At 72.0% G+C, this 115,343-nt stretch carries 85 protein-coding genes and 1 pseudogene (2 of these 86 running past the window's edge); 35 read left to right on the top strand and 51 right to left on the bottom strand.

The window, feature by feature from the left end; all coding sequences use genetic code 11:
* From WME95_RS24355 to lspA, 3 genes are all read left to right on the top strand, one after another.
* Positions 1-65, top strand: partial view of a DUF1588 domain-containing protein gene (locus WME95_RS24355; RefSeq protein ID WP_437910809.1) — the end only. It extends 1,618 nt beyond the left edge of the window; only the last 65 of its 1,683 coding nucleotides appear in the window; its start codon lies off the left edge, out of view; it ends in the stop codon at positions 63-65.
* Between the two features lie 22 nt (positions 66-87).
* The gene (locus tag WME95_RS24350; RefSeq protein WP_437910808.1) at positions 88-1,473 is read left to right on the top strand and encodes a DUF1552 domain-containing protein; all 1,386 of its coding nucleotides are present in this window, start codon (positions 88-90) and stop codon (positions 1,471-1,473) included.
* Between the two features lie 105 nt (positions 1,474-1,578).
* The gene (gene lspA / locus WME95_RS24345; RefSeq protein ID WP_437910807.1) at positions 1,579-2,055 is read left to right on the top strand and encodes a signal peptidase II; all 477 of its coding nucleotides are present in this window, start codon (positions 1,579-1,581) and stop codon (positions 2,053-2,055) included.
* Between the two features lie 17 nt (positions 2,056-2,072).
* Here lspA and WME95_RS24340 read toward each other — a convergent pair whose 3' ends face one another.
* The 3 genes from WME95_RS24340 to WME95_RS24330 form a co-directional block, all read right to left on the bottom strand.
* A complete protein-coding gene (locus WME95_RS24340; protein WP_437910806.1) occupies positions 2,073-2,822 on the bottom strand; it encodes a hypothetical protein in 750 nt (249 codons plus the stop codon).
* 46 nt (positions 2,823-2,868) lie between these two features.
* Entirely contained in the window at positions 2,869-3,333 is a 465-nt protein-coding gene (locus WME95_RS24335; protein WP_437555080.1) for a DUF3565 domain-containing protein, read from the bottom strand.
* A gap of 133 nt (positions 3,334-3,466) precedes the next feature.
* Positions 3,467-4,789 (bottom strand): ferritin-like domain-containing protein, encoded by a 1,323-nt coding sequence (locus WME95_RS24330; RefSeq protein ID WP_437910805.1) that lies wholly within the window; start codon positions 4,787-4,789, stop codon positions 3,467-3,469.
* Between the two features lie 302 nt (positions 4,790-5,091).
* Between WME95_RS24330 and WME95_RS24325 the strand changes: the two genes are divergently transcribed.
* From WME95_RS24325 to WME95_RS24315, 3 genes are all read left to right on the top strand, one after another.
* On the top strand, positions 5,092-6,189 hold the full coding sequence (locus tag WME95_RS24325; RefSeq protein WP_437910804.1) for a Nif3-like dinuclear metal center hexameric protein: 1,098 nt from the start codon (positions 5,092-5,094) through the stop codon (positions 6,187-6,189).
* Between the two features lie 235 nt (positions 6,190-6,424).
* Positions 6,425-8,977 carry a VWD domain-containing protein gene (locus WME95_RS24320; RefSeq protein WP_437910803.1) on the top strand — a complete coding sequence of 851 codons (2,553 nt, stop codon included), beginning with the start codon at positions 6,425-6,427 and terminating at the stop codon, positions 8,975-8,977.
* Positions 8,978-9,045: 68 nt separating this feature from the next.
* Entirely contained in the window at positions 9,046-10,515 is a 1,470-nt protein-coding gene (locus WME95_RS24315) for an MATE family efflux transporter (protein WP_437910802.1), read from the top strand.
* Positions 10,516-10,522: 7 nt separating this feature from the next.
* On the opposite strand, the gene nudC is transcribed toward WME95_RS24315, so the two are convergent.
* Together nudC and WME95_RS24305 are read right to left on the bottom strand one after the other, a co-directional pair.
* Positions 10,523-11,359: an NAD(+) diphosphatase gene (nudC, locus tag WME95_RS24310; RefSeq protein ID WP_437910801.1), complete on the bottom strand. Its 837-nt coding sequence runs from the start codon at positions 11,357-11,359 to the stop codon at positions 10,523-10,525.
* Between the two features lie 165 nt (positions 11,360-11,524).
* On the bottom strand, positions 11,525-14,101 hold the full coding sequence (locus WME95_RS24305; protein ID WP_437910800.1) for a helicase HerA-like domain-containing protein: 2,577 nt from the start codon (positions 14,099-14,101) through the stop codon (positions 11,525-11,527).
* Positions 14,102-14,326: 225 nt separating this feature from the next.
* Between WME95_RS24305 and WME95_RS24300 the strand changes: the two genes are divergently transcribed.
* From WME95_RS24300 to WME95_RS24280, 5 genes are all read left to right on the top strand, one after another.
* A complete protein-coding gene (locus tag WME95_RS24300; RefSeq protein WP_437910799.1) occupies positions 14,327-14,545 on the top strand; it encodes a hypothetical protein in 219 nt (72 codons plus the stop codon).
* On the top strand, positions 14,545-14,952 hold the full coding sequence (locus tag WME95_RS24295; protein WP_437910798.1) for a hypothetical protein: 408 nt from the start codon (positions 14,545-14,547) through the stop codon (positions 14,950-14,952). Before WME95_RS24300 ends, WME95_RS24295 begins: the two co-directional genes overlap by 1 nt.
* On the top strand, positions 14,949-15,161 hold the full coding sequence (locus WME95_RS24290; protein ID WP_437910797.1) for a hypothetical protein: 213 nt from the start codon (positions 14,949-14,951) through the stop codon (positions 15,159-15,161). Before WME95_RS24295 ends, WME95_RS24290 begins: the two co-directional genes overlap by 4 nt.
* Positions 15,162-15,527: 366 nt before the next feature.
* Positions 15,528-17,870 (top strand): protein kinase domain-containing protein, encoded by a 2,343-nt coding sequence (locus WME95_RS24285; protein ID WP_437910796.1) that lies wholly within the window; start codon positions 15,528-15,530, stop codon positions 17,868-17,870.
* Positions 17,871-17,934: 64 nt separating this feature from the next.
* A complete protein-coding gene (locus tag WME95_RS24280; RefSeq protein ID WP_437555070.1) occupies positions 17,935-18,258 on the top strand; it encodes a hypothetical protein in 324 nt (107 codons plus the stop codon).
* A 16-nt stretch (positions 18,259-18,274) separates the two neighbouring features.
* Here WME95_RS24280 and WME95_RS24275 read toward each other — a convergent pair whose 3' ends face one another.
* Both WME95_RS24275 and WME95_RS24270 read right to left on the bottom strand, forming a co-directional pair.
* Positions 18,275-18,601, bottom strand: coding sequence for a rhodanese-like domain-containing protein (locus WME95_RS24275; protein ID WP_437283245.1), 327 nt, complete (start codon positions 18,599-18,601; stop codon positions 18,275-18,277).
* 81 nt (positions 18,602-18,682) lie between these two features.
* Positions 18,683-21,577, bottom strand: a complete 2,895-nt coding sequence (locus WME95_RS24270; protein WP_437910795.1) for a hybrid sensor histidine kinase/response regulator — start codon at positions 21,575-21,577, stop codon at positions 18,683-18,685.
* A gap of 382 nt (positions 21,578-21,959) precedes the next feature.
* Here WME95_RS24270 and WME95_RS24265 point away from each other — a divergent pair, with 382 nt between their 5' ends.
* The 3 genes from WME95_RS24265 to WME95_RS24255 all read left to right on the top strand — a co-directional run bounded on the left by WME95_RS24265 (position 21,960) and on the right by WME95_RS24255 (position 27,612).
* The gene (locus tag WME95_RS24265) at positions 21,960-24,539 is read left to right on the top strand and encodes a DEAD/DEAH box helicase (protein ID WP_437910794.1); all 2,580 of its coding nucleotides are present in this window, start codon (positions 21,960-21,962) and stop codon (positions 24,537-24,539) included.
* 104 nt (positions 24,540-24,643) lie between these two features.
* Positions 24,644-26,968 (top strand): alpha/beta fold hydrolase, encoded by a 2,325-nt coding sequence (locus tag WME95_RS24260; protein WP_437910793.1) that lies wholly within the window; start codon positions 24,644-24,646, stop codon positions 26,966-26,968.
* 95 nt (positions 26,969-27,063) lie between these two features.
* The gene (locus WME95_RS24255; protein WP_437910792.1) at positions 27,064-27,612 is read left to right on the top strand and encodes a DUF892 family protein; all 549 of its coding nucleotides are present in this window, start codon (positions 27,064-27,066) and stop codon (positions 27,610-27,612) included.
* 157 nt (positions 27,613-27,769) lie between these two features.
* Here the strand turns inward: WME95_RS24255 and WME95_RS24250 are convergent.
* Positions 27,770-28,471, bottom strand: a pseudogene (locus WME95_RS24250) (DNA alkylation repair protein); the annotation flags it as partial.
* 161 nt (positions 28,472-28,632) lie between these two features.
* Positions 28,633-28,872, bottom strand: a complete 240-nt coding sequence (locus WME95_RS24245) for a chemotaxis protein CheB (protein WP_437911016.1) — start codon at positions 28,870-28,872, stop codon at positions 28,633-28,635.
* Positions 28,873-29,316: 444 nt separating this feature from the next.
* Between WME95_RS24245 and WME95_RS24240 the strand changes: the two genes are divergently transcribed.
* Entirely contained in the window at positions 29,317-30,102 is a 786-nt protein-coding gene (locus WME95_RS24240) for a hypothetical protein (protein ID WP_437910791.1), read from the top strand.
* A gap of 41 nt (positions 30,103-30,143) precedes the next feature.
* Here WME95_RS24240 and WME95_RS24235 read toward each other — a convergent pair whose 3' ends face one another.
* The 9 genes from WME95_RS24235 to WME95_RS24195 are packed head-to-tail and all read right to left on the bottom strand — an operon-like array spanning position 30,144 to position 44,505.
* Positions 30,144-31,589, bottom strand: coding sequence for an NAD(P)/FAD-dependent oxidoreductase (locus WME95_RS24235; protein WP_437910790.1), 1,446 nt, complete (start codon positions 31,587-31,589; stop codon positions 30,144-30,146).
* Positions 31,586-35,338, bottom strand: coding sequence for a serine/threonine-protein kinase (locus WME95_RS24230; RefSeq protein ID WP_437910789.1), 3,753 nt, complete (start codon positions 35,336-35,338; stop codon positions 31,586-31,588). The genes WME95_RS24235 and WME95_RS24230 overlap by 4 nt, the downstream gene beginning before the upstream one ends.
* The gene (locus tag WME95_RS24225) at positions 35,335-39,294 is read right to left on the bottom strand and encodes an NAD(P)-binding protein (RefSeq protein ID WP_437910788.1); all 3,960 of its coding nucleotides are present in this window, start codon (positions 39,292-39,294) and stop codon (positions 35,335-35,337) included. Before WME95_RS24225 ends, WME95_RS24230 begins: the two co-directional genes overlap by 4 nt.
* Positions 39,291-39,695 (bottom strand): hypothetical protein, encoded by a 405-nt coding sequence (locus WME95_RS24220; protein WP_437910787.1) that lies wholly within the window; start codon positions 39,693-39,695, stop codon positions 39,291-39,293. The genes WME95_RS24225 and WME95_RS24220 overlap by 4 nt, the downstream gene beginning before the upstream one ends.
* Complete coding sequence (locus WME95_RS24215) at positions 39,688-40,695, bottom strand: hypothetical protein (RefSeq protein WP_437910786.1); 1,008 nt, start codon at positions 40,693-40,695, stop codon at positions 39,688-39,690. The genes WME95_RS24220 and WME95_RS24215 overlap by 8 nt, the downstream gene beginning before the upstream one ends.
* Positions 40,692-41,015, bottom strand: coding sequence for a hypothetical protein (locus tag WME95_RS24210; RefSeq protein ID WP_437910785.1), 324 nt, complete (start codon positions 41,013-41,015; stop codon positions 40,692-40,694). Before WME95_RS24210 ends, WME95_RS24215 begins: the two co-directional genes overlap by 4 nt.
* Positions 41,012-41,767 carry a hypothetical protein gene (locus WME95_RS24205; protein ID WP_437910784.1) on the bottom strand — a complete coding sequence of 252 codons (756 nt, stop codon included), beginning with the start codon at positions 41,765-41,767 and terminating at the stop codon, positions 41,012-41,014. Before WME95_RS24205 ends, WME95_RS24210 begins: the two co-directional genes overlap by 4 nt.
* Positions 41,768-41,771: 4 nt before the next feature.
* The gene (locus WME95_RS24200) at positions 41,772-42,986 is read right to left on the bottom strand and encodes a polyprenyl synthetase family protein (RefSeq protein ID WP_437910783.1); all 1,215 of its coding nucleotides are present in this window, start codon (positions 42,984-42,986) and stop codon (positions 41,772-41,774) included.
* Positions 42,979-44,505, bottom strand: a complete 1,527-nt coding sequence (locus WME95_RS24195; RefSeq protein ID WP_437910782.1) for a sigma 54-interacting transcriptional regulator — start codon at positions 44,503-44,505, stop codon at positions 42,979-42,981. Before WME95_RS24195 ends, WME95_RS24200 begins: the two co-directional genes overlap by 8 nt.
* A 681-nt stretch (positions 44,506-45,186) precedes the next feature.
* Between WME95_RS24195 and WME95_RS24190 the strand changes: the two genes are divergently transcribed.
* Positions 45,187-46,164: a hypothetical protein gene (locus tag WME95_RS24190; RefSeq protein WP_437910781.1), complete on the top strand. Its 978-nt coding sequence runs from the start codon at positions 45,187-45,189 to the stop codon at positions 46,162-46,164.
* Between the two features lie 432 nt (positions 46,165-46,596).
* Here the strand turns inward: WME95_RS24190 and WME95_RS24185 are convergent, their stop codons facing one another.
* The 4 genes from WME95_RS24185 to WME95_RS24170 form a co-directional block, all read right to left on the bottom strand.
* A complete protein-coding gene (locus tag WME95_RS24185; RefSeq protein ID WP_437910780.1) occupies positions 46,597-47,493 on the bottom strand; it encodes a lysophospholipid acyltransferase family protein in 897 nt (298 codons plus the stop codon).
* The gene (locus WME95_RS24180) at positions 47,490-51,311 is read right to left on the bottom strand and encodes a serine/threonine-protein kinase (protein ID WP_437910779.1); all 3,822 of its coding nucleotides are present in this window, start codon (positions 51,309-51,311) and stop codon (positions 47,490-47,492) included. Before WME95_RS24180 ends, WME95_RS24185 begins: the two co-directional genes overlap by 4 nt.
* Positions 51,312-51,647: 336 nt before the next feature.
* Positions 51,648-52,946 carry a hypothetical protein gene (locus WME95_RS24175; protein ID WP_437910778.1) on the bottom strand — a complete coding sequence of 433 codons (1,299 nt, stop codon included), beginning with the start codon at positions 52,944-52,946 and terminating at the stop codon, positions 51,648-51,650.
* A gap of 361 nt (positions 52,947-53,307) precedes the next feature.
* Positions 53,308-53,652 (bottom strand): DUF433 domain-containing protein, encoded by a 345-nt coding sequence (locus WME95_RS24170; RefSeq protein ID WP_437910777.1) that lies wholly within the window; start codon positions 53,650-53,652, stop codon positions 53,308-53,310.
* A 270-nt stretch (positions 53,653-53,922) separates the two neighbouring features.
* Here WME95_RS24170 and zwf point away from each other — a divergent pair, with 270 nt between their 5' ends.
* From zwf to pgl, 3 genes are read left to right on the top strand one after another with little or no spacing between them, the layout of a single operon-like run.
* Positions 53,923-55,512 (top strand): glucose-6-phosphate dehydrogenase, encoded by a 1,590-nt coding sequence (gene zwf / locus WME95_RS24165; protein ID WP_437910776.1) that lies wholly within the window; start codon positions 53,923-53,925, stop codon positions 55,510-55,512.
* The gene (locus tag WME95_RS24160; RefSeq protein WP_437555056.1) at positions 55,509-56,579 is read left to right on the top strand and encodes a glucose-6-phosphate dehydrogenase assembly protein OpcA; all 1,071 of its coding nucleotides are present in this window, start codon (positions 55,509-55,511) and stop codon (positions 56,577-56,579) included. The genes zwf and WME95_RS24160 overlap by 4 nt, the downstream gene beginning before the upstream one ends.
* 23 nt (positions 56,580-56,602) lie before the next feature.
* Positions 56,603-57,328, top strand: coding sequence for a 6-phosphogluconolactonase (gene pgl / locus WME95_RS24155; protein WP_437910775.1), 726 nt, complete (start codon positions 56,603-56,605; stop codon positions 57,326-57,328).
* Between the two features lie 2 nt (positions 57,329-57,330).
* Here pgl and thrS read toward each other — a convergent pair whose 3' ends face one another.
* Both thrS and WME95_RS24145 read right to left on the bottom strand, forming a co-directional pair.
* Positions 57,331-59,595: a threonine--tRNA ligase gene (gene thrS / locus WME95_RS24150; protein WP_437910774.1), complete on the bottom strand. Its 2,265-nt coding sequence runs from the start codon at positions 59,593-59,595 to the stop codon at positions 57,331-57,333.
* 340 nt (positions 59,596-59,935) lie between these two features.
* Positions 59,936-61,027, bottom strand: coding sequence for a glucokinase (locus WME95_RS24145; RefSeq protein ID WP_437910773.1), 1,092 nt, complete (start codon positions 61,025-61,027; stop codon positions 59,936-59,938).
* Between the two features lie 499 nt (positions 61,028-61,526).
* Between WME95_RS24145 and WME95_RS24140 the strand changes: the two genes are divergently transcribed.
* From WME95_RS24140 to WME95_RS24130, 3 genes are read left to right on the top strand one after another with little or no spacing between them, the layout of a single operon-like run.
* Positions 61,527-63,254 (top strand): mechanosensitive ion channel domain-containing protein, encoded by a 1,728-nt coding sequence (locus WME95_RS24140; protein WP_437910772.1) that lies wholly within the window; start codon positions 61,527-61,529, stop codon positions 63,252-63,254.
* Positions 63,251-64,588 carry a cation:proton antiporter gene (locus WME95_RS24135; protein WP_437910771.1) on the top strand — a complete coding sequence of 446 codons (1,338 nt, stop codon included), beginning with the start codon at positions 63,251-63,253 and terminating at the stop codon, positions 64,586-64,588. The genes WME95_RS24140 and WME95_RS24135 overlap by 4 nt, the downstream gene beginning before the upstream one ends.
* Positions 64,585-66,048 (top strand): cation:proton antiporter, encoded by a 1,464-nt coding sequence (locus tag WME95_RS24130; RefSeq protein WP_437910770.1) that lies wholly within the window; start codon positions 64,585-64,587, stop codon positions 66,046-66,048. The genes WME95_RS24135 and WME95_RS24130 overlap by 4 nt, the downstream gene beginning before the upstream one ends.
* A gap of 12 nt (positions 66,049-66,060) precedes the next feature.
* Here the strand turns inward: WME95_RS24130 and WME95_RS24125 are convergent, their stop codons facing one another.
* The 7 genes from WME95_RS24125 to WME95_RS24095 all read right to left on the bottom strand — a co-directional run bounded on the left by WME95_RS24125 (position 66,061) and on the right by WME95_RS24095 (position 79,830).
* On the bottom strand, positions 66,061-66,705 hold the full coding sequence (locus WME95_RS24125) for a hypothetical protein (protein WP_437910769.1): 645 nt from the start codon (positions 66,703-66,705) through the stop codon (positions 66,061-66,063).
* A gap of 207 nt (positions 66,706-66,912) precedes the next feature.
* Positions 66,913-68,181, bottom strand: a complete 1,269-nt coding sequence (gene mltG, locus WME95_RS24120) for an endolytic transglycosylase MltG (protein WP_437910768.1) — start codon at positions 68,179-68,181, stop codon at positions 66,913-66,915.
* Between the two features lie 106 nt (positions 68,182-68,287).
* Positions 68,288-69,865, bottom strand: coding sequence for a vWA domain-containing protein (locus tag WME95_RS24115; protein ID WP_437910767.1), 1,578 nt, complete (start codon positions 69,863-69,865; stop codon positions 68,288-68,290).
* Between the two features lie 45 nt (positions 69,866-69,910).
* On the bottom strand, positions 69,911-72,397 hold the full coding sequence (locus tag WME95_RS24110) for an NAD(P)-binding domain-containing protein (RefSeq protein WP_437910766.1): 2,487 nt from the start codon (positions 72,395-72,397) through the stop codon (positions 69,911-69,913).
* Positions 72,381-74,114: a pre-peptidase C-terminal domain-containing protein gene (locus WME95_RS24105; protein ID WP_437910765.1), complete on the bottom strand. Its 1,734-nt coding sequence runs from the start codon at positions 74,112-74,114 to the stop codon at positions 72,381-72,383. Before WME95_RS24105 ends, WME95_RS24110 begins: the two co-directional genes overlap by 17 nt.
* Positions 74,096-77,179, bottom strand: coding sequence for a VWA domain-containing protein (locus WME95_RS24100; protein ID WP_437910764.1), 3,084 nt, complete (start codon positions 77,177-77,179; stop codon positions 74,096-74,098). Before WME95_RS24100 ends, WME95_RS24105 begins: the two co-directional genes overlap by 19 nt.
* A 293-nt stretch (positions 77,180-77,472) precedes the next feature.
* Positions 77,473-79,830 (bottom strand): cyclic nucleotide-binding domain-containing protein, encoded by a 2,358-nt coding sequence (locus WME95_RS24095; protein WP_437910763.1) that lies wholly within the window; start codon positions 79,828-79,830, stop codon positions 77,473-77,475.
* Between the two features lie 503 nt (positions 79,831-80,333).
* Here WME95_RS24095 and WME95_RS24090 point away from each other — a divergent pair.
* Positions 80,334-81,134 carry a hypothetical protein gene (locus WME95_RS24090; protein ID WP_437910762.1) on the top strand — a complete coding sequence of 267 codons (801 nt, stop codon included), beginning with the start codon at positions 80,334-80,336 and terminating at the stop codon, positions 81,132-81,134.
* Positions 81,135-81,347: 213 nt separating this feature from the next.
* On the opposite strand, the gene WME95_RS24085 is transcribed toward WME95_RS24090, so the two are convergent.
* Both WME95_RS24085 and WME95_RS24080 read right to left on the bottom strand, forming a co-directional pair.
* Positions 81,348-84,572 carry a serine/threonine protein kinase gene (locus WME95_RS24085; protein ID WP_437910761.1) on the bottom strand — a complete coding sequence of 1,075 codons (3,225 nt, stop codon included), beginning with the start codon at positions 84,570-84,572 and terminating at the stop codon, positions 81,348-81,350.
* Positions 84,569-85,867 carry a serine/threonine protein kinase gene (locus tag WME95_RS24080; protein ID WP_437910760.1) on the bottom strand — a complete coding sequence of 433 codons (1,299 nt, stop codon included), beginning with the start codon at positions 85,865-85,867 and terminating at the stop codon, positions 84,569-84,571. The genes WME95_RS24085 and WME95_RS24080 overlap by 4 nt, the downstream gene beginning before the upstream one ends.
* 231 nt (positions 85,868-86,098) lie before the next feature.
* Between WME95_RS24080 and WME95_RS24075 the strand changes: the two genes are divergently transcribed.
* The 5 genes from WME95_RS24075 to WME95_RS24055 all read left to right on the top strand — a co-directional run bounded on the left by WME95_RS24075 (position 86,099) and on the right by WME95_RS24055 (position 89,262).
* The gene (locus WME95_RS24075) at positions 86,099-86,692 is read left to right on the top strand and encodes a hypothetical protein (protein ID WP_437910759.1); all 594 of its coding nucleotides are present in this window, start codon (positions 86,099-86,101) and stop codon (positions 86,690-86,692) included.
* Positions 86,693-86,763: 71 nt separating this feature from the next.
* Entirely contained in the window at positions 86,764-86,997 is a 234-nt protein-coding gene (locus WME95_RS24070; RefSeq protein WP_012236968.1) for a hypothetical protein, read from the top strand.
* A 277-nt stretch (positions 86,998-87,274) separates the two neighbouring features.
* Positions 87,275-87,469, top strand: a complete 195-nt coding sequence (locus tag WME95_RS24065) for a hypothetical protein (protein ID WP_437555037.1) — start codon at positions 87,275-87,277, stop codon at positions 87,467-87,469.
* Positions 87,470-87,744: 275 nt separating this feature from the next.
* A complete protein-coding gene (locus WME95_RS24060) occupies positions 87,745-88,440 on the top strand; it encodes a DUF2914 domain-containing protein (RefSeq protein ID WP_437910758.1) in 696 nt (231 codons plus the stop codon).
* 18 nt (positions 88,441-88,458) lie between these two features.
* Positions 88,459-89,262 (top strand): hypothetical protein, encoded by an 804-nt coding sequence (locus WME95_RS24055; RefSeq protein WP_437911015.1) that lies wholly within the window; start codon positions 88,459-88,461, stop codon positions 89,260-89,262.
* A gap of 55 nt (positions 89,263-89,317) precedes the next feature.
* Here WME95_RS24055 and WME95_RS24050 read toward each other — a convergent pair whose 3' ends face one another.
* The 6 genes from WME95_RS24050 to WME95_RS24025 form a co-directional block, all read right to left on the bottom strand.
* On the bottom strand, positions 89,318-90,358 hold the full coding sequence (locus tag WME95_RS24050) for a hypothetical protein (RefSeq protein ID WP_437910757.1): 1,041 nt from the start codon (positions 90,356-90,358) through the stop codon (positions 89,318-89,320).
* Positions 90,358-91,389 (bottom strand): hypothetical protein, encoded by a 1,032-nt coding sequence (locus WME95_RS24045; RefSeq protein WP_437910756.1) that lies wholly within the window; start codon positions 91,387-91,389, stop codon positions 90,358-90,360. The genes WME95_RS24050 and WME95_RS24045 overlap by 1 nt, the downstream gene beginning before the upstream one ends.
* Positions 91,386-92,813, bottom strand: coding sequence for a serine/threonine-protein kinase (locus tag WME95_RS24040; RefSeq protein ID WP_437910755.1), 1,428 nt, complete (start codon positions 92,811-92,813; stop codon positions 91,386-91,388). Before WME95_RS24040 ends, WME95_RS24045 begins: the two co-directional genes overlap by 4 nt.
* A 224-nt stretch (positions 92,814-93,037) precedes the next feature.
* Positions 93,038-93,895, bottom strand: a complete 858-nt coding sequence (locus WME95_RS24035; RefSeq protein WP_437910754.1) for a 1-acyl-sn-glycerol-3-phosphate acyltransferase — start codon at positions 93,893-93,895, stop codon at positions 93,038-93,040.
* 197 nt (positions 93,896-94,092) lie between these two features.
* Positions 94,093-94,941: a formylglycine-generating enzyme family protein gene (locus tag WME95_RS24030; protein ID WP_437910753.1), complete on the bottom strand. Its 849-nt coding sequence runs from the start codon at positions 94,939-94,941 to the stop codon at positions 94,093-94,095.
* Between the two features lie 372 nt (positions 94,942-95,313).
* Positions 95,314-96,702 carry a hypothetical protein gene (locus WME95_RS24025; protein ID WP_437910752.1) on the bottom strand — a complete coding sequence of 463 codons (1,389 nt, stop codon included), beginning with the start codon at positions 96,700-96,702 and terminating at the stop codon, positions 95,314-95,316.
* Positions 96,703-96,832: 130 nt separating this feature from the next.
* Here WME95_RS24025 and WME95_RS24020 point away from each other — a divergent pair, with 130 nt between their 5' ends.
* Positions 96,833-97,684 (top strand): MBL fold metallo-hydrolase, encoded by an 852-nt coding sequence (locus WME95_RS24020; protein WP_437910751.1) that lies wholly within the window; start codon positions 96,833-96,835, stop codon positions 97,682-97,684.
* Between the two features lie 39 nt (positions 97,685-97,723).
* Here WME95_RS24020 and WME95_RS24015 read toward each other — a convergent pair whose 3' ends face one another.
* A complete protein-coding gene (locus WME95_RS24015; RefSeq protein WP_437910750.1) occupies positions 97,724-98,452 on the bottom strand; it encodes a DUF192 domain-containing protein in 729 nt (242 codons plus the stop codon).
* Between the two features lie 66 nt (positions 98,453-98,518).
* Between WME95_RS24015 and WME95_RS24010 the strand changes: the two genes are divergently transcribed.
* Complete coding sequence (locus WME95_RS24010) at positions 98,519-99,316, top strand: peptidylprolyl isomerase (protein WP_437910749.1); 798 nt, start codon at positions 98,519-98,521, stop codon at positions 99,314-99,316.
* Between the two features lie 76 nt (positions 99,317-99,392).
* On the opposite strand, the gene WME95_RS24005 is transcribed toward WME95_RS24010, so the two are convergent.
* Positions 99,393-100,373 carry a lamin tail domain-containing protein gene (locus WME95_RS24005; RefSeq protein ID WP_437910748.1) on the bottom strand — a complete coding sequence of 327 codons (981 nt, stop codon included), beginning with the start codon at positions 100,371-100,373 and terminating at the stop codon, positions 99,393-99,395.
* A 235-nt stretch (positions 100,374-100,608) separates the two neighbouring features.
* Here WME95_RS24005 and WME95_RS24000 point away from each other — a divergent pair, with 235 nt between their 5' ends.
* Positions 100,609-101,070 (top strand): hypothetical protein, encoded by a 462-nt coding sequence (locus tag WME95_RS24000; RefSeq protein WP_437555026.1) that lies wholly within the window; start codon positions 100,609-100,611, stop codon positions 101,068-101,070.
* Positions 101,061-102,728, top strand: a complete 1,668-nt coding sequence (locus WME95_RS23995; RefSeq protein ID WP_437910747.1) for a putative metal-binding motif-containing protein — start codon at positions 101,061-101,063, stop codon at positions 102,726-102,728. Before WME95_RS24000 ends, WME95_RS23995 begins: the two co-directional genes overlap by 10 nt.
* A 38-nt stretch (positions 102,729-102,766) precedes the next feature.
* Here WME95_RS23995 and WME95_RS23990 read toward each other — a convergent pair whose 3' ends face one another.
* The 8 genes from WME95_RS23990 to truD all read right to left on the bottom strand — a co-directional run bounded on the left by WME95_RS23990 (position 102,767) and on the right by truD (position 110,452).
* Positions 102,767-103,753, bottom strand: a complete 987-nt coding sequence (locus WME95_RS23990) for a hydroxymethylglutaryl-CoA lyase (protein WP_437555024.1) — start codon at positions 103,751-103,753, stop codon at positions 102,767-102,769.
* 32 nt (positions 103,754-103,785) lie between these two features.
* Positions 103,786-105,225 (bottom strand): amidophosphoribosyltransferase, encoded by a 1,440-nt coding sequence (gene purF, locus WME95_RS23985; RefSeq protein WP_437910746.1) that lies wholly within the window; start codon positions 105,223-105,225, stop codon positions 103,786-103,788.
* A gap of 257 nt (positions 105,226-105,482) precedes the next feature.
* A complete protein-coding gene (locus WME95_RS23980) occupies positions 105,483-106,163 on the bottom strand; it encodes a hypothetical protein (protein WP_437555022.1) in 681 nt (226 codons plus the stop codon).
* Positions 106,164-106,279: 116 nt separating this feature from the next.
* A complete protein-coding gene (locus tag WME95_RS23975; protein WP_012236950.1) occupies positions 106,280-106,753 on the bottom strand; it encodes a cyclic nucleotide-binding domain-containing protein in 474 nt (157 codons plus the stop codon).
* A gap of 68 nt (positions 106,754-106,821) precedes the next feature.
* Positions 106,822-107,841: an energy transducer TonB gene (locus WME95_RS23970; RefSeq protein WP_437910745.1), complete on the bottom strand. Its 1,020-nt coding sequence runs from the start codon at positions 107,839-107,841 to the stop codon at positions 106,822-106,824.
* Positions 107,842-107,860: 19 nt separating this feature from the next.
* Positions 107,861-108,364, bottom strand: a complete 504-nt coding sequence (locus tag WME95_RS23965; protein WP_437555020.1) for an ExbD/TolR family protein — start codon at positions 108,362-108,364, stop codon at positions 107,861-107,863.
* Positions 108,364-109,131, bottom strand: a complete 768-nt coding sequence (locus WME95_RS23960; RefSeq protein WP_012236947.1) for a MotA/TolQ/ExbB proton channel family protein — start codon at positions 109,129-109,131, stop codon at positions 108,364-108,366. The genes WME95_RS23965 and WME95_RS23960 overlap by 1 nt, the downstream gene beginning before the upstream one ends.
* A gap of 58 nt (positions 109,132-109,189) precedes the next feature.
* Positions 109,190-110,452, bottom strand: coding sequence for a tRNA pseudouridine(13) synthase TruD (gene truD / locus WME95_RS23955; protein ID WP_437910744.1), 1,263 nt, complete (start codon positions 110,450-110,452; stop codon positions 109,190-109,192).
* An 85-nt stretch (positions 110,453-110,537) separates the two neighbouring features.
* Here truD and WME95_RS23950 point away from each other — a divergent pair, with 85 nt between their 5' ends.
* Positions 110,538-111,392 (top strand): formylglycine-generating enzyme family protein, encoded by an 855-nt coding sequence (locus tag WME95_RS23950; protein ID WP_437910743.1) that lies wholly within the window; start codon positions 110,538-110,540, stop codon positions 111,390-111,392.
* A 31-nt stretch (positions 111,393-111,423) separates the two neighbouring features.
* On the opposite strand, the gene WME95_RS23945 is transcribed toward WME95_RS23950, so the two are convergent.
* Together WME95_RS23945 and WME95_RS23940 are read right to left on the bottom strand one after the other, a co-directional pair.
* Positions 111,424-111,750, bottom strand: coding sequence for a hypothetical protein (locus WME95_RS23945; RefSeq protein ID WP_437555017.1), 327 nt, complete (start codon positions 111,748-111,750; stop codon positions 111,424-111,426).
* A gap of 49 nt (positions 111,751-111,799) precedes the next feature.
* Positions 111,800-113,359, bottom strand: a complete 1,560-nt coding sequence (locus WME95_RS23940; protein WP_437555016.1) for an HAD-IG family 5'-nucleotidase — start codon at positions 113,357-113,359, stop codon at positions 111,800-111,802.
* Between the two features lie 378 nt (positions 113,360-113,737).
* Here WME95_RS23940 and WME95_RS23935 point away from each other — a divergent pair, with 378 nt between their 5' ends.
* Positions 113,738-114,736, top strand: coding sequence for a ferritin-like domain-containing protein (locus WME95_RS23935; protein ID WP_437910742.1), 999 nt, complete (start codon positions 113,738-113,740; stop codon positions 114,734-114,736).
* Between the two features lie 203 nt (positions 114,737-114,939).
* Positions 114,940-115,343 carry the beginning of a response regulator gene (locus WME95_RS23930; protein ID WP_437910741.1) on the top strand. The gene runs 1,453 nt beyond the window's last position, so the window shows 404 of its 1,857 coding nt (coding positions 1-404); it begins with the start codon at positions 114,940-114,942; its stop codon lies off the right edge, out of view.

Genomic DNA, 115,343 nt, shown 5'->3' with positions numbered 1-115,343 from the left:
TCCTGCGCGACCTGCTCGTGGCGCTCCTGTCTTCGCCGAGCACGGTGGAGCGCGTGCGCGAATAGCTACCGCCATCGAGGATCGAACATGCCCAGGCCCTTCGACGTATCCAGGCGAGACATCCTGAAGACCGCGGCCGGCGCGATCTTCCTGGCGCCGCTGCTGCGCCACCGCGAGGTCGAGGCGCAGACCGTCGTGCCCAAGCGGCTGGTGCTGATCTTCACGCCCGACTCGCACCCGCCCGAGTGGTGGCCGACCGGCAGCGGGTCGACGTTCCAGCTCCAGGAGCCGCTCGCCGATTTCCGCGGCCTCGAGGGCGACATGTTGTTCTTGCGCCGGCTCGACCATGCCTGGACGGTCGGGAATCACCACGAGGCGGGCATGGCGCAGCTGTTCACGGGCGCGCGCTTCATCGACGAGAGCTCACACCACGCGAACGGCCCCTCGCTCGATCAGATCGTGCTCAAGAGCTCCGACCTGCGCGGCGGCACGCCGATCGCGAGCATCCACCTGTGCGTCGCCGATCGCGGCGGCGCCGACAAGCGCCATATCATCTCGTACAGCGGCCCCGGCCAGCCCATGACCCACACGGCCGACCCCGCGCGCGCGTTCAGCACGATCTTCAGCGGCGTCACCTTCGACGGCGCCACGCCGACGCCCACGCCCGGCGGCATGCCGGATGCCGTCGCGGCCGCGAAGCGCAAGGCCGACCAGCGGATCCTCCAGATCAACACGCGTGAGCTCAAGACCATCCAGGGCTTCCTCGGCCAGGCCGAGCGCCAGAAGCTCGAGCTCCATGTGGAAGCGCTGTTCGAGCTCGAGAAGCGCATCGCGGGCATGGGCGGCGGCACGTCGGTCCCGGCCGGCGCGGCGTGCGAGCGCGCGGACACCTCCGGCTACAACGGCAGCACCAACAACGCGACGACGATCACGCGCTGGGCGCAGATCCAGGCCGACATCATCGTGAGCGCGTTCACGTGCGATCGCACGCGGGTCGCGGACTACCACTTCAGCTTCTCCGGCGGCCACCACGAGGGCCTCCTCGGCTTCGGCCAGAGCTGGCACGACGTGGTGGCGCACGTCAGCCGCACGAACGACAGCGTCAGCGTCGGTGGTGAGTCGATGACCACGCGCCAGGCCTTCATGCTGTTCGATCGTTTCTGGGCGAGCCATATCGCCTACCTGGCGAAGCGGCTCGCGGGCATCCGCGAGGGCAGCGGCACGATGCTCGACAACACGATCCTGCTCTGGGGCGTGGAGAGCGGCACGAACCACAGCCACAACCCGCGGGACATGCAGTACCTGGTCATCGGCGGGAAGAACCTGGGCGTGAACGTGGGCCAGTACATCAACAACACCACCGCGCAGAGCTCGAACAAGCTGCTCACGTCCGTGATGAACGCGCTCGGCCACGCCGCGACGGGCATCGGCATCGAGCCGAACTGCGGGCCGCTGCCGGGCTTTCTCGCCTGAAGCCCGCTCGGGGGCGGCGCTGGCTCCACACCGTCCTCTCTCGAGCGAGAGACCGGGAACAAACCGCCAGGGCGCCGTGTTCCGTCGGCCATGGCGCGACGTGTGATGGGCTGGGCCCTGATTCTGTTCACGCTGGCCCTGGTGGGGTGCGATCATGCGACCAAGGCGGTCGCGCAGGCCGCGCTCGAGCGACGAGGTCCCCTGTCGATCGTGCCGGGGGTGCTCGATCTCCGCTACGCCGAGAACCACGACATGGCCTTCAGCCTGCTCCGGGGCATCCAGTCGCCGGCGAAGGTGGCGGTCCTCCTGGTGTGCTCGATGGTAGTCCTCGGCGTGGTGCTCCTGGGCTGGTGGAGCAGCCGCCGCGCGTCGGTCACCGAGCAGGCCGGGTACGCGCTCATCGTCGCCGGCGCGGTCGGGAACGCGATCGATCGCGGCGTCCGCGGCTACGTCATCGACTTCATCCACCTTCACCGCTGGCCGGTGTTCAACGTCGCTGACATCGCCATCGTGGCGGGCGGGATCCTGCTCGGGATCGCGATGTTCCGGCGCGCGCGCCAGGAGCCACGCGAGGTGTCCTGAGAGTAGCGCAGCTGGGCTCAGTTGCAGAGCAGCTTCTTGAGCTCATCCGTGGTCTTGGGCTTCGTGCCCGCCAGGGCGGCGGAGGCGATCTGCTGCGTCTTCTTGGCCCTGGAGCAATCGTCAGGCCGGTTGGGCGCCTGTTCCAGCAAGGGGCCGAGCTCCTCCGTGGGACCTTTCGCGTGCTTCTTGATGCAGAGCACGGGTTCGCCTTCGTGCACATAGTACCGGCGCTGCGTGACGCTGCTCGTCGTCGCCGGCTTGTCCGGCGTACCCCTCGTCCCGTCAAAGGCCCAGGATCCGTCGTCGTGCAGCGCGAAGACCAGCTGGCCATGGTCGTAGTAGAACTGGTACGTCGACTCGCCGTGCCCCGCGTCGGCGGACGCGATCTCCGCCTTCTGGATCGCGCCGTCCGCCTGGTATAGCCGGAGCTCGCCGCGTCCCTCGGCGCCGGCGCACTCGAAGCGGAGCTCGCTTCGCGTGAGGTCCTTGCGGGCCTGGATGTCCTGATACCGGGCCCTGATCTTCTGGATCCGCGGATCGTCGAGGCTCGCCTTGGAGCCGTCGGCGGTGTCGGTGGCGGCCTGGGGTGCTGCCGCGGGCGCCGGGCTTTCCACGGCGGAGGTGCCGGCCGGGGGCGTGGTCGCGCCGGGCGCCGGAGCTCGGCCTGGCTCTGCAGGAGCCGCGGAGACGCTCGCCGACGGGGTGGGAGAAGGCGGGCTACACCCGATGACGGCGGCGACCAGCAGGGCGATGGAGGATCGGCTCATGAGGACCCAGAACGCTCGGTGCGACCGTCCCATTCAGCGGGCCGGGTTACCCGCCCTTGCGTCGAAACTCCACGAAGAACCGCACCGGGCCGTCGGGGTCGACGTGGTGCAGCACCTCGGGGACGACGATCCCTGGGCTCTCTGGATCGAGAGAGAGCTCTCGACCGCCGAGCCCATCGATCCGGTAGCGCAGCCGCCCCGAGATCACGTGGATCACCCCCCATACGCCGGGCTTGGTGGAATGGTTCTTTCGCAGGCCGGAAGGGATCGTGACCTCGTCGAACTCGGCCGTGCGCTTGTACGCGACCAGCCCGTCGGGCATCTCGAGCCGATCGCAGCGCACGCAGTCGAGCTCGGTGCCGAGCATCGATGCGCGGCCCTCGGACGTGACGACCCAGGGGCGCAAGAAGAGCGGCGGCTTGTGCCGGACATGCTGGCCATGTCCACAGCTCAGCTCGGCCACCCAATCGTTCACATCGTCCTGATGGTAGCCTGTGATCGTTCGGCGCATCGTCTCGATCTACTGACCGTCTTCTGGATGTTTTTCCACTCGATCTGCGTGCGGCGTGTGCGGAGCGAGCTGCGCCTGCGCATCGTCCATCTTCCACGTTCCACCTTCCGGTACACGTCGGATCGCGGCCTCGCTAGGACCACGCGCCCAGCAGCGCGCGCATCGCAGGCGCGATGACCTCCGCGACCGCGCCGCGGTGAGAGGCGGCCAGCGCCGCGCCGTCAGGGCGCCCGTGGGCGGCGAGGGCGTCGGCCTCGGCGTCCGGCGCCGTGGCGGCCGGAGGAGGCGAGGCGAGGGCCGCCTCGAAGGCCTCGGAGACCGCCCGGCGCACCGGCTCGCCGCCCGTCTGGAGCGCCCAGGCCACGAAGCGCCACGCGAGCTCGGCGTGCCGGGCCTCGTCCTCGGCGATCGTGGCAAGGGCGCTCCGGACCGCGGCGTCGGCGGCGCGCGAGCGCTGCTCGCTGGCTTGCACGGCGGCGAGCGTCTCGCCGACGCAGCCCTCGCGGACGGCGCGCGCCGCGAGCTCGGGCAGGCCCGAGGCGACCTCGACCCGCCCGCCGAACGCGAACGGCGCCGGCGCGAGCGCCGCGCCGGCGTACGCGCTCGCCAGGCCGAAGCAGAGCGCCGCGTGGCGCACCTCGTCGCCCGCGGCCTCGTGCGCGGCCGCGAGCATGTCCGGGGGGGCCCCGACCGCCATCAGCTCCAGCGAGAACCGAGCGAAGGAGGCGACCGACGCGTGCTCGAGCAAGGCGTCGCGGAGCCATGCCTCGGCCAGCGCGGCGCGGGTCGACTGCGTCAGCGCCGCCACGTCCGGGGGCGCCGCGGCGCACCACCCGCTCGCCGCTCGCCGCTCTGCCCGCGCCGTGCGCGCGCGCTCGCCCACGAGGAACGGGCGACCTGTGCCGCCGCAGGTCGCGACGAACTCGTAGCAGCACTCGCTGCCTTGGAGGACGCCTTCACCGAGGCTTGTGTACCAGCACCCCGCGGGCGCACCGGGCGGCGACCCCGGGACGGAGGAGCCGTAGGGGTCGAAGGTCGGGCACGTGACCGCGGGTGAGCCGCCGATGCCGCCCTCGCCCGCAGTCCCCCCTTCGCCGGCAGCTCCCCCGACACCGCCCTGTCCTCCCTGTCCCGAGGGCCCCAGGGCGACACAGACCGTTCCCTCCTCGGTCCACTGCACACCGCCTGCCTGGATTGACGTGAAGGAATCGCCGCCTGGCCCGCCATTCCCGCCCATCCCTCCGCGCGCCCCCGAGCTCTCGTCGCCCGACGCGGGGCCACCGCCTCCGCCCGACGCGCGCTCCAGGGTGACGTCGCCGCCGCAGGCGGCGCCTCCAACTGCCACGTTGAGCGTCGCGGTGGCGAGGATCGCGCGTGTCAGCTGGTGAGCGAGCGCGATCCGGAATTGAGCCGGAGAAGAGGGGGGACTGGCCATGGTGCCAGAGAACAGCAGCATCCATACCAGCGCAGGATCCGCGGGCGCAGCCTCTCAGCGCGGGGATGCCCGGCACAGCATGGCACAGGCCTGGTCTGCATCGATTGCGCTGGTGCCGCGGCGAGCCCTCGCGGGCGGCGTGACCCGTGCGCGCGTCGACGTCGCGCTGCGCTGCGCCCGCCTGGCGTCGAGCCGGCCGCCCGGGTCCCGGCGCGCGGCGCCTCCGGCTGTGCTCGGCGCCGCCGTCGCGCGGAGCTCGGCTCCGCGGTTGCCGCGTCGCCGCTGCGCACCGAACCGCGGTCGCCGCTGGTATAGAGGCGCTCATGACCCTCCTCCGAGACGTCCTTTCAGCGCTCGAGTCGATCGCGCCGCTCCGGTTCGCGGAGTCCTGGGACAACGTCGGCTTGCTCGCGGGCGACCCGGCGCGGCCCTCGTCGGCGGCGCTCCTCGCCATCGATTACACCCCCGAGGTCGCCCGGGAGGCGCGCGATCTCGGCTGCGATCTCGTCGTCGCCTACCATCCGCCCCTCTTCGAGGCCGTGAAGCGCGTGGTCGCGCCGAGCCCCATCTTCGCGGCCATCCGCGACGGCATTGCGCTCTACTCGCCCCACACCGCGCTCGACGTCGCCGAGGGCGGCACCAACGATGTCCTCGCCGACGCGCTCGGTATCTCGCCGGACCGCGCGCCGCTCAGGAGGGCGCCCTCCAAGGCGTGGCAGCACAAGCTCGTCGTCTTCGTCCCGGAGGATCACGCCGACGCGGTGGCCGACGCCCTCGCCGAGGCGGGCGCGGGCCAGATCGGCCGGTATTCGCGCTGCAGCTTCCGCACGCTGGGGACGGGCACGTTCTTCGGGGAGAAGGGCGCGAACCCCACCGTCGGCGAGAAGGGCCGGCTCGAGCGCGTCCCCGAGGTGCGGCTGGAGATGGTCTTCCCCCGCGACAGGACCGCCGCGGTCGTGCAGGCGATGCGCGCAGCGCACCCCTACGAGGAGGTGGCGTTCGACCTCGTCGAGCTCGCCGCCGAGCCGCTCAGGGCCGGCATCGGTCGGATCGGGCCGCTCGCCGGCGCGACGCCGGTCTCCGAGCTGCTCGGCCGCATCAAGGAGGGCCTCGGGGTCGACGCCTTGCTCGTGGCCGGCCCCGAGCAGCGCGCCGTCTCCCGTGCGGCCACGTGCGCCGGCGCGGGCGGCGGGCTCCTCGAAGACGCCATCGCACAGGGCGCCGAGCTCTACCTGACCGGCGAGCTGCGCCACCACGACGCCCTCCGCGCGGCGAGCGCGGGTGTCACCGTGGTGTGCGCGCTGCACTCGAACAGCGAGCGCGCCGCGCTGAAGCGCCTCGCCGAGCGCCTGCGCGCCGCGGTGCCGTCGCTGCGCGTCGCCCTCAGCGCGCGCGACCGGGATCCGTTCTCGATCCGCTGAGGCGCGGCTACCTTGACCTGGGTCGTATCGCCGCCCCAACGGGCGAAGAAGGCACATTCTGCATATGCGTACGGTGTTTAAACTCCTGCTTGCTGTCGCCGGGATCGCTCCCGCTGCTTGTTCTGGATCGTCTCGCCCCGAGCCCGGCTCATGCACGGATGCGCCTCTCATCGGGTTCGCCAACCAGGGAGCACTGTACCGACACGATGCGTCTGTCAACGTCTTCACCGAGGGGGTGGACCGTGCTCGCCAGCTCGGCGCGCGGGCAATTCACGTCTCGCTCCGTCCCGACAAGTCGACCCACGAAGGGACCGTCGACTCCGAAAGGTGGCTCTCGGTCAGCAGTCCCTTGGAGGCGGCGCAGCGGCCCTTCGTCACCCGCGCGCTCGGCGACCCCAACCTCGGTCTGGTTGCGATGAGCGTCTCCGCCATGACCGGGCCGGGGAGGTACATCGAGAACATGTACCACGGAGGCAGCACCGGCACGCCGGAGACGGTGCTGCAGCTCGAGAAACGACAGCATTACGAGCTCGCTCGCTACCTCCTCGAAGAGTACAACGGAACGAAAAAGACGTTCATCATCAAGAACTGGGAGGGCGACTGGCTGTTCCTCCGCGCTCAGGCGAGCTGCTTGCCCCAGCCGCCAGCGGCAGACGTGAAGAAGGCGATTGAGTGGTTTCGCGCGAAGCAGGAGGGGGTCGCGCAGGCTCGTGCCGCGGTGGCTTCGGACGTCAAGGTCTACTTCGCGGTGGAGGTCAACCGCGTGCGCGAGGCGCTGGGACTCGAGTGCAATGGCGAGCAGCTGCGCCTGTCGCACCTCCTGCCGTTCATCGGGCCGGACATGGTGAGTTACTCGTCGTACGACGCCATGCTGCAGGGGGTGAACGACGCCCAGACGCAGATGGCCTTGACCCAGGCGCTCGACTTTCTCTATGCCGACGTGGCGCAACGTAACGCGTTCATTCGACTCGTGCCTGAGCTGGCCGATTTGCCGACCTTTCCGACGGATCCGATGGCCCTCGGCAACGGGCGGATCATCCTCTCCGAGTTCGGCCTGCCGGAGCTGGAATATCCAGAGGCCGAGGTGCGACGTCGCATCAACAATGTGCTGAACGTCGCACGGGGTGGGCGGCTGGCTGCAGCGTTCTACTGGCAGCTCTACGACAACGAAGGCCGGGGGTTCTATCTCTACAAGCCGGATGGGACGGAGTCGGTCGCGCTCGACGAGCTGAAGCGCAAGGCGGGCTGGTGCCCTGGGGGAGATGGAGGTGGGGGCGGCGGGGCAGGGGGCGCCGGCGGCAACGGTGCAGGCGGCAGCGGCGGGGCAGGGGGAGATGGCGGCAACGGTGCAGGCGGCAGCGGCGGGGCAGGGGGCGCCGGCGGCGACGGGGCAGGCGGCAGCGGCGGAGCAGGTGCCGCCGGTGGAGCAGGGGGTGCCGGCGGCGACGGTGGAGGCGGCAGCGGTGCAGGCGCCGGCAGCGGGGCAGGTGGCGCCGGCAGCGGATCGGGCTCGGGCAGCGGGGCAGGAGGATCGAGCGGAGGGATGCCTGGCGCGTCCGCCGTGGGTGACCCCCACATCGTCACGTTCGATGGATTGGCCTACGATTTCCAGGCGGTCGGCGAGTTCGTCGTCCTCGAATCCACCTCGGGAGCACCGCTCGTCGTTCAAGCCCGCCAGGGATCTCTGGGCGCATCGCGTCGCGTCTCCGTCAACACGGCCGTGGCAACCACGCTGGGCGCCGACCGCGTCGCGCTCTATGCGGGGAGATCGCCTCCGCTCTATGTGAATGGAACCGCGACGGCCCTCGCGGACGGCGCCGCCATCACCCTGGCCGGTGGAGGCCAGGTGCTCCTCGAGAGCACCAAGTACACGCTCCTCTGGCCTTCGGCCGACGGCGAGCGAGCCGAGATCACGGTGGCCGCGGATCACCTCGATCTTCGGGTCCTGCTTCCGCCATCACGGAGAGGGCAGGTTCGCGGGGTGTTCGGCAACTTCAACGACGATGGCTCCGACGACGTCGCCACGCGCACCGGCGCGGTCCTGATCTCGCCGACGTTCCAGGAGCTCTATGCCTCCTTCGCCGAGAGCTGGAGGGTCGCCCGGGAGGAGTCTCTGTTCGACTATGCCGAGGGAGAGAGCACCGACACCTTCACGGATCGGACGCTCCCCGAGCGGCCCGCCTTGCTCCGCGATGTGCCGGACGACCAGCGCGCGTCGGCGAGGCAGGTCTGCAGCGACCGGGGCGTCACGGACCCCACGCTCCTGGAGTGGTGCACCCTCGACGTCGCGCTGAGCGGTGATCCAAGCTATGCCTCCAGCGTCGCGGCGGCCCAGCCTCCGAGCTCGACCTTCGAGGTGCTCGTCAACCTCGCAGCCGCGAGGCCCGTCACGGCGGACGGAGCGCCTCGAGGAGATCTGCAGTTCGTCACCGATGCGATGTTCGCGCCGGAAGGTCAGCCCTGGGATGATCCGATGTATTCCGTGGTCACCCCCGAGGGCACGTCGCTCACGGTGGACCTGGGAGCGATCTACTCCCTCGCTCGCGTCGTCGTGCAGGCCGACAACAACGACGAGTACCTCGTCGAGTCGTCCACGGATGGGGCGACGTGGGTCCCGCTGGCGGCCGTGCCCACGTTCGGGGGGGGCGGGACGCGCACGCGGCCGGCCCATGCTCTCCCGGAGAGGGTCGAGGCTCGCTACGCGAGGATCCGGGCGACCTCCGGAGACGCGTCGTACTCCGTCTCGGAAATCGAGCTCTATGGGCCGGTGAACCCCGTCGGGCCGTGAGGTGAACCGCGCGCGGCCAGCGAAGCCGCTGGACGAAGCGGCTTGCAGCGATCAGCTTGCCGGCCCTCATGCGCGACCACGGCACGCCACCCGCCCCCGACCTGCGCGCGGACGCTCTTGGTCCCTCGCCGCCCTCGCCCGGCTCGCGCCGCGGCGCGGGCGTCTGGTCGACGCTCCGCGACGCGGTCCGCGGCGGCGAGCACGACTTCACCACCGGCTCCATCGACCGGGCCATCGCGCTGCTCGCGATCCCGATGGTCATGGAGATGCTCATGGAGTCGCTCTTCGTCGTGGTCGACGTCTTCTGGGTCTCGCGGCTCGGCGCCGACGCCGTCGCCGCCGTCGGGCTCACGGAGTCGCTCCTCGCGCTCGTCTACGCCATTGCGATGGGCCTCGCGGTCGCCGCGTCCGCGACGGTCGCGCGGCGGGTCGGCGAGGGGCGCCACGAGGAGGCGGCCGCCATGGCGGGGCAGGCGATCGTGCTCGGCCTGCTCATCTCGCTGCCGATCTCGGCGGTCGGCGCGCTGCTCGGATCGCGGCTGCTCGCGGCGATGGGGGCGACGCCCGGGGTGATCGCGATCGGCGCGCCGTTCGCCTCGATCATGCTGCTCGGCAACGCGACGATCCTGATGCTGTTCGTCATCAACGCGATCTTCCGCGGGGCGGGCGACGCGGCGCTGTCGATGCGGGTGCTCTGGCTCTCGAACGCGCTGAACATGGCGCTCGGCCCGTGCCTCATCTTCGGCCTCGGCCCGTTCCCGGAGCTCGGGGTGGCCGGCGCGGCGGTCGGGACGACCCTTGGCCGCGGGACCGGCGTCGCGCTGCAGGTCTTCTTCCTCGCGCGCGGCAGCGGCCGGGTGAAGGTGCGAGCGCGGCACCTCGTCCCCGACCCGGGGGCGCTCGCGGCGCTGCTCCGGCTCTTCGCGAACGGCGCGCTGCAAAACGTCATCGGCATGGCGAGCTGGAGCGGCCTGGTGCGCATCATCGCGCCCTTCGGGAGCGCGGCGCTCGCCGGTTACACGATCGGGATGCGCGTCATCGTGTTCGCGATCCTGCCGGCGCTCGGGCTCTCGAACGCCGCCGCGACCCTGGTCGGGCAGAACCTTGGCGCGGGGCGCCCCGACCGGGCCGAGGCCGCCGTGTACCGCGCGGGCATCTGGACCACCGTCATGCTCGGCGCGGTGGGCGTCGTCTTCGCGGTGGGCGCGCGCGCCATCGTCGGCGCGTTCTCGGACGACGCCGAGGTGCTCCGGTTCGGCACGCAGACGCTGCGGATCCTCTCGTGCGGGTTCCTGTTCTACGGCTTCGGCCTGGTGTTCACGCAGGCGTTCAACGGCGCCGGCGACACCTGGACGCCCACGCTCCTGAACTTCGCCTGCTTCTGGCTCTGGGAGATCCCGCTCGCCTGGGGCCTCGCGGGCGCCGCGGGGCTCGGCCCGGCGGGCGTGTTCGTCGCGATCGCGGTGGCGTTCTCGACGTTCGCATTCGCGGGCGGGCTCGTGTTCCGCCGCGGCGCGTGGAAGCTGCGGCGCGTCTGAGGCGCCGCTACCGCGCCGGCCGCGCGAGCCAGGCCTCGATGAGCTTCCGGGCGATGCTGAGCGGCGGCGGGAGGAGCGGCAGCGCGTCGCGGTGGAACCAGCGCGCGTCCTCGAGCTCGCGCGTGTCGACGCGGAGCTCGCCGCCGGCGTAGCGCGCGGTGAACCCGACCATGATCTGGTGGGGGAAGGGCCACGGCTGGCTGCCGAAATAGACGATGTCGGCGACGTCGACGCCCGTCTCCTCGTGGACCTCGCGCGCGACGCAGGTCTCCAGCGTCTCGCCAGGCTCGACGAACCCGGCGACGAGGCCGTACATGCCCGCAGGGAACCGCGCCTGGCGCGTCATCAGGACGCGCGGGCCGTCCTCGACGAGCACGATCGTCGCCGGCGTGATCCGGGGGAAGTAGTTGCTCGCGCAGCGGACGCAGCGCTTCACGCGCTCGTCCTGCCCCGCCTCGAGCGCGGCGCCGCACGCAGCGCAGTACTGGTGCGCCCTGTCCCAGTGCTGCACCTGGTACGCCGTGCCCGCGATCTCGAACAGCTCCGGATCGATGCGCCCGTGGAGGCGCCGCAGCGAGACGTAGGCGTACCCCGCCGGCGCCGGCGCGCCCTGCGCGAGCTCGGCCGAGCGGCAGGCGCGCCCGTCGAGCTCGCCGAGCGGCTGCGCGCGCGTGACGGAGACGCCGAGGTCGGCGAGATCGGCCGCGATCGGGATGTCGAAGCGATGGCCGCCGTCGCTCGGCGCGCGGACGAGGAGATCGTCGCCGTGGAACGCGAACCACGCGATCTCGGCGGGCGCCGAGCTCGGACGGCCGAGCCCGGCGCGGAAGCGGGAGGACGGCATGGCGTTACCTGGGGCAGAGCCGCGCGGGCTCCCCGTCGAGGCGTCGCTCAGGTGCGCCGATCGGCTGCATGCAGGGGAGCCTAGCGCCTCGATGGAGGGAGGGATACCGCGACGTCGCGGGAGGAGGAGGTGCGGGCGTCGCGTCGCGGTTCAAGCGCCGCGGGCTCACGCGGGGCCGGCGAGCGTCGCGGCCCAGGCGAGCGCCACGAACGCGACCTCGACGTCGTTCTTCTTGGGGACGAGGCGCTTCGTCTCGATGCCCTCGCCGGCGCGGAGGGGGAGCTGCTCCAGCGTCGCGAGCTCGGCGGCCTGCGCGGCGTGGAGATCGCGGAGCGCGGCGTCCGCCTCGGTCCACTCCTGCCGCGCGCGCTCGAGCTTCGCGGCGGCCTTGTCGCGCTGGGTCCCGGCGCGCCGGGCGGTGTCCCGGCCGGCGACGAGCCCGAGGAGCGCGGCGCCCATTGCGCCGGGGAGCGCGGCCACCTCGGCCTCGGCCTGGCCATACCGCGCCTTCGCGGCGGCGATGCGCTCGCCGAGGCGCGCGATCTTCGGCGCGAACCGGCCGACGACCTGCTGCTGCTCGGCGGCGGCGAGCCGGGCCGCGGCGGCGCGGCAGCGGGCGGCGAACGCCTCGAGGGGCTCGCCATCGTCCTGCGTGAGCCCGAGCTCCTTGTGGACGGCCACGGCGGCCTCGGTCGTGCGGTAGGCGTGCTCCCGGAGCGCGCGCGCCGCGGCCTGCGCGGTGGCGCGCTTCGCGAGCGGGGCAGGCAGCTCGGCGAAGCGGGCGCCCGCGGCGGGCGATGTGGCGAGCAGCGAGGCGTCGAGCCGGGAGACGCGCGAGAGATCCGGCTTGCCGTCGGGCAGGAGCGGGGCGGCGAGGAGCTGGCTCCGGTTGAGGGCGACGCCGAGCTTCGTGTCGCGCAGGTGGGCAATCACGGAGACAGCAACCCAGGGGACGTAACGGAAGCCCTCCGGCGCGGCGGCAGGGGCGTGCGCGTAGAGGCTCCGCCATCCATCGGGCGCTGGCGGGGGCGCCGTCGCTGCCGGGGGCGGCGGCGCCGGCGCGCGGGCGCCGGCGTCCGCACGAGCCGCCGCGCTGCGCCGCGCGGGCTGCGGGGCGGCGGGCGTGTGGCGCGGGTCGAGCACGACCGTCCCGCCCGGGCCCACGGGCGCGCGCTGGGCGGGGCTCGACGGAGCGGGCGAAGCGCGCCTCGGATCGGGAGATGCAGGCCTGGGATCGAGAGAATCGGCCCTGGGAGCTGGATGTACAGACCTGGAATCGAGAGAAGCGCGCGCCGGATCGGGCGCGGGCGGGGGAGGGGAGATGCTCCGGACGAGGCGGCCGATCTCGCGCCGGGTGACCGGGCCACGCAGCCACGACAGGCTGAAGCGCGTCTCGGCGAGGAACGACGGCGGCTGCATGTGGACGTCGCGCACGAAGAACGTGCGCGGGGGGAGCGCCTTCAGCGTGGCCGAGAGGGCCGCGGCCTCGACGCCGCCGGCGCCGCCGTCCGCGCCCGAGAGCCCCTCGACGACGCGCTCGCGATCGGCGTCGGTCTGGAGCCGGCCCACGAACCACGCGCCGGCGTTCGAGAGCGCCTTGTAGTCGAGGTCCATCGGGTTCTGCGTGGCGAGGACGACGCCGACCCCGAAGGCGCGCGCCTGCTTCAGCAGCGCGAGCAGCGGCCGCTTCGTGGGCGGGTTCGCCGGGTGCGGGGGCAAGAAGCCGAAGACCTCGTCGAAGACCACGAGGGCGCGCAGGTCGCTCGTGCCCGAGAGGCCGCGCACCCACGAGAGCAGCTGATCGAACAGCAGCCCGAGGACGAGGAGCCGCTCGTCGTCGTCGAGGTGCGCGACGCTGACGATCACCGCCGGGGTCTTGCCGCCGCCGCTGCCGCCGGCCTGCGGCGCGAGCCACGCCGCGACGTCGAGCGGCGCGCCCTTGCGCCACGTGGCGAACGTGGGCGAGGCGAGCAGGGTGTTGAGCTCGCGGGCGAGCGCCTGGCGCTCCTTGGGGGCGAAGAACTCGTCGACGCCGAGGGCGCCCACGGCGGCGATCGGCGGATCGGCCAGGTCCGCGAGCAGCTCCTCGAGCCCCGCGGCCCGCCGCCCGCGCAGCCGCCGCTCGGCGAGGTGCGCGAGCAGCACGTGCTCGCGGCTCCGGGCCGGATCCGGGTCGCGGCCGACGAGCCGGAGCAGGAGCGACAGCGAGGCCGAGAGCGCCTCGCGGGCGGCCTCCTCGTCCTCGTCCCAGAGCGGGGAAGGGGTCTCGAGCGCCGACAGCACGTGGACCGGCTCGCCCGCCGTGGTGCCCGGCGTCAGCAGGCGCGGGGCCATGCGGGCGCGGAGCGCGGCGACGTCGGCTGGCCCGAGCCCCGAGGAGGCGAGGCCGTCGCGCCAGCGCGCCGCGAGCCCCTCGGCGACGTCGGTCGTCGAGCGGCCGTCGCGCGCGGCGGCGGAGGGGTCGATCCACGGCTCGAACTCGGCCGCGGAGAGCTCGGGGAACGTGAAGAGCAGGTTGGGCAGGTCGCCCTTCACGTCGACCATGAGCACCGGGACGCCCGAGCGCAGCGCCTCCTCGACGAGGACCATGACGAGCCCGGTCTTACCGCTGCCGGTCATGCCGACGACCACGCCGTGGGTCACGAGGTGGTGCGCCGGGAGCTCGAACGGGCGCGCGCCGGCGGCGCCGGGATCGCCCGAGAGCGGGCGGGAGCGGCCCAGGGTGAAGGGGCGGGTCGGCATGAGGGCGGGCTCGTGCCATGGCGAGAGGGCTGTCGCAATGCTGGTGGGGGCGGGGGTGCGCGGTGACGCTTGGCGAGCGTGCAGGGCGGGGAGTCTCCGGATCCATGAGGCACACGGCTCTACAACGTCGGGAGAAACGGGAGCGTGTCGGCACGGCGCGCGGTCAATCCCGGGAGAGAGCGACGATCTGACGTCGAGCGTGCCACTCGGTGGTACGATCTACGGATGAACGCGGACGACATCCGGGCCTACAAGAAGCGCTGGGAGATGGTGGCGGAGGTCGAGCAGGAAGAGCTCGAGGCGATGTCTCCGGCCAGGAAGTTCTGCGACCTCGCGATGCTCATGGGAGTGGCCCGGGGACTCGGTGGCTCGATCGATGCAGACAAGGAGGTGGAGCAGGTGCGCCGGCGCTGGAACCTGCTCGCAGAGCGCCTGGGTGTCTGATGAGCCGCTCGCTGGCGGAGCTCGAGGACGCGGTACGCGCGCTCCTCGCCTGGTCAGAGGCATCCGGCGTCCCCATGCGGATCATCGGCGGGGTCGCGGTGTCGATCCTGAGTAAGCCGCGCACGACGAGAGACGTGGATGTCGTCGCGTGGCTTCCGAACCACAGCGAGTGGCCCGTCTTCCTGGCCGACGGGGAGCGGCATGGCATCGTTCCCCGCATCCCAGATGCGCTGGGGTTCGCCCTCAACTCCCGCGTCCTTCTGCTTCGACATGACCGATCCGGTGTTCCCATCGACCTCTCGATGGGGCCTTGCCGTTCGAGGAGAACGCGGTTCGTCGCGCAGTCCCCACGGATCTGGGCGGTTTGCGCGTTCCGCTTCCAGTGCCCGAGGATCTCCTCGTCATGAAGGCTATAGCCCATCGCTCGCGCGACATGGTGGACATCGAATCCATCCTGAGCGCGCATGCCGATGTTGACGAGAAGTGGGTTGTCTCGACGGTTCGTGAGTTTGCCGAGGCGCTGGACGCGCCGGAGCTCGTGACCGATCTCGTGAAGTTGCTCAGCCAGCGGACTCCGATGAAGGTCAAGAAGAAGACTCGTCCTCGCAAGCGATGATGCGTCGCGGGAACTTGATGGAGGGGTGCTCGTCCCGAAGTCCGCCGTGGCACGGGTGACGGTGCGCCTGCTCCAGCTCAACCACCGGCGCCGGCGCGCGGAGCGACGGTTGTTGGTCGCGGCAGGGCTGCTCCCAGGGCCGCGGTAGCTGCCAGGGGCGAGCGCGGGGGGGGGCGCGTGAGGACGTCTGGGCCTCGCGAGCCGCGCGTGGCCGATGGCGCCCACCATGGGAGTGATGGAAGGTGCGCGGCCCGCCTACGGCGACCCTCGCGACCGCGTTCCGCTGCCCCCGCATCCGGCCGCCCCCACCCCCGGCGCCCCGCATCTTCGCGTCAAAAAATGGGCGAGCGCGGCTATAGTGTGCCCATGGAGGTCGGGCCATCGGAACCGGAGGCCCCCGCGTCGACGGCGGGCATCCCAGCGATAGGCGAGGTCTTCGCGCAGAAATACCGCCTCGAGCGCAGCCTCGGCCGGGGCGCCATGGGCGTCATCTTCGCCGCCGAGCATGTCTCGCTGCGCCAGCGCGTCGCCGTCAAGTTCCTCCTCCCCCGGGCGATGACGCTGCCCGGCGCGAGCGCCCGCTTCCTGCGTGAGGCGCGCGCCGCGGCGGCGATCCGCAGCGAGCACGTCGCCCGCGTCATCGACGTCGGCACGGCCGATCTCGGCGTCCCCTACCTCGTCATGGAGTACCTGCGCGGCCGCGATCTCCAGCGGGAGATCGAGGCGCGCGGCCCCTTGCCCGTGTCCGAGGCGGTCGATTACGTGATCCAGGGCTGCGAGGCCATCGCGGAGGCGCACGCGCGCGGCATCGTCCACCGGGACCTCAAGCCGGGGAACCTCTTCCTCACGACCGGCGCGACCGGCGCGCCCATCGTCAAGGTGCTCGATTTCGGCCTCTCCAAGTCGGCCGCCGCCGAGGACGACGGCAAGCTCACGGCGTCGGAGATGATGCTCGGCTCCCCCTGCTACATGTCGCCCGAGCAGGTGCGGTGCTCGAAAGACGTCGACGCGCGCACCGATATCTGGTCGCTCGGCGTCATCCTCTACCAGCTCCTGACGGCGCGGTTTCCCTTCGAGGTGTCCAGGATCTCGGCGCTCTTCGTCGCCATCGCCATGCAGGCGCCCACGCCGCCGCGGGTGCACCGGATGGATCTGCCGGCCCGGATCGAGGACATCATCCTGCGCTGCCTCGAGAAAGAGCCGGAGCTGCGCGTCCAGACCGTGGCGGATCTCGCGCGAGAGCTCGCGCCGTTCGGCTCGGAGCACTCCGCCCGCGCCCTGGCGCAGATCGAGGCGATCGCCCGGGGCAAGGCCTTTCCGTCGTCTCGGCCCGTCGGGCCCTCGGGCGACGGCGTCGCGAGCACGCTCCCCGCCGCGGCCAACGACGGCCCGGGCGCGTCGTCGACCCTGCCGGACGCCGACAAGGGGGCGGGAGCCGGGGCAGGTCCCTGCTCGACGGCGCTCTCGCCCGGCGGCGATCACGTGACCACCCTGCCCAGCCCGGGCGCGGCGGCGGCGACCTCGTCCAGCGCCGACGCGCCGTCCAGCGAGCGTCGCACGCTCCCCCTCGTGGCCGTCGCGGAGCGGCCCTCGCTGGCGCTGGCGCGGAGCGGCGGCCCCACGACCCCGGCGCAGGACAGCAGGCCCACGCTGAAGATGGTGCGGAGCGACCGGTCCTCGCCCGGGGGGAGCTCCGAGGACGGCCCCACGCTGACGATGTCCCGAAGCGACGGCCTCGCGCTGAAGATGGCGCAAGGCGGCGGTTCCGTGCTGGCGACAGCGCAGGGCGGCGGTGCCGCGCTGAAGATGGCGCAGGACATCGGCCCCGCGCCGGCGACAGCGCAGGACAGCGGCGCCGCGCTGAAGACGGCGCAGGACAGCGGCATCGCGCTGAAGACGGCACCCGAGGACGGCCCCACGCTGACGATGGCGCGCGAGGACGGTCCGACGCCGACGCCGACGACGGCGCGCGAGGAAGGCCCCACGCTGACGATGGCGCGCGAGGAGGGCCCCACGCTGACGATGGCGCGCGAGGAGGGCCCCACGCTGACGATGGCGCGCGAGGACGGCCCCACGCTGACGATGGCGCGCGACGACTCCCCCACGCTGACGATGGCGCGCAAGCGGGGGGCGCCGCTGCAGCAGCTCGGCGCGGGCAAGCGGGCGGTGCCGCTGACCCAGCCCGACGAGAAGGAGATCGCCTGGAGCCCGCGCGAAGGGACCGAACGCCGCCGAGATCGGTGGCGCTCCCGCGCGTTTCTCTGGCGCCGCAACGCGGGCGCGTGGATCGTGGCCGCCGCAACGCTCCTCGCCGCGGTAGCGCTCGGCGCGGCGCGCTGGACAGCGAGCTCGAGCGCGCCGGTGGCCGCGAGGTCGCCGGCGGGCCAGGACGCGCCGATGACCCTCGCGAGCACGGCCGGCCCTGCGCCGTTCGACACGCCCGCGCCCTCCGGCGTCGCGCCGGCCCCGGAAGCGCCCTCGCAACCCGCGGATCCGGCCGGGGCCGACTCGCCCTCCGCGGTCGACGCTCCCGCGACGACGCCCGACCCCGCGGCGGTCTCCGAGCACCGCCCGCAGGGGGTCCGGCCCCCCAAGGTGCGGCGGCCCGGCACCCTCCGCTCGCGCACCGTCTCGCCCGAGCGTGACGTGTACGGCGGAGGCGCCGAGGACGTGTACGAAAGCCTGGAGACGATCCGCGACAAGCGGTAGACCCGGCCTCGCGCTCCCCGCACGGGCGGCGTCTCCGCACCGGCGGGCCGCAGGGACAGGCATCATGGCGAAGAAGAAGCTCTCGGCCCGCGCCGCCCGGCGCGAAAGCGATCGCACGTCGGCGAAGCTCACCCGCGATATCGAGCGGCTCGCGCTGCTCGAGCCGGGCCACACCCCCGGGCGCGCCATCCCCCTCGACGCGGCCTCGCAGGTCGAGGTGGCCGCCCGGTCGATCCCGTGCCCGCGCTGCCGCGGCGCCTTCCGCGTGGAAGACCACACGGCCGAGACGCTCGACGGCGTCCGCCTCCGCGTCGCGAAGGTCGCCTGCAGCGCTTGCGGCGCAGGCCGATCGCTCTACTTTCGGCTCGGCGCCGCCTCGCTCAACTGAGCTCGTCGATGGGGGATCAGTACCTCGGGACGCTCTCGTCGATGTGGATCGACCACGCGTCGATGCCGCCCTGGAGCGAGGCGACGCGCTCGTGGCCGAGCTTCTCGAGGAGGGCGGCGGCCGAGAGGCTCCGGACGCCATGGTGGCAGTAGGCGACGACCAGCGCGCCCTCGCCGGGCGCGACCTCGTCGGCCCGCTCGACGAGCTCGTTCAGCGGGATCAGCGTGCTGCCCGGCAGCGCGGCGATCTCGTGCTCGCCGGGCGTGCGCACGTCGAGGAGGTACACGGGCTCGCCCGCCTTCAGCTTCAGAAAGAGCTCTTTCACGGAAATCTGTTGGACCATGACCGTGCTCGCCATCCCGCCGCGGACGGCGCCGTAAAGGCTTCTACCTAATCCAAGGAGCTCCCCCGGAGCAACCGCCGCTCATCGGCTCGTCCGATCCGTCGGAGCCGTCTCGTTCGTTCGATTCGTCAGATTCGTCGGATTCGTCGGATTCGTCAGATTCGTCTGGCTCGCCCGATCCTTGGCCAGCGCCGCGATCACCCCGACGAGCTCCGCCGGATCCAGGGGCTTGGCGACGTGCGCCTGGTACCCGGCGCCGAGCGCCCGCGCCTTGTCCTCGGCCCGCGCCAGCGCGCTGAGCGCGACGGCCGGCGTCGCCCCGCCGCGCGCCTCGCCGAGGCCCCGCACCCTGCGGATGAGCTGGAAGCCGTCCTCGCCCGGCATCCCGAGGTCGCTGACGATGACGTCGGGCCGATCCTGCGAAAGGATGGCCAGCGCCTCGGCGGCGGATCCCGCGGTCGTGACCGTCGCCTCGCACTCCTCCAGCACGCGCTGGGCGACCTCGCGCGCGTCGGGCTGATCGTCGACCACCAGCACCCGCATGCCGGCGAGCGACGCGCCCGGGTAGTCGGCCAGCGCCTCGGCGCACGCCTCGCTGGGGCGCTCCGCCGCGTCGGGCGCCTCCTGCGAGACGCCGGCGAGCGGAAGCGTCACGGTGAAGGTCGCGCCCAGATGCTCGCCCTGGCTCGCGACCTCCACGGTGCCGCCGTGCAGCTCGACCAGGTGCTTGACGATCGACAGCCCGATGCCGAGCCCGCCGTGCTTCCTCGTCGAGGACGCGTCCGCCTGCCGGAAGCGCTCGAACAGGTGGGGGAGGAACTGCGGGGCGATGCCCATCCCGGTGTCGGTCACCGACAGCGCGGCGTGCGCGCCCGCGCGCCGCAGCGCGACGTCGATCCGCCCGCCCGGGGGCGTGAACTTCACGGCGTTCGACAGGAGGTTCCAGACGATCTGGTGGATCCGCGCGGGATCCCCCCTCAGGGAGCTCGCCTCGGGGTCGATGCTCGAGGCGACCGCGATCCCCTTGGTCTCGGCCGCGAGCTGGATCGCCTCGAGCGCGCTCTGGATGACCGTCGGCAGGTCGACCGGCTGCACGTCGAGCCGCAGCTTCCCCGAGACGATCCGGCTCATGTCGAGCAGCTCGGACACCATGTCGGCCTGGAGCCGCGCGTTGCGCTCGATGACCTCGAGCCCCCGCGCGAGCGTCTGCGCCTCGGGCGCCCGGCCCCGCAGGATGCGCGCCCAGCCGAGGATGGCGTTGATGGGCGAGCGCAGCTCGTGCGAGAGCGTCGCGACGAAGTCGTCCTTGACCCGGCTCACCCGCTCCGCCTCGTCGCGCGCGGCGCGCTCGCTCTCGAGCAGCTTCTGGCGCTCTTCCTCGGCCAGCCGCTCCGCGGTGACGTCCTCGGTGATCCCCATGAACGAGTCCACGGTGCCCTCGGGCCCGAGCTCGGGGATGATCCGGGCGCGGAACCGCCGCCCGCCGAGGCTGAACTCCATCCGCTGCGGTCTGGCCGTCGCGAGCGCCTCGCGGCACGCGGCCTCGCTCACCTCGATCACCTCGGCCGGGAGCCCGTTCTCGCGGGGCGTCCTGCCGATGTAATGCTCCGGCGGGAACCCCATCACCGTCCACGAGGTGGGCGACATGAAGGTGCAGCGCAGGCCGAGGTCCAGGCGGTAGATCACGTCGGGCGAGTTCGCCATCAGCGACGCGAGCTCCCGCTCGCGCGCGCGGAGCTCGTCCTCCAGGCGCCCGCGCTCGGCGATGACCCGCTGCGCCTCGTCGAGCGCCGCGCGGAGCCGGCCCTCGCTCTCGCGCAGCGCCTCCTCCGTGTGCTTGAGCCGGCTGACGTCGAGACAGATGCCGACCCAGGCGGTGATCTCGCCTCGCTCGTCGCGGACCGGGACGCCCCGGTTGAGGACGGGGTGGACGGCGCCGTCAGGGCTGACGTAACGGAGCTCCTCCTCGAACGGCTCACCCCGCCGCACGCACTCCTCGAAGATCGCGACCTTCTGCCGGTCGTCCGGGTGCAGCGTCTCGATCCACCCATGGCCCGAGCACTCCTCCTGCCTTATCCCGGCCATCTGGAGGAACGCGTGGCTGCTGTAGATGTTCTGTCCTGCCGGGTCGCTGACCCAGAGGCCATAGTCGATGGATTCCCCGATGGCGCGGAAGACCTGCTCGCACCGCTGGACCGCCGCCTCCGTCTGCCGGAGCGCCGTCATGTCGAGCACGATCGCGAAGCCGGCCTCCTCGTACCGCTCACCGGGCAGCAGACAGCCGCTCACCAGCATCTTGAGGCGCGTGCCGTCGCGCAGCACATAGGTCCTCTCGAACGGCGTGAACGTCCACCGGCTCGCCCGCAGCTCCGCCAGGGCGCGGTCGCCGGCGGCGCGATCCTCCGGCGACATGTCGGCATCCCAGCGGACCAGGCCGGCCGTGACCTCTTCCCGCGTGTGGCCCACGAGCTTCAGATAGGCGTCGTTCGCCTCGATGATGCGCCCGTCATGCGTCCAGAAGGCCATCGGGGCCATGTTGCTGTGGAAGATGTTCCGCAGCTTGGCCTCGCTCTCCGCCAGCGCCTGCTCCGCGGCGAGCGCCCGCTCCTCCGCGTTCCTCGGCTCGGTGATGTCCTCGACGAACACCACCGCGCGATACGGCCTCTGCCGGACGTCACGGACGAAGACGCCGGTCACGTGGAGCGAGCGGACGCCGCCGTCCTTGCAGCGGCAGCTCATCTCGAAGGTGAGCTCCTCCTCGTCGGCTTCGAGGAGCGAGCGCCACGCGGCCAGCGAGCCCGCGCGGTCTTCCGGCAGCGCGAGATCCGACAGCTTCTTCTGGAGCAGCTCGCCCTCCGAGTAGCCTAGCAGCAGGCAAAGCGAGCTGCTGACGCGCAGGATCCTCCCGCTCGACGCGTCGATCCGCGCGGTCCCCCTGCTGGGCGTTCGCGTCGCCCAGGCTGGCTGTCCGGCCATTTCCCCCATCCGCCGCCCGCTCTGATCCTCCATGCACCCGCCCGCTCGGCCGTGTGTGCATGGCGTTCCCCCTGTTGTTTCGTCCGGCCACGCTATCACGATCGCGTGACGCTGCGGGCGGCATGGTGCTCCGATCGCCACCGTCCTCTGCTCGTCCGGCTTGCCTGGGCGGAGCTTGCTGCGTCCGCTCCGCGTCTTCCGTCTGCTGTGTCGATTGCGCCACCGCGACAGCGGTGTCGGTTGCGCCTGCTGCGTCGGTCCCGCTCCGATCGCGCGTCGCAGGCGATCCGACCTGGACATGGAGGAGTTTGCTTGCATTCTCGCTGAAACCAGGCTTCTGCATGGTGGGCGCGCGCCCATGGGCGCGCGCCCGACAGCCGCCATGGATCAAGCCGCCGCTCCGCTCCTCGCTCGCCTCCCGCCGTCGCCTCACGACTTCACGGCCGACGACCTCCTCAACGGCTTCCTCGACTATGTCGCCGAGCGGGGGCTCGAGCTCTACCCGGCGCAGGAGGAGGCCATCCTCGAGATCTTCGGCGGCAAGAACGTGATCCTCAACACGCCGACCGGCTCGGGCAAGTCGCTCGTCGCGGCCGCGATGCACTTCAAGGCGCTCGCCGAGGGGATGAAGTCGTACTACACGTGCCCGATCAAGGCGCTCGTCAGCGAGAAGTTCTTCTCGCTCTGCAACGACTTCGGCCCCGAGAACGTGGGCATGTTGACGGGCGACGCGGCCGTGAACCGCGACGCGCCCATCATCTGCTGCACCGCGGAGATCCTCGCGAACATCGCGCTCCGCGAGGGCGAGAAGGCGCTCTGCGACTACGTGATCATGGACGAGTTCCACTACTACTCGGATCGCGATCGCGGCGCGGCCTGGCAGATCCCGCTGCTCACGCTGCCGCAGGCGAGGTTCTTGCTCATGAGCGCCACGCTCGGAGGCACCGAGTTCTTCCAGGAGGAGCTCACGCGCCTGACGGGCGAGCAGACGGCCGTGATCAAGTCGACCGTGCGCCCGGTGCCGCTCGACTTCGAGTACCGCGAGACGCCGCTCCACGAGACCGTCGCGACGCTCGTGAAGGGCGGCAAGGCGCCGATCTACATCGTGAGCTTCACGCAGCGGGGCTGCGCCGAGGAGGCGCAGAACCTGATGAGCCAGGACTACTGCACCAAGGAGGAGAAGCGGGCGATCACCGCCGCCCTCGCGGGCGCGGGGCCGGGGTCCGCGTTCGGGGGCCCCTTCAAGTTCTCGAGCCCCTACGGCCGCGAGGTGCAGCGCTTCGTCAGGCACGGGATCGGGCTCCACCACGCGGGGCTCTTGCCGAAATACCGGCTGCTCGTCGAGAAGCTGGCCCAGCAGGGGCACCTCAAGATCATCTGCGGCACGGACACGCTCGGCGTCGGCGTCAACATCCCGATCCGCACGGTGCTGTTCACGAAGCTCTGCAAGTTCGACGGCGAGAAGACGGCCATCCTCAGCGTGCGTGACTTCCAGCAGATCAGCGGCCGGGCCGGCCGGAAGGGGTTCGACAACCAGGGGAGCGTCGTCGCCCAGGCGCCGGAGCACGTCATCGAGAACATGAGGCTCGACGCGAAGGCGGGGAACGACCCGGCCAAGCGGCGGAAGATCGTCAGGAAGAAGCCGCCGGAGAAGGGGTATGTGCACTGGGACCGGCAGACGTTCGAGAAGCTGATCCAGTCGCCGCCCGAGCCGCTCGTTTCCCGGTTCCAGGTCACGCACGGCATGCTCGTGAACGTGCTCGGGCGCGAGGAGGGCGGCTGTCTGGCGCTGAAGCGGCTCATCCGCGGCACCCACGATCGGCCGGCGGTCCGGCGCCAGCACGGCAGGACGGCGATGCTCCTCTTCCGCTCGCTCGTGGAGGCGCGCATCATCGAGTTCGTCCCCAGGGAAGACGGGCCGGGCAAGCGCCTCCGCATCAACGCGGATCTCCAGGAAGACTTCTCGCTGAACCACGCCCTCTCGCTCTACGTCCTCGAGACGGTGGGCAAGCTGGATCCCGACAGCGGCACCTATCCGCTCGATCTCCTGACGCTCGTCGAGTCGATCCTCGAGAACCCCGACCTCATCCTGCAGAAGCAGCTCGATCGGCTGAAGACCGAGAAGCTCGCCGAGCTGAAGGCGGCGGGCGTGGAGTACGAGCAGCGGATGGAGGAGCTCGAGAAGCTCGATTATCCGAGGCCGAACCGCGAGTTCATCTACGGGACCTTCAACGACTTCGCGCGGCGGCACCCCTGGGTGGGGCAGGAGAACATCCGCCCGAAGGGCGTGGCGCGCGAGATGTACGAGCAATACCTGTCGTTCAGCGAGTACATCCGGGAGTACAACCTGGAGCGGGCGGAGGGGCTGCTCCTCAGGTACGTCTCCGAGGTGTACAAGGCGCTCGTCCAGACGGTGCCCGAGTACGCGAAGGACAGCGACACCGGCGAGATGATCGCCTATTTCCGGGCGCTCATCCGCGGCGTGGACTCGAGCCTGCTCGACGAGTGGGAGCGGCTGCGCGACCCGTCGTTCCAGCCGCGCGCGGCGGCCCCGGGCGGCGCCGTGGAGCCGGCCGCGTTCGACGTCACGCGGAACGTCAAGGAGTTCACCGTGCTCGTGAGGAACGAGCTCTTCTTCTTCCTGCGCGCGCTGGCCCGCCGCGACTACGAGGTCGCCGCCGAGATGGTGGAGGGGGAGGAGGCGCCCTGGACGGCGGATCGGCTGGACGAGGCGCTCCGGGGCTATTACGCGGAGCACGCCGCGATTCGCACCGATCCGGCGGCCCGGAGCCCGAGCAACACGATCATCCACCCCGCCGAGGACGGCGGCTCCTGGGTGGTCCAGCAGATCATCGCCGATCCGGAGGACCACAACGACTGGATGCTCGACTGCAAGGTGGACATCGATCGTTCGCGCGAGGCGGGGCGGCCGGTCATCGTGCTCCGGCGCATCGCGAGCTGACCGGCCTCCATGGCGTGCGATGGAGATCGCGTGCCGAGGCGCTGAGCGCGCGAGAGGGTAGCCGGCGTTTGACATTCCCCGCCGCGTCGAGCGAAATCGCGGCCATGCGAACTCCGCCGCGCCCCGCACTCTGGGGGTTGCTCCCCCTCCTCCTGGCCGCCTGCGCCCCGCCCACCGGCTCGTCCCCGCCGAGGGCCGCCCCGCCCGCCAAGGCCGCCCCGGCCGGGGCCGCGTCGGCGGTGAAGCAGGCCGCCTCGCCGGAGAAGACGCGCATCGCCGGGCCGGAGGCGAGCCGGATCACGTACGCCCACCTCGGCCGGCAACCGCCGCTCGGAGCGCGGCTGCCCAGGGCGATCCAGTACGCGCCCGGCGGCAAGCTGATCACCTACCTCCAGCGGCAGGCGGACCGGCCGGAGCAGTCTCTCTTCGCCTTCGACACCACATCGCGCGAGACACGGCAGCTCGTCGCCTCGGGCGACCTGCTGAAGGACGCGAAGCCGCTGTCCCGCGAGGAGGAGCTCCGCCGCGAGCGACAGCGCATGTTCTCCAGGGGGATCACGGCGTATTCGTGGGCGAAGCGGGCAGAGGTCCTGCTCATCCCCTTCGGCGGCGACCTCTTCTTGCGCGACGCGCGCGACCCGAGAGGGGCGATCGCGCGGCTCACCGACACCCCCGAGCCGGAGATCGATCCGAAGGTGTGCGACGGCGGCGAGCGGGTGGTGTTCGTCCGCGGGCGCGAGCTCTTCATGATCGACGTCGCCTCGCGCCGCGAGACGGCGCTGACCCGGGGGGCGCCCGAGGGGGTCTCGCGCGGCCTGAGCGACTTCAACGGTCAGGAGGAGTTCGATGAGCCGAGCGGCTTCTGGATCTCCCCCGGCTGCGACCGGGTGGCTTACCTGGAGGTCGACGAGCGAGAGGTCGAGAAGGTGCCAGTCCTCGGCTTCCGCGACGGCAAGGAAGATCTCATGATGGCGCGTTACCCGCGCGTCGGCGGCAAGAACCCCCGCGTCCGGGCGGGCATCCTCGATCTCGCCACCAGGAAGACGACATGGCTCGCGTGGAAGGGCGGCGATGGCGAAGGCGAGCGCTACCTCGGCCGGTTCGCCTGGGCGGAGGACGGCAAGGCGCTCTGGTTCCAGACCCTCTCGCGCGACCAGAAGCGCCTCTCGCTCCTCCGCGCGAGGCCGCGCTCGGGCGAGGCCGCCGAGGTCGTCGTCGAGACCTCGCCGACGTGGGTGGACTTCGCCGACATGCGGCTCCTCGAGCGCTCGCCGAGGTTCCTCTGGTCGACCGCCGAGGGCGGCCACCGCCACCTCGCGCTGCGGGACGCCGGCTCGGGCGCCGAGCTCGCGAGGCTCACCGCGGGCGACTGGGATATCACCTCGCTCCTTCCGCCGGACGAGGAGCGCGGCCTCGCGCGCTTCGTGGCGACGAAGGACGGCCCGACCGAGCGCCACCTCTACACCGTGCCGCTCGCGGGCGGCGAGGTGAAGCGGCTCACGTCCGACCCGGGGATGCACCAGATCACCGTGGATCCGAGGGGGCCGGGGTACGTCGAGCTCCACGCGGCCCTGGATCGCCCGTGGAGAGGGGCGGTGAGGGGCGCGGACAACGCCGAGATCGGCGCGCTGCCGGCGCCGGTCGACCGCGAGCTCGCGGAGCTCGAGCTGCGCGCCCCCGAGATCGTCCAGGTGCGCGCCGCGAGCGGCGACACGCTCTACGGCGCGCTGCTCGCGCCGCGGAGGATCGAGCCCGGCCGCCGCTATCCGGTCGTGGTGAGCGTGTACGGGGGGCCCGGCGTCCAGACGGTCTTCAACTCGTGGTCTCCGTGGCTCCTCTGGAATCACCTCGCGGACCGCGGGGTGGTGGTCTTTCAGCTCGACAACCGCGGCTCGGCGAACCGCGGGCGCGCGTTCGAGTCCGCCATTTACGGGCGCCTCGGCGAGGTCGAGCTCGCCGACCAGATCGCGGGCCTCGATTTCCTGAAGACGCTGCCTTACGTCGACGCGGGCCGCGTCGGGATCTACGGCCACAGCTACGGCGGCAGGATGGCGCTGGAGGCGCTCCTCATGGCGCCGGACCGCTTCCACGTGGGCGTCGCGGGATCACCGGTGAGCGACGATCGGCTCTACGACACGGGCTACACGGAGCGGTACATGGGCCTCCTCGACAAGGAGGCCGCGCGGTACGAGGCGACCGATCTCACGAAGCGCGCGGGCAACCTGCGCGGCAAGCTGCTCCTCATGCATGGGCTCATGGATGAGAACGTGCACTTTGCGCACACGGCGAAGATGATCGAGGCGCTGATGGGAGCGGACAAGCGGTTCGACACCCTCGTGTTCCCGGGCGAGCGGCACGGTTACCGGTCGCCGGCCGCGAGCCATTACGCGAACCGCGCCATCGTCGAGTACCTGACAGAGCACCTCTGATCGCCGCGCGCCGCGCCCGGCCGGCGCTCTGCCCGCCTCGCCGCCTCGCAGGCGCGGCGGCCTGTGAATCGCATGCGCCCCGGTCGGAGGCATCCATGAAGAAGCTTGCACAGACGAACAGGGACAAGGCCATCGACCTGCTCAGCGAGCGGCTGACCTTCGAGCGCGCGGGCGTCAAGCTGTACGACTCCATCGTGGAGAAGATCGGCCGCGCGGCCGATCCCCTCCTGATGACCCGGCTCGGCGAGCTCAAGGAGCACCGGGACCAGGAGAAGGAGCACGAGGAGTGGCTCGAGGCGCAGATCCGGGCGCTGGGCGGGGACGCGCACGCCGAGACGGACATGTCGCGGCTCGTCACGGTCGAGTCGCGGGGCATCGAGCAGATCGTGCTCGACGGAGACATGAACCCGACCCACCTCTTCCACGCGCTGCTCACCGCGGAGCTCGTCGACAACGCCGGCTGGCAGCTGCTGCTCGAGCTCGCTGACGAGGCGGATGACAGCGAGGCGAGGCAGGCGTTCCGGCGCCGCCTGCACGAGGAGGAAGATCACCTGATCTTCACCCGCAGGATCGTCGAGCGGCTCACGCGCAAGGAGCTGCTCGGGTCGCCGGGCGAGCTGTTCACGATGGCGCACCCGGTGTGACCCGGCGCCGGACGGCGCGTGTGGCGGAACTAGCGGGCTAGGCTCGCTTTGCGGCGGCGGGCTTCGCGGCGGCCTTGGCGGGCTTCGCAGCAGCCTTGGCCGACTTCGTGGCGGCCTTGGCGGGCTTCGCAGCGGCCTTGGCGGGCTTCGCAGCGGCCTTGGCGGGCTTCGCAGCGGCGGCCGGCTTCGCCGGCTTCCTGGCCCAGATGCTCTCGATGTACGCGGTCGCGTCGGGCGTCTTGCAGCTCGTCTCGCCGTGGTCGATCTCGACCTTGCCGATGCGCCGCGCGGCCGTGAGCGCCATGCCGCGGAGCGGCTCGTTCCGCCCGCCGATGCTGATGAGCGCATTGTTCATCCCCTCGCGGGCGCGGTTCTTTGCCCGGCGGATGGACGCCTCGAGCACCGAGAGCCGCTCCTCGAACACGCTGTCGGGAAGCGACGGGTCCTCGGTCGCGAGCAGGCCGAGGAGCGTCCAGCCCGCGCGGCCAATCCACTCGTCGTTCGACGCGGTCCAGCGCGCCATCGCGTCCCGGGCGAACGGCGTCTTCAGCGCCACGCGCTTCATGAGCAGGTCGATGAGCAGCGGAGAGCGCAGGCCGTCGAGCCACGCCTCGAGCTTGTCCCAGGTGAAGCGCCCCGGATCGGCGATCGCCACCGCCAGAGTCCTCGCGTCGCCGTTGCCCGTCGCCCAGAGCGCCTCGGCGAGCTCGTGGTCGCGCTTGATCCGCTTCTCCAGCGCGTTCATGTGGGCGAAGCTCACGCCGAAGAGCGGATCGGTCATCCCGTGGCGCCGGTACACCTTGCGGTTCTGCTCGGTGCCGAGCCGCTCCAGCTCGCCCATCACCTTGGCGAAATCCATGGGCCACACCTAGCCCTTCTGTCCATCGTGCGCCACGGCGCGCTCACCCCGCGGCGCCCTCCGCGGCGCCGCGGCCTCGGTCCGCTCCGCGAGCGGCCGCTCACCCCGTCGGCGGCAGCCGCCCCCGCATCGGGCCGGCGCTCCCTGTCGATCCGTTGCCCTCAACAGTGCCCAGCAGCGCCCGGCGCACCAGGGTGCCCCGCTCCTCGGCCACCCGGACTCGCTCCTCGTAAAGGGCCAGCAACAGCGGCTGGTTCCGCTCCGCCGCGCGCGCCGCCATCCGCCGCGCCGTCCTCGATCGGGAGGTGGTTTTCCACCGGCGCGACGTAGACCCGCCCTCGCTCGATCGGCTCGCCGCCGGCCGCCGCCCCCACCCGCAGCCGGGTCGACCGCCCGAGGATCTCGCTCGGGGCGAGAAGACGAGAAGAGCAGCGACGGAGCCCCGCGCGCAGGCGCCGCCTACGAAGGCGGGCGGACCACCCGCGCCATCGTGGAGGGGAGCACGCCCATGCTCGATCGCCCCGTGACGGTCCACTGCCATGGACCGGGTGTCCACTCGTGTGGACACGTCATGGCACTGCGAGCGCCCTGCCGCGGCTCGACGCGCCCCGTTCGGAGCCCATTCCAGGACGCCACGGCTTGCGCCGCCAGCGCGGAGCCTGCTCGCACGCCTGGCACGCCGGCTGCTGAGCCCGCCGACGGAGAGGTGAGAGGTCGCCTCTCGCTCAACTGCGGGCTGCAGGCCGGCGAAGGATCACTCGGCGCCCGCCGAAGGGGCCATCGAACGTTCAGCGCGGCCTGATCGACACCAGCAGTGCACCCGTCACGCTAGGGAGGAAGTTGCCATGTTCATGCATTTTACGATTCATGGGATCAAGGCTCATCGAGTCTCTGATCAGACCTTCGATCCGTTCAATAAGGCGGTTGAGCTCTACCAGACGTGGCACCTGTCGGAGATCGAGCCGCTCATTCCGCTCGCCAACAAACCCGTCGGGAGCTGGACGCGGCTCGGCTTCAGCGCGCGCGGCGGACCGGATGACGGCGTATCTTTCAGGTCGGGAGACGCGAGGATCGTCGTCGATCCACAGATCATCTTCGGCCTGCCCGACGCGGTCTTCGCGAGGGACAACAAGGCCCGCTTCGTCCTCGACTACCACCACTGGGAGTCGGACAGCTCGACCGCGAGGGTCAGGGCCGCCTTCTCGAACGGCACGCTGGAGTTTCTGCTGAAGGTGTGGAAAGAGTCGAATCGCGACCAGGCCGCGGCACGAGCCAAGCTCGAGGGCTGGTTCAAGGACAACTGGCAGCAGGTGCTCAAGACGGCGATCGCAGTCTCCGGCGTGGCCGCGTCTCCGTGGGTGGCCGTGGGGACGAGCATCCTGCCCGTCGTCGACCTCCTCGTCGACGTCGCGAAGCACAACAGCGACGACTACCTCGACATGCACCGCTTCGCCGTCGAGCTGAACGGCGAAGGCACACCGGGCGCGTCGAAGTGGCGCGTGATCCCGCCCTCGGGCGCGACGCCCCCATGGATCACGGGACAGGGCAAACAGGAGTTCGTCGTGCGCACGCAGGACGGCGATGGCCGAAATGTGTACGACGTCCGGTACGCCTTCCGGATGATCGACTGACTCAGAACACAGGAACGCTCTTTCGCCTCGGGATCGGGGGCTCAGGGGCCCCCGAACGAGAGCCCTCGGAGCGCAGCGATCCCGAGCCTCTTCTGCTTCGCCTGGACCTCCTTCGCCCACCCGTACAACCACGCTCCGTCATCCTTGATCGCGCGGGCGAGCGACGCCTGGAATCCGACGAGCGCGGCGCCGCCGGCGAGCCAGCCCGAGACGCCGTCGGGCGCGCCGGCGCCGAGCGCCTCGCGCCAGAAGCCTGGCCCGTGAACCAGGGCGCGCACGAACATCTCCGGGGTGATCGCCTCCCGCGCCGGGATCACGCCGCCGAGGATGCCGCCCGTCACCTCCGCGTAGCGCGCGTCCTTCTGCGCGGTGAGGCTCATCGTCCGGAAGATGGCGAGCCACACCGGGAGCAGGTGCCTGTTGCGGATCATGGTGACCGCGAGATCGCTGATCCCGAGATCCGGGTCGAAGCGCGCACGGAAATCGGCCTCGTAGCGCGCGAGGAAGCCCTTCCCGAAGCGCCCCTCCTGGAACGCCGCGCGGACCGTGCGCGCCGCCACGTGCGCGCTCGAGAGCGCGAGCGGGATCCCCTCTCCGTTGATGGGGTCGACGAAGCAGCCCGCCTCCCCGATGAGCAACCCACGCTCGAAGTGGTTCTCCGTCGCGCCGCCGTAGCTCCGGATCGGCCACCCACGCTGGGGTCCGATCTCGACGCGGGCGCCCTTCGCGCCCGCCAGGTGGTGGACCAGCCTCGTGAGCTTCGCGTAGAAGTCGCCCAGCTTCAGGCCGCTCCTGACGAGCGGCTCGCTCACCATCCCGACGCCGATGTTGCAGAGCCCCGGACGCACCGGGAATACCCACCCATACCCGGGGAAATACTTCTCATCGAAGTACATCAGCGTGTGATCGAGCGTGAGCCCGTGCGCGTAGGCGCGGATGGAAGCGAGGGTGTAGCGCGGATCGTTCATCCGCAGGCCCGCCGCGTTCGCGACGGCGCTGGTCGCCCCGTCCGCCCCGACGACGAGCCTCCCCTCGACGCGGCACGCCTTGCCCTCGTGGGTCGCGCTGACGTGGACCCCACGCGCCGTCACCTCGAACCCCGTGACCCGGCACGACTCCCGGACCACCGCACCCGCGCGGATCGCTCGCCGGAACAGGATGTCGTCCAGCTCCTTTCGCGGGATGGCGTGCCCGTGCGCCGGCAGGCCGGCGACGCGCGGCAACACCCCGGAGACGAGGTGATCCCGGTTCAGGTACAGCCGCGACTTCCGGATCGGCGTACACTCGAGTCGTCCGATCGCCTCGCCGCAGCCGAGCGCCGCGAGGCGCGCGAGGCCCCTCGGGCTGACGTAATCTCCACACACCTTGTCCCGGGGGAAGCGGGCGGCGTCGCAGAGCAGCACCGAGTACCCCTCCGAGGCCAGCTCGATCGCGAGCGCGCTCCCCGCCGGCCCGGCGCCGGCGATGACCGCGTCATAGACCGTCACGCGACACCCGGGCCGCGGAACGCCTGCTCGACCCCGGGGGCGATCGCCCTCGCCAGAGGCGCCATGTCGGGGACGCCCTCCGTGGACATCCAGGTGCCCGCCTCCTCGATCAGGCGAGCCCCCTCCCGGCCGCCGGCCACCCTGCCGAGCGCCCAGCGGGCCACCTCCCGGTGAATGGCCATCTTCGCCGCCGTGTACCCCTCGAGCGCCGAGCGCAGGTGAGCCTGCGCCTGCCCTCCCTGGCCCGCGGCCCCGGCGAGGCCCGCGCGGAGCAACGATGCGTGCGGGCGCGACGCGGGCACCGTGGCCCGGCCGACGGCCCGCGTGAGCTCCTCCACCTTGCGAAGGAGCGCCCTCCGCTCGCGCCCGCCCGTCTGTCCGGCGAGCGCGAGCGCCGCCCGCGCCCGGGTCCACCGCAGCTCCATCGCGGGCAGCTCCATGCGAAGGAACAGGCCATCGCGCAGCTCGGGCCAGTCCCCCTCGATCCGCGCAACAGCCGAGCTCGGATTGCCCACGTACAGGTCGAGCGCCACGCCGGAGAAGACCCGGTGATACGCGTGCATCTGATAGAATCCCGATCTCCAGGTCTCCACCACCTTGCGCAGATCGGTCGCCACCTCGTCCACCCTTCCGGCCGCGAGCCGCCCGACGCCGTGGAACCCGCCCCGGTAGTTGTTGGCCGCGAACAGGTCGCCGCGCGCCTCGGCCTCGCGGATCGCCGCGGGGATCCGAGCGACGAGCTCGCCGACCCGGCCCGCCTGTCCGAGCGCCTGCAGGCTGAACACGATCGCCACCGCCGCCTCGTACTCCGCCCCCCGGCACTCCGCGCGAAACTGGGCCGCGGCGGCGTCGCACAGCCGCGCCGCCCGATCCCAGTCGCCGTGAAAGAAGGCCGATGAGCCGGCGCCGAGCAGGTAGAACGCCCGCTCGTAGGGCTCGCCTCCGCCGCCGAGGACCCGCTCGTTCCGGCGCACGAGGTCCCGCGACTTCGCGCGCAGGAAGTCGCCCCCGATGAGCGCCGCGAACGCCGCCTCGTACCCCAGCGAGCGCGCGACATGGGCAGACTCCCCTGCGCGCAGCGCCTCGAGGAAGTGCAGGAGGCCGACCCCGTCCGCGCGGACCGGGTCCATCATCGACAGGGCCGTCGTGGCGGCCCACAGGTCGTCGAGCCGCCGCCGGGCGCCGGGAGGGATCTCCGCGGGCGGCCGAGCCTCGAAGTCGAAGCCGCGCAGGTACAGGCGCAGCCGGTGCCCGGCCGACACCATGAGCGCGCCCTTCCCGGACTTCGGCAGCCGGACCCGCGATTCTCCGAGGAACGCCTCCATGAGCCGCAGGCCCTCTTCGAAGCGCCCCGCCTTGAGGTACTGCTCGCCCGCCCTACGCCGGAAGAGCCCTCGCTGCTCGATCGCTCGCGGAGACTCGTCCGCGAGCGCCCGGGCGGCGCGCTCGAACTCGGGTGCCGCGTCCGTGCTCCGTCCGGCGTTGGCCAGCGCCTCCGCGAGCAGGGCGTGGAGGTCCGCGCGGGGAGCGTATCCGGCGGCGTGCTCCAGGGCGATCCGGTAGAGGCGAGCCGCCTGTTCGAAGGCGAGCGCCGCCTCGGCGCGCCGCGCCGCGGTCATCGCATGGCGGCGCGTCCGGGGCCGGTCGCCGGCGGCGAGCGCGTGCGCCATGAGCCGCTCCGCATCGTCGGAGCCCGCGGCCTCCATCGCCGATACGAGCGCCGCGTGGTGCCGGACGCTGACCTCCTTGGGCAGCGCGCCAGCGACGAACTCCCGCAGGCGATCGTGGTAGATCTGGAGCGTCTCTCCCTCGCCCGCGTCCGCCCACCGGAGGAGGCGCAGCAGGCACAGGTCCCGGAGCCGCCGCCGGTCCCGGCTCCCCGCCGCTTCGAGCAGGACGCCGGCGCTCTGGGCGGCCCCGGAGAGCGCGGCGACCTCGACAAGCGCGCGGTCCTCGTCCGAGAGCGCCTGGATGCGCTCCTGCAGGAGCGATGTCGCCGTCGTCGTGAGCCCCCGGGGGCCGTCCCCGGTCCGCTCTGCCGCAGCGAAGTGCGCCAGCTCGGCCACGAGGTACGGTACGCCGCCCGCTTCTTCCACGATCGCGAGGACGGCCTCGGCACCCGCGCCCGCGCGGCCGGTGATCGCGCGCGCGAGCGCGACGGCCGAGCCTGCGCCGAGGGGCGCGAGCTCGATCTCGAACGATCTCCCCCTGGATCGGGCGGTGGAGAGGGCCGCCAGCAGCGCGGGGTGAGGCGCCTCGCTCGCCGGGCGGCGCGACAGGACGAGGGCCACGGGGGGCGGGGCGTCGCCGCCGAAGACGCTCTCCACGAGCGCGATGCTGTCGGCGTCCGCCCACTGCGCGTCGTCGACCCAGAGGAGCACGGGCTGCCGCGCCGCCGCGTGCGCGAGCACGACCTGGAGCGCGGCGAACCCGGACTGGCGCAGCGCGCGCGGGTCGCCGCGGACCTCGCCGGAGCGCGCCCTCGCGTCGACGACGGGCACCCTCCGCAGCTCGGGGAAGAGCAGCGCCAGCGCCTCGGCGCCCTCGGCAGGACAGAGCGCCGCCGCCGCGGCCTCGTCGAGGCCGATCCAGTACCGGGCCAGATCGTCGATCGCCGCGTCGAACGCCTTGTACGGGATCGACTCATACGGGTGGCACCGCGCTTCCAGCACGAGCGGCGGGATGGAGTCGGAGCCCTGGACGTCCCGCAGGAACCGCCGGACGAGCATGGTCTTGCCCATCCCCGAGGGACCCACGACGTCCACGGTGACGAGCTGCCCTTCCGTCGTGGCGGCGAACGCGTCGCGCAGGACGGCGAGCTCCGCCTCGCGCGCCACGAAGTCGAGCTCGGCCTCTGTCGCGAGCGAGAGCCCGCGGGCACGCACGCGCGGCGCCTCGGCGTGCTCGTGCAGCGCGCCCAGCACCTCCGCGACGGGCATGCGCCGGCCCGGGTCCGGCTCCAGCAGGCCGAGCACGAGCCGATCGACCGCCGGAGGGATCGAGGGCGCGTGTCGCGACGGCGGAGGGGGCAAGCGCTGCTTGGCGAGGACCTCGTCGGAGGGGTCGTCTCCGAACGGGAGCCGGCCGACGAGGGCCTCGTAGAGGACCAGGCCCACGCTGTACCAATCCGAGGCGGGGAGGGGCTTCGGGTCCCAGTACTGCTCGGGGGCGAGGTAGGGCAGGGTCCCGAGCACGACGCCGCGGGCCGTGTCGAGCAGCCTCGCGCGTGACACGGGGGTCGCCATTCCGAAGTCGAGGAGGGTCACGTGCCCCTCCTCGGTGACGAGGACGTTGGTGGGCTTGACGTCGCGGTGTGATTTTCCGAAGGCGTGGACGGTCGTGAGCGCTTCCGCGAGCTGGAGCCCTGCCTGGCAGATCCGGCGGATCGCGGCGGTCTGCTGCTCCTCCGGCGCCTTCGGGTCGAGGCCGAGCCGGTCGGTGAAGGGGAGCCCGCCCGGGATCACTTCCATCGTGAAGAAGCACTGTTCACCCTCCACGTGGAGCTCGTGCAGCCGGACCAGGTTGGGGTGGACGATGTCGCGCAGGGCCCTGTATTCCGCCTTGAGCCACTGGCGTCCTTCGGGCGTTGTGTCGAGGAGGGTCTTGAGGGCGACCTCCTGGTCCCACCGCCTGTCGAGCACGCGGTAGACGATCCCGAAGGCCCCGGAGCCAAGGACTTCCCGGACGACGTACCGTCCCGCGGCGTCGAACGGCCCGCCGACGGGCACGGCGGGGCGCGCGGCGCTCACGGCCCCTGCTTCCCGAGGCCGATCTTGCCGACGCCCAGCGAGGAGAGGAGCTTCTCGAGGTTCGGCTGGGTGCCGCTGAGCGAGCCGGCGAGATCCTTGCCGGCGCGGACGATCTCCATGAGCCCATTGAGGCTCCCGGCGAGGTCGTTGGCGTCGGCGCCCCAGTCCTTCTGGAGGGTGGCCCCGAGCGCGGCGAGGAGCGACTGGCCGGGGCTGGGATCGGGGTGCGCCACGTCGGCGAGCTTGTCGAACTGGAGGATGTCGGCGATGTGCGGCTTTCCGGCCTGGAAGAGCATCTCGTCCACGCGCTTGAAGAACGCGAGGTCCTCGAGCTCGTGCTCCTCGATGTCCCAGATGTCGCAGTAGTCGCCGGTGATCCCGGCCCTCGCGAGATCGTCCGACCTGCGCGTGGAGGCCATGTGATCGAGGATCGCGTTCACGGCGTGGCGCGCCGACTCGTTCGCGGCTTCCATCGTGTTCATGCGGGTGAACGTGCGCATGTACGATCCGCAGAAGACGACGCTGTCTTCGTGGACGCGGTAGCCGCCGTGGGGCGCCTGCCAGAGCCCGGTGCCGTCCGTCCGCGCGCCGTCGCCCAGCTTGCTCCTTCCGGGCACCCACGGCGCGCAGCGCGGCCGGTTCTCCCAGTCTCCGACGTTGTTGATCAGGAACGGGGTGCGGTTGGCGCGCAGCGCGCGGTCCGCGAAGGCGAGGTTCGAGTCGAGGTGGCAGTAGCGCGGCTCCGGGAGGGGGAGGTTCGTCACCGGCGCGGCCAGGCCGCGGGTCGTCCGCAGGCTATCCTTGATCTGGCGCCAGACCTCTCGCTCGATCTCGACGGGCGAGGATTCCAGGAGGCTCTTGCCCGTGAAGGAGGAGCGCCGGCGGCAATTCCCGATGTCCACCGACAGGACGCCGCGGATTTTCGGATCGAAGTCCTCGAAGTGCTTCCCCACCCAGAACTGCGACTGGGACACGGCGGAGAGGCCCCACTCGGTGTCCGGGAAATACACATGGCCGCGCACGAGCTTGAAGTCCTGATCGAAGTAGTACTGGATCCCCGTGAACGTCTGGAGCCGATCCTCGGGCGATTCGCCGTACCGCTGCTCGGGCAGGCGCGGTGTCCTCACGCGCACTGCTTCCGGGAACCGCTGCGCGCGCTCGCTCGTGAGCCGCACGTCCTCCGCAGGGGGCGCCCAGCGGCGGAGGACACGCTGCAGGATCTGCGCTTCGTGCGGACCGACCTTGCGATCGAACCAGAAATGGATCCGCAGCTCCGGTACGCCCTCCGGCTCTTCCACCACGTGGCCGGTCGAATAGGCCACCGAGCGGAACGCGGATCGCTCCCGTTGCGCCAGCGACGCGTCGTCCTCGGCAAACTGGACGCGGCGGAGGAGGCTCCGCAGCTTGTCGTCGGCCTCCTGCGGCGAGAGCGGGCTCATGTAGGTGACCGCGATCTCGTAGCGCTCGAGCCCGGCAGGCAGCTCGGTGGTGACGTGGCTGGTGAACCCTCGCAGCTCCCGGGGTACGCCGTGGTGCGGGACACGGCTGGTCTCCTTGGCGTCCCACCATCGCGTCACCCGCTCGGCCGCGACCGGGTCGAGCGCGACGACATGGTAGTTGGCGCGCGGGAGCTCCTCTTTCGGAGGCAGGACCAGCACCTCCGGACGCAGGACCAGCACCTCCAGCTTGTCATCCATTTGCTCGATGCTCAGGAGCTCACCCGGATGGAAATCGACGCCTAGGTTCTCCTTGAGGTGCTTGCGCCACGGGACGAGCCAGGCGTCGCTCGTCGGGCCCGAGAGGATGTTGTCCGTGTACTGTCCCCCGAGGACCTGATCGAGGAGGAGCTGCAGGTAAACGTTGCCCTGAGTGCGCGCGTCGCAGCGCTCCGCGGCCATCGCGACCAGCGCCTGCGGCGCGGCCCGGATCGACTCGATGAACGGTTCGGAGTAGAAGCCTTTCTGATCCGCGCCGAAGAACGTGAACAGCGACATCCCCTCGTACTCTTTCGCCCTCCTCGCGCTGCACGTCATCATGTAGCGGACGAGCTTGAAGAAGAACCTCGCGAGGTCCCGGCGGCTGAAGCCGAGGCCCTGCGTGAGGCGCATGTACTCCGTCCGGAACGCCTCCACGCTGCGCGGGCGCTCGCGGCTGAGCGGGATGAAGCCCTTGCGGGCGGCGAACACCTGACGGAAGGTAGGCTCCAGCTGATCGAAGGCCGTCGGACGGTGGCCAGGCCTCGGCTCCCCGACGGGCGTGCGCTTCATCGTGTCGAAGATGTGCCGGTAGAAGCTGGGGAAGAGGCGATATCCGTGCTCACCCGGGACCAGCTTGCGGTGATCTTCTTTTGCTGCGGGGTTAGGATGGCATTCGTGTGGACGGGCCCATTGGGTCCGAGCCATGCCTCCTACCCGGAGGTCGGTCTCGACGAGCGGGAGGTCGGTTCTCATTTTGTCGAGCGTCCATGGAAGAACTTTCCTCGGATCGGGCGGCGTAGACTCAAAGACGTGGACCTTGAAATTGCGCTCTGCGAGCTCGTGGGCTGCCGTGAGCCCCGCGATCCCGGCACCGTACACGAAGACCGTGGGCTTGCTCCAGCCGGTCGTCGCTGTGTCGATCTTGCATATTTTCCAGCCATCACGGAGATTTCGGTTGCACCACTGCGAGAGGCGCTTGGGTTCGTCTCCTTTCAAGAGTGCCGCCTCGTCGAGGTGCGAAAATGAAGCCCACCATATGCGCTCTGCCTCTAAACGATTGTTGAAGTATTGCTGTGTCTTGGACGGCGTAGAACCTGGGCATGGTGTGCCTTGGTGGCCTGTTGGTCTACTCGTGTTTTGGGGCACTTCCACGTAAGCGTCGATGAATATACTCAGCTCCTGTTCGAGGACGTCCGCCGACCAGGCGTCCCGCTCGGTCGACCTCGTGTCCTTCTCATGTTCCTTATCGGTGCCGGTTGCTGTCAGCGCGTAACGGGCTGCGTTAAGGAAGTTGCGGACGCGGTCCGGTTCGTAGAACCACGGCAGGCGTCCCTCGGGGTCGATGTTGGGGACTTTACGTCTCCCGGCAGCACCGAACAAACTGACGCTCCAGGCCACCAGATTCGTCTCCGCCTCTCGCTGATTCCCTCTTCCTTTTGTCAAGAGCTCGTCCACGGCGTGGACGATGGATCTCGGCTTCTGAAGGAGGTACCAGTAAGGGTTCGGTCGATCTGTGGACGAGTAGAAGGCGGAGTTCAGCAGCTGTTCGATCTCGCGGCGGGCGGGCACCTTCCATTCCTTTTCCGTGTTTTCGCGGTCTCCAACAGGTTCATTTTCGCCGGTGTTCACGCCCGAGCATTCATTGGGGAAATCACGTGCTGTCTTGAGGCTTGCTTCGTACGCGAGTACCCCCATGTCTCCCGCGATTCGTCGGTTCACCAATAGCTCGAGTAGCGCAGCATCGTAGAACGCGAAGAGCTCTGCGGGAATCGCGGCGTACCATTCGTGGGCGCGAATTCTGATGTTTGCCAGAGCGTCGCGTTCCTTGTTGGACGCAGATTGATCTGCTTTTTCGCATTGGCGGAGCAATATGTACATGATCTGCTGCCGTACGAAACGCCTCACGAGGCCCTCCGCACGTTCGGCGATTCGCGTGAGATCGTCCGCCTGCGCGCCGCTGCCGGAGTCGTAGCCCTCAGGCGCACGGTTGGGGAACTTCAACCACGTGTCGTCGTCTGCCTCCAAGGTGGAAAACGAGCCTCCGGCGTCGAAGTTCTTGAGCGCCCACAGGATGGTTGTTCGCCATCGGTCGCTCTTGAGGACATCCTCCAGTTTCGTCTCTGACTCGGGTTTGGTTGGGAGCTTCCCAGTTCGCAAGCAGAGCTCGAGGAACTCGGTTCGCTTGCGGAGCCCATCGAGCAGGCACGTGCGCAGCTGTTTCACCGCCTCGTTCTCGTCCTGCTTTGTGTTACCGTTCATTCCCCGCTCTCCAGCTCCAGGCGGAGCTCCTCCGCCTCGTCGATCCGCAACAGCGCTCCCACGAAATACTCGAATGCACGGAGGCCCCGCGAGAGATCCTCCGTCTTTCCGGCGAGACCAACCGCCCCGCTCCGCAGCGACTGGCTCAGCGTCCGGCTCCCCGACAAAAGTGCCCGGATGCTCGCCCGATCCGTCGCGATCCGGATCGCCGCCCGCCCCGGTGACGGCACCTCGACGACCTCTCGCCCGACGCCGCCGATCACCACCGCCGGCTCGGACGCGACGTCCACCGACACGGTGAGCCCCTGGAGCCAGCTCGCCATCGCGGCGCTCGCCTCCGGCTGCCCCTCCGCGATCAGGCGGAGCGCGCGCCGCAGCGTGCCTGTCACCGCCTCAGCCACGGACCACCTCCAGGAGGCAAGGGCCCTCGAACTCGAACGCCTCTCCCGCGCAGATCCCGCGGATCCAGGCGCGCGCGTCGACCTCGTTGAGCCGCACCACGCCGCGGACGTCGGTCTCGGAGGGCACCAGGATCTGGCCGCGCACGAGCGCCTCGACCTCCCCCGACAGGGACTCTCCGCCACGACAGGCATCGAGCCGCGTCCACCGGGGCACGTCCCGGTCCTGGTCCGGCAGCAGCAGCGCCGCCGCCGCGGGAACGCGCCCCGAGGGCCGCGCGTCGACGATGCCCTCGGTCGTGAAGCGCGCCTCGGCGTTCCGGAAATACCGCACGATGTCGCCGCCCCGGAGGAGGAACACGCTCGTCGCCGTGGTGCGGGTGCGGGCGCGATCGTTCATCCTCGAGAAGACCACCATCCACGGGACGGCGGCGTCGGGCGGCACCGCGCAGCCCCATTCCCAGGAGAAATCGCCCCCCCAGCGGAAGCGACCCCAGTTGTGGTCGTGGTACGCGAGCCTGTCCTCGAAGGAGACGCGCCGTCCCCCGATCTCCACCCAGCCCGAGGCCAGCAGCCGCGGCACGAGACACCAGCTCAGGTGAGACCCGGACCCGACACGGATGTCGTGGCTGAGCGAGGGCACCGACGCGGGCGCGAGGACGACCTCCATCCGCGGGCCGTCTCCCTGGTTTCGGATCTCGTACCGGCCGCCGCGCCACCGCATCGCCGCCCGATCGAACGTCGCGTCCAGGCGGCCTGGGCGTACATCGGGCCTCCGACATCGCGCCACGTGGCCCTGCCACTCGCCCTGGCACACGATCGTCGTCGCCTTTCCCGCGCCGCCTTCCAGGCTGAGGTTGAAGAGCAATGTCCAGCCCTCGCCGAAGACGACGAAGTGCTGCCACTCCTTGTAGCCCTGCCTCGCCTCGAGCTCGAACGGCAGACCGCGCCACGGGTCGGCGTCGGCCGCGAGGGCGCTGAGTCGCGCGGCGGAGCGGCTCACCGGAGGAGATCTTCCAGCGGCCCGACAGGCACCCTCGCCGGGAGCGGCCCTTCCGGGGGCGACGGCCTCTCGGCCCACGCCTCCGCGATCCGCTGCGCGCGCCCGGTCAGCGACAGGAGCCCCAGCAGCGCGAGCAGCGCCGCATCCTTGGTCTCGCCGTCCTCGGGGACAGGGCCTCCGTCGCTCTCACACGCAGGTGGATCCGCCGCCGCCGCGCCCGCGAGAGACTCGATTTCCCGCCTCGCGCCGAGCAGCCCGAGCACGGCGTGCAGGAATCCATCGTGTGTGTCGAAATCGAGCTCGGGGGCGGTGACGCTCACGGCCGGTCCCTTGCGCCGCCCAGGTCCGCCAGCACGCCCTCGAGATCGCGGTCGAGGGCGCGCAGGAAGGCGTCCACATAAGCCGAAGGCACCGCGCCGCCTTCCTCGCTCACGATGCCTCCGGCCAGCCCCTCGAAGAGGGTGCGCGCCCGGGCGAGCAGCGGAGATCCCGCGAGGCGCCGCTTCCAGGTGCGGCCCTCGTCGGTCTCCGAGAACCGCCGGCCCTCCCGGACGAGCGCATTGAAGGCAGCCTGCCCTGCGATGGGGTACTTGACGAGGAGCGCCTGGGCCGCGCGCAGGCGCTCCAGCACGGCGTCGCCGGGCTCGGCCTCGCCGCTGGCCCGCCGCCCGAGCGCCTCGTCGAACTCCCGGCTGTACCGGACCAGGAGGCGCTGGTACTCGCCGAGCACGCGCAGGAGCGCGGCCACGATCGCGTCCCGCTCGCCGCCAGGCGGGGCGTCGGCGCCGGGCTCGGCCCCGAGGCGTGGCTCGCGAGGTGCGCGCTCGCGGCCGAGCGACGGCGCCGCGGGCACCTCCAGGGGCTCGGCCACGGGCGGGTCGGCCGAGAAGTCCGGGAACTCGTCCCCATCGCCGGGGGGCCCGCCTTCGCCGGCCTCGCGCGCGAACCTGGCGAGCCGCGCCTCGGGGCCGTCGTTCGCGCTGGCCTCGCTCTGAACGCGGCAGAGCGCATCGAACATCGCCTTGATGTCGACGAGCTGCGTCTCGGCCAGGCCGTCGTCTCGGAGAGACATCGATTCACCACGTTCGCTGGACGACATAATCCTTGAGCCAGGCAATGAACCTCGTGTGAACGGAGTCCGCGAGCACCTCCGCGAGCCGCTGCCAGCCCACCTCGGCCGACGCCGCGTGGCGCCGCGCCACCGCGCGGGCGTGCTCGATGCCGCCGTGACCGTCGATCAACCGCCGCAGGAACAGGACGTCGCCCTCGGTCTTCTCGCCCGGCGGCGCGGCCCGGCGATCGAGATACCCGAGCATCGCCGCACGAGCGGCCTCGTCGATGACGCGCTCGTCCACCATCTCTCTCAACAGATCGGCGAGCCCGACGTCGGAGGAGCCAGCGGTCGGGCGCGGTTTGCGGAGGATCCGGAGGGCCTCTTCGCGGTCGGCCTCCGGGGCCGAGCGGAGCGCGTGGAGCAACATGAGCGTGCGCTTTCCCTCCCAGAGATCTCCGGCGAGCTCCTTGCCGTAGTCGGCGCGCCCCTCCTCGAGATTGAGGACGTCGTCCTGGATCTGGAAGGCGAGGCCGAGGCTCTCCAGGAACGACACGAGGAGCGCCTCCACGCTGGGCTCCGCCCTGGCCACCGCGGCCCCCACGAGGCCCGGCGCGACGAAGCTGTAGCTGCACGTCTTTCGCCGCACCATCGACTCGTAGTCTGCGTCGGTGAGCTGCCACGTCCCCTCGTCGATCCACGAGAGCTCCTGCGCCTGCCCCTCGAACGACTCGAGCACGGCGCGAGCGTAGATGTCGAGGATCCGAAGGGCCCGGCCTAGGCCGAGCCGGTCCGTGTTCCCCAGCAAGGGGCCGAGCGTGAGCGCGAGGAGGCCGTCTCCGCAGTTGACCGCCGCGGGGATCCCGTGGGTCCGGTGGAGCGCGGGCCCGCCCCTCCGGGTCAGCGAGCCATCCTCGATGTCGTCATGGATGAGAAAGGCGTTGTGGTACATCTCGACCACCGCGGCGGACGGGAGGACCTCCTCGAACTCCCCGCCGAGCGCGCGGCAGACAGCGATGCAGAGGGCCGGACGGAGCCCCTTCGCGCGGCGCAGCGGGTAGTCCAGCATCAGCCGGTACGCGCGATCGTCGCCCGGCGAGCCCTCGCGGACGATACGGCGGATCTCCTCCAGGACGAGCTCCCTGTGCTCCTCCAGGTACACCTCGCCGATGTCCTGGACCGGGCCAGGCGCTGCCTTCGGCGTGGAGCTCGGACCCCGCAGGTCGACCGAGCTACACACCTTTCGGACGCTCCAGCCCGAGCCCTCGGATCAGGTTGTAGACGTGCGACCGCGCGATATCGAGCCGCGCCGCCGCATCCGAGGCGTTCCAGCCCACCTCGTCGAGCACACGGCGGACGAAGCGCGCCTGGAACGCCCGCGTGGCTGCCTGGAGGGTCTGCTGGACAGCAGGCCAGTCTCCGCCCAGGGGCTCGCCGGCGTCGCCGCGGTCCGGCTCGGGCTCGGGGAAGAGATGCCGTTGCTCGACGCGGAGGACGCCGTCCGCCGCAGCCCGGATGACGGCGGCCTCCACGGCGTGGGCCAGCTCGCGGACGTTGCCTAGCCACTCGGCGTTCTCGATGGCCCGCAGCGCGCCGATCGAGAGCTCGATCGCGGGAAGGTTGTGGGTGCGCACGGCCTGCTCGCAGAAGTGGGCTGCCAGCTCCGGCAGATCCTCGCGGCGCTCGGCGAGGGAAGGCACCCGGACCGGGAGCACCTGGAGCCGATAGAACAGGTCCTCTCGAAAGGCCTTCTTCCCCACGGCCGCGCGCAGGTCGGTGTTTGTCGCGGCCACGATGCGCACGTCGGCGGTCACCGGCTTGGACCCCCCGAGCGGAAAATACTCTTTCGACTGGAGCAGCTGGAGGAGCGCGGCCTGTGCCGTCAAGCTCAGCTCCGCGACCTCGTCGAGGAACAGCGTCCCTCCCTCCGCTGCGTCGACCTTGCCCGGGACTCTGCGGCTCGCCGTCGAGTGCGCGCCCGGCAGGGCGCCGAACAGCTCGCTCTCGATGAGGTTCCCGGGGAGCGCGCCGCAGTTGATCTCGACGAAGGGCTTGCCTGCCCGAGGGCTGTTGCCGTGAAGGACGCGCGCGACGGCGGTCTTGCCGCTCCCCGTGGGCCCCAACAAGAGGACGCTGACGTCGAGCGGCGCGACCAGGACGAGCTGCTGGAAGAGCCGCGCGAGCGCGGGGCTCCTGCCACGGAGGCCGTCCGCGCGCAGCTTCTGTCGAAATGGCAATGTGGGGTTCGCCGACTCGGTGCTTCGCCGCCGCAGGAGCAAGCGATCGGCGAGCGTGGCGACGTGGCGCGCCAGGAGCTCGACATGCGTCCGGTCCTCGTCGCGAAAGGGGCCGGGCTGCACGCGATCCTGCAGGTAGAGGACGCCGATCGGCGGATCGGCGCCGATCGGCGCGCAGAGCACCGCCTCGATCCGGTGCGCGCGCACGCTGCCCCGATCGCGAAACCTGGGGTCGTTGAGCGCCGAGCTCGTCACGATCGTCTTCCCTGAGGCGACGGCCTGCGCCATCACGCCGTGCGAGAGCTGCGCGCGCACGCCGGCGATGTCCTCGTCTGTGCAGCCGCGGGCGATCCAGAACGGCGCCTTGCCGGCATCGGCGCCGTCGTCCCGGATCTCGAGGTAGCCGCGTCGAGCGCCCGCGATGTCCACGACCAGCGCGAGCGCCTCTTCGAGGAACGGCTCGATCTCGTTGTTCCCGCCGAGCTCCACGAGCTTCCGGTACAGGTCCCGTTCGCGTCGCACGCGCTCCGCATCGGCTGGCTCGGAACCGGCGGGTGGTGGACCGGAGCCCTGGTGTACCATTCCGACAATCTACCGGACGAGCGACGCACCTGGGAAGCCCTGCCGTGGGAGGGGCCGAGGGCACTGGCAGCAACGGCCCCGTCGGACATGCGCCGCGCCGAAGCCTCTGGACGATGGCGTGCCCCCGAAGCGCTGAAGCCGTCGTTTGGCGCTGAAGCTGCCGTTTGTCGTGCGAGCGCCGCACCAGCGGCGCCGCCCGCGGTGGCCCCCGAGCTTCGCATGGCCTGGGTTGCGTGCAATCTTCCTGTTTCACGCCACGTCGTCCTCCGGCGCTCGCTCGCGGCTGTTGACGCTTTCGCAAGCCGAGTGCCAGCCGTGGACGCCGGAGCAGGCGTGGTGTCTCCCCGTGGACAGGTCACGCCTCTCCGTCGTGGCTCGGCGCGACGCCTTTTCGAGCGCTCGCAGCGGCGCGGCAGTCCACTGCATTGGATCACGTGTCCATTCGCGTGGACACGTCATGGCCACGCGAGGGCCCCGCCGCTCCGTTCGCGCCGCGGCTCGACGCCCCTCGCGTGGCGCTCGCGCCGCAGGACACCGTCGGCGCCCCCCGCACCGAGCCCGTTCGCGCGCCTGGCACGCGAGCTGCTTCCACGATGGTTCACTTTTTGAAACTGGAGCATCATGAACAAGCAGTTATTCATATCTCTGGCCATTGCGTGCGTCCTCACTGTCTCCAATGCGCGAGCGACGGCGCCGCAAGTCACTGAAATGGCCGCTCAAGACCTGCGGCAGAAGTTGAATACGGGCTCCGTTGCAACGTTCTACTGCGGGGGGCAGGGTCTGCCCGGAAAGGATCCACGAAATCAGATACAATTGACTACGCTCAAGGACGCTGCTGCCTGCGCGTTGGATTTGAGATGGTCCAGGTCTGCGGAGGTTGACGATGTTGTCGCGACGCCGAAGAAAGTGGTGATTATAAAGAAGGGCAGCGTTTCGCCGACTGACTATTTGTTCGAGTATCCACTTGGTAGCGCAGGTGTCGCATATCGTCAGTTTCAGTCGCAAGAATGGTTTCGTGCGGATAAGTTTGTGCTCGGACAGGAATATAATATTTGGGTCATCTATGGTGTGTCGCAGAGGGCTCAACCTTCCGGAGCGGAACCTGCCGCATCGGCGCCGGTTTCGGGTCCAAGAGTAGAGCTTGATGATCAGATTGTTCCCGTGTATCACTTCAAGCCTGTCAAGAGTCGATGGGCTTTGCAGGTTACCGGCAAGGTCTTTACTGCCTGGGAGATGTCTGGATCGGAGAACCGGTCCTTCATCGTTCCTGGTCTTGCGGCCGGCGGGGCGTGGCGCGTAGCTAGCGACTATAATGACCAGGATGTCATCGGGCTCAGGGCTGTCGTCGCAGCTGGGCCAAACCTTGTTCCGAAATTGCAGTCGACGACGGATGCAGATGGCAATACGACGACTACTACTGCGCCTCAGAAGCTGCAGTTGCTCGCCGGACTCGAGCTGGTGCTCGCGAGGTATGCATCGATCGGGCTGATTTGGATTCCGCTAGGCGGCGATTCCTCCTCTAGAGGGACTCCGCTTTTTTTTGCTGACGTATGGCGAGTTGTATCCATCCATTTCGAGCAAATAGATTTCGCCGCATGATCTCGGATCTGAGACGTCCATGAAAGGTCCTTCCCACGGGTGCGTCTCGATTCGGGGAATGGATCGGGAATGGGCGACCATCGAGGCGGTGAGATGGTGGGATCTGAGATTTCGTGAGAATTGGGGGGGCGCATCCGGAACGCACGCGGCGAAAACGGGCCGACGGCGGGGACGTCTGCATCCACCCCGGCTTCCTCGCCTTGGTCCGTACCGACTCCGTGATGGAGGCGCACGGACCTCTCAGGAGATATCTCTCACGAACAGGGATCGAGATCGGGATGAAGGGCGGGCACGCCGCGCGCGTGTTCGCGGAGTTGGAGGGAGTCCCACCGGCACGCTGTACTCCTGGAGTTGACGGCTGCGCCAGGGTGCGGAGCGAGTATCGGCGGCGTTCGGAGAAGGCGACGGTGCCCACGTCGCTCCCCCCATGAGTCACCCGCTTCCCGCCTCGCCCCCTTCCCGGAGCGCCTCCGGCAACGCCGACGCCACGGCGGACCTGCACGCCTCCATCGAGGCGTGCAGCGCCTCGATCGACGCCCCCGGCGGGTCGAGCGGCGGGTGCACAACGACCCGCACCACGCCGGGCGCGGCGGCATAACGTCCCTTTGGCTGCAGCGCGCCCGCGCCGTCGATGGTCACCGGCAGGACGCGCGCGCCCGCGGCCGAGGCGGTCCGGAACGCGCCCAGCCGGAAGGGCAGGAGCCGGCCCGTCGCGCTCCGCGTGCCCTCGGGGAAGAACATCGTCGACCACCGCTGCATCAGGTTGCGCTGCGCCTCGCCGAGATCCGCGAGCGCGCCGCGGGCGCGCGCGTGCTGCCGGTGACGATCGACAGGCGTGTGGCCGTACAGGCGCATGCCCCAGCCGAGCACCGGCACGCGGAACAGCGCGCGCTTCGCCAGGAACCGGAGCGGCGTGCGCCCCTGGAGCACCACGAGCAACGCGAGGATGTCGAGCGTGCTCTGGTGGTTCGCCGCGATCACGTACCGCTCCCCGGGCCGCGCGTGCTGGACGCCCTCGGCCTCGACGCGCACGCCGACCAGCCAGAGCGCCCCGCGCGCCCAGACGACCGAGAGCCGGTCGTGCATCTTCTGCCGGGGATCGAAGGGAAAACAGAGCAGCCCGACGGGGAGCAGCACGACGAGGAACAGCATCGCCCAGGCGTGGGCGAGCGCCGTGCGCACGACCTCGACCGCGCCGGCCGGCGCCGTGGCAGCGCCCGCGCAGCGCGCATCACGCTCACCGTCCGCCGTCGAGGCGACCTTCGAAGCGGCCGCGGATCCCTGCTCGCGCAGCCCCGCCCGCGTGGCGCCGCCGTCCTCCGCCGTCACTTGGCGACCGGCGGGGCCTCCGGCCCGTCGAAGCGGGGGACGAAGCCCTCCACCGAGGCCAGCGTCTCCAGCAGCGTGACGTGGCGGAGGCGCGGGATCGCCACGATCGTCGGCCCGCCGAGCTCCTCTTCCGGGACTGCGATCGTCGCCGCCGCCGCGAGCTCCGCCACCGTCGCGCCCACGATCTGCGTCGTGCCGACGTTGCTCGGGCCCGCGCTCCGGACCTCGCGCGGTAGATCGACCCAGTACGCCCGCGGGGGGCCCTGGAACGCCGCCTCGGCCGGGACGCGCGGCCAGAACGTCGGATCCGTCAGGCCGAGCTCCTCGACGAGCGCCGCGCGCTCGGCGCGGACGCCGCGCGCAGCCCCCCCGTCGCCCAGCGCGTCGAGCGCCTCGGCGTGACGCTCGAGCGCCGTCACCAGCAGCGTCCGGTTGCCCGACGCGCGGATGAGATCGAGCGTCTCCCGGCCGTACGCGGCGAGATCGCCGGCCTGGCCGGCGTCGTCGGCGAGCAGCGCCCGCGCGTGCATCCGGCCGACCCTGCCGAGGCTCACGGCGTACGCGTCGCCCGTCCCCGCCGAGCCGATCTCGATCGCCCGCTCGTAGGCGGCCAGCGCCTCGCGAAGCAGGCCCTGCACGAAGTACACGTCGCCCAGGTACCCCTCCGCCCAGCCGCGCCCCATGCCGATGCCCAGCACGCCGCTCAGGTTGACGGCGTTCGCGATCAACACGCGGGCCCGCGTGAGCTGGCCCATGTGGAACTGGTGCCGGCCCGCGTACATCGTCCCCATGTACAGATAGAGCCCGCTCAGGCCGTGCTCCTCGGCGTACGAGAGCAGCTGCGCTGTCGACCGGACCCCGAGATCCCAGTCGAACCGGCCCTCCGCGAGCACCGCGTGGTAGAACCACGTGCCGAGCAGCCGCACCGGGTCGCGCAGGCGCTCGGCGAGGCGCGCGGCGTCCGCGGCGTTCTGCTCGGCCTCGGCGTAGAAGCCGGACTGGCTCAGCGCGACGCAGAGGATGCCGCGCGAGTGGCAGAGCTCGACGTACTCGCCCGCCGCCTCCGCGAGCTCGCAGCCGCGGCGGAGCGGCTCGGTCGCCGGGCCCACCTTGCCGGCCGCGCACAGCGCGCGCCCGAGGATGTTCGCCGGCAGGCACTGGTACGGGCGCAGCTCCGGGCTCGATCCGATCGCCTCGAGCGCCTTGCGGCTGTGGGCCACCGCGTCGGCGAACTCGCCCCGCACGTAGTGCACGCGCGACAGCGCGCTGGAGAGGGCCGCCGTGACGAGCGGCGTCTCCGGCAGCGCCCCCTGCGTGCGGCGGAGCAGATCGAGCGGCTCCGCCGTGCTGCCGAGCAGGCACGCCACGCGCGCGAGCTCGTGCGCGCAGCGGGCCCTCAGCTCGATCCGCCCCGGGTCGAGCGGCAGCCGCTCGAGCAGCGCGAGCGCCTGCTTCAGCCGGCGGCTTGCGCCGTGCGGATCCTGGAGCCGATCGGCCTCGCCCGCCGCGAGCAGGTACGTCGACGCGGCGCGGTCGAGATCGCCGGCGCGCTCGACGTGGTGCGCGAGCGTCCCCGGATCGCCGCCGCGCAGCTCGATGCGCCGCGCGATGCGCCCGTGGTAGTCGGGGCGCTCCTCGGGCGGCACGCGGGCGGCGAGCTGCTCGCGCGCCGCGTCGTGCGAGAACGACGCGAGGCCTCCGTCCTCGCCGAGGCAGACGTAGTGCGCCGCGGCGTCGCGCAGGGCGCTGTCGACCTCCGCCGGGTCGAAGAGCCCGAGCTCGACAAGATCGTCGCGCAGGAACTGGCGGCCGATGAGCGCGGCGACGCCGAGGACCTGGACCGTCGTGGGATCGAGCGCGTCGATGCTGCGCGAGAGGACGTCCGAGACCGACGCGGGCGCGAGGTAATGCGCGTCGGCGCGGGAGATCTCGAGCGCGCCGCTCCGGCTGCGCTGCAGGAAGCCCTCGGTCTCCATGTTGCGGACGACCTGGATGTTGAAGAGCGGGTTGCCCGCGGCGAGCAGCGGGACGCGGCGCACGAGCTCCTGGACGAGGTCGTCGCCCGCGCCGCGGCCGAGCGCGGAGAGGAGCGCCCGGTTCTCCTCGGGCCGGAGCGGGCCGAGGTCGAGGCGCTCGACGTCCTTCCACGCGAGCCACCCCGCCGAGCGCGGCGTCATCGGCGACGAGCCCGGCGGGCCGCGCAGCGCCGACGAGCCGGGCGGAGGCAGCAACGAGCCGGGCGGGGGCAGCGATGACCCGGGCGGAGGCAGCGACGAGCCGCGAGCGAAGGGCGGCCGCGCCGTGCCGAGCAGGAGCACCGGCATCTCGCCGAGCTGATCCGAGAGGCGCAGCAGCACCTCCTGCGTCGCCTCGTCGGCCCAGTGCACGTCCTCGATCGCGAGCACGACCGGGATCTCCTCGGAGATCGCGCCGAGCAGCCGCAGGATCAGCTCGGCGACCCAGCGCGTTCCGCCCGGGCCGATGGCGCCGCCCTCGTCGGCGAGCCCGACCGCGCGCGTCAGCTCCGGCACGAGCCCCCGGAGGAGGGCGGCGTCGTCGGCGATCACGAGGCTCACCAGCCGGCGGATGCGCGCCGCCCGGCTGTCGCCGTGCCGCTCCAGCCAGAGCGCGATCTGCGTCAGCGCCTCGCGGATCGCGGAGTAGGGCACGAGCCCGGAGAGCTCCCTGCACCGGCCGTACGCGACGATCGCCGTGCCCGCCTGCTCGGCGCTCCGGAGCAGCTCGGCGACGAGGCGGCTCTTGCCGACGCCCGTGTCGCCGACCACCACGGCCGGCCGCGGCTCGCCGCGCACCGCGCCCTGGACGAGCTCGATGAGCCGCCCGAGCTCCTGCTCGCGGCCGACGAAGGGCGCGTCGTGCGCGTCGTCGAAGGTCTCCGGCCCGGCGGCGTCGCGCTCGTGCGCTTGCGCCTCGGCCCCGGCCGGGGGCTGCGAGGTGCCGTGGAGCGTGACGTAATAGAGCTCCTTGAGCCGCGCGCAGAGCCGGGCCGCGCTGGAGAAGCGCCGCGCCGGGTCGCGCTCCAGGAGCTCCTCGACGAGCGCGACGACGGGCGCCGGCGTCTCGGGCGCCGCGTGGGCGAGCGGCACGAGCGTGCCGTAGACCTTCTGGTTGATGACGCTGTTGACGGTGCCGTCCGAGAACGGGAGCCGGCCGGCGAGCAGCTCGTAGAGCATGACGCCGACCGCGTAGAGGTCCATCCGGGGGCTCGGGCGCCCGAGCGCGCCCCGCTTCAGGCACTCGGGCGCCAGGTACGCGATGGTGCCCGCGTTGACGCGCGTGTGCTCGGGCTGGAAGCTCACGGTGAGCGTCGCCAGGCCGAAATCGAGGATCTTGAGCCGGGGCTCGTACGGATCGGTGAGGACGATGTTGCTCGGCTTGAGGTCGAGGTGGAGGACGTTGAGCGCGTGGCAGTGCGCGAGCGCCTCGGCCACGCGGCGCGCGATGCGCAGGGCCTCGATCGTGTCGAGCGAGCCCATCCGTGCGAGGTACCGGTCGAGCGTCTCGCCCTGCACGAGCTCCATCGCCAGGTAGAGGCCCACGCCGTCCAGGACGCCGTACGAGGAGAGCTTGACGAGCGAGGGGTGGCGCAGGCGGAGCAGCGCCTCGATCTCGTTCTGCTGGGCGAAGAGCTGCCCGGCGTTCTGGGCGCTCACGTCCTTGAAGATCTTGATGGCGGCGTCGTTTCCGGCCCCGTCACGGCCGCGGAATACGGCGCCGAAGCCGCCCTCGCCGAGGCGATCGGCGATCGTGTACTCGCCGATCCTGGCGCCGCGCTCGATCAAGGGATCGCCGACCATCGCTCCTGCCCTTCCGAGTACCCCGTCATCGTTCGCCGACGCACCATGATACCCCGGACGAGCGCCGCGACAGCGCGCAATGGCCTGGCCGCCTGCCTGAGGCACGCCGCCTCGACGGCTCGCCGCATCGCGGCTGTCTGGCCAAGAAACCTGCGTGCAACGTTGGGCGGCGCATCCGGCGCCGATCTCGGCCATCGCGCCCCGCGCGCCGCGACCGGAAAAGTGAGCTCGCATCCAGATCTGGGCCGCGAGCCCGGATTCGGCGCCTGAAATGACGACGGCGGCAGCCCCCGGGAGGGGACCGCCGCCGCGTCCGCGCTCAGGCCGCGCCGGGGATCAGGTCCCGCCGCTGGCCGAACCGCTCGCCGAGCCGCTGACGCTCGCGCTCGCCTTGATGTTGACGTCGATCGAGGCCGTCGCGCTGGCCGACGCGTCGACCGCGGCCGCGACGCAGGCGACCGCCTTGCCGCCGGCCTTGAGCGCCACGTCCTTCACCTCGACGCCCGCCTTGCCGACGCCGGACACCGCCGCCGCCAGCTTCTTGCCGGAGCCGAGCTGCACCTTCGCGATCGCCGGGAGCGACGTGCGGAGCGCGGCGACGAGCTTCTGCGCGTCGGCGTTCACCTTGCCGGTCGCCACGATGCGGACGTTCGGCGCATCGCACTTCGCCTCGCCGGCGGTCTTCGCCGTGCACTGCATCTGGCAGCTCGGGTCGACGCTCGGGGGCTTGAACTCGCCCGAGCACTTCGGCTCCTTGATCTCGGCGCTGCAGCCGCCGGAGCACGAGCCGGAGCACTTCGCCGCGGCCTTGACCTCGCAGGAGCCGGAGCAGCTGCCCTCGCAGGTGCCCGAGCAGGAGCCCTCGGCCTTGGCGTCGCACTTGCCCTCGCAGGTGCCGGCGCACGCCGCGCCCTTCGAGTCCTTGCCGTCGCACTTGCCGTCGCACTTGCCGCCGCAGGTGCCCTTGAAGCCGACGTCGCACTTGCCCGAGCAGCTCGCGTTGCAGGTGCCGGTGCACGCCGCGCCGGCCTCGACGCTGCACTTGCCCTTGCACTCGGCGTCGCACTTGCCGCTGATCTCGCCGCCCTCACAGCTCGCCTCGAGCTTGCCGGGCTGCACCGGCGAGCCGCAGTCGCCGAGGCACTTCTGCATGGCGGTGATGTCGGCGTAGCACTTCGGCGGATCGATCTGGACGGTGATCTTCGCCTCGGCGTTCGCCTTGACGGCGGCGTTCACCTTGGCCGAGACCGCGCCGCAGACCTTCTCGGCGCCCTTGCCGCCGCTCGGATCGGCCTTCAGCTCCGCCTCGCTCATGCCGAGGTCCTTGCCGAGCTTGGCGCACGAGGCGATGAGGTCCGCCTCCATGGCGACGGTGAGCTTGTCGAGCGACGCGGCCGCCTCGAGGAAGCCCTTGATCTTGCCCTCGACCTCGGCGCCGCCGTCGAACTTCAGGTTCGCGATGCCGCCGTTCTTCATCTCGTCGCAGCCGCTCGCGGCCGACGCCAGGTCACCGGCGGGGCCAGGAAGGCTGTCCGCACCCGGGATCCCCTTGCCGCCGCAGTTCACGAGGAGAGGCGAAGCCAGGCCGAGAAGGGCCACGGGCATCGCAAACAACTTCCATCGATTGACGCTCATCTCAGAATCCCTCCGGCACCTCGATCGGTACCCCATGGAGCGCGGACCCTATACCAGCAGCCGCGAACTTGAAAGCTGGGACAGCCGCGATCCTGCGCGACGGTCACTCGTAATGCCGAGCAGCCCCGCACCGCGGGCTCCAGCGACGGACGGCCCTCATTGCCCCAAGTCAGGATGGCTGTAAAGAATCAAGCTGAGCTCATCGCGCGGGGACGGCGGTCTGCATCGCAGGTGGCGCGAGGCGTTTCACATATATATATGGCCCGAGGGAGCTCGCGCGGCGCGCACGGCGTCTCGCCCGCGGCGCCTCACGCGCGGCGCGCGCCCCGTCCCTTGCCGGCCGCGCCCTCTCGGGCGCCGCTCACTCGTCGTCCTCGTCGAAGGGGAGGTTCAGCTGAGAAAGCGGGCGCGCGCCGACCGTGGGCCCGCCCTGCTTCTTGAAGAGCAGCTGCTCGCGCGCGATGTCGGCCTCGATGAGGTCCTGGTTGTCGTACGCGAACGCGAGCGCGTCGAGCACGCGCGCGGGCCCGAGGTTCGGGTACCGCTTGAGCAGCGTCTCCACCGACGCGCCGCCGCGGTGCCACGCCCAGAGCCGCCGGACCGGGACGCGCGACCCGAGGACGTGGGGGCTCCCGGCGAGCACCTGGCTATCGCTTCGCACGTGGGGGTGGGGGACGCGGATTCGCGGGAGCACCGGCGCGGCCATCGCGCGGAGCAGCCTAGTACCGGTCGCGATCGGATGGAAGGGCGCCGCGAGCCGACGGGCACGCTCGGCGCGGGCGCCGGGCTGTGCGGGCACGCTCGGCGGGCGCGCTCCGCCGGCACGCCCGCGCGAGGTCGTCGTCGCGCTCGTCGCGCGACCTCCGGCATCGTTCTCGCTTCGTTCCGCGCCCGCGCGTGCGATCCGGACTACCCTACGCCGCGGAGGCGCGCGAGCATCGTGCCCGTCGTCGTCACCGACCGGAGCTCATCCACCATGACCCAAGCCGAGAAGAACCCGCTTCGCGAAGGGATGCCCGAGGAGCGCACCGCCTCGCCGGCCGCGCTCGTCATCTTTGGCGCCTCGGGCGACCTGACGCGGCGCAAGCTGCTGCCCGCGGTCTACAACCTGACGCTCAGCCGGCTCCTCACCGGCGGCTTCGCCGTCGTCGGCGTGGCGCGGCGCCCGAAGCCGGACTTCGCGAAGGAGATGCGCGAGGCCGTCGGGAAGTACTCGCGCCGCCCGCTCGAGGAGGCGACCTGGAGCGAGCTCGAGAAGGGCATCAGCTACGTCCAGGGGGCGTTCGACGAGGCCGAGACGTACACCCGGCTCGCCGCGGAGCTCGAGCGGCTCGACGCCGAGCGCGGCACCCGCAAGAACCGGGTCTTCTACCTGGCCGTCGCCCCCGATCAGTTCGCGCCCATCGTGCGCGGCCTGCGCGCGGCGAACCTCGTCGCGCCGCCGTCGCACGAGAAGGACGCGCCGTTCCAGCACGTCGTCGTCGAGAAGCCGTTCGGCGAGGATCTGGAGAGCGCCCGCGCCCTCAACCGCGACCTGCTCGCCCACCTCGCGGAGTCGCAGATCTACCGGATCGACCACTACCTCGGGAAGGAGACCGTCCAGAACCTCCTCGTCCTGCGGTTCGGCAACACAATCTTCGAGCCGCTCTGGTCGCGCCAGCACGTCGATCACGTGCAGATCACCGTGGCCGAGGAGATCGGCGTCGAGGGGCGCGGCAAGTTCTACGAGAAGGTCGGCATCACGCGGGACATCGTGCAGAACCACGCGCTCCAGCTGCTCACGCTGGTCGCGATGGAGCCGCCGTCGTCGTGGGACGCGGACGCGGTGCGCGACGAGAAGGTGAAGGTGCTCCGCACGCTCCGGCCGATCGCGGGCCCGGACGCGCTGTCGTCGACGGTGCGCGGGCAGTATGCGCCCGGCATGGTGCGCGGCGAGAAGGTGCCCGGCTACACGGAGGAGCCGGACGTCGCGAAGGACTCGACGACGGAAACCTACGTCGCGATGAAGCTCCACCTGGACAGCTGGCGCTGGGGCGGGGTGCCGTTCTATCTGCGCGCCGGCAAGCGGCTGGCGAAGCGGGTGGCCGAGGTGGTGCTGCACTTCAAGCCGCTCCCGCACGGCCTGTTCAAGGGCGCCCCCGGCGCCACCGAGGAGCCGAACGCGCTCGTGATGCGCCTCCAGCCCGACGAGGGCATCTCGCTCCGCTTCGCGGCGAAGATCCCGGGCGGCGGCATCGCGATCCGCGGCGTCACGATGGATTTCCGGTACGGCGCCGCGTTCGGCTCCAGCACGCCCGAGGCGTACGAGCGGCTCCTGCTCGACGCGTTGCGCGGCGACGCCACGCTGTTCACGCGCGCCGACGAGGTCGAGGCGCAGTGGGGCTTCGTCGATCCGATCTTCGAGGGGTGGCGGGCGCAGAGCGCGCCGATCGCGCGCTACGCCGCGGGCAGCTGGGGCCCGCCGGAGGCCGACGCCCTCGTCGAGCCGTCGTCGGACGACGTGCGCGCCGTGTGCGGGGCCGGCGACGGGGGGAAGGCCCCGGAGCGGGCGTGGAGGCGGCCGTGAGCCGCGTCGCCGACGTCATCAAGCGGGTCGAGTCGGAGCTCGCCGAGTTCTGGTCGGCGCCCGACGAGTCGCGGGCGGAGCCGGCCCCGAAGACGCGCGCGTCGACCCTCAATTTCGTGGCGGTGGGGAGCCGCGCCGAGGTCGAGCGCCTGAAGGAGCAGGCCGAGGACCTCGCCGAGACGCACGCGGGCCGCACCCTGCTCATCACGCTCGACGACGGGCTCGACCCGCTGAGCGTCCAGGCCGACTGGTCGGCCACGTGCCGCCGCGCCGGCGAGGTGCCGATCTGCTACGACCGCGTGGAGCTCACGTTCGGGGTGGCCGCGGCCGAGCGCGTGGCTTCGGTCGTGAGCGCGCTCACGATCTCCGACGTGGCCGTGATCGTCGAGCTCGCGCCTGGCGCGCCGAACGTGCTCGGCGACGCGCTCGCGCCGATCTGCGATCGGCTGGTGTTCGACTCGGCCGAGACGTGCATCGAGCGCATCGCGGAGGTCGCGCGCGGGACGAGGGCGCCGCTCGCGGACCGGGCGTTCGTGCGGACGTTCTCGTTCCGCGAGCTCGTGGCCCGGTTCTTCGACGACATGCCGGAGGCGTGCCGGGCGATCCGGCGGGTGGAGATCGCGCGCAGCGCGGGGGCGAAGCCGGATCCGGCGGCGCTGTTCCTCGGCTGGATGGGCTCGCGGCTCGGCTGGACGTTCGAGTCGCGGGGGCCCGCGCCGTCCGGCGGCGTGGTCGGCCAGGCCCGCGGCGCGGACGGGGCGCCGATCGAGATCGCGCTGATCGACGGGCCGCCGGCGCCGGCGGACGCGCAGGCGTGGCGGCGGCTCGACGGCGTGCGCCTGTGGACGTCGCTGCGCGGCGAGCCGCTGGCGCTCGGCTGCGTGCGGCTCGACAAGGCGCCCGGCACGGTGCGGTGGACGATGGAGGGGGCGCGGTCGGCAGAGCACCTGCACCCGCTCGGCTACCGGGACGAGACGTGGGTGCTGGCGAAGACGATCGACTCGCTGGAGGGCGATCGGCTGCTGCGCGAGGCGGTGCTCGCCGCGGCGAAGTGGAGCGCCCTTTGACGAGCGCCGACAGGAGGACCGAGATGAACGGTGGTGAGGAGACCCTCGTCGCGGCGGACGCTGCGGAGCTCTCGCGGCTCGGGGCGGAGCTCATCGCGCGCGCCATCGTGGCGGCGGTCGACGCGCGCGGCGTCGCGCGCGTCGCGCTGTCGGGCGGGAGCACGCCGTCGGAGGCGTACCAGCGGCTCGCGGCGCTCTCGCTCCCATGGGCGCAGACCGAGTGGTTCTGGGTGGACGAGCGCGCGGTCGCGCCCGATCACCCCCGCTCGAACTACGGCGCCGCGCGCCGGGATCTGGCGGCGGCCGCCATCCCGGAGGAGCGCTTCTTCCGCATGGAGGGCGAGGCGCCGGACCTCGCCGGGGCCGCGGCGCGGTACGAGCGGCTCCTGAGGGCGCGGTTCGGGGTCGCGTCGGCGGTCTCCTTCGACGTGATGACGCTCGGGATCGGCGACGACGCGCACACGGCCTCGCTGTTCCCCGGGACGGGGGCGGCGGGCATCGAGGACCGCCTGGTCGCCGCGATCCCGGCGCAGCCGGACAAGGGGCTGGAGCCGCGGCTCACGCTGACGGCGCCGGTGATCCAGGAGGCGCGGCTGAAGCTGCTCCTGGCCCGCGGGGCGGGCAAGCGCGGGGTCGTGGCGCAGGCGAAGCGGCCCGGCCCGGCCGATGAGGTGCCGGCGCGGGTCGTGCGCGGCGGGCCCGGGCGGCTCGTCTGGCTGCTCGACGCCGCCGCCGCGCAGGCCGGGTAACGTCACGTCACGACGGGGATCGCGCACTGCTCGCGCAAGAACTCGGCGAGCGCCTCGGTCTTCATGAAGCCGCGGTCGCTCCCGTCACGCAGCCGGACGGTGGCGCCCTTCGCCTCCACCTCCTTGTCGCCGATGACGAGCATATGCGGGATCTTCTCGACCTGCGCTTCGCGGATCTTCGCGCCGAGCTTCTCCGAGCTCCGGACGAAGCTCGCCCGGATGCCGTGAGCGCGCAGCGCCTGGGTGACCTGTTCGGCGTGGTCGTTGTGTTTGTCCGACACCGTGACGACGCGCGCCTGCTCCGGTGAGAGCCACGCCGGCAGGGCGCCCGCGTGGTGCTCCAGGAGCACGCCGATGAACCGCTCGATCGAGCCGAGCAGCGCCCGGTGGAGCATGATCGGCTGCTCGAGCTCTCCCTTGGCGTTCACGAACCCGAGCGTGAAGCGCTCGGGGTTGTTGAAGTCGTACTGGAGCGTCGAGCACTGCCACCTACGCTCGAGCGCATCGACCAGCTTGATATCGATCTTCGGCCCGTAGAACGCTCCGCCGCCCGGGTCCACCGTGTACTCGAGGTCGAGGGCCTTGAGGGCCCCCGCGAGGGTGCTTTCGGCCTTGGCCCAGTCATCGAGGCCGCCGACGTACTTCTCCGGCCGCGTCGAGAGGTTGATGTCGAACTGCTCGAACCCGAACGTGCGGAGCATCTTCAGGATGAAGCGAAGCACGCGGTGGATCTCCTGCTCGACCTGGTCCGCGCGGCAGAACAGGTGCGCGTCGTCCTGGGTGAACCCGCGCACGCGCATCAGGCCGTGCATGACGCCCGCGGCCTCGTACCGGTACACGGTCCCGAGCTCCGCGAGGCGCATCGGGAACTCGCGGTAGCTCCGCGTCCGGCTCTTGACCATGAGGATGTGAAACGGGCAATTCATCGGCTTGCAGCAGTAGTCGTGGCCGTCCACCGACATGGGGGAGAACATCCCCTCCCGGTAGAAGTCCCAGTGGCCCGAGGTCTTCCACAGGTCCGCCTTGGCGATGTGCGGCGAGTAGACGATGTCGTAGCCCTCCTCGAGGTGCATCTTGCGCCACTGGTCCTCGATGATGGTGCGCAGGAGCCCGCCCTTCGGGAGCCACATGACGAGGCCGGCCCCGATCTCCTCGACGAAGTGCGGCTCGAAGTGCACCTCGACGTCGGCGTCCTTCCGGGCGCTCACCGCCGCCCTGAAGGCGCTCTTCGACTCCTGCGCCGCCGCGCCGCGGAGCCGGACGTGCAGGCGCGGGCGCGCCTCGTCGCCGCCGCCGCCGCCGCCCGCCGCCGCCTTCGGCGCCTCGCCGAACTTCACCGTTCGCCGGAGGGTCCGCCCGGGGAACGCCGAGGCCGCGGCGCCGAGGGTGTGCTCCACGAGCGCGCGGTCGAGGGGCGCCTCCGCGTCCACGCCGACGTAGAGGTCGATCTCGTCCTTCTCGGAGTAAGCGTGGGAGTCGTAGCGCTCGGAGACGAGGTAGAGCTCGAGATCCCGCCCGAGCGTCCTGTGGTCGCGCTTCTTCGCCTCTTCCAGGCGGCGCACGTACTTGTCGAGGTCGTCCTTGTTGGGGAACGCCACGCCGCGCACGCGCTGGAGCGACTGCTTCGTGGCGTCGGCGCGCCAGTAGGCCGCCGAGGACGAGGTGATCTTGAACCCCTTGATGAACCCCGCGTGGGGCAGGTGCGGACCGCGGCAGATATCCATGAACTCGCCGCAGCGATAGATCGATATGCTGTCCTCGGGGATCCAGGAGAGGATCTCCTCCTTGTATTCGTTCTTCTGCCCGAAACTCTCGAAGTAGGTCAGCGCGTTCTTCTTGAGGACGGAATGCAGCTCGAACTTGACCTTCTGCTCGATGAGCTTCTTCACCTCGGCCTCGATCATCTCGAGGTCGGAAGGGGTGAAGGTCCGACCGGCAACGTCGAAGTCGTAATAGAACTCGTCACCATGGCTCTTCGGGCCCATCGTGACCTTGGCGCCCGGGAACAGCCGGAGCACGGCCGTCGCCATGAGGTGCTCGGCGGAGTGGTTGATCGTGTCCCTGCCCTCGGCCGTGTCCGGCTTCAGCAACTCCAGCTTCGCGCCGTCCCGGAGGGGCACGCGGAGGTCCTGGACCACCCCGTCGACGCGCGCGACGACGACGGCCTCGGCGAGCCTCGGCGAGATGGCCCGGGCGGCGTCGAACGCCGTGCCGCCATCCTCGAGCGCGAGGACCTTCCCATCAGGTAGAACGACCGAAGTTGCCATGACGTGACCTTCTTTTCTCTTTCCCCCGACTGTACGAGCGTCAGGTGTGTCGGTCTTAAAGCACCGTGCCACCAGCGTGTCAACGCCGCGAGGCCGCGCGCGGCCGCTCGATTCGAACGTGAGGGGGAGCGTGCGGCCGCGCGCGAGGAGCTCGTCCGCTCCTGCTCGGATCCTGCTCGGATCGTGCCCGGCGCGAGGCGGCGCCGCGCGATATGGCCTCTCGGCACCCCGGGGCGAACTCGCGCTCATCCGCCTCGGACCGACAGCGCTGCTCGATTCGGAGGCATGGAGTTGCGCGCGCGACTCCATGCCTCCGTCGTGGGCACGAGGACACGGGGCGTCAGGGCCTCCGGGCCGCCGCGCGGGCCCGGGGCTGCTCCGCGGCGGCGAGCTCTCTGGCGACGGCGAGCGCGCCCCGCACGCCGACCAGGGGATCGGTGACCACCGCGACGGGCACGTCCTCGAGGAGCGGCCTGAGGCGCCCCTTCTTCACGAAGGACTTCATGAACAGCTCGCGCCGCTGGGGGACGAGGTTCCTCGCGATGTTCCCGAGGACGAAGACCCCGCCGAGCGCGAGCTCGCGCAGGGCGAGGTTGCCGGCCTCGGCGCCGTAGATCTCGACGAACAGGTCGACCGCGCGCGCGGCGGGCCGGAACGCGCGGGCGAGCCCGAGCTCGGCGATCGCCGCGTTGCGGTCGCCCTCGGCGAGGCGGCGCTCGATCGCGCGCGGCACGCGGGCGGCGCGGGCGAAGAAGTCGAAGAGGGCGCCGAGCCCGTCGCCCGAGAGGACCCGCTCGTAGCTCACGTGGTCCGGGTGGCGCTCGGCGAGGAACTGCCACAGCTCGACCTCGACCGCGGAGCGCGGGGCAAAGTCGGCGTGCCCTCCCTCGGTCGGGAGCGTGACGTGGCGGGCGCCATTCCAGAGGAGCCGGGCCTCGCCGAGCCCCGTGCCGGCGGCGATGACGGCCACGTTGTTCCCCTTCGGCCGCGGCCTGCGCTCCGTGAGCGGCTCGATGGACGCGCGGGCGACGTGCAGGCAGCCCGTGGCGCCGACGACGAGGTCGTTGACCAGGAGCACGCGCGCGATCTTGAGCCGGCGCGACAGCTCGCGCTCCGCGAGGCGCCAGGGCAGGTTCGTGACGGTGGCGACCTGGTCCTTGATGGGGCCCGCGACGCCGAGCACGGCGACGGCGGGGTGAGGGGCGTCGCTGCGCACGAGGAACGGGAGGGCGATCTCCTCGAAGCTCGCGTGGTCGCGGCTGCGGAAGACGGCCTCGGAGAGGGGGCGGCCGCCGGAGCCACCGTAGAGCGCGAGCCGGGTGTTGGTGCCTCCGATGTCGCCGACGAGCAGCGACGGGGCGACCGATCTGTTGGTCCTTGCCACGCGGGCGCCCTGCCAGCGCCGTGCCTCGGCGGCAAGGCGATCGATCATCGAGCGAGCCCGGGGATCGAGGATTCCGGGCGAACTCGAGCGCGCGTGATCGCCTGGAGGCGACGGCGCCTGGCTCGCGGGCTGCCTGCCGAGGCCGTTTCATGTCCTGCGCCGCTTGACCGGCGGCCTGCCTCCGGCCGAGAGTGCCTGCGTGCAGCGGCTGTTCCCCGCGCTCCTGGTCGCGCTTGCCGGCCTCATTGCTCCCGCCGGCGCTGCGTTCGCCGGGCCGGTGCAGGCCGCGTCTGCGCCCTCGCAGGCCGCGCCCGCCCCCTCGCAGGCTGCGCGTGCCCCCTCGCAGGCCGCGCCCGCCCCCTCGCAGGCTGCGCGTGCCCCCTCGCAGGCCGCGCCCGCCCCCTCGCAGACCGCGTCCGCGCCCTCGCGGGCCGCATCTGCGCCCTTGCAGGCTGTGCCCGCGCCCTCGCAGGCCACGCCCGCCTCCTCGCAGGCTGCGCGTGCCCCCTCGCAGGCTGCGCCCTCTCCCTCGCAGCTCGCGCCCCCGTTGGCCTCGTTCGAGCCCACGCAGCTCGCGCCCCCGCCGGATTCTTCGGTCCAGCCGCCGCTCGTGCAGGTCTTGCCACCGCCCGCGGAGGCCCCGTCGGCGTCCGCGCAGGTCGTGCTGGCGCCCGCCCCGGTCGCTCGCCCTCCGGCGCCGCCGCCTGCGCCGGTCGCACCGGCGTCCGCGCCGGTGGCGCCGCCGGCCCCGGCCGTTGACCAGGGCGAGCCGGTGGCTCCCGACCCCCAGCCTTCACCTCCCGTGGTCGAGCAGCCCGAGGCGCGCGTCGAGCTGCTCGGCAGGACGGTCTTCGCCCTCCGCGTGCACCGGGGCAGCCTCTCTCCCCCGGAGCGCGCCCGTGAGGCGGCGCGCGTGCTGGAGCGCGCCGCCCAGGAGAAGGCGGTCCCCGAGGTCCGCGTCAACGAGCAGGACGGCGTGGCGGTCGTCTACGTCGGCGACCGCCCGCTCGTCCACCTCGGCCCCGAGGACGCGGCGGCGGCGGGCCACACAACGGTCGCGGGCCACGCCGCCGCGGTCGCCGGCACGGTGCGCGACGTCCTCGCCAAGGAGCAGAGCCGGAGCCGCCTCGCGACGAGCGTCTTCTCGTTCTCGCTGCTCGTCTTCTCCGGGCTGATCGCGCTGCTCCTGCTCCGCAAGGTCGGCGAGCTCGTCGAGCGAGGGCGCGCCTGGGTCGCCGAGCACCCGGAGCGGCTCCCGGCGCTGCACGTCCGCGGCATCGAGATGCTCCGGCCCGCCGCGTCGCAGGGCGCGCTCTCGGTCGCGCTCGGCGCCGCCGGCGTCCTCGTCCGGCTGGGCATCGCCTACATCTGGATCCTCTTCGCCCTCTCCCTGTTCGCCTCCACGCGCGGCACCAGCGAGAAGCTCACCGGCTTCGTGCTCGCGCCCATGTCGGAGCTCATGGGGCGCATCGCGCGGAGCGTCCCGGTGCTCGTGCTCGCGATCCTCGCGACGCTCGCGGTCATCGTCCTCATCCGCTTCGTGGGGCTGTTCTTCGGGAGCGTGAGCCGGGGTGAGACGTCGCTGGGGTGGCTCCCGTCCGATCTCGCGGTCGCCACCGGCGTCCTTGTCCGCTTCGGCATCCTCGTGGCCGCGCTGCTCCTCGCGGCCCCGCTCATCACCGGCACCGACGAGGGGGCGTTCACGCGGATCGGCTTCGTCGTGCTCGCGGCGGCCGGGCTCGCCAGCACGCCGCTCATCGCGTCGGCGGCCGTCGGCCTCTCGGTCATCTACGGGCGGCGCCTGCGCGTCGGCGACATCGCCGACGTGGGCGGCCGCGCCGGGCGGGTCCGCGAGCTCACGCTCTTCGAGGCGCGCCTCGAGGACGAGGACGGCTGCGTCGTGCGCGTGCCGCACCTGCTCAGCCTGTTCCACCCGACGCGCATCCGCGGCCGCCCTCCGGTCGTGTCCGTCGAGATCAGCGTCGACCCCGCCGCCGATCTCGATCGGGTGCGCGAGCTGCTCCTGAAGACGGGCTCGGGCCTCGGCAGCCGCGCCCGCGCCGCGCTCGTCGCGATCGACGAGGGGGGCGCTCATTTCCGGGCCACGATGGCCTGCGACGGCGACGACGTGCGCAGCCGCTGGCTCACCGCGGTCGCGCAGGCCCTCGTCGCCGCGGACATCCCGCTCGGGCGCGCGCCGGCGTCCTCCGGCGGCGCGCGGCGCGCCGCGCCCGCGCCCGCGCCCGCGCCGGTCGACCGGAGCGCCGCCTCGTGAACGCCGTCTGGCTCCTGATGGGGCTCCTCGTGCTGTCGTACCTCGGCAGCTCGCTCGTCAGCGGCCGCGTGCTCCGGGGCATCGGCCTCCCTTCCGGCGCCGAGTACGTCGTGCTCGGCTTCGTGCTCGGGCCCTCGGCGCTCGGGCTGCTCGAGCCCTCGTCGCTCGCCGCGTTCGAGCCCGTGGCGGGCGTCGCGCTCGGCTGGCTCGCGCTGGTCGTCGGCCTCGACTTCGGCTTCGTCGGCAGCCGCCGCGTGCGGCCGTCCCGGATGGCGCTCTGCGTGCTCATGAGCCTCCTGACCGGCGGCGCGGTGGCCGCCGCCGTCTGGTTCGCGGCGGCCCACGGCGCTCCCTCGCTCGATCGCGGCGACCGCGCGCTGCTCGCTGCGGGCGTGGGCGCCGTCTCCGCCGAGACGACGCGGCACGCCGTGCTGTGGGTCACGCAGCGCTACAGCGCGAGCGGCAAGCTCTCGGATCTCATCGCCGACATCGCCGACTGCGACGATCTCGGCCCGCTGCTCATGATGGGCGGCGCGTTCGCGCTCGTCCCGCAGGCGACGGCCCAGTGGCCGATCCCGTTCTGGGGGTGGACGGTCGTGACGGCGCTCATCGGCGTGGTGCTCGGGCTCATCGCGGTCGTGCTCCTCGGGAGCGATTTCCGCCTGATCCAGAGCTGGGGCGTGCTGCTCGGGGCCTCGCTGCTGACGATGGGCACGAGCGCCCGGGTCGGCCTGTCGCCGCTGTTCGCGGCGTTCGCGATGGGCGTGACGATCGCCGCCTTGTCGCGGCACCGCGACGAGATCGTCGCCATGGTCGCGCCGACCGAGCGGCCGGTCATCCTGCCGGCGCTCCTGCTCGCGGGCGCGCACGTGAACCCGAAGGCGGCGCCGTTCCTGCCCTGGATCGTGGCGATCGCGCTCGGGGCGAGGCTCGTGGGCAAGCTCGCGACCGGGCTCGTCTTCCGCGTCGTGTCGCCCGACGCGCGCGAGACGTCGCCGTGGCTCGGCCTCGGGCTGCTCTCGTCCGGCGCGGTGGCGATGAGCGTCGGCCTCGCCTTCGCGCTGCGCTTTCCGGGCCCGGTCGGGCACACCGTCCTCTTCGCCGCGACGGCCGCGGCCGTGTTCGGCGAGCTCGTCGGGCCGCAGGCGCTTCGCGCCACGCTCCGCAAGGCCGGTGAGCTCGCCGCGCCCGAGCGGGAGTCTCTCTACTTCGGCCGCGGCCTGGCCCGCGCCGGGCGCGGCGCCGCGCCCGGCGACGGAGGCGAGAGGGGCGGCCCGTCGTCGCCCGCGGCGCAGCGCGGGGGAGGGATGAGGAACGAAGAGGTGTCTCCGTGAGCGCCGCAGCACTCCCTGACGTCGAGCCCGCCTCGCCCGCCGGCCCGGCCGCGCCGGCCGATCCGGGCGCGCCCGCCGAGCAGCAGGGCGCGCCCTCCGCGCGGCACCACGGGTCGGCCCCGAAGGGGCCGCTGAACCACCTCACGCACGCCGTCGCGCTCGTGATCCTGTTCGGGCTGCTCTACGCCACGACGCGCGCGGTCCCTCACGAGCACGGGCCCGCGGGGGCGGTCGCTTCGATCGGCTTCCTCCTGCTCGCGGGCACGCTCGCGAGCGAGCTCGTCGAGCCGCTCCGCCTGCCGCACATCTCGGGCTACATCTTCGCGGGCATCGTCGCCGGCCCGCACGTCTTGAAGCTCGTCGACCACCACGCCGTGGAGGAGATCTCGCGGGTCAACGCGCTGGCGCTGGCGCTCATCGCGCTCGCGGGCGGCGCCGAGCTGCGGATCGACGCCGTCAAGAAGAGCCTGAAGAGCATCCTCCTGCACAACCTCGTCCAGACGGTGCTCGTCTTCGTGGCGATGACGGGCGTCTTCTACGCGGCGCGCTCGCTGGTGCCGTTCGCGGCCGAGCTCTCGACCACGGCGGCGCTCGGCGTGGCCGTCCTGTGGGGCGTCATCGCGGTCACCCGCAGCCCCTCGGCCGTGCTCGGGATCCTCTCCCAGACGCGCGCGACCGGCCCCGTCGCGATGCACACGCTCGCGTTCGTGATGACGTCGGACATCATCGTCATCATCGTGACGGCGGTCGCGCTCTCCACGGTGCGGCCGCTCCTCGAGCCGGGCGCGACGATGTCGATGCACGAGATCGAGCTGCTCGGCCGCGAGATCCTGGGGAGCATCTCGATCGGCACGACGCTCGGGCTCGCGCTCGCGGCCTACATGCGGCTGATCGGCCGCCAGCTCATCCTCGTGTTCGTGGCGCTCGGCTTCGGCGCGACGGAGGTGCTGCGGTACCTCCGCTTCGACGCGCTGCTCGTGTTCGTGGTGGCCGGCTTCGTCGTCGCGAACCTGTCGAAGCAGGGCGAGAAGCTGGTGCACGCGGTCGAGGACGCCGCGAGCGTGGTGTTCGTGCTGTTCTTCGCGACGGCCGGCGCGCACCTCGACCTGCCCCTCTTGCGGCAGATGTGGCCTGTCGCGCTGCTCTTCGGCGTCTCGCGCGCCCTGGTGACGTGGGTCGCGAACCGCATCGGCAACCGGCTGGCGGACGATCCGCCGCTCCTGCGGCGGTGGTCGTGGTGCGGGCTGGTCTCGCAGGCCGGGCTGACGCTGGGGATCAGCGTGACCATCGAGCGCGCGTTCCCGTCGATCGGCGCCGGTTTCGGCGCGCTCGTCATCGGTTGCGTCGCGCTGAACGAGGTGTTCGGCCCGATCCTCTTCAAGTACGCGCTCGACCGCGCCGGCGAGACGGCGGTCGAGGCCTCGCGCGGGTCGCTGCCGAACCTCGGGCGCCACGGGTGAGCCGGGGCCCTGTCACGGGGTGAACCGGAGCGAGTAGCTCACCACGGTGGGGCCTTTCCTCGGCTTGAGGAAGTCGATCTGCTCGAAGACGCCGACCACGCACTTCGTGAACGCCTGGCCCTTGAGCGCCGTCCGCGGCTTGCGCACCTCGGCCTTGCCGCCGTCCTTCTCGATGCGGAGATCGATGCCGAAGTCGCCGCCCTTGGCCGGGTCCTCGGCGAGCGCGAAGCAGCGGCGGAACTCGTCGAAGTGGGGCGCGACCGAGCGCTTGATCGGCTCCTTGGTGAAGTCGTCGTGCGGGCCGCCGCCGATGTGCATGCCGATGTTGGCGACCTTGACCTTCGGGAGCGGCCCGGCGTCGGCTGGCGCCGCCGCATCGGGCGCGGCGCTGGCGGCGGGCGCGGCACTGGCGGCGGCGACCGTCGTCTCGGCGGCGGGCGCAGCGCTGGCGGCGGGGGCAGCGCTGGTGGCTGGCGCGGCGCTGGCGATGGGGGCAGCGCTCGAGGCCGAGTCGGGGGGAGCGGACGGAGCGGCGGTCGCGGAAGCGGCCTGCGTCACTTCGGCCGGGGGCGCGGTGCGCGGCGAGCAGCTGGCGACAGCGGCAGCGAAGGCGAGGGGAGCGGAGAGCGCGAGGAGGAACGGAGCGGGACGGCGCATGATGGCGCGCGAATCTACACCGCGGCGCGCGCAGATCCAGGAAGCGGGGGCGGCGCGAGCGCGGCCGAGGCAACGCGAGGAATGACGATCCGATCGCTGCGCGTGGAGAGCCGCCGTGATGCGCGTGAGGGACGCCGTGACGGAGGGAAGGGGTCCGTCGCGCCCGAAGGCGCAGTTTGTGCGCTGGATTGCGTTCGTGTCCCGCGCCTAGGGCGCCGTCGCGTCCCGGCGCTTCTGCACGGCGTCGTTGTGGTCGTCCAGGCTCTCGCTGAACCGGTGGCGGCCGCCGCCCGCGGCCACGAAATAGAGGTACTTCGTCGCCGCGGGCGCCAGCACGGCCGCGATCGACGGCGCCCCTGGGTTGGCGATCGGCCCGGGCGGCAGCCCCGGGTGCGCGTAGGTGCTGTAGCGGTTCTTCGGATCCCGCACCACGGCGGGCGTCGGCTTGCCGCCCCACTCGGCGCATGACGGCGCCTCCTCGGGCCAGGCGACGCAGCCGTAGAGCGCCGTCGCGTCGGACTGCAGCTTGCGAGAGCGGAAGCTCGGATCGAGGAGCCGGTTCAGGAACACGCTCGCGATGAGCGGCCGCTCCTCCTCGACGACCGCCTCCTTCTCGATGATGGAGGCCAGCGTGAGCACCTCGCGGCGACCCCAGCCGAGCGTCGCCTGGAGCGCCGCGAGCCCGTCCTTGCCCTGCGCCGCGAGCGCGCTCCACCGCCGGTCGGACTCGGCGACGAGGCGCCGCGCCACGTCGCGCGCGTCGGAGTCCAGCGCGAGCTCGTACGTCGCCGGGAAGAGGTACCCCTCCGCGCTCTCCGCGCCCACGGCGCCGCCGCGCTCGATGCCGAGCGCGTCGAGGAACGCGCCGTCGGCGGTGGCCGCGAGGAACGTCTTGCGGCCGGCGATGCGCAGCTTCTCCAGCCGGGCGGCGATGTCGAAGCGGCTGAAGCCCTCGGGGATCGTGAGCTTCGCCGTGGGGCGCCCCTCCGCGCGCGCGAGCAGCTGCCGCAGCTCCCGCGGCGTCGCTCCCTCGAAGAGCAGGTGAGGGCCCGGCACGAACGCCTCGGTGCCGCCCGTCGCGCCGAGGTAGAGCGCCATGGCGCGCTCGCTCTCGACGAGCCCCTCGGCCGCGAGCAGCGCGGCCGCCTCGCCCGCGTCGAGCCCGCCCGGCCAGTTGATCTCCACGACGCGCCCCCGGTCCGGCGCCCTCGCGCGCCCGAAGCCGAACACCAGCGCGAGGAGCGCGGCGCACGCCGCCATGACCACGCCCGCGAGCCCGAGGAGCAGCGCGCGCCCGCGCCCGGTCCGGGGCTGGGCAGGGCGCCGCGACGCCGGCGAGCGCTGCCCCGCGCCGCGCGAGCGCCGCGCGGGGGTCGCCTTCCGGGTCGACGGCGGCTCGCGCGGCGGCGAGCCCTGCGCGCCGTCGCCACCCGTCCGGCGGTTTCCCGGCCGGCTCGCCCTAGGTCGAACGCCCACCGCCGGGAGTCAAAACCCGAAAGCCCGACGCGTGTCAACGCCCCGCGTGGCCGCGGGGCAGGGGCCGGAGCGCGCCGTCCGCGCCGCCCGCGCCGGGCGCCGCGCGTCAGCGCGCCAGATCGAAGGCCTCCGCCTCGTTGCGGCGGACGGCGCTCTTGCCCTGGCGGGACTGCGCCGGGGCGGGCCGCGGCGGCGCTGCCGCCGGGGCCTGCGCGAAGCCGCCCGGCCCCGCGGCGGCGGCCGGCGGCGGCGTGGCGAACGCCGGCGGTGTGGCGAAGTCCGTGCCCGCGCGCTCCAGCGCGGCGAGCTGGCCCTCGAAATCGGACGCCACGTCCTTCGCGCGGTTCGCCGGGGCGCTGGCCTTCGCCTTGTCGGCCGCCTTCTTGAGCGACGCCTGCTGCGCGTCGAGCTTGCTGCGCGCCTCGTCGAGCCGTCCCTGCTCGAACAGGAAGTTGGCCTGCTTCAGCGCCGCCGCCGTCTCGCTCCGCTGCACGCGCCCCGCGACGAGCGCGTCGAGCTCGCTCGCGTCGGCGTCGCTGTCCGCGATCGCGACGCCGAGCTTGCCCACGCACCGGGCGTCGGTCCTGGCGACGAGGTCCCGGTAGGTGAGGCCCACGTCGGCGACGGGGGACTCGCCGCGCGCGTCGCCGCCGGGGCCGCCGAGGCCGCCGAGGCGCACCTTGAGCAGGACCGTCTTCACCTCCCCCGCCGCGAACGCGCCGAGCGGCACGATGACCTGATCGCCGGCCCGCCGGAACGAGCGATCGAAGACCCGGTCGAGCTCCACGCCGGGCGCCAGGTCGATCGCGAGCTCCGCGCCGCTCGCGACCGACGCCGTGAGCTGCTCGGCCTCCGCCTCGAAGATGCGCGCGAGCGCGGCGTCGTTCTCGACGAAGTAGTGCCGGCCGTTCGAGTCGAGCGCGATCGCCGACAGGATCTTCTCGTTGTAGTCGACGTCGACCCCGATGGTCGTGATGGCGACGCCGCGATCGCGCGCCCGCTGCGCCATCGCGCGGAAGCCGGGGACGTCGCGGACCCCGTGGTTGGCGTCGCCGTCGCTGAGGACGAGCATCCGGCTCACGCCGGCGCTCGACTGACCGAGCAGCGAGAGGCCCTCCTCGATGCCGCACGAGATGCACGTGTCGCCGCCGAGCGAGATGCCGCGGACGCTCGCGAGGATGCGGCCGCGCGTGTCCGGCCCGACCGTGGTGGGCGGCACGACCACGCTGGTCCTCGTGTCGAAGGTGACCACCGACACGACGTCGCCGTCGTTCAGGCGGCTCACGGCCGTCGTCGCCGCCTGCACGGCGTTCGTGAGGCGGGTGCCCTTCATCGAGCCGGAGCGATCGATGACCAGCGAGAGGTTCGCCTGCGCCTGCGACCTCGCGGGCGCCCCGTCGCCGCGGACCTCGAACATCAGGAACGTCTCCTGCGCCGAGCGAGGCAGGCGCGCGTGACCGACGCGCCCCTCCAGCATCAGCCTCGATCCGGTGGTGAAGCGGCTCGGATCGAGCGCGGCCACGGCGCCGCCCGTCACCTCGGGGATCTGGCGGGGCGGCTCGGTGATCACCTCCGGGACCGCCGTGACGGAGCTCCCGCCCCCGGACGGGGCCAGGGAGTAGACGGAGAGGCTCGTGAACATCATGCCGAGGGCGGAGAACAGGGCGACGTGGGTCGGCTTCATGGCTCCTCCAGAGAACGGCCTGGGCCCCCCGAGCTTACGATGGACTCACGGCGCGGGGACCGCGGGCGTGGTCCCTTGTACGTCGCCGAGCTCGGAACGATCTGACGGCTCCGCGGTCGGCCGGACACCGGCGGCGCGGAGGGCGCTCCACGGCGGGATGCTCCCGATCAGGACGAGCACGGCGTCGCAGGGGTGCGGCCGGGCCCCCGAAGGCGACGCGAGGGTCGCCACGAGCGCGCCGCGCGGATCTGCGGCGAGGGCGGAGACGTCGGTCTCGAACAGGAGCGAGAGGCGGGACGCCGCCGCAAGCCGGCGTAACTCCTCGATGTTTCGGGTCTTCCCGCGGCGGAACCCGGCGCCCCGGTAGACGACGGTGACGTCGGTGGCCGGCTGGCGGGACAGCGCGATCGCGGCTTCCATGGCGACATCGCCGAGGCCGACGATCAGCACGCGGCTTCCGGCGAGGCTCCGGGCGTCGGCGAGGTGGTAGTACACCCGACCTTCCACCTCGGCGGATAGCTCGAACGGAAGCCGGCGCGGCGAGCCGCGCTGGCCGATGGCGAGCAGCACGCGCCGCGCATGGCGCTCGGTGCGCGGTCCGCCCTCGCGCGGCTCGGTGACGACGACGAAGCCGGCCGTCGCGTCGACAGCGTCGACAGCGCGCGCGCCTCTGCCGGCCGTCACGCCGACGGCGGGCGCGCCGGCGCTGGCCGCGCGGGCGACCGACACCATGCGGGTGTCCTGCAGGATCGGCAGCCGCTCCTTGCGCACGATGCGGAGCCAGTGGGAGAGCAGCTCCTCCTTGGTCGACTCCTTCAGCCACAGCTTCCCGGTCATCGGCAGGTCGAGCGGCTGATCGAAGACCAGCTTGCCGCGCGGGAAGCTCTGGATGCTCTGCGCCACGCTGCCCTGCTCGATCACCTCGAACGAGAGGCCGAGCTCCTTGGCGCGCAGCGCGGCGCTGATCCCGGCGGGCCCCGCGCCCACGATGATCAGATCGAGCTCCTGACCGCCCGCGCCGCGCGGGCCGGCCTGCCGCAGGTCCTCCGCGATGCGCGTCGCGGCGTGCGCGCCCTGGTGGATGGCGTTCTTGATGAGCGGGAGCCCGGTGACGTCGCCGGCGAGGTGCAGGCCCGGCACGTCGAGGCTGCCGAGGTCGTCGCCGAGGCGCGGGCGATCGGCGATCGGCGCGCCGCCCTCGATGGTGAGCGACCCGTTGGGGCAGCGCTGCTCGCACAGGGTGAGGCCGCAGCACGCCTCGGGGCGGGCCACGACCGCGACGTACTTCTCGATGGCGAGCACGTCGTACGGGCACGCGTCGACGCACGCGTAGCAGCCGAGGCAGGTGGTCGTGTCGATCCGGGGCAGGCGCACGCGCGCCGCGGGGCGGAGCATCGCGTCCTCGCCCCCGGCGTCGCTCGCCGCTCGCCGCGCGCGGCGCGCGCGCAGCGCCTGGCCGCCGCGGGCGCCCGCGAACGCGAGGGCGGCGGCGGCGAGGCCTGCGCCCATCCAGAGCAGGGCGGGCGCGCCGGGCGTGGCGCCGGCCTTCACGACGGGCAAGGCCGCCGCGGCGTCGCGCGCCGCGTCCCAGGCGAGGGCGCGGTCCTCGGTGTGCTGCCCGCTGCAGACGCCGGCGGGGCGTGTGTCGCCGCCTGCGCGACCGGCGTTGCGGCCCGCGGGGCGTGGGTCGCCGCCCGCGCGGCCGGTCGCGGCGTCCTCGGGGAGGGCAGGGCGGTGCTCGTCGAAGCAGGTGATCGGACGGGCCTCGCCGAGCGGCGCCTGCGCCGCGACGAGGCAGCGCGCGATGGGATCTCGCGGCGCGGCGAGGTCGTGGCACGGCGCGCAGCTCCCGGCCGTGACGATCGCCACGGTGGCCGGCTGGCCCGGGCGGAAGGCCGACCTCGGGAGCTCGACCTCGGCGCCCGGCGCGAAGCGCACAGGCGGCCTCGCTGGATCGAACACGACGCCCTGATCGCCGCGGTGGATGGGGTGGCAGGTGGCGCAGCTCAGCGCGCCGCTCGCGAGCAGCTGCCCGTGGCTCCTGCGGGTGGAGCCGTGGGCGCCGTGGCACCCGACGCAGGCCTGATCGATGCGCGCGCCTGCTGCGGCTCCGCTCGAGGGAGCGGCTTCCCGGGCCGCGGCGGCCTCTCGCGGCGCGGCGGGCGCCTGCTCGGCGTGGCACGACGCGCACGCGAGCTGCGCGCGCGCGTGGGGCAGCGAGAGCGGCCCCGGCGCCGCGTGCCCCCCCGGCGGCGGGAAGAGCAGCGCCGCCGCGCCCGTGGCGACGGCGCCCGCGAGCGTGGCCGGCAGCACGCCCCGGAAGCGCGTGACGTCGGAGGTCGCCTCGGCGCGGCGCGCGGCGCGCCCCCGCACGACCTCCCGCGGCTGGGCGGCGCGCTGGCGCGGATCGGAGAGATCGGCGCGGTAGAGCGTCCGCGTGGGATCGGGCAGGCCCGCCGCGTCGTCGGCGTCGCCCGATGGCGGCGCCGCCGGACGGCGGCCTCCGCCGGTCGGGCTAGAGGAGCGTGACATTCAATCGATAGAAGAAGGTCGCGTCGGGGACGAGCGACGCGGCGCGGACCCTCACATGATACGTGCCCGCGGCGAGGTCGGTGAGCGACGCGTAGGAGCAATTGCCGACCCCTGAGTCGTCGTCGGATGCGAGCACGGTGGTCCCGTCCTCCCCGAGGATCTCGATGAAGCTGTCGATCTGCCCCTGCTGGCAAGCATTGGTGCCGTTGTCGATGACGTTCGCGTGCAGCGTCGAGCGCGGCCCTGGCACGGTCACGGCGATCACGTCGACGTCGCCTGCGGGCGCGATCTCCGCGAGCCACGGGTCCGCATACGCATTGGCCTGCGCTGGGGCGCCGTTGGGCTCCGCCTCGTCGAGCTCGAAGCGGCAGGTGGCGCTGCATCCATCGAGGGGATCCGTGTTTCCGTCGTCGCACTGCTCGCCGGCGCTCATCGTGCCGTCCCCGCAGACCTCGGGGACGAGCGTCACGTCGAGGCGGTACGGGAACGTCTCCGCCACGGAGCCGAGCACGGACGTGACGCGAACGTAGTAGTCGCCCGCGGCGAGCCCCGGCGCGACGGCGCGGGCGCAAAGGCCGTTGTCCCCGCGGTCGCGTCGCACGATCAAGTTGCCGCTTCCATCGAGGATCTCGATGACGCTGTCGAGCCGGCCGGTCAGGCAGTCGGAGCTCGTGACAGCCGCGGTCTCCGCGGTGAGGACCGTCGGCCCGCTCGGCACGGTGACGCGCACGACATCGACGTCCGGGACATCATCCATCGGGGCGCCGATCGCGGCGAAGAACGGATTCTCATAGATGTTGGCGGAGGCGATGTCCTCGTTGGGCTCCACCTCGGTCGGCTCGAGCTCGCAGCTATCGCTGCAGCCGTCGCCCGGCTGATCGAGGGCGTTGTCGCACTGCTCCGTCGGATCCTGGATGTTGTCCCCGCAGACGGTCTGTCGGCTTCGCACGCCGAGGTCGAACGCCCCTGCCTGGCTCGCGTCGGCTCCCGTGATGATCACATAGAACGCATCGCCCTCGCGGACGGGCACGGTCAGCCGGTTCTCGATCCCCGCGCCGAGGCTGGGCCTGCCGCAGTCGCCCACGATCGTCGAGGGGTCGGCGCAGGCGCTGCGCAGCTCGGCGACGAGCTGCGCGTCCGTGCGTGGGGTCACCACCACGTCGAGGAACCCGGTGATCGTCGCCGTGAACGTGTAGGCGACGCCCGGGCTCCCCGGCCAGCATTCGCCCTCGACAGCCGCGTGCCCGAAGGTATCGCCGGTCGCGGTCCCGGGATCCGGGAGGGCCACGGGCGCGGCGCACATGTCCGCGCAGGCCGCCTCACACTCCGGATCGCCGCAGTCGATGCTGTCGTCTCCGTCGTTGTCCCGCCCGTCCTGGCACGCCTCGACGCCCGAGCAGCTCGACGCGTCGAGGGTGCACTCGGGGCTGCACCGGACCTCGCCGCTATCGAACCCGACGCTCTGGCAGGTCGCGCCCCTGAGATCGGGTCCGTCGCACGCCTCGTCCTGCTCGGCGACGTCGTTCCCGCAGTCGCCCGGTGGGGCCCCCCCGCTGCCCGCGCCCCCGTCGCCGCCTCCGGCCGCGCCGGCGCCGCTCGAGGCCGACGGGGCCCTGGGCCGCGACGCGTCGTCATCTCCGCTGCACGCCGCGACCACCCCTGCAGCGCAGAGGAGCGCGGTCACCATGGTGCTTCGGCTCACTCGGTATCTGGACATGAATACGTGATCTCCCAGTCCTGCACCTGAACGCCGCCCCCTCCGCTGCTCGTCGGATTGAGCCTCATCCGGACCTCCAGGTACTCTGTTCGAGCGTCCGGCAGCTCTTGCAGCACGTCGAAGAGATCGATCGCGCACGGCGGCATCGAGCCCTCATCGCAGATCCGGGTGTCTGTCGGCGTGGCGTGGGCGGTCGCGGCGAGCCTGACCGTCGCCGAGGCGAGGTCGGCGGGATCATCCGCCGCTCTCACGAAGAACTCGACGCTCGAGTCGCCAGGGGTCGTCGTCCTGTACCTGAGGTATCCCCACTGGGTCTTGGTCCCCGGCGGGCAGACGCCGTGGTACTGCTCCCACGCCGTGTTCATCGCCGTGACGCTCGTCGTCGTGCAGGGCACGACGGCCCGGACCTTCCCGCCCGGGTTCTCGCGGACGGTGGAGCAGGTCGCCGGGCAGAGCTTCACGTTCGTGTTCCCGGAATCGAAGTACCAGCCCCCCGCGCCGCAGCTGCCGACCCCGGCCCGGGGCGTGAGCGTCGTCTCCACGCCGGCGGCGTTCTCGTAGACGACGGACACCGACGCTGGATCCGAGACGCCCGCGATGGGGACGGTGACGTCGCAGGGCAGCGCCTCTCCGCGGATCGAGACCAGCGCATTGAGGAGCTTACCTTCCAGAGTCGAGCCAGCGCTGAGGTTGAACGCCTGTCCTCCGCCCTGGTCCGCGATGAGGTTGATGATCTCCGCGTTCGAGTTGCCGAAGCCCACCGCGTGCACGCGGACGCCGTGGTTCACGAAGGCGTTTCGTGCCAGGTTTCCGATCGCGTTGGGGACCGTGCCGCAGCTCGACGGGATGCCGTCGGTGACGAACACGACCGCGACCTCCTCCTCGGGATGGGCGTTCCTGTAGTTGATCGCCCAGGCCGTGGCGCCGTCGAGCGCCGGGTGCATCGGCGTGTCGCCGTTGGGCGTCGGGAAGTTGATGAAGGCCTGCATGAGCTTGATCTCTTGCTGGTCCCCCATCGCAGCAGACTCCTCGGTCAACCTGTCGGCCGCGGCGCCGTTGAATGGGACGAGCGGCAGCGCACAGCCGCCCCCGCCGGCAGGCGGACAGGACGGGTTGTCGTTGCAAGGGCCCGGGTTGTCGTGCGGCCAGAACCGGAACGCGACACCGAGCCCCGCCGACGCCGGATCCTGGAAGAAGGACTTGAGCGCGTTCGTCGCCGGAATCCATCGATCCGCGCTCACGTCCACCCCCGACAGCGTCTCCCGCATCGAGGTGGATCGATCGAGCGCCACGAACAGGGTGACCGGCCTGACCAGCGACACGCTCGCCGTGGCGATGCAGGCGGGCGACTCGCACATGGCCGATTGATAGATGCTCCCGTTGTTGCCGCACCGGCACTCGGCGATGTGCCCAGCGCCAGGGGGATTGACGATGAGTTCCACGCCGTCGGCGACACCGGTGCAGCCGGCCACGCTGATGCACTCACCCGGGGCGATCGGCTGCGCCGTCGTGCAGGCGAGGGTGCCGCCGGTCGGGTTGCACGCGTTCAGGACCCGGCTCGGGGCGGAGGACGGCAGCTGGTTGGCGGTGGAAGCATACCGGTGGATGGCGATTCCCGCCGGGGCCGGGGTGGTGCCGCGGTTGCAGACCGGGATCGTCCCGCCGCAGGGAACGCCGATCGTGAGGTCCGGCTGCGTGCACGTGGAGTCCGTCTCGTTCGGCTGGTACGACTTGCAGAGGCCCTTTTGCGGGCAGGTCTCGCCGCAGACGCTCTCCACGAGGTCGACGCAGTTCTGTGTCCATCCGCCGTCTGGCCCCGTATCGCAGCAGCTGGGGGCCACATCGCAGATCAGCCCCACGCACGCGTTGCAGCCCGGCAGCAACCGTTCGCCGGTGTAACATTTGTCGTGCGCGCAGCCGGGATCGGTGTCGCAGGTGGAGCCGCACAACGACCCGGCCAGGGCGACGCAGCTCGCGTCCCATTTCGGCACGGTCGCGCTGCACGTCTTGGGGGCGCACTCCGTGGGAACGTAACCCGCGCAGGTCGCGCTCCAGATCCCGGTGCAGCGGCCGCCCGACAGCACGGTTCCCGGGGGACATGCGCCGCTGGGCGCGGTGCAGCGGCCTGGGAAGACGCAGGTGCTGCCCGTGCCGATGACCGCAGTGCACTGCGCCGTCGTGCTGCACGTGATATCGCAGCAGCGCGGATGGTTCGCGCAGATGGTCGCGATGCACGCGTCGCCGCACGTCGTGGTCATGTTGGTCGCGGCGCCGGGAGCCGCCACGCAGGCGTCGTGACCGCAGTCGGCGGGTATGGTCGTGAAGGTGCAGCAGTTCGGGTTCGCGTTGCAGACCTTCGTGGCGCAGCCGCTGCAGTTCGACAGCAGCGACACGCCTGTCGCGCACGGGTCGTGATCGCACGCGCCCCTCGCGGGGTCGTCGCAGTACTGGTCGAACTGGCAGTCCTCGCTGGTCGTGCACGGCTGGTGCGTGCCCTCCCGCGCGACGGCCTCGGGCAGCTCGTTGATGTCGCCGACCGACCACGTGTACGTCGGGCCGGTCCCCGCGAGGCTGATGGGCCCCCCGTCCGGCGTCTCCTCGAACGACTGGCACGTCGGGTCGCACGGGTTGGTCGCGCACAGGCCGCCGTCGGAGGCATCGGAGTTGGCGAGCGGGCGCGGATACCCGCCCTCACCGCTCCCCCGCGGCGCCGAGCCGAACGGCGACCTCCGCATCGTCATCGTCCCGTCGCAGCTGCCGTAACGCCCGTCCTCGCAGCGCCGGATCCCATCGAGGCACGTCAGCACACCTTCGTGCTCGCCGACGGTGACGTGACACTCCACCTCTTCGCCGTCGACGCACGGGTCGCCCGTTCCCGGCCCAGCGTCGGGCCAGTCCGTCCCCGGCTTCGGCGGCTCACCGGCGTTGTTGCCTCCACGGCACGATCCGGCGATGAGGGCCGACGCGGTGAGCAGCGTCACGAGCAGCAGCGCTCTCGGCGCCCACGCGCTGGGGGAGCCTGATCGGGAGAGCGCTCCCATCCACTTGGTCGAAGGACCAGCCATCGGCTTCTCTACCTTCCACTAGGGTGCTGTCGGGAAAATTGTACCTGGGTGCAGAAGGCAAAGTCCAGGCCTCTCGCCTGCGCGCCGCCTGCCGCGCGTCTTCGCCGACGCGGCGCTCGCGTGAGCGCGTCGATGCGCGCGTCGCGACGCCGGCGGAGGCGCGCGCGGCGCACAAAGAAATGCCGTGCCTCGCAACCATTTCATAGCGAGTCCGGGGCGTCCCGGTGCGCTGTCCCGCGCCGCGCCAGCGGCCGTGTGGGGCGGCGTGCGCGCGCTCCCGGTCCGGCGCGCGCTCATCGAGGCACGCTCGCCGCCGTCATCGCGTGGAGCACGAGCAGCGCCGCGGCGACGCCGAAGGTGATGATGTGCGCCGGCAGCCCTCCGCGGAGCGCGGCGAGAAGCGCGCGCTGGGCCGGGAGCGCGCGCAGCTCCACGGCGAGGCGGATGAGCTCCGCCAGGCCGGCGAGCCGCTCGGCCCCGCGCCCTTCGAGGACCGCGTCGATGCGGGCGCGCAGCGCGCGCTCCTCCTCGCGCAGGCCGCGCCCCGAGGCGAGCAGCGCGAGCGGGCCGAGGGGGCTTTGCAGGTAGGGCACGAGGATCTTCTCGACGATCTTCTTGACCAGATCGCTGCGCCCGCTCACCTCGCGGTAGAAGCGGTCGAGCAGCTCGCGCCGGGCGGCGCTGAAATCCTCGGGCAGCGCGGCGGTGCGCTCGATCCGGGCGAGGCGCCGCGGCGCGAGCCGGTACGCGATGGCGGTGAAGGCGCCGGCCGCCGCGGTGGCCCAGAACACGAGGTGAAGCGCCGCGCCCAGCGTCGGGCGGCCGGACCGGGGCCACGGCGCGTGCGCGAGCGCGAGGCCGGCCGTGACGAGGCCGATCGCGAGGTGCCCGGTCAGGTGCGGGCGGAGCCGGCTCTTCACGGGCGCGGCATCGCCGCCCTCCACGGCCGTGTCGCCGCGCCGCCTGGGCCGCATCCACGCCCATCGCCCGGCGCGCTTGGGGACCGCGTAGAGCAGGAGCAGCGCCATGCCGACCGCGGCGGCCACGCCCGCCGAGAAGGCGGCGCCCTCGCCCGGGCGCGCGCCGCCGCGCGCGTGCGCCGACAGCCCCGCCGCGCCGAGCCCGGCCGCCGCGAGAGCGCTGCCTGCGACGACCGCAGCGCCGCTCCGTGGCGCGGCGGCGCGCTCCTGCTCGCGCCGCGCCCCGCCGAGCAGGTCGCGCACGTCGGCGATCTCCTCCGCCGGGTTGACGCGGAAGATCGAGCCCGTGGGGCAGGCCTTCACGCACGCGGGGCCGTCGTGATCGCGGCAGAGATCGCACTTCACGGCGATGTCCGCGAAGCCCGCGCCTCCCGGGCGCGGCGCGGCCGCGGGGCGCGGCGCCATCGCGATGTTCTCCCACGGGCACGCCTTCGCGCAGGCGCCGCAGCCGGTGCAGAGCGCGTCCCGGATGAACACCTCTCCCCCGGTGTCCTTGCCGATGGCGCCGGTGGGGCACTCGATCATGCAGGCGGGGCTCTCGCAGTGCTGGCAGGAGTTCGGCAAGAGCAGGCTGCGCGGCGCCTCCTTCTGCGCGCCCTGCTCCGCGTCGTCCACCCGCGCGCGCACCTTGTCTCCGCGCCGCACGAGCCGTGAGACCCCGTGCACGTCGGCGCACGACCACGCGCAGTGTCCGCAGCGCGCGCACGTCTCGAGATCGATGACCAGGAGCGACCGCGCGACCTGAAGGCGATAGAGGTCCCTGAAGATGTGCGCTGTGTGATTGCGCGCATGGCCGGCGATGACCGCCTCCTGCCTTTCGTGGTGCTCGCCGGTGATGCGCCGGAGTCGGGGGATCAGATCAGGGTGCTTCCGCGCGAGCGCGGCGAAGGTCTTCGACGGTACGGCCAGGAGCGCCGTGGCGCCGCTGGCCACGGCGCTCGCCGCCCGGCAGCGGCCCTCGTCGAGCTCGACGTCTCCAAAGAAATCACCCCGGGTGAGGTACGCGCGCACATGAATCCGATCTCCGTCCTCGGTCTGAATTTGCACCATCCCTTCAGCGATGAGCCAGAGCTCGGCGGCCGGATCGCCTGTGCGATAGATGGCCTGACCGCGCTCGAAGCGCCTATGACTCACTGCGTCAAGAAGAATTTCGACGTCGTCTGAATCCAGGTCACGCGTGAAGGCGAGGGTGCTGAGGAGGTCGCGTGTCGCGCTCCTCCGCAGCGCGCGCTCGAGCTTCTCGGCGATCTCGGCCTTGCCGGAGCGACCGGCGGCGCGCCGGAACAGGTGGACCGGGATCTCGGCGAGCACGCTGGGGGCGAGCGCGACTGCGGTGGTCCTGCGCGACATCCCCACGACCGCCTCCTCGCCGATGACGTCGCCCGCGGCGGCTGTGCGCACCTCGGTATCGCGATCGTCTCCGCGGCGCGTCGCGCGGAGGGCGATGCGGCCGGACGCGACCACGAAGAAGGCGTCGCCGGCGTCGCCCGCGCGATAGGCGACCTCGTCCGGCGACAGGGAGCGGAGCCGCCCCGCCCCGGCGATCTCACGCCGGGCGCGCTCGTCGAGCCCTCGCAGCAAGGGGGCGTCGAACACCGCCGGCGGCCATGCCTTGGGGCGGTCAGACCCTGCGTCGCGCGCGCCGCCGTGGGTGTGGTCCGATGAGGGCATCAGCAGGTCTCCTGGTCGAAGGACGCAGGCCGCCGCTCCTCCCGACCCGCCCTCGCCGCGCGAACACGGCCCGAGCCGCCTCCCGGAGCGAGGTCGACAGGAGCGGGGCAAGCTGGGGAAGGCGCGGCGCAAGACGCGCAAGGCGCACAGTCGGCGCGAAGAACGTGGACGCGGACGTGGACGCGGACGTGGACGCTGAGCAGACGAGGCCGGCGTGTCATGGCGTCGGATACCGTCGCTCCACACCGTCGCGCATCCGCTGTCTTAAGGGACGACATGGTCTTACTTCACGTTCACGAAGGTGCAGAAAAAGGACGAGCGCCCCGAAAATACCTTGACACCCAAGCCGATTACAGTGAATATCCATCCTGCTAGACTCGGCATCTTCGGCGCCAGGGTTCGTTTGAGGGTTCGGCATGAAATGACTAGCATCTGTTCTTGAGTGCACATGCAATGTCATTCCAAATCAACGAGGTAGAAGTATGAGTAGGCGCACGACGAGTTTGGCTGTTGCTTCCCTGGCTGCCGCGTCTTTCATCACGCTCGCTTCGGCTTCCGCGAGCGCGAAGGGCCCCGAGGATTGGGCGCTCGAGTTCATCGACAACTCCGTCAGCAACGAGTGGGGCACTGAACCCGAGTGCTTCATGAACTGGGACGACGCTGACCAGTCGAAGGCGTGGACCGGGATGACCAAGGCCGCGTGCTTCTTCACGCTGTCGCTGCAGAAGTCGATGGGGTACGCGCAGCAGGACATCTATGCGATGTGGGGCAAGAACAGCCCGACGTCCGATTATTATTTCGATATCGTCAACGCGAGCCCGAAGGTCGGCGCGACCCCTCCCGGGTTCGAGACGTACTTCCGCCGTGTCGAACGGGCGGTCGACATCCAGAAGGGTGATGTCTTCACCATCGGCGCCACGGCCACCTTCGCCGGCCACACGATGATCATCACCGGCGCGCCGGAGAGGATCCTCCCGCAGATCAACCCCCGCTACTCGGGGACGGAGCAGTTCGCGGTGCCGATCGCGGACTCGACAAGCTCGTCGCACGGGTGCGCCGAGGGCAAGTACAAGGACAGCCGGTGGAGCGGGCAGTGCACCGGCGGCTACATGACGCCGGGCGCCGGGACGGGCTACGTGCGTGTGTACACCGACTCGCTCACGGGCATCCTGCTCGGCTTCACGTGGAGCGTCACGTCGTCGCAGACGAGCTACTACTCGCCCTCCACGCGCCCCTACCGGATCGGCAGGCTGTTCAAGCTGCCCGATCCGCTCCCGACCGAGCCGCCCCCGCCCCCTCCCTGATCGACGGCGACGCTCTTCATGACCACGGCGCGCTGAGCTCGTCAGCGCCTGACCAGCGAAGCCCTTACCCCGCAGGCCGGGGTAGGGGCTCGCCCCTTTTTGTCGGCAGGCGCGTCGAGGGGCCTGCCTCGTCCGTCGCGTGGTTGGCGTCCGTTGCGTCAGTTGCGTCAGTTGCGTCTGTTGCTTCCGTTGCTCCATCGCGGCGACCTCGGTTCAGGGGATCTCGACATCGACCCGCGCGAGCTCGACGATCTCGAGGCGTTCGAGCATCGCGTCGGTGACCAGCGGGCCGGTCGGCCGCAGGCCGCGCCGCGCCTGCTCCCGCTCGTACGCGGCGAAGGCGCGGATCAGGAACGGGGGAAACGCCCGGAAGAGCAGCCTCGCCTCGGCCCGGAGCGGGCCGCGCCGCTGGCCGGTGCGAAGATCGTAGACGTACCGGATCGGCACGCCGGGCGGCACGGAGCGCGTATCGATGATCGCGTCCGGCCCTTTGACGACGCCCCGGCTCGCGTCCAGCGCGCCGACCGGAAAGTAGATCTCGAGAAAGGCGTTCTGCCCCGACAGGTTCGAGCCGCAAGCGCCGGTGTCCAGGTCGTAATCGCCGTCCGTGAACCGATCGGCGTGGTGCAGCCCCTGGCCGGGCCCGGCCTGGCAGGTGCCGTCTGCGGCCACGACGCCGATGCATCGGACACAGCGCAGAAAGCCGTTCTGAAAGTTGATGAGCCCGCGGCCCCGGAACGAGGTGCCGCCGAGCCGTGGGGGTGGGGTCCAGAGGGGGACATCAGGCCCGTCGCGCACGTCCGCGCCGAACAGCCCGCCTTGAGCGCCCGCGGGCGCGAAGGGGCTGTTCGCGTCTGGATCGGTGGTCACCCGGGTGAACACCTTGTCTCTCAGATCCTCGTCGGCGCGGTCGATCCGGCCGACCTCGTAGATCACCCGCCCCTCTCCATCCCTCACCACGAGGTGAACCCAGAACTCGCGCTCCTGGCTGAAGCCGGCTGGCACCTTGTGCCCGGCGCCGGTGTTCTCGATCTCGACCGGGATCTCGACGCGATCCCCTGCCGCGCCTGCGCGGCGCGCGGCGCCGAGCTCGAAGCGGAACGTGTGGCGGAGCAAGAGATCGCGGCGGCGGCGCGCGCCCGCCGGAATGCCGTGCACGTCGAGCGACGGCTCATCGATGAGCGCGTCGGGGAACTCGTCCGACAGCGGCACATCCACGCCGGAGAAGTAATGGGTCGCGACGTCCGCCGGAGCGGTGGAGTGATCCGCGATCCGGCCCCGCGGGCGCGCGCCGGGCCTCCGCGGGGCGAAGCGCGTGCCGGGCGGGCACTCGGGATCTCCCGGCGACGCCTGCGCGGCGCCCGCCGCCGGGGCCGCCTCGCAGACGCCCGGATAGGTGCTCATGTGGCAGTCCTGGCAGGTCGCCGCCGGGCGGCCCGCGCGCTCCTCGGACCTCGCCCAGTCCGACCACTCCGTGTAGGCGTTGCGCAGCCGCTTGAAGTGCTCGCCCCGCGCCGCGGCGAGGCTGTCGCTGCCGAAGAGGCGCACGTCGTGGCAAGCCCCGCAGAACTCGCTGGAGCGCAGGTACGCCCTCGCGCTCGCCGACGGGCGACCGTGCACCACGGGCTCGACAGCGCCCGCCGCTCCCGCCGGCTGGAGCCCGGCGCGCGCGGCCGCGCCCTGACCCGAGGGGAGCAGCAGCTCCTCGGGGCGGAGGTCGTAGCCGCTGTTCGCGATCCCGAACAGGCCGCGGCCGTCCTCGGGACGCGCAGCGAAGACGGCGCCCGTCACGAAGGATGTCCATGTCGGGTTGCCCTGGTACCCGGCGCGCCCGCGCGGGCCGACCGGGCCGTGCACCTGATGGCAGAAGCTGCAGGAGATCCCCTCCAGGCCGCGCCGGGTGAGCAGGTCGCGCACGGGGAGGCGCGCGCGGGGATCGCCGCCGGCGCGGCCGTCCCACGCGGGCATCGCGGCGTCGAGGTTCTCCGCCGGGCTGTGGCAGTTCACGCACCAGTGCTCGCCGCCCGAGCCGGTGACGGCGACGCCGCTCCGCCCGTCGCGGCAGGCGCGCGCGGGATCGGCCTTGCGCAGGATGCCCGCCCCGTTCGGGCAGTCGGCGGTGCGCCCGACCTGCTCCTCGATGAGGCTCTCCAGCGCGTTGAAGAGCGGGCTCTTCACCGAGTGCGCCATCACCGAGCGGCGCCACTCCGCGGCCTGGCGGCCGTGGCACGCCGCGCAGTCCTCCGCGGCCGTCCGCGCCTGCGCGAGCGGCGCGACCGGCGCGACGGCGACCGCGCGCGGCGCCGCCGGATCGGGCTCGCCCCGCGAGAGCGCGAGCGCGGCCGAAGCGATCAGCGCCCCGGCGCCGAGCGGCGCGATCCGCCATAGCCGCGCCGCGGCGCCGGCTGGGCCGCGGGGCGGGCGGTGGTCGCTCGCGTCGCCCGCGTCGCCCGGGCGCGCGCTCGCGCGCGGCGCGGGGCCGGTCCTCGCCGAGGTGGCCGCGCCAGCGCGACGGGAGGTCCGGGCGGCGTGCACCGGAGGCGCCGGCGGGCGCTCGTCGAGGTACCCGCTCAGCGCATCGGCGATCTGCTCGGCGCGCTGCGGCCGCTCCGACGGATCCGGATGGAGCAGCCGCAGCGCGTAGCCCTGCAGGCCCGCGGGGAGCGAGGTCGCGACGCCCTCGATGAACGGCGGCGGCTCCGCGCGGGCGGCCTCGCCGAGCGCGTGCCGCAGACCGGCGCCCGCGAACGGGTGCTCTCCCGCGAGCAGGCGGTAGAGCACGAGCCCGAGCGCGTACCGGTTCGCGGCGCTGTCCCAGATCGCGCCGTCGGCCTGCGCGGGCGGCGTCCAGAGCGGCGGGATCTCCGAGGACACCCGCGCGCCCTCGCCGCGGGGCGCCGTGGCGGCGCCGCGGCTCGCCGACGCGCCGACGAGGGCGGCGACGAGCGCGCTCGCGGGCAGCGTCACGCGGCCCGCGTCGTCCACGAGGACCGCGTCGGGCGAGAGCGGACCGGGGAACAGGCTGGCGCGCTCGCACGCGGCGAGCGCGCGGGCGACCTGGATGGCGAGCCCGAGCGCCTCCTGGAAGGGGACGGGCCCGCGCCGCCCGCGCATCCAGTCCGAGAGGGGCGCGCCCGCGAGCCGCCGCGCGAGCCAGACGCGCGCGCCGTCCGGGCTCGCCGCGGCGGCGCGCTCGCCCTCGGCCGGCGAGGCGACGCCGCCGTCGATGAAGCCGCCGACGCCGGCGCTCCCGAGCGACAGGAGGCGCGTCGCGACGGCCTGGTGCTCGGGCCCTGCCGGAGCGTCCTGGTCCGCCGCGCCGAGCCGCCACAGCTCTTCTCCGGAGCCAGCGCCGCAGCGCCATCGCGCGGCGCAGCCCACGGCCGGGAGGGGCGCGCCCTCCGTGTAGCCTGCCTGCTCCGGCGACGCTCGCCTCACCGCGCCCCCTCCGGGGCGGCCGGCGCCGCGGTGCTGGCGGGCGGCTCCGGCGCGCCGCTCGTCGAGCGCAGCGCGCAGGTCCCGAGGCCCGCGAGCGCCGACAGCGTCGCGATGATCGCGATCGCGAGCCTGGGCGGGATGTCGCGCGGCCGGTCGATCTGCTCGACGAGCGCGATCGTGTCGGCGCGAGGCGCGTCCGCTCCGCCGGTGACGCGCGCGGCGCCCGGCGAGCTCGTGCGGTCGTGGCCGTCGCTGCGGTGCGGCACGCTCGCGCTGTCGCGATCGCCGGTGCGCTGCGGCGAGCTCGCGCTGTCGCCGGCGCGCTGCGGCGAGCTCGCCCGGTCGGGGTCGCCAGTGCGGTGCGGTGAGCTTGCGCGCTCGCGGTCACCGGCGCGGAGCGGCGTGCTCTCGCGGTCGTGATCGATGGCGCGCTGCGGCGCGCTCGCGCGGACGCGGTCACCGGCGCGGAGCGGCGCGCTCACCGCGGTCTGGAACGGCTCCAGCCGATCCACGATGTCCTGAGCGAGGTACGGCCGATCCTCGGGCGCCTTCTCGAGCAGCTGGAAGAGCAGCTGCTCGACGCCGCGGGGCAACCCGCTCCGCACGTCGTCGCCGAGCGGCGGCGGCTCTGCCGTGCATTGCAGGTTGAGCAGCTCCCGCGGCGACGCCGACTGGAACGGCGGGCTGCCGGACAGCGCCTCGTACAGGATGAGCCCCAGGCAGTAGAGATCCGAGCGGTGATCGATGGATCGCGCGTCGATCTGCTCCGGGCTCATGTACTGCAGGGTGCCGACGCTCTGCGTGTTGGTCTGGTTCATCGCCTCCACGACCTTGGCGATGCCGAAGTCCATCACCTTCACGCCGCCATCCCGCTGCACCATGATGTTCTCGGGCTTGAGATCGCGGTGGATCACGGGCGGCTGCTGCCCGTGGGCTGCCGCGAGGGCGCTCGCCACGCTGGCCGCGATCCGCACCGCTTCCTGCCAGGGAAGGCGGCCGGCGGCGCCAAGGACGGAGCGCAGCGTCTGGCCGTCCAGGTACTCGAGCACCATCACGAGCTCGCCGGAGGCCTCGATGCTGGCGAGGCTCCGGACGATGTTCGGGTGCTCGAGGTGCGCGAGGATCTGCATCTCGTTCAGGAAGAGCCGGCGTCCCTGCTCGCTCCGGGCGAGCTCGGGGCGGAGCACCTTCAGCGCGACGCGCCGGCGCGACAGGCGCTCCTCGCCCTCGTAGACCTTGCCCATCCCGCCCTCGCCGACGAGGCGTCGAACGAGGTACTCGCCGATCTGATCCATGCGCGCCGTCTCCTCTCCACTCTCCCTCGCCGGGGCGTCTCTTCTACGTGCGAGCAGGGCCGATGGCTTACACCCGAGCCCGCGCGCGGATCGCGGCCGGGCCCCTCCAGCGAGCGCGACGTCCCCCGCTCGGGCGGCTCGTCGCCCGAGAGGAGAGGATCGCGGTTCTCTGCCGCGCGGGGTATCGAAATCCTGCGCCTCGATGGAGGGCGCGGTGGTAGAACCGCCCCCATGCTCCCACGCCGGGTGTCGATCGCTCGATCGGCGATGATGGCGCTCGCGGTCTCGGCCTGCTCGAGGACCCCGGCGGAACCGGAGCCGCCGCCGGCCGTCTCCAGCGCGCCGTCCGCCGCGCGGCTCGCGTGGGACGTTCCGGGGAGCTGGGCTGCGCTCGACGTGCCGCGCGCCGGCCCGAGCAAGGCCCTCTACAAGGTGCCGAGGGCGGCGAACGACAGGGAGGACGCCGAGGTGCAGGTCCTCTCGTTCGGCCTGGGGAGCAAGGGAGACGTCGACGCGCGCTTCGACGAGTGGTTCGCGCAGTTCGATGGCGACGTCGGGGCGAAGGCCAGGCGCGCGTCGTTCGAGGTGCGCGGCATGCCGGTCGAGCTGGTCGAGGTGGCCGGCACCTACAAGATCGCGCTCGCGCCGCAGTCCGGCGCCCGCAAGCGATCGCCCGTGGAGATGGTGAAGGACGACTACCGGCTCGTCGGCGCGGCGGTGAGGACGCCGGATCGCGGAAACTGGTTCTTCAGGATCGTCGGGCCTGACGAGACCGTGCAGTCGGCGCGGTCGGCGTTCCGGAGCATGATCGAGTCCGCGCGGTGAGCGAGCGAGAGCCGAGCGGCCGCGAGCGCGGCGCTCGCAGCGCGCGCCGAGCACATGATACGTTGCGCGCCATGGACGACCGAAAGCGAGAGGCGCGCACGCCGGCCGAGATCTTCCGTGTCGAGGCGGAGGCCGAGGCCGAGCAGAGCCGGCTCTGCGAGGAGAGCAAGCACCAGCTCGCCAACCGCTGCCCGGAGTGCGGCAGCCTCGGTAGCATGGAGCTCGTCGACGGGCTCATGCGCTGTATCGATTGCGACGAGGTGGTGGCCGCAACCCGCCAGCTGCCCGGCTTCGGCCGCCGCTGAATCCCTGTCGCGCCGCCGCGCGACCTCCCGCGGAAATCCCGATGAAATCCCAGTAGATCCCCGTTGAAACGAAAACCGACGCTTGAGCCCCTGCCGGAAAGAACCCACCGGGCGTGGCGCTTTCCAGGTGATTTTCAGTAGGATTCGTGACTATTCTGCGAACATTGGCGTTCTCGCGCCCGGTTCAGTTTTCGCCCCAGACGCGGTGCACGGAAGTCCACGCAGGTCAGCCGGCCGGGGCGTGAACAGCAGGACTGAAGTCTTGAAGGAGTTGGAGATGAAGCGGATCTCAGCGGAGAGCTCGGACCATCCGTCGCGGGAGACAAGCCAGGGATCCCGGGCGAAGACGGCACGAGGCGCGAGCGGGGGCCTGCTCATCCTGATGATCGAAGACAGCGCGATCACCAGCTTCGCCACGACGCCAGAGGGCGAGTCGACCAGCGGTCCGCGCCGGTCCCGCCCGAAGCACTGACCCGGAGCGCCGCGAGGCGCCTTGCGGACGTGCGCTCCTGCCGGAGCGCCGGCACATCGCGACGCGGTGCTGCCGCACCTCAGGGATCCCTGATGAGATCTCGGGACCTCGGGATGGCTGTGCCCCGGACCCCACGTCCAGCGCGCGGCGACGAGCCCTCGTGAGCCGGGCGCGAGCCGCTGGGTCGCTGGCCGTCGGGTTGCCGTTTTTTCGCCCCCTCCGCTGAATCGTGGCACCTCGTCGGTGTGGACACCCGGGGAACGACACGGAAAACCATGGTCCTGGCGCTCGCCGCCGCCGTTCTCGGCGGGGCGGGGCTCGGTTGCAGCGATCCGAGCGAGGCGATCGCGCGGATCTCCCGGGAGGAGCTCCCCGCGCTGAGCCGCGCGGCGGAGGGGAGGCCAGGCGGCGGGTCCGAGGGGCAGGCGAGCGCGGCGGCGGCGCCGGTCCGGGCCGCCGCGGGCGGCGCTGCCGCGGACGAGGGCCGCAGCGACGCAGACCGCCTCGACGCGGCGGACGCGTCGCCCGCCCGCGGCCCGGGTCGGGAGCGTCGCCGCAGGTCGGGGTCGGCTCAGGAGGCGCGCACCGCCGCGGGCGCGGCGCAGGGCGGCGTGGGAGAGGGCGCCGCTCGGGCGCCCGAGCTCCAGGTGATACGGCTCGTCGTCTCGAAGGGCATCGCCGGCCGCGAGCCGATCGAGCCGGCGACCTCGTTCGCGAGCGCGGAGATCGACCGCCTCTACGCCTTCGTCGAGCTCTCGAACAAGGACCAGGCCACCTCGGAGATCAGCGTCGCCTTCACGCCCCCCGATGGCGGCCCGCCGCTGCGCATCCCCCTCGCGGTCGGCGCGCAGCGGCGCTTCCGTACGTGGGCTGCCACGCGGAAGGCGCGCGCGGCAGGGCTCTGGTCGGTGACGGTCAGCGACGCGGCGGGCAAGGAGCTCGCGCGCGCCTCGTTCACGATCACGAAGTAGGAGGCGCTCGTGGCTCGCATGTTGTGCTCGCGCTCCTCCGCTCTCCTGGGCGCTCGCCGCGCCGCCCTCATGGCCCTCGCGCTCGTTGCGGGAGGCTGCGTCTCCCGGGCCGCGCCGGCGCCCGAGCCTGTCGGGACGCCTCGCCCGCCTGCGACCGCCCCCGCCCTCGGCGCGCAGGTAGGGTGGTTCGGCTTCTGGGTCCCCGACGGTCCCGCGGCCCGGGTGCTCTCGCTGCACATCCAGGAGAGCGACGAGGTCGAGCCCCCCGACGCCGAGCCGCCCGACGCCGAGCCGCCCGCGCGCGCTCCGGCGCCCGGCGCGACGCCGGCGGAGGCCGACGAGGAGCGCCGCTACGTGGTCCTGCCTGGCGTCGAGCTCGCGCCCGCCGTGGAGCAGAAGGTCGCGGAGATCGCGTCCGCCTACTTCCGGCGAACCGGAAAGGAGCTCGTGGTCACGAGCGGTACGCGGGATCCCGCGCGACAGGCCGAGGCGATGCACGAGCTCTTCCGGCACGGCGCCGATGTCCTCGGCCTCTACAAGGACAAGACGGCGGCGCGCGAGATCAAGAGCGCCTACGAGGAGGGGCGCTCGGCCGAGCACCCGCCGGAGGCCATGATCGCCGCCCTCGAGCGGGTGATCCGCGCCCAGATCGATCGCGGCGTGTTCATCTCGGCGCACCTCCGGGAGGGCGCCGTCGACATCCGGAACCGGGACATGACACCCGCCGAGAAGCGCGCCTTCCTCGAGGGCGTCGACGAGGTCGGGGGCGTGTTCGCGCTCGAGGAGTCGCGGCCGCCCCACTATCACCTGCAGATCGATTGAGCCCAGGAGGGCCCGGCGGTCCGCGCGAGGCGGCCGCCAGGCCGGCGGCTGCGCGTCACTCGTCGTTGAAGCGGACGATCTGTCCCGAACCGGAGTTCGTCCAGTAGACGCCCGTCCCGTCCGCGGCGATGCCCGTCGGGCCCTCTTGATTCGCCGCGATCTGCTGCGGACCGCCGGCGCCGTCCTTGCGGAGCCGGTAGACGCTCTTTGCCTCCTGGACGGTGATGTAAAGGTAGTCCCCGTACGTCGCGATCCCGGCGGGAGCGCTCGGCAGCTCTTTGTCGAGGAGGAGCACTGCGGCGTCTCCGTCCGCTCCGCTCCGCGGCAACCGCATGACGTTGTTCCCGTGGAGCCAGTAGAGGTTGGCCTCATCCAGCGCGAGCAGCCCCGGCGGTTCGAGCTCCGTGAAGAGGTCCTTTTGGGGGGCATCACCGCTGATATCGATGACCGAGAGCGTCTTGTTCTCGGGATCGGTCCAGTAGACGACGGAGCCGTCGAGCACGACGTAGCGCGGCTTGCCGCCCTCCGTCAGATTCGTTCGACTGCCGCCTTGCTTGGACACCGAGGTGATGCGGTTGGCGTTCGGCCGGGCGCTGTAGACGTTGTCGGCGCTCAGCGCGATCGCGGTTGCGGCGCCGCAGCTGCCCCACAGCATCTCCCCGCCAGCGGCGGGAATCGGCGCCGCTTTCGGTAGCTTCAACAGCTTGTCTCGGGTATCCCCCGCGTCGGGGTCGCAGTCGTCTTTGATGAAGGCGGCGTCGGTGCTCGACCAGTAGACGTGAGTCGCGTCCAGCGCGAGCGCGTCCGGCACCTCGTCGGAAGGCCCGAGCAGATCGATGACCGCCCAGTCATCCTTGATCTGCCTCCGGAGCGCGCCGCCCTTGAAGCTCCCCTGACTCCCGTCATTCCCCGTGTTGATCCAGTAGATCGCCTCCTCGTCGAGCGCGATGGCGCGAGGGGCCGCCTGGTTTTCGGCGATCGTCATCAGCTGGATCACCTGGCGATCCTCGAGCCCCGCGATCTCCGCGCAGCCGTTGAGGCCAGGCGCGAGCGCGGCGAGGGCCAGCGTTACGGCAGAGCGCTTCGAGCTTCGCATCACCAATGGCCTCCGAGCACCACGCGCCCCCCGTCCGAGGCGACGCTGGGCGCGACCCACACGCGCTCGCCCGTGGCAGCCTGCTCCGGCGAACGAGGCGACATCAGCACCATCGCGACGCCGGCCCCGAGGCACACCAGCCCGGCGCCGAGCGCGATGTTGGAGACCATCGCGGTCGTCCGGGCGCTCTCGTTCGCCTCGACGTCCGCGCGGCTGCAGCGGAAGCTGCCGCTGCACCCCTCCTCGACATCCCCCGCTTTCTTTATCGTCAGCACCCCGAACACCGCCCCCACGCCGATCCCGGCGATCCCGACGCCGCCGGCGACGAAGCCGAGCGCGCGCATCGGGTTGCCGGTCGCCTCGGGCTTCGCGGCCTCCGGGCGGGCAGGCGGCGGGGCAGGGGGAGCCGCCTTCGCCTCCTGAACGGCGACGTCCGCGAGCGGCGGGATGGTCACCCGCGTCGTGCTGGGCCCGGGGTCGAGCGTCACCCGGTGCGACCAGGGCTGCTTGCCCGGCGCCTTGGCCTCGATCGTCGCCGTGCCCGGATCCACGGGGATGCCCGAGCCCGTGGCCGCGGCGGCGCTCAGCTCCTTGCCGTTCAGCGTGATCGTCATCGCAGGAGCCGCCTGCGTCGCCTGCGCCGCGTCCAGGACGAGACGCGTCAGCTTGGCCTCCAGCTCGGACGCGCGCTTGGCCGCGAACTGGGCGCGATCCTGCTGCCCGGCGCTCGCCGCGAGCGAGGACGCCTCCGTGAACTCGGCCCATGCGCTGGCCGTCTTGCCCTCCTTCTCGTGGCAGACCGCCAGGTTCAGCAGCGTCCCGACCGTGGGGTCCACGCGCTGGCTCTCTGCGAGCTTCGGGCAGGCCTCCTGGAGCTTGCCCTCGTCCATGAGCTTCTTGCCGTCCTGGAACAGCCCCTCGGCGAGCGCCTTGTCCGCCGCGGCCGGCTGCGCCAGGAGCGGTGAGGTCAGGCTGGTCCCACAGAGCAGCGCGAGCCATGCGCCCGCGTGTCGCGCTCGTAACGATCTCAATGGCGGCTCCTCAGCATCTCGTCTTCGCTGGTCGACCTCGGCGGTCTCGGCGGGTGGCCCGGCTTGAGCGGTGCTCCGGAGGCGGCCGCCTTCGGGCGCGCGTCGGCCGCGGCGCTGCCCGTGGGAGCCGCGCTCGGCGCAGGGACCGGCGGCGCCGCCGGGCTCGACGCCTCGGTCGTGGCGCTGGCGGTCGCGGCCGGAGCGCCCGGCGCTGCAGCGGGGGACTCGGGCCCGGGCGCGTCGACCGCGGCGCGCTCGGGCTGGTGGGACACGGCGGCGCCCGGCGCCTGCGACGCCACGCGCACGCTCGCGACCAGCCACACGCCCGCCCCGGCCGCGCCGGTCAGCAACGCGGCCACGCCGGCGGCGACGAGCAGCCTGCGCCGCGAGCGGCGCCGGTTGCTCGTGTGCGACCATGACGCGCCGGACAGCCTGTCGCTGTCCTCGGCCGCCCTCGAGTTGAGGAGCGTCTGTCCGGCCGGCGACGCCGCGCCGATCGCGCTCTGGATGCGCGAGGTCGAGAGCTTCGCGAAGCTCGACCCGAGCGGCTCCAGGGCCTGCGCGAGCTTGCCGACGTTGGCGTACCGCTCGCTCACGTCGCGCTCCAGGCAGCGCGAGACGATCCGCTCCAGCGTGGCCGGCGCGTCGCTGCGCTTGTCGCGGAGCCGCGGCACCGGCTGGTGCAGGATGTTCGCCATCACCGCGGCGACCGTCTCGCCCTGGAAGGGCGGCTCGCCCGTCACCAGCGTGTAGAGCAGCACACCGAAGGACCAGACGTCGGCGCGCCCGTCGACGGTCCTCGGCGCCATCATCTGCTCGGGCGACATGTACCCGGGCGAGCCCATCACCTGCTTCGTCGACGTGAGCCCCGGCTCCGCGGGCGAGTCGAGGCCTTGCCCCTTCGAGATGCCGAAATCGAGGACCTTGATGTGCCGTGTGCCGTCCGCGTGCTCGGCGAGGAACAGATTCGAAGGCTTGATGTCCCGGTGGACGACGCCGGCCGCGTGCGCCTCGGCCACGGCCTCGAGCGCCTGCAGTACGTAGTCGACAGCGTCCTGGATGGACAGCGGACCGTGGGTATCGATGACCTGCTGGAGATCGAGCCCGGTCAAGAACTCCATCACCATGAAGGGCACGCCGGACTCGGTGGTGCCGACGTCGAACACGCGCGCGACGTGCTCGCCCGACAGGCGCGCCGCCGTCCGCGCCTCCCGCAGGAAGCGGGTGACGGCCTCCTGGTTCGCGAGGGCGTCCTGGCGCAGGATCTTGATGGCGACCTTCTGGTCGAGATCCTCGTTGCGCGCCGCCAGCACGACGCCCATTCCGCCGATGGCCACGACCCGCTCGACGCGGTACTTGGCTGCGATGAGCTCTCCCGGCTGGGCCAGCGGTGCGAGGAGCTGCGCGGTGCGGTCGGGGGTCACGGCTGGCGTTCAAGCCTACATGAACGGACTCGGTTTTCCGAGCGCCGCGCGAGGCCCAGCGCCCTTTGTCGCGCGCCCGCTGGTTTTGGAGCGCCGCGCGCCGCCCGCTCGGGCCATGGGCGCGCGCCGGACGTCACCGCACGCCACCGCGCCGCCATTCTCCTGCGGTTCTCTCGTCAACCGCGCGGCCCATCAACCGCGCGATCCATCAACCACGCGGCCCATCAACCCCGGGGGAAGAGACCGTGCCTGCCCGCCGCGCGGAGCTCGTCCAGCCCGGCCTCCATGCGCGCGACGATCCGCGCGAATGCGCGCTCGACCTCGTCCGGGTCGCTCGCGGCCTCTCTCGGGAGCCCGAGGTGCAGCGGGCGGAGCACCCTCGTGTGGATCTTCACCGGCAGGGGCACATGGGGGATCGGGATGCCGACGATGAGCCCCCACGGCAAGGCGAAGCCGAGCGGCGCGACGTTCGAGCGCGCGAGCTCGGGGAGGCGGAGCCACCTGGCCAGCCTGCTCCCGTCCGTGGCGATGTAGAGGGATTGGTGCGCGCCCACGCTCACGATCGGCACGATCGGCACGCCCTCGCGGATGGCGAGCCGGACGAAGCCGCGGCGCCGGCCGAAGCGGATCGTGTACTGCGCCGAGGTGGGCTTGCACGCGTCGAGATCGCCGCCGGGGAAGACCAGGACCGCCGCGCCGCGGGCGAGCGCTCGCCGCCCGTTCTCCGGGCTCGCGGCGATGGCGCCGCAGGCGTTGAGCCAGGCGCCGGCCTTCGGGACGTTGAACGGGAGATCGTGCATCAGCCCGTAGGACAGCCGCGATGGCCCATAAAGGCGCCAGAACGCCGTCATGTGGCAGTACATATCGGGCATTCCCGTCATCGCGTTGTGGTTGCTCACGGCGAGGAAGGGGCCGTCGGGCAGCTGCTCTTCGAGCTCTGTCTCGCAGCGGAAGTAGTCGTCGTAGAGGAGGCCGAGCAGCGGGAGCACCCGGGCGATGAACGCCGGGTCGCGCGCGTCGAGATCGTCCGGGCGGGCGCGCCCGCGGCCCTTGAGCGCGAACGCCGCGATCGCGTCCTTCACGAGGTCAAGGGTGGGGCGAGGCTCTCTCGGTAAGGTCAGCACCGTTCACGGTGCCCTAGCGTGCGGCCGAACCGAGGGGAAGCGGTTCGTTCAGGACGCCTGTCGCGCGGCCTCGGCGCGGGATCGCGTCCGTCATCCGCTGCGCGCCGCGCCCTCGAGCGGCTCCGGTGGACGCCGGAGCGTCGCCGCCGGCTCGTTCACTCGACGTCGCGGCAGCACCGGAAGCCGGTCTCGTAGTAGCGGAACCCGTCCCCGTGCGCCGGGTTCGTGGAGCCGCACCGCGGCTTCGCGCCGCCGAAGCAGCCGGACCAGTAACAGCCCTTGAGGACGTGAGGATACTCGTTGACGTGGTATCGGGTGCGCACCACCCACTCCTCGACGTTCCCCGTCATGTCGTGGACGCCGAACGCGCTCGCGCACCCGGGCCGCGCGCCGCTCGGCTCGGCCTGGTACAGCGCCTGGACCTCGGCCAGCGCCTCGTCGGAAGGCCAGGAGCCGAGCGCGCCCTCGTCGGGCGCTCTCCACGTCTTGTTGTCGTTGCAGCGCTCCGCTTCGTGGGTGTTCCCGTACGGATAGACGGACGCCTCGGGGCCCTGGCACGCCGCGTCCCACTCGTCCTCGGTGCAGAGGCGCTTTCCGCGCTCCTCGCACCAGGCGCGCGCCGAGACGGCGCTCTCCATGACGAGCGGCAGGGCGCCTTCCACGTTCGGCGCCTCGAAGCGATCGATGCAGTATCCCTGGACCTCCACCATGTCGGGCGGGCAGGGCGCCGGGGGCGTCGTGTCGAGGGGGAAGTCCTGCTCGTCGGTACCGCCGTTGCCTCCCCCGACACCGCCTTCTCCAGGCCCCCCGCCGTCTCCCGCGCCGCTGCCTCCGCCCGATGTCACGGAGGCCGACGAGGCCGACGAGGACGATGCCGCGCCCCCGCCGCCCGGGGTGTCGTCCATGCCGGTGCCGAGACCGCCGTCGCAGGCAGCGCTGAAGATCGCCACGAGCCCGAGCAGCGAGGTGAGCCGAGCGGCGAGGGGGAGAGCTCCAGAGCGCATTGCGGGCTCCTCATCGAACAACGTGTCAGAGCGACCGTCGCGCGTCGAGGGCGCGCCGCGCTTCGCGCCGTGGTTCATCGCGTCAGAGCGTCCTCGACATCGACCTTCGTCCTCCGCCTTCCTCTCTCATCGATCCTCGTGGCGCTCGGACGGAGTCCACCCGCAAAGGGCGGCAGCGCGCGACAGCGGCGCTCGGACGCGACAGCGCCGAGAAAAAGCAGTTCAACCGTTGAACCGCGACCGGGGTACCTTGAATGCCAGGAAGAGAAACTTCCACGTAGTATTCGCTTCGTTGGTGCCGTACCGATCTCTCCTCCCGGGATTCGGGTTCTCGGTTCCGGGTTGCGTGACCCGGCGCGGCCGAGCGATCCGCTAGAAGCGGAGCTTACAGCGGAGGATCGCGCTCGGCGTGACACGCGCGGCGGTCAGCCGGCTCGCGCGCGCGTCGACGCGGACCTGGACCGCCACCGAGCCCGCGAGCGTGCGGCTCACCAGGTCACGCGCGAGCAGCCCTACGGCGCCGGTCAGGTGCGACATCGCGGCAGAGCCAGCAAGGAGCGAGCATGGGATGGATCCAGACAGATCCATCGCGATCGCGGCGTCCGCGCCGTTGCGCTCGACGGTGCCCGTCCCTTTGAGCTTCAGCGCGCCGGCGGCGACCTCCACGCCGCTCAGCGCGACGCGCTGGCGGTCCGCGGAGAGGCGCGCGTCCGCCTTGACGGTCGTGGTGTTGCCGAAGAGGAGCCCGTCGAGCTCCCTGGGGTGGGGCAGGGTGAAGCCCTTCACCGTGAGCGCGATCGGCCCTTCGAGCGGCGCCTTGGACAGGGCGGTCCGGTCCGCCCCATCCGCGAGCCGCAGCTCGAGCGTTCCGGCGACGACCATCGTCGAGGCGCCGACGTCGACGCCGAGGAGCGCGCCCACGGCGGAGAGCGGCGTCGGCGCGAGCTCGATCGAGGCGCTCGGCGAGGGGCGCGGCCGGAGCTCGGCCCTGAGCGGCGCGGAGACGAGGTCCTCGCCGCCGAGGCCCAGGGAGATCGACGCTGCGCCGATGGACCAGGCGATGTCGGTCCGCGCGATCTCCTTGCCGGCGACGAGCACGCGAGCCTGCTTCAGGACGCCGAGCTCCGGCCGCGGCGCGCCGGGCGGCGCGGCGGCGCCCTCGACCGGAGCGGCCGCGCGCCGCTCGAGGGCGCCGTCGGCCAGCGCGAGCACCTCCGGTCCGCCTTCGTGATCCCGGAGACCCAGGCGGACGCGGCCCGTGGTGAGCGGCAGCGCCGCCGCGCGCGGGCCGTACTGCGCGACCCACGCCGGCAGATCCTCCAGGGCGTCGGTCCCCACGAGGGTGAGCTCGACGCCTTCCGTCGCGATCCGCGCCGGCGAGAGGCCGCGCAGCTCGATGGTGGCGCGCGCCACCGTGCCCGAGATCCCGCGCACCCCGAGGAGGGAGAAGCGGCCGTCGCGCAGGCGGATCGAGCGGAGATCGACGTCGATCTTCCCGGGATCGAGCGCGACGCCGCGCGCGCGGGCCTCGGCGATGATGCGCCGGCGGAGCGCGGGAGGACCGAGCACGACGAGCGCGGCTATGGCGGCCGCGACGACGGTGACGACCACGAGCGCCGCGATCAGGGCGCGGCGGCGCCGCTTGCCGCGCGCGCCTCGCGGCGCTCCGCCGCTCTCGCCAGGGGCGCGCGGCGCGGCGAGCGGCACCTCGGCGTCGGTGTCGGGGGAAGAGGCGGAAGCGGGGCGAGGGGAGGGCGCCACGAAGTGAGATCCCTGTAGCGTCGTTCGAGCGCCGTCGCGAGCGCTTCGCGCGGCTCGGCGCGCTTGCAGCCGAGCCCTCGCCTGCGCTACGGGTCACAGAGCCGCCTGTAGTCCGGTCCCGGAGCCCGGTATGAAGATCACCATCATCGCGAGCGGGAGCGGAGGCAACGCCACGCTGTTCGCTTCCCGCGGCACGCGGGTCCTCGTGGACGCGGGCGTCGGGCCGCGGGTGCTCGAGCAGTGCCTCTCGGCGGCGGCCGCGGGCGGCGCGGACGGCAGGCTCCTGCCCGACGCGATCGTCATCACGCACGCGCACGCCGACCACGTCGGCGTGGCCGCCAGGTACAACAAGAAGCACAAGATCCCGATCTACGCCTCGGAGGCGACCGTGCGCGCGGCGGAGCTCGGCGATCCAGAGCGCGTCCGGGGCTTCTCGTCGCGCGAGCCGTTCGCGGTGGGCGCGCTCACGTTCTCGCCGAGGCCGCTGCCGCACGACGCGGCGCAGGTCGCGCTCGTCGTCGACGACGGCGCGCGGCGGGCCGCGCTCGTGACGGATCTCGGCGAGGTCCCTCCGGGGCTCCTGGAGCACGTCGCCGGCTGCGATGTGGTGATGCTCGAGTCGAACTACGACGCGGGGTTGCTCGAGGCCGGCCCGTACCCGCAGCACCTCAAGCGCAGGATCCGCTCGGCGCGGGGCCACCTGTCGAACGCGCAGGCGTGCGAGCTGCTCGCGGCGCTGCCCGGCGGCACGCACACGGTCGCGCTGATGCACCTCTCCGAGGTCAACAACCGCCCGGAGCTCGCGCTCGACGCCGCCCGTGACGCGCTCGTCGGCCGGCGCACGCGCCTCGTCGCCGCGCCGCCTCGGGGGCCGCTGGTCCTCGACGCGGCGGCGCCGCCGGCCCCTCCGCCCGGCGCGGCGCGCTCGTCGCTCGGGCCGCCGGCTCCCCCGCGCCAGCTCGGTCTGTTCACGGGGATATGAAACGACGCTCCGGCCGAGGAGCCGCCGCTCGGGCGCGCGTCAGATCCCCTCGAGCCGCACCTTCTGGCCCGCGACGACGCCGTGGCGCCGCGCCCAGCCGGCGTTCAGCTCGAGGACGTACGTCGACGGACATCCGACGTCGAAGGTCGAGTCGGTGAGCGTCGGGGTGTTCTCCTCGATACCGACGATCGTACCGTCGCTGTCGATGAACAGCATGTCGAGCGGGATGCACGTGTTGTGCATCCAGAACGAGTGATTGTTCCGCTGCTGGAAGACGAAGATCATCCCGCGGTTCTCCGCCATGCTCGTCCTGTACATGAGGCCGCGGGCGCGCTCTTGCTCTCGCCTGGCGATCTCGACGGTGACATCGGGGGCCTTGGCCTCGAGGAAGGTCACCTTGCCGGTCGCGAGCTGGAACGGGCCGGTCGGGTCCTCGGGGCACGCCGGATCCGGGCCGGTGAGCTTCGGAGACGGCCGCTCGGGCGTCGACGGCGTCGGCTGGATGCAGCGGCCGGCGTCCCGCTCCACGGTCGAGGCGGGCGGCGTCCCGGTCGAGGCGGGCGGCGCAACGTCGCCCAAGTTGCTGCTGGGCGTGAGCGGGAGCGGCTCGTCGACGCGGCGCTCGCACGCGCCAAGGGCGATCGCGAGCAGCAGCGCGCCCAGGGCGGGAACGAGCGAGGCGAGCGCGGCGGGAATGGCCAGCGAGGCGGACGTGGCGGACGTGGCGGACGTGAACGGACGGGTCGCGAGGGCGCAGCGCGAGCTCATGCCGCTTCCTACCACGGCGACGCTCGTCCTTGACCGCTGGACCGCGACGCGGGAAATCGTCGCACGATGAACGCTCGAACCCTCGCCATTCAGTCCCTCGCCACCCTCGCCACGCTCTCGGCCCTCGCGGGATGTTCGAAGACCCCGGAGCCCACGGCCGAAGAAGCGCCGAAGCCGAAGACCACGCCCGCGTCGACGGGGCTGGCCGGAGGCAAGGCGGAGACGGCAGAGAAGGAGCGCCCTCAGCCGCAGAAGCGCAAGGTCGCAGCGAAGCCGGTCGCCGAGGTCAAGCCCAGCGAGGACGACCCGGTCAAGGGCAAGTGGACGCTCGACGACGCCACCAAGGGGCTCCCGCCGGGCAAGACGTTGACGGCGTCGATCGAGACCGATCTCGGCACGCTGTCCTGCAAGCTGCTGGACGACAAGGCGCCCATCACCGTCGCCAATTTCGTCGGCCTGGCGCGAGGGATCAGGCCCTGGAAGACGCCGGAGGGGACATGGGAGAAGAAGCCCGCTTACGACGGGACCATCTTCCACCGCATCATCAAGGGATTCATGATCCAGGGCGGGGACGCGAAGAAGAACGGCACCGGCGAGGCCGGTTACGTCATCCCCGACGAGGTCTGGGAGGACGGCAGCCACGATCGCGCAGGGCTCCTGTGCATGGCGAACCGCGGCAAGAACACGAACTCCGCGCAGTTCTTCATCACCGACGCGGCGGCGTTCCACCTCGACAACGGCTACACCATCTTCGGTGAGTGCGGGCCCGAGGAGCTCGTCCACAAGCTGGCCGGCGTCGAGGTGAAGGGCGAGCGCCCGGTCACCCCGCCGGTCATCAAGAAGGTGACGATCACCCGGCAGTGATCGGTCCGAGGCGCCCCGCGCCGAGCCCGGGCTCCCGCCGCCCCGCGGCGAGGAGCCGAGCTCGCAGCGGGCGCGCTCACGGGCAGTCGTTCTCTTCGCCGGGCGTCGGCGTGGACGCCACGGTGAAGCTGATGTCGAGCCACTCGCTCGTCTCGTCGTGCCCGCTGATGCCGTTGCCTTCGGTCAAGAGCTCGCCGACCTCGAGATCGCTACAGCGGACCATGCTCGACCCGCTGGCGGCGGCCGCCGCTGGCCGCTGGCTGCCGCGCGCGGTGTCATCGGCATAACCGGTCTTGCCTGTCTTGTACACCATCGCCGAGTTCCCCAGCTCCTCGCCCCAGATGACGTAATCGACGTCCTTGAGCGGGCTGCGCTCCGTGCCGTCCCACTCGAAGAGGATCACCATCTCCGCGCCGTCGGTGAGCAGCGCGCCGGATTGCGCCCCGAGGGCGCCGTTCGTGGGCGCGATCATGGGCGGCACGTCCGCCCCCTCGCAGGGGATGGGCGTCTCGTCCAGGGCGAAGTCGGCGCACCGCTGGTACTGGAGCTCGAAGCCGTCATCGCTCGCCAGCACGAGGCGCGCGCCCGCCGCGATCATGGTCCCGGGGGGGAACTGGACGAGGAAGTCCGTCCCTGCGCTGCCTGTCGGCGCGAAGGCGGTACCCGTGGTGATGGCATAATAAACGCTGTTGTCCGAAAGGTAGTAGTTGGTGAGGTCGATCTCGGCCTCGGTCGGGTTCCAGATCTCGATGAACTCGCCCGCTCCAGGTTTGACGGCCACCTCCGAGATCAGCAGGTGGCCGGCGGGCTCACCGGGGACCACGCCGCCGCCGCCGCCGTCTCCACCGCCAGCGCCGCCCGCGCCGCCAGCGCCACCTTCACCGCCGCCGCCGGCCTCACCGCCGCCGCCGCCTTCGCCGGAGCTGCTCGAGGTGGTGCTGGAGGAGCTCGCTCCACCTCCTCCCGTCTCGTCATCGCCGCCGCACGCCATGAGGGGGGCGAGCGCCAGAGGGGGAGCTGCGAGGAGTGCGATGGTGAGCAGGTTGCGCGTGTGCATTGTTGAGAGATACATCAGAGCGCCGGCCAACAGGCAAGTGGGATTGCAGCCTGGGGGAAACGATCCACCGCTCGTCGTGGCGTCAGGACACTGCCATCGCTGCCAAATGCATGGCGGGCGCGCGAGGAATCGATAGCATGGCGACATGCGACGGTGCTCCTCGCTCCTCCTGACACTCCTCTGCGTACCGCTCCCTGGGCTCGCTCTCGCTGTCGGTTGCGGCCAGACAGTCATCGTGGACGATCCGTCCGCAGACGGCGGAGGCGGCGGCGAAGCCGGCGCTCCGCCCGTCCCGACCGGCGGGGGAGGCGGCTCGGACCCGGGGAGGGATCCGCTCGAAGAGTACGAAGACCCCGGCTGTCCCGACACCGGGCCGCCGATCACCGATTTCGCGTGCGATCCGTACGATCAGTCGAGCGACTTTTGCGCCCCGGGAGAGGGGTGCTTCATCTATGTGCAGTATCCGGACGAGCCGTGCGGGCAGGAGATCTACGGCGCGTACTGCGCGCCGGCCGGTCCAGGCCGACAGGGCGATCCGTGCAGCGGCGGCAGCCAGTGCGGCGCCGGGTTCGCCTGCGTGGTGACCGGCTCGGGCACCCAGTGCGTCGAGCTCTGCGCGCTCAGCGGCGACGACAACTGCGATCCGGGGTTCGTGTGCGAGCCGATCGACGTCGCGGGGATGGGCGGATGTCTGTGACGACGTACGCCCTGGGTCGGCGCGCGCGCCGGAAGGCGGCGCTGGCGGCGGCCCTCCTCGGGACGGTTCTTGGCGGCGGGTCGCTCTCGGGAGGGTGCGGGGCGCGGACGGGGCTGAACATCCCGCCGCCCGCGCCGGAGTGCGAGGTGGACGCCGACTGTCCCGGCATCGAGGATCTCTGCAAGCCTGTGTTCTGCCAGCTCTTCGAGGCGGGGCAGCCCGACGGCGGCGCGGCGCCCTCGCCCGAGGGCGCGGCCCCGCGGCGCGGCGGGGAGTGCGTCGCGCTGGAGCCGGTGGAGTGTGACGACAGCGATCCCTGCACCAAGGACACGTGCGAGAGCGCGACGGGAGCGTGCGTCTACGGGCCGTCGACGCTCGACATCGACGGCGACGGCTTCCGCGCGGCGCTGCCCGGCACGATCCCTGGCGAGCCGCTGGCGTGCGGCGATGACTGCGACGACGCGAGCGCCGCGGCCTTCCCTGGGGGGATCGAGATCTGCGACGGCGTCGACAACGACTGCGACGGCACGGTCGACAACGGGGCGCGCTTCGTGCCGCTCGACACCGACGCGACCCGCATCTCGGGCGACATCGCGCCGGCCGGCTCTGGCGGGCTCGCCTGGAGCGGGGTGTCGTACGCGTCGCTCTACACCGGGACCACGCAGGGCTTCAACCTGTACCGCTCGATGATCAGCGTCGACGGGCAGCCGCTCGCGCCGGGCGAGGAGATCATCACGCCGAAGAACGGCGACGCCTCCGGCGGGCCGATCGTGTGGGTCGGCGATCGGTACGGCGCCGCCTGGCAGGACCGGCGCGACGGCGACTACGAGGTGTACTTCTCCCTCCTCGACGAGGACGGGCAGAAGGTGGAGGGCGGCGATCGGCGGCTCTCGAAGGCGCCCGGCTTCTCCGTCAACGTGACGCTCACCTGGAACGACACGGAGTTCATCCCCGTCTGGCAGGACGAGCGCAACGGCCTCTTCGATCTGTTCGCGCAGCGCATCGACATCGACGGCAACCTGATCGGCGACAACATCCAGCTCACGGAGGCGTCGAACGGCTTCGGCAACGAGGCGCCCTCCGCGGCGGCCGGCCAGGGCGGCATCGGCGTCGCGTGGTCCACGGGCGACGCGGCCACGCACTTCATCCAGTTCCGGACGTTCACCGCCGAGCTCGATCCGCGCTCGGAGGTCGTCACGCTGACGACCGGCGAGACCGACGCGGTCTATCCGACGGTGGTCTGGAACCGTGATCGCTACGTCATCGCGTGGTTCGACAAGTCGGCGAGCCTCAAGGCCATCTACGCGGCGGCGGTCTCGGAGGACGGCGAGATCCTCACGCCGCCCACGCCCATCTCGGACCCTGGGCCCTTCCGCTCCAGGTACCCGTTCCTGCGCCCGCTCGGCGATCGGCTGCTGGCGATCTACTCGGACGACCGCGATCAGAACGACGGCTACGAGCTCTACGCGGTCACGGTCAACGCGGATCTCGCGCCGATCAGCGCGGAGCAGCGGCTCACCTTCGCGCCCCGCGACAGCATCAGCCCGGTCGCGACGTTCGGGCCGGAGGGCGACGTGGGCATCCTCTTCCGCGACGATCGCGAGGGCGGCGAGCACCACGTCTTCTTCACGCGCCTCGGGTGCATCGCGGGCGACTGACGGCGGCCTCGCGGTCCGGGCGCGGCGCTGGGCCGCGCTCAGTCCCGGGTCGGCTGACGGCGCAGCCGGAACGGGCCGGCGCGGTGGACCTTGCCCGGGAGCGGGCGGCCGATGACCTGCTCGGCGACGTTCCCCGCCTCGATCACCTTGTCGAGATCGACGCCGGTCCGGACGCCCATCCCGTGGAGCATGAACACGAGGTCCTCCGTCGCCATGTTGCCCGCCGCGCCCGGCGCGTAGGGGCAGCCGCCGACGCCCGCCACCGACGCGTCGAAGTCGCGCACCCCGAGCTCCAGGCCGACCAGGATGTTCGCGAGCGCCGTGCCGCGCGTGTCGTGCAGGTGCAGCGCGAACCGCTCGGGCGGCATCGCGTCGAGGAAGCGGCGGACGATGTCGTGCGTCTGCCGCGGGGTGCCCACGCCGATCGTGTCGCCGAGGGAGACCTGGTAGCAGCCGAGGTCGATGAGCCGCTCCGCGATGCGCACGACCCGGGCAGGGTCGACGTCGCCCTCGTACGGGCAGCCCCACACGGTCGAGACGTAGGCGCGCACGGCGAGGCCCGCCTCGCGCGCCGGAGGGACGATCTCCGAGAACACCGAGAGCGTGTCGTCGATCGACTTGTTGATGTTGGCGCGGTTGTGCGCCTCGCTCGCGCTCAGGAAGACGGCGATCTCGCGCAGGCCCACCGCCAGCGCGCGCTCGAGGCCGCGCGCGTTCGGGCACAGGGCGCTGAAGGTCACGCCCCGCTCCGCCGGGAGCGTCCGCGCGAGCTCCTCGGCGTCGGCGAGCTGCGGCACCCACTTCGGCGAGACGAAGCTCGTGATCTCGATCCTGCGGAGACCGGCGCCGACGAGCGCCGCGATGAGCCGCCGCTTGCCCTCGATCGGGATCATCGCCGCCTCGTTCTGGAGCCCGTCCCGCGGGCTCACCTCGTAGATCGAGACCTCGTCGGCGACGCGGGCGAAGAGCGGCGCCGAGGCGGCGGCGCGATCCGCGCTCTCGTGATCGGCGGTCCCCTCGGCCATCGGAGGACCCTCGGCGCCGGAGCGGGGCAGCGTCAACCGCTCACCATCCGTAGCTGCCGGTTCGGCGCGGCCGGCGTGAAGGCGATCGGGTAGGTCCCGGAGAAGCACGCGTGGCAGTAGCTCTCCGCCGACGGCCGCGCGCCCGAGGCGTCCCCGGCGCGCGCCTCGAGGGACCGCACGCTCTCGACCAGGCCCTCCAGCGAGAGGTACCCGACGCTGTCGGCCGTCAGGTAGCTGGAGATCTCGTCCACCGAGTGGCTCGAGGCGATGAGCTCCGACCGCGTGGGCGTGTCGATCCCGTAGTAGCAGGGCCATCGCGTGGGCGGGCTCGAGATGCGGACGTGCACCTCGCGCGCGCCGGCGTCGCGGATCATCTTGACGATCTTCCGGCTCGTCGTCCCGCGGACGATCGAGTCGTCGATGACGACGACCCGCTTGCCCTCGATCACCGCCCGGTTCGGGTTGAGCTTGAGCCGGACGCCGAAGTGCCGGATCGACTGCTGCGGCTCGATGAACGTGCGGCCGACGTAGTGGCTGCGGATGAGCCCCATCTCGAAGGGGGCGCGCGCGCGGTCGGCGAAGCCGATCGCCGCCGGCACGCCCGAGTCGGGCACGGGGATCACGACCAGATCGTCGCCGGGCTCGACGGGCTGCTCGGCGGCGAGGCGCCGGCCGAACGCCTTGCGGACCTCGTAGACGCTCACGCCCTGGATGGTCGAGTCGGGCCGGGCGAAGTAGACGTGCTCGAAGATGCAGAGCTTGCGCGGCTCCTGCGCGAAGGGGAACTCGGAGCGCACGCCGTCGGCGCTGATGATCAGCATCTCGCCCGGCGCGATGTCGCGCACCTTGCGCGCGCCGATGAGGTCGAACGCCGTCGACTCGCTCGCGACCACGTGGGTGACGCCGCTGCCGCTCGCCATCTCGCCCAGGCAGAGCGGCCGGATCGCGCGCGGATCGCGCACGGCGATGAGCTCGCGCTCGGTCAGGAAGAGCAGGGAGTACGCGCCCTCCACCTGCGTGAGCGCCTCCGCGATGCGGTCGCGCAGCTCTTCCTTCTTGCTCATCGCGATGAGGTGGACGATCGACTCGGTGTCGCTCGCGGTCTGGTAGATCGAGCCGCGCGCCTCGAGCCGATCGCGCAGGGCCTCATGGTTCGTGAGGTTGCCGTTGTGCGCGACCGCCAGCGAGCCGCGCGCGTAGTCGACCCCGAGCGGCTGCGCGTTCTTCAGGTGCGAGCCGCCCGCGGTGGAGTAGCGGACGTGGCCGATGGCGCGATCGCCGGGCAGCGTCGCGAGATCGGTCGGAGAGAAGCCGGACTGCACCCGCCCCATGGCGCGGTGACCGAAGAGGCGCTCCCCGTCGCTGCTGACGATCCCCGCGGATTCCTGCCCTCGGTGCTGGAGCGCGTGCAATCCGAGGTAGGCCATGTTGGCCGCCTCGGGGTGGCCAAAGATTCCGAACACACCGCACATGCCGCCTATCTAGTACGAAAACGGTGCATGACCCACCGTCATGGCGATCTGTCGTCGAGGATGAGGCGGCCGAGCGCCGGCGCAGGCTGGAAGTGGACGCTGGTGCGAGATCGGAGCGCAGGCAGGCCTCGGAGCCGCTCCTGCTGAAAGGTAAGGCCTCTAACGAATGACCGACGAAGATGGCGAGGAGGCTTCGCCGGATTCCGTCGTGTCCCGCTGCTGGACGAGCGCCTCGCGCGTCGTCCAGGCGGCTCCCGTCATTTCGGGATATTCCAGAGTTTCTCGATGATCTTGGTCTCCATGGCGTCGCCGTGACACGTGCCGCACTCCATGTCCTCCTTGTTCGCCCGGGCGACCTTGTTTTGGTACTCCTCCTCCATGAACGCCTGCAGGGCCTTCTTGTCCTTGCGGTTCAGGACGTGCTCGTTCCCGGCGTGGCAGCTGTCGCAGAAGAGGGTTCCGCCGCTCTCGCTGCGGAGCGGCACCACGAAGTTGCGCCACATCTCGCGGGCGATCTTCATGTCCCGCGTCTCTTTCTTGAAGTCGCCCTCGACGTGGCAGCCCTCGCAGGTGTCGTAGCCGAGCGCCTTCTGGAGCAGCGGCATCACCTTCTTCTTCTGCCCCGCCGGGAGCTTCTCGAGCTCCGGGATCTTCTTGAGGTTGATCCCGATCTTCTTCAGATCCGCCTCGAACTTGGTCGCCTGGAGCGGCGTCGACTTGGCGGGAGCCTCGTGCTCCTCCTCGTGCGCCTCCGCGGCCTTCTCGGGCTTCGCCGGCTTCGCCCCCTCGGCGTCGGCGGTCGCCTTGCCCTCGTCCGGGCTCGACTCGCCGTCGAAGTCGTTCTTGTCGGCCGCCGTCTCGGGCGGCGGCGTGCTGGAGCCGCAGGCTCCTGCGAAGGCGCCCATCCAGAGCGCGAGGGCGAGCGCTGCGTGCTTCATTCTGGCTGCCATAGTCCTCCAAGGAACGTTGAGTTCGAGCCGAACGCCGCCCCCCGTGCGGCAGGCAGCGCCGCGATGGCGCGCGCCCACGGTCGCCGGGCGATCTGGCCGGCACTCTACTCGAATTTGCCTGAGACGGAGAGGAACGTGAGCTTGTTGTTCGTCTCGCGGAGCCGCTGGACGAGCATCCGGACGACGTTCCAGAGGACCTCGTACGCGAGCTCCTTGTGCAGGAAGAGCAGGTCCTCGAACGCGTCCTTCGACACGGTGAGCAACCGGCAGCGCTCGTGGACGCGCGCGTCGGCGGAGCGGGGTGCCTCGTCGAGCAGCGCCATCTCGCCGAACACGGCGCCTGGGCCGAGCACCGCGAGCGCCTCCTCGCCGATCCCGGCGATCTCTCGGCTGATCCGGACCTTGCCTTCGAGCAGGATGTAGAGCTTGTCGCCCGGATCCCCGTGCTGAAAGATCTTGGTGCCGAGGGCGTGCGTCTCTTCGCTCGCGACGCGCGAGATGAGCTCCAGCGCGGCCGGGGTGAGGCCCTTGAAGAGAGGGACCTTCGAGAGCTGCTCGATCCGTTCGGGGACGATCACAAGCCGCCGACGAGGATAACCGAGGCGAAGGGCGCGGAGCGAATTTAAAGGGAGCTCGAGGCGGGGAGCTAGCGCGTGAACGTCACCGTGATGGGCGGCGTCGTGGCGGCGATCGAAGCGCCCGAGCGATCTTTGCCGGGGTTGTAGCGGCGGCCGAGCGCGCACATGCGCGCGGAGCGACCAAAGCCGTGTCCAGGATCACTGACGACCTTGACCGAGAGCGGGCTGCCGTCGGGGCGCACCGTGACCATGAGGACGACCTTCGCCTGGTCGATCTGGTCGACGTCGGCCTCCGGAGGGAAAGGACAGTTCCAGTTGCTGCTGCCGATCAGCCCGGGCGGCGCGGAGCGGTCCGGCCCTGCGGGGGGCGGGGGCGGGACGGGGTCGCCCGTGCCCTTGCCGCCGACGACGCCTCCGACCTTCGCGTTCGGGTTGAACGTGGGGGTCTTCGCCGTGCCCGCGCCGGCCACCTGGCCGTAGCCGACGCCCTGCCCCTCGCCGCTCGCGATCCCCTGATCGGTCATGTCGAGGACCTCGTCCGGATCCGGCTCTTTCGTCAGGACCTTCGAGGCCTCGGCGGCGGCCGGGGGTGGATCGTACGGGTCGTCCTTGGGCGGCGGGGTGTTCGCCTGCGGAGGCGGCGCGACCTTGGGGACGGGCTCGGGCTCGGGCGCCGGCGGCGGCGGCTCGGGCTCCAGGGGCTTGGGCGCCTCGACCTTCGGCGGCGGGATGTCGACCTCGTAGATCGCCCAGAGGTAGTCGTGGATGCCTGTGCGCATCTCCTCGACCACGTGCCGCATGTCGCGCAGCGACCCCGAGACGATGGCCCGGGCCGAGGCCGCGCCGTGGCTCGTGACCGCCAGCGTGACCCCGAGAACGGCGCCCACGCGCGACGCGCGGTCGCCGAGGGCGAGCACCGCGGCGAGCGGATCCGCGCCGCGCCGGCGATCGCCGGCGCGGGCAGGCGCCGGCGAGGCGAGGGGGGCCGAGGGCTCGAGGGCGCCCCCGGGCTCGGCGCCGCTGCGCTTGCCTCGGCGGCGCCCGTCGTGGACCGCCCCCGCGGCGCGATCGCTCGTGACCTGGCTCATAAGGTCTCGCTCGGCGCGCTCACGGCGCGGGGCTCGGGGTTGCGGGCGCGGGGGCCGCCGGGGGAGGCGCGGCGGGGGAACCCGGCGCCGCGCCCGGGACCGCGCCGGCCTCGGGCGCGATCGGCGTCACGCCGAACGCGATCTTGGAGACGCCGGCCTGCTTCAGCAGATCGAGCGCGCGGATCACCCGGCCGTGCGGGACCGTCGTGTCGGCGCGGATCACGGCGCGGAGCTCCGGGTTCTTCGCCTGGGCCTCGCGCGCGATCGGCAGGATGGCGTCCTCGCCCGCGAGCTTCTTGCCGTCGGCGAGCGTGTCGCCGTTCGCGTGCAGCTCGAGCCCGAAGATGAGCTGCACCTCCTGCCCCTGCGCGGCCTTCGGCAGGTCGAGGGGGAGCGACTGCGAGACGATGATCTTCGCCGTCACCATGAAGATGATGAGGAGGACGAGGGTGATGTCGACGAGCGGCGTGACGTTGATGCCGCTGATCATCTCGTCATCGTCGTTGCGGCTCGTGGCGGCCATCAGCGCTCCTCCTCGCCCGCGCCGCCCTTCTTGTGCTCGTCCTGCCGCGACGCCCTCGCGGCCTTGCCACGCGGCTGCTCGACGGCGGCGGCGGGCGCGGCCCCGGCGAACGCCGGATCGATCTTGAGGTGCGCGAGCAGGACGCGCGTCAGCGCCTCGGTGTTGGCGAGCGTCGACTTGATCATGCGCTGGAAGAAGTTGTTCGCGGCGACCGCCGGGATGGCGACCGCGAGGCCGACCGCGGTCGCGACGAGCGCCTCGGCGATGCTCGACATGACCGCCTGCGGCGCCATGGCCTGCGACGTGGCCTGCGCCACCGGCGTCTTCGCCGCCTGGCCGAGCGCGTCGAAGGCGCCGACGACGCCGATGACGGTGCCGAACAGCCCGATGAACGGCGCGTTGTTGCCGAGCGTGCCCAGGTAGGCGAGGCGCCGCTCGAGCTTCATGCGCTGGAGCGCCGCGGCGCCGGCCATGGCCTCCTCGGCCGCCTCGGGCCCCTGGTGCGCCACCGCGAGGCCGGCCGCGACGACCGCCGCCTCGGCCGAGGGAGAGGCGTCCATCCGCCGCCGCGCCGCCTCGATCGAGTCGTCGAGGGACGTCTTGAGGTCCCGCGCGAGGACGGTGAGATCGTCGCGGAGCGACCAGAAGAACCAGGCGCGCTCCAGGATGATGGCGACCGAGACGACGCTGAGGGCGATCATCAACCACATGACCCAGGCGGCCCCGAATCCGACCATGATGCGCTGCAGCCACTCGACGAGGTTCATCTTGTTCCTTGGTGCCTTTCCGATGGGGGGTGGGGGGGAGCCGCGCTTCGAAGAGCCTCTACGGGTCGACGGCGGGCTGCCCTTCCTCGACTTCGTCCCCCTCCGGAGGAGGGGCGCTGCCCGCCCCCGGCCTGCCGATGGAGGGCCGGGGGGCGGAGGCGTCGACGAGCTGGAAGACTCGCCCAAGGACGGTCGTCGCGTAGCCGCCCTTCGGTAGCACAAACGAGACGACGATTCCGTGCCGTACATCCGGATCGTCCGCGGCTCCTGGCGTGGCGGCGCTCACCGCCGCCTCCCGGGCGGCCGCCTCCAAGGTGGATACCTCGAGGCCGTCCACCTCCAGGCGCAGCGGGCGCCGCGTGCCTTCTCCGGCGTGGGCGAACGCGTCGAGCTTGCGAGGGTCGCCGATCGCCGCGGTGAGCACCTCGCGCTCCAGCGCGCCCGGGGCGCCCTCGGGCCAGCGCATCTTCCGGCCGAACATCGGGCCCGTCGCCGAGATCGCGAGCGCGGCGGCGCGCGCCTCGGCGTCCGCGAGCTCCGGGCCCTCGAGCGGCACGAGGAACAGCCCGCCGCTGTCGCGCTTCTTGGCGAGATCGCCGGGGAGCACGGCGCTCCAGGTGCCGTCCGCCTCGCGGCGCGCGAGCACCTCGTTGAACCAGAGCGACTGGAGCGCCGAGAAGAGCAGCCGCTGCTCGCGCTTGTCGCGGGGCCCGCGCTCCCGGCCCGCGATCCACGCGAGCGCGCGCTCGGGGTTGTCGCCGTTCCTTCCGAACCGCTGGGGCCCGAACGCGTTCGGCACGCCGGCGCGGCCGATCTCGGCAAGGCGGCGCTCGGCGAGCGGGAGCGCCGCGGGAGCGATGCCCCGGAGCGCGATCCGGAACCGGTTGCCCAGGAGGTGCCCCGGCTTGAGCTTGTTGTCGTGCCGGGCGACCGTGAGGACCTCGATCCCGGGCAGCTCGGCCTTCTCGAGCAGGGGCGCCGGATCCTGCGCGAGGGGGAGCTGGAACGATGCGGTCTGCGTGGTGATCGCGTGACGGTCCTTCATGCCGGCGAAGCCGGCGCCGCCCGGGTCGGCCCCGAGCGCGAGCGCGATGGCCCGGACCGCGTCGAGCGTGGTGCGCCCCGTCTTGCGGAAGGTCACGAACACATGCTCGCCGCGGCCGCTCGGCGCGTAAGCGGGGAGCTCCTCGACGATGAAGTCGGCAGGGGAGCTCCGGAGCAGGGCCGCGGGAAGATCGCCGGGCGAGCCCGCGGGCGCGGGGAGGTCGCCGCGCGAGCCCGCGGCCGTGGCGCCGGCGGCGGGCGGGACGGTGGCTGTCATGGGAGCGCCAGCGTGACCGAAATCGCCCGCTCGTCCAGCGCCAGCAGCGCGCGCGTCCGGGCCCGTCTCCGCCAGCTGCGGCGATTTGCCCGCCGCGCCGGGGATCGGCTATGGCCAGGAGCTCGCCCCGGGCCTGGGCCTCTCCGCGATGCGACCCCCTTTCCCGTCTCACCCCCTCGCGCGCCGGCCCGCCCTGTCCCTCGCGCGCTCGCCGGTCTTCGCCGCGGGCGTCGCGGCGCTCGGCCTCGCGGCCCTCGGGCTACCGAGCCCCAGGACGGCCGCCGCCGCGCGCGCCGCGTGCCCCGCGGGGATGGCCTCGGTGCGTGGGACGTTCTGCATCGATCGCTTCGAGGCGAGCACCGTCGAGCTGCTCTCCGGCGGCGGGAAGCGCCGGCACTCGCCGTTCGAGCCGGTCGGCAAGCTGAAGGTGAAGGCGGTGAGCCGGCGCGGCGTGAAGCCGCAGGCGTACATCAGCCGGGATCAGGCCGAGGCGGCCTGCCAGAGCGCCGGCAAGCGACTCTGCACGGACGACGAGTGGGTCACCGCGTGCAGAGGCAAGCGCGCCACGGTGTTCCCTTACGGACGCGAGCGGGAGCGCGGCGCCTGCAACGACAGCGGCGTCTCGTCGTTCAACCGCTACTTCGGCCAGGGGGGCGAGGCCCCGCAGTCGGCGTTCACGTGGGCCAACATGAACGACGCCCGCCTGAACCAGCTCCCGGGCACGCTGGCGTCCTCGGGCGCGTTCCGCCGCTGCAAGAGCAGCTTCGGCGTCCACGACATGGTGGGCAACCTGCACGAGTGGACGAGCGCGCCGCGCGGCACCTTCCGCGGCGGCTACTACCTCGACAGCGCCAAGCACGGCGACGGCTGCGAGTACAAGACCACCGCGCACTCGCGCGGGTACCACGACTACTCGACCGGCTTCCGCTGCTGCAAGTGATGCGGCGCAGGCCGCGCGCCGCGCCCCCAGGCTACTTGGGGATGGGGGGGCGTCCGCCGCCGGCGCTGCCGGACATGGGCCCCTGCACCGTCGTGCACTCCTCGTCGCCGGTGTCGACCGTGGTGACGTCGTAACAGCAGAGCTCGCCGTCGAAATCCCCCTCGCTGTCGATGGACTCGATGGAGCTCACGCAGCCTGGGTTCTCGAAGAACACGCGCGCCTCGCCGCTCGACGGGCACGCCCCTTCGAGCTCGGTCCAGTGAAAGCAGGCCCGCTTGCCGCAGCCGGCGGAGCCGGCGACGAAGAGGGCGGGGGCGACGAGCGCGACGAACAGCGGGCGGGGGCGGGCGATGCTCATGGCGATCTCCTCATGCGGCGCCCGCGCACCGGCGCGGAGGCCTCGGCGATCAGAGCTCGTGCGGCATCAGGTCGCGCGGGCTCCGGTAGTACTGCAGCGGCGAGTAGGCGAGCAGGTTCGAGACGCGCGACGTGTAGATGCAGGCGTACTCCTCGACCTGATCGCCGAAGCTGGACGTCTCGTTCGCCTCCTTGAGCAGCGAGCCCCAGTAGGGGTGGAAGCGGCGGGCGATCTCGCGCTCCAGCTTGCCGACCTCCGCGTCGACGGCCCGGAGCTGGCCGCGGATGCGCTCGACCGCGCGCTTGGTGCGGCCCCGCTCGGCCTCGTAGAACGATGTCGCGTAGTCGATCTGGACGTGCTCGCCGTTCGCCTCCGCGAGCAGCGTCGCTCCGCCCCCGTTGGTCGCGCCGTTCTTCTTCTGCTGCTCCTCTTCGATCTTGCGGGTCAGATCCTTGTAGCGCTGCTGGTAGAAGCGCAGCTGGTCCTCGAGCTCCTCGCGGCGCCCCTCGAGCAGGGCGCTCTCCATGTGCTCGCGCCGGCACGACTCGTGGGCGGCGACCTCCGCCTCCATCTCCTGGATGATCATCGCCGTGCGCCACGCGCTCTCCTTCTTGGAGCGGAGGATGTCGCCGTAGATGTGATCGCCGACGTAGAGGACCCGGTCGCCGGAGATGTTCAGGAACTTCTCGAAGTCGTTGAGGTTGCCGCCCTCGTAGATGGCGCCGCGCTCGAGCGGGGCCGTGGCGGGGCGGGGCTCGGCGCCGTCGCGGATGAGGAGCGGGCGGCGCTCCTGGAAGAACGCCGGCTTCTGCGCGGCGACGACGATGACGTCGAAGTAGTGCCGGAAGCTCGGGTACTCCGGCATCGCGTCCCCGAGCAGGTACGTCATCATCTTCTCGGTGAACGGCCAGCGCGAGTTCGTGAGCAAGAAGAGCTTCTTGCCCGCCGAGCGGAACTTGTGGAGCGTCTGCGCCAGGTTCGGGTCGCGCTCGACGAAGCGCGGCAGGTCGGACAGGACGACGTCGAGGATGGTGCCGTCCCGGTGCGCCTCGTCGATGCACTCGCGGATGTCGGTGAACAGCCGCGCGTAGTCGAGCGCGACGCCGCGCTCCTCGAGGGCGTCGACGATGCCGGCGTAGAGCGTGGCCTCGCTCAGCGCGTAGAGCGTGTCGATCCAGTGGTAGCGGGCGGTGTTCGGCCGGATCTTGCGGTGCTGGTAGAGCGACCGGAGCTCGTCCTTCGTGAGCTCCCGGAGGCCGTGGTACCCGCGCTGGACCACCTTGAACCGGTCCATCTTGAGCACGTGGCCGAAGCGCTTGTCGATCAGCAAGCCGCGGATCGGGAAGTGGATCGGATAGCGGAGGCGCCGCAGGAGCTCCTCGGGGTAGCCTCGCGCGGCGAGCTTCGTGACGGTCCCCTGGATCGAGAGGTTGTCCATCTCGGTCTGGTTGTAGATCGCCAGGGTGTAGTCCATGTCGAAGCCGACCCAGTCGATCCCCGCCAGCTTGAGGTTGCGGTTGACGAAGACGCGCCGGGTCCGTGGGATGCGCGTGGGCTCGGTCTGGGGATAGAGCCCTCCGAGGGGGAGCTCGAGCTGCTCGAAGAACACAGTGGGTCGACTATGGTATCCCACCCGGAGGGGCGTACAAAGCGCGCCACGGCGACGAACGCGCGCCTCGGCCTGCGCGGGGGTCTCGCGCGGCGCTGCGTAGCGTCGCGTACGGTCGCACGGCGTGCGTGTGACCCCCGAGCGCCATGCCCCTGCCCCCCGGGTCGTCCGCCCGGCGCCGCCCGTCGCCGTCCATCGGCCCGTCGATCGACCGCGCAGGGATCCGTCGCGCCCGAGCAGCCTTCCGCCCGCGGCGCGCCCGGGCGCGCCGCGCTCCCGGCTGCGCCGCGCCGAACAACTGCGCTATGGTGCCGCCCGTCCCGTCGTGCGCGATCGAGGAGACGGCTCCTCATCCGTCATCGACGGGGTCCTTGCCCGATGCTTCTTGCAGCGTCCCAGCCGATCTCCCGCAAGCCCCCCGTCCAGCGCGCCACCTCGTGGTGGCTCAGCATGCTGCGCCGCCGCGCGGAGCGGATGTACGAGGAAGAGCTCGACCTCTCCCGGCCGATCCCGTGGGAGAGCGAGGGAGAGCGCCAGGCCGCGATCGCCTTCTTCAACGCCGCGTTCCGCGCCGAGGAGTCCGGCCTCATGCAGGCGCATGCGCTGGCCGACGAGGTGAGCGTCTGGGACCCCGAGCTCGGCGAGTGCCTGCGGCTCTACGGCGACGAGGAGGGGTGGCACCGCGAGCTGCTCACGAAGTTCCTCGCGTACATCGGCGGCGAGGTCCGGCCCATGGGCCGCGTCACCGGCACCTTTTATCGCCTGTACGGCCGCGCGAAGCGGGTGGAGACGATCGTGCTCACGAACCTCATGTTCGAGACCATCGGCTCGACGACCTACCGCCTCGCGCTGCGGGAAGCCCGGTACCCGGCGGTGCGCCAGATGCTGACGATCCTGACGCGCGACGAGTCGTTCCACGTCCCGCTCAACGTCCACTTCCTGCGCGAGGCCCTGAAGCGCAGCCCGGCCTCGATGCGGATCAGGCTCCGCGCCATCTATACGACCCTCTTCGCGGCGCTGCTCGGGTCGGCGGCCGCGAGCCGCCGGCGCGCGCTCGCCTTCGACAGGATCCCTTTCCAGGTGCTCGCCAGCGCCTACGCCGAGCACCTCGGGCGGCTCTTCGTCCACGAGAGCGATCTCGACTTCGCCCCGCCGGAGCTGCTCCTGCGCCTGTTCGGGCACAGCCGGCGCGCGCTCGCGTCGTCCGAGGACCCGTCGGCCGTCAGCGTGCTCTCGGCAGAAGCGGCGGTCGATCGCGAGCGCGTCGTCGTGACGGCGCTCGGGGACGCGCGTCACCCCGATGGGCCTCGCGAACCGTGGGAGACGCCGCCGAGCGCCCTTGCCGCGGCGCGGGGCGCGGGAGCTGACGGACGCTGACATCGCGTGAATGGCGCGTAAAAGGCATGTAAAAGCCGCCTAAAAGGCGTGTAAAGCACGCGCAAATGGCGCGCGCACGGCGCGGCGCGGTCGTCGCGGCGCGCACGGCGAGCTTCTCTCCGGGGCATTGTAAGCAGTACACTTGAAGCTCCGGCGTCGTGGGGCCTGCGTGGGGCGGGCGACCGAGGCGTGGCGGGGCGTCGATGGCAGGCAAAGAGCAGCGCCGGAGCGGTCCAGAGAGCAGCCCCGGCACGAGGAGCAGCGAGTCCGCGGAGCGCGCGCTCGCGCCGCAGGAGCCGGCCGCGCGGCCATGGGCGCTCGCCCATGAGGAGGGGGAGGCGAGCGCGGTCGCGCAGATGCGGCACGAGATCCGGACGTTGCTCGGCGGGATCGTCGGGTTCAGCAGCCTCTTGCTCGACAGCGAGCTCGACCCGGAGCAGCGCGCCTGGGCGCGGCGCATCCGGAGCAGCGGCGACGCGGTGCTCTCGATGGTCGACGATCTCATCTCGCTCGGCCAGCCGGACGGCCGCGGGCTGCCCGTCGATCACGCCGACTTCGATCTGCGCCGGGCGATCGAGGACGCCGCGGAGCTGCTCGGCGATCGCGC

The sequence above is a fragment of the Sorangium sp. So ce327 genome, assembly GCF_051530205.1.
GTDB classification, from domain to species: Bacteria; Myxococcota_A; Polyangia; order Polyangiales; family Polyangiaceae; genus Sorangium; species Sorangium cellulosum_B.
This window is presented reverse-complemented; position numbering and strand designations above follow the sequence as displayed.

Excerpts from the sequence above, each read along its gene's own strand:
- WME95_RS24350 (WP_437910808.1), top strand. The coding sequence starts at position 88 with ATGCCCAGGCCCTTCGACGTATCCAGGCGAGACATCCTGAAGACCGCG.
- lspA (WP_437910807.1), top strand. The coding sequence starts at position 1,579 with ATGGGCTGGGCCCTGATTCTGTTCACGCTGGCCCTGGTGGGGTGCGAT.
- WME95_RS24340 (WP_437910806.1), bottom strand. The coding sequence starts at position 2,822 with ATGAGCCGATCCTCCATCGCCCTGCTGGTCGCCGCCGTCATCGGGTGT.
- WME95_RS24335 (WP_437555080.1), bottom strand. The coding sequence starts at position 3,333 with ATGCGCCGAACGATCACAGGCTACCATCAGGACGATGTGAACGATTGG.
- WME95_RS24330 (WP_437910805.1), bottom strand. The coding sequence starts at position 4,789 with ATGCTGCTGTTCTCTGGCACCATGGCCAGTCCCCCCTCTTCTCCGGCT.
- WME95_RS24325 (WP_437910804.1), top strand. The coding sequence starts at position 5,092 with ATGACCCTCCTCCGAGACGTCCTTTCAGCGCTCGAGTCGATCGCGCCG.
- WME95_RS24315 (WP_437910802.1), top strand. The coding sequence starts at position 9,046 with ATGCGCGACCACGGCACGCCACCCGCCCCCGACCTGCGCGCGGACGCT.
- nudC (WP_437910801.1), bottom strand. The coding sequence starts at position 11,359 with ATGCCGTCCTCCCGCTTCCGCGCCGGGCTCGGCCGTCCGAGCTCGGCG.
- WME95_RS24305 (WP_437910800.1), bottom strand. The coding sequence starts at position 14,101 with ATGCCGACCCGCCCCTTCACCCTGGGCCGCTCCCGCCCGCTCTCGGGC.
- WME95_RS24300 (WP_437910799.1), top strand. The coding sequence starts at position 14,327 with ATGAACGCGGACGACATCCGGGCCTACAAGAAGCGCTGGGAGATGGTG.
- WME95_RS24295 (WP_437910798.1), top strand. The coding sequence starts at position 14,545 with ATGAGCCGCTCGCTGGCGGAGCTCGAGGACGCGGTACGCGCGCTCCTC.
- WME95_RS24290 (WP_437910797.1), top strand. The coding sequence starts at position 14,949 with ATGAAGGCTATAGCCCATCGCTCGCGCGACATGGTGGACATCGAATCC.
- WME95_RS24285 (WP_437910796.1), top strand. The coding sequence starts at position 15,528 with ATGGAGGTCGGGCCATCGGAACCGGAGGCCCCCGCGTCGACGGCGGGC.
- WME95_RS24280 (WP_437555070.1), top strand. The coding sequence starts at position 17,935 with ATGGCGAAGAAGAAGCTCTCGGCCCGCGCCGCCCGGCGCGAAAGCGAT.
- WME95_RS24275 (WP_437283245.1), bottom strand. The coding sequence starts at position 18,601 with ATGGTCCAACAGATTTCCGTGAAAGAGCTCTTTCTGAAGCTGAAGGCG.
- WME95_RS24270 (WP_437910795.1), bottom strand. The coding sequence starts at position 21,577 with ATGGCCGGACAGCCAGCCTGGGCGACGCGAACGCCCAGCAGGGGGACC.
- WME95_RS24265 (WP_437910794.1), top strand. The coding sequence starts at position 21,960 with ATGGATCAAGCCGCCGCTCCGCTCCTCGCTCGCCTCCCGCCGTCGCCT.
- WME95_RS24260 (WP_437910793.1), top strand. The coding sequence starts at position 24,644 with ATGCGAACTCCGCCGCGCCCCGCACTCTGGGGGTTGCTCCCCCTCCTC.
- WME95_RS24255 (WP_437910792.1), top strand. The coding sequence starts at position 27,064 with ATGAAGAAGCTTGCACAGACGAACAGGGACAAGGCCATCGACCTGCTC.
- WME95_RS24240 (WP_437910791.1), top strand. The coding sequence starts at position 29,317 with ATGTTCATGCATTTTACGATTCATGGGATCAAGGCTCATCGAGTCTCT.
- WME95_RS24225 (WP_437910788.1), bottom strand. The coding sequence starts at position 39,294 with ATGAACGGTAACACAAAGCAGGACGAGAACGAGGCGGTGAAACAGCTG.
- WME95_RS24205 (WP_437910784.1), bottom strand. The coding sequence starts at position 41,767 with ATGTCTCTCCGAGACGACGGCCTGGCCGAGACGCAGCTCGTCGACATC.
- WME95_RS24190 (WP_437910781.1), top strand. The coding sequence starts at position 45,187 with ATGAACAAGCAGTTATTCATATCTCTGGCCATTGCGTGCGTCCTCACT.
- WME95_RS24180 (WP_437910779.1), bottom strand. The coding sequence starts at position 51,311 with ATGGTCGGCGATCCCTTGATCGAGCGCGGCGCCAGGATCGGCGAGTAC.
- WME95_RS24175 (WP_437910778.1), bottom strand. The coding sequence starts at position 52,946 with ATGAGCGTCAATCGATGGAAGTTGTTTGCGATGCCCGTGGCCCTTCTC.
- WME95_RS24170 (WP_437910777.1), bottom strand. The coding sequence starts at position 53,652 with ATGGCCGCGCCGGTGCTCCCGCGAATCCGCGTCCCCCACCCCCACGTG.
- zwf (WP_437910776.1), top strand. The coding sequence starts at position 53,923 with ATGACCCAAGCCGAGAAGAACCCGCTTCGCGAAGGGATGCCCGAGGAG.
- pgl (WP_437910775.1), top strand. The coding sequence starts at position 56,603 with ATGAACGGTGGTGAGGAGACCCTCGTCGCGGCGGACGCTGCGGAGCTC.
- thrS (WP_437910774.1), bottom strand. The coding sequence starts at position 59,595 with ATGGCAACTTCGGTCGTTCTACCTGATGGGAAGGTCCTCGCGCTCGAG.
- WME95_RS24145 (WP_437910773.1), bottom strand. The coding sequence starts at position 61,027 with ATGATCGATCGCCTTGCCGCCGAGGCACGGCGCTGGCAGGGCGCCCGC.
- WME95_RS24125 (WP_437910769.1), bottom strand. The coding sequence starts at position 66,705 with ATGCGCCGTCCCGCTCCGTTCCTCCTCGCGCTCTCCGCTCCCCTCGCC.
- WME95_RS24115 (WP_437910767.1), bottom strand. The coding sequence starts at position 69,865 with ATGAAGCCGACCCACGTCGCCCTGTTCTCCGCCCTCGGCATGATGTTC.
- WME95_RS24110 (WP_437910766.1), bottom strand. The coding sequence starts at position 72,397 with ATGTCACGCTCCTCTAGCCCGACCGGCGGAGGCCGCCGTCCGGCGGCG.
- WME95_RS24105 (WP_437910765.1), bottom strand. The coding sequence starts at position 74,114 with ATGTCCAGATACCGAGTGAGCCGAAGCACCATGGTGACCGCGCTCCTC.
- WME95_RS24100 (WP_437910764.1), bottom strand. The coding sequence starts at position 77,179 with ATGGCTGGTCCTTCGACCAAGTGGATGGGAGCGCTCTCCCGATCAGGC.
- WME95_RS24095 (WP_437910763.1), bottom strand. The coding sequence starts at position 79,830 with ATGCCCTCATCGGACCACACCCACGGCGGCGCGCGCGACGCAGGGTCT.
- WME95_RS24080 (WP_437910760.1), bottom strand. The coding sequence starts at position 85,867 with ATGGATCAGATCGGCGAGTACCTCGTTCGACGCCTCGTCGGCGAGGGC.
- WME95_RS24075 (WP_437910759.1), top strand. The coding sequence starts at position 86,099 with ATGCTCCCACGCCGGGTGTCGATCGCTCGATCGGCGATGATGGCGCTC.
- WME95_RS24070 (WP_012236968.1), top strand. The coding sequence starts at position 86,764 with ATGGACGACCGAAAGCGAGAGGCGCGCACGCCGGCCGAGATCTTCCGT.
- WME95_RS24065 (WP_437555037.1), top strand. The coding sequence starts at position 87,275 with ATGAAGCGGATCTCAGCGGAGAGCTCGGACCATCCGTCGCGGGAGACA.
- WME95_RS24060 (WP_437910758.1), top strand. The coding sequence starts at position 87,745 with ATGGTCCTGGCGCTCGCCGCCGCCGTTCTCGGCGGGGCGGGGCTCGGT.
- WME95_RS24055 (WP_437911015.1), top strand. The coding sequence starts at position 88,459 with ATGTTGTGCTCGCGCTCCTCCGCTCTCCTGGGCGCTCGCCGCGCCGCC.
- WME95_RS24050 (WP_437910757.1), bottom strand. The coding sequence starts at position 90,358 with ATGCGAAGCTCGAAGCGCTCTGCCGTAACGCTGGCCCTCGCCGCGCTC.
- WME95_RS24030 (WP_437910753.1), bottom strand. The coding sequence starts at position 94,941 with ATGCGCTCTGGAGCTCTCCCCCTCGCCGCTCGGCTCACCTCGCTGCTC.
- WME95_RS24020 (WP_437910751.1), top strand. The coding sequence starts at position 96,833 with ATGAAGATCACCATCATCGCGAGCGGGAGCGGAGGCAACGCCACGCTG.
- WME95_RS24015 (WP_437910750.1), bottom strand. The coding sequence starts at position 98,452 with ATGAGCTCGCGCTGCGCCCTCGCGACCCGTCCGTTCACGTCCGCCACG.
- WME95_RS24010 (WP_437910749.1), top strand. The coding sequence starts at position 98,519 with ATGAACGCTCGAACCCTCGCCATTCAGTCCCTCGCCACCCTCGCCACG.
- WME95_RS24005 (WP_437910748.1), bottom strand. The coding sequence starts at position 100,373 with ATGCACACGCGCAACCTGCTCACCATCGCACTCCTCGCAGCTCCCCCT.
- WME95_RS23995 (WP_437910747.1), top strand. The coding sequence starts at position 101,061 with ATGTCTGTGACGACGTACGCCCTGGGTCGGCGCGCGCGCCGGAAGGCG.
- WME95_RS23990 (WP_437555024.1), bottom strand. The coding sequence starts at position 103,753 with ATGGCCGAGGGGACCGCCGATCACGAGAGCGCGGATCGCGCCGCCGCC.
- purF (WP_437910746.1), bottom strand. The coding sequence starts at position 105,225 with ATGTGCGGTGTGTTCGGAATCTTTGGCCACCCCGAGGCGGCCAACATG.
- WME95_RS23980 (WP_437555022.1), bottom strand. The coding sequence starts at position 106,163 with ATGAAGCACGCAGCGCTCGCCCTCGCGCTCTGGATGGGCGCCTTCGCA.
- WME95_RS23970 (WP_437910745.1), bottom strand. The coding sequence starts at position 107,841 with ATGAGCCAGGTCACGAGCGATCGCGCCGCGGGGGCGGTCCACGACGGG.
- WME95_RS23965 (WP_437555020.1), bottom strand. The coding sequence starts at position 108,364 with ATGGCCGCCACGAGCCGCAACGACGATGACGAGATGATCAGCGGCATC.
- WME95_RS23960 (WP_012236947.1), bottom strand. The coding sequence starts at position 109,131 with ATGAACCTCGTCGAGTGGCTGCAGCGCATCATGGTCGGATTCGGGGCC.
- truD (WP_437910744.1), bottom strand. The coding sequence starts at position 110,452 with ATGACAGCCACCGTCCCGCCCGCCGCCGGCGCCACGGCCGCGGGCTCG.
- WME95_RS23945 (WP_437555017.1), bottom strand. The coding sequence starts at position 111,750 with ATGAGCATCGCCCGCCCCCGCCCGCTGTTCGTCGCGCTCGTCGCCCCC.
- WME95_RS23935 (WP_437910742.1), top strand. The coding sequence starts at position 113,738 with ATGCTTCTTGCAGCGTCCCAGCCGATCTCCCGCAAGCCCCCCGTCCAG.